Source organism: Microbacterium sp. K36, assembly GCF_004794355.1.
In the GTDB taxonomy this organism is placed as follows: Bacteria; Actinomycetota; Actinomycetes; order Actinomycetales; family Microbacteriaceae; genus Microbacterium; species Microbacterium paraoxydans_D.
The window spans coordinates 1-109390 of record NZ_SSDN01000068.1; the positions used below are offsets into that span (position 1 = coordinate 1).

Annotated in this window: 95 protein-coding genes, 1 tRNA gene and 2 pseudogenes; 53 read left to right on the forward strand and 45 right to left on the reverse strand. The window is 70.9% G+C overall.

Annotated elements, in window-relative coordinates:
• From DW296_RS07030 to DW296_RS07045, 4 genes and pseudogenes are all read left to right on the forward strand, one after another.
• A pseudogene (locus DW296_RS07030) lies at positions 1 to 627 on the forward strand (thioredoxin domain-containing protein); the annotation flags it as partial.
• Positions 628 to 792: 165 nt separating this feature from the next.
• On the forward strand, positions 793 to 1860 hold the full coding sequence (gene hisC / locus DW296_RS07035; RefSeq protein WP_136051653.1) for a histidinol-phosphate transaminase: 1068 nt from the start codon (positions 793 to 795) through the stop codon (positions 1858 to 1860).
• 11 nt (positions 1861 to 1871) lie between these two features.
• Complete coding sequence (locus tag DW296_RS07040) at positions 1872 to 3275, forward strand: amino acid permease (RefSeq protein WP_136051654.1); 1404 nt, start codon at positions 1872 to 1874, stop codon at positions 3273 to 3275.
• 1 nt (position 3276) lies between these two features.
• The gene (locus tag DW296_RS07045; protein WP_025105602.1) at positions 3277 to 3756 is read left to right on the forward strand and encodes an Lrp/AsnC family transcriptional regulator; all 480 of its coding nucleotides are present in this window, start codon (positions 3277 to 3279) and stop codon (positions 3754 to 3756) included.
• Between the two features lie 22 nt (positions 3757 to 3778).
• Here DW296_RS07045 and DW296_RS07050 read toward each other — a convergent pair whose 3' ends face one another.
• Positions 3779 to 5332 (reverse strand): dolichyl-phosphate-mannose--protein mannosyltransferase, encoded by a 1554-nt coding sequence (locus tag DW296_RS07050; RefSeq protein WP_136051655.1) that lies wholly within the window; start codon positions 5330 to 5332, stop codon positions 3779 to 3781.
• Between the two features lie 96 nt (positions 5333 to 5428).
• Between DW296_RS07050 and rsmI the strand changes: the two genes are divergently transcribed.
• The 10 genes from rsmI to DW296_RS07100 all read left to right on the forward strand — a co-directional run bounded on the left by rsmI (position 5429) and on the right by DW296_RS07100 (position 17559).
• Entirely contained in the window at positions 5429 to 6250 is an 822-nt protein-coding gene (gene rsmI / locus DW296_RS07055; RefSeq protein WP_136051656.1) for a 16S rRNA (cytidine(1402)-2'-O)-methyltransferase, read from the forward strand.
• 140 nt (positions 6251 to 6390) lie between these two features.
• The gene (locus DW296_RS07060; RefSeq protein ID WP_136051657.1) at positions 6391 to 7047 is read left to right on the forward strand and encodes a class I SAM-dependent DNA methyltransferase; all 657 of its coding nucleotides are present in this window, start codon (positions 6391 to 6393) and stop codon (positions 7045 to 7047) included.
• A gap of 250 nt (positions 7048 to 7297) precedes the next feature.
• The gene (locus DW296_RS07065) at positions 7298 to 8392 is read left to right on the forward strand and encodes a LacI family DNA-binding transcriptional regulator (RefSeq protein ID WP_205807874.1); all 1095 of its coding nucleotides are present in this window, start codon (positions 7298 to 7300) and stop codon (positions 8390 to 8392) included.
• 156 nt (positions 8393 to 8548) lie between these two features.
• Positions 8549 to 10213 carry an ABC transporter substrate-binding protein gene (locus tag DW296_RS07070; protein ID WP_136051658.1) on the forward strand — a complete coding sequence of 555 codons (1665 nt, stop codon included), beginning with the start codon at positions 8549 to 8551 and terminating at the stop codon, positions 10211 to 10213.
• Entirely contained in the window at positions 10210 to 11190 is a 981-nt protein-coding gene (locus DW296_RS07075; RefSeq protein ID WP_136051659.1) for an ABC transporter permease, read from the forward strand. The genes DW296_RS07070 and DW296_RS07075 overlap by 4 nt, the downstream gene beginning before the upstream one ends.
• On the forward strand, positions 11187 to 12119 hold the full coding sequence (locus DW296_RS07080) for an ABC transporter permease (RefSeq protein ID WP_136051660.1): 933 nt from the start codon (positions 11187 to 11189) through the stop codon (positions 12117 to 12119). The genes DW296_RS07075 and DW296_RS07080 overlap by 4 nt, the downstream gene beginning before the upstream one ends.
• Positions 12120 to 12124: 5 nt before the next feature.
• The gene (locus DW296_RS07085) at positions 12125 to 13825 is read left to right on the forward strand and encodes an ABC transporter ATP-binding protein (protein ID WP_136051722.1); all 1701 of its coding nucleotides are present in this window, start codon (positions 12125 to 12127) and stop codon (positions 13823 to 13825) included.
• Between the two features lie 41 nt (positions 13826 to 13866).
• A complete protein-coding gene (locus DW296_RS07090) occupies positions 13867 to 15036 on the forward strand; it encodes a glycoside hydrolase family 1 protein (protein ID WP_136051661.1) in 1170 nt (389 codons plus the stop codon).
• Between the two features lie 49 nt (positions 15037 to 15085).
• Positions 15086 to 16663, forward strand: coding sequence for a methionine--tRNA ligase (gene metG / locus DW296_RS07095; RefSeq protein WP_136051662.1), 1578 nt, complete (start codon positions 15086 to 15088; stop codon positions 16661 to 16663).
• A gap of 17 nt (positions 16664 to 16680) precedes the next feature.
• A complete protein-coding gene (locus DW296_RS07100; RefSeq protein ID WP_136051663.1) occupies positions 16681 to 17559 on the forward strand; it encodes a TatD family hydrolase in 879 nt (292 codons plus the stop codon).
• Here DW296_RS07100 and DW296_RS07105 read toward each other — a convergent pair.
• Entirely contained in the window at positions 17538 to 18824 is a 1287-nt protein-coding gene (locus DW296_RS07105; protein WP_136051664.1) for an MFS transporter, read from the reverse strand. The two genes, DW296_RS07100 and DW296_RS07105, sit on opposite strands and share 22 nt — an antisense overlap.
• A gap of 85 nt (positions 18825 to 18909) precedes the next feature.
• Between DW296_RS07105 and rsmA the strand changes: the two genes are divergently transcribed.
• Genes rsmA through DW296_RS07120 form a run of 3 tightly spaced genes read left to right on the forward strand, consistent with a single transcriptional unit; the run spans position 18910 to position 21796 of the window.
• The gene (rsmA, locus tag DW296_RS07110) at positions 18910 to 19779 is read left to right on the forward strand and encodes a 16S rRNA (adenine(1518)-N(6)/adenine(1519)-N(6))-dimethyltransferase RsmA (protein WP_136051665.1); all 870 of its coding nucleotides are present in this window, start codon (positions 18910 to 18912) and stop codon (positions 19777 to 19779) included.
• A gap of 9 nt (positions 19780 to 19788) precedes the next feature.
• Positions 19789 to 20856 (forward strand): L-glyceraldehyde 3-phosphate reductase, encoded by a 1068-nt coding sequence (gene mgrA / locus DW296_RS07115; RefSeq protein ID WP_060922917.1) that lies wholly within the window; start codon positions 19789 to 19791, stop codon positions 20854 to 20856.
• A 7-nt stretch (positions 20857 to 20863) separates the two neighbouring features.
• Positions 20864 to 21796, forward strand: a complete 933-nt coding sequence (locus DW296_RS07120) for a 4-(cytidine 5'-diphospho)-2-C-methyl-D-erythritol kinase (RefSeq protein ID WP_136051666.1) — start codon at positions 20864 to 20866, stop codon at positions 21794 to 21796.
• Between the two features lie 21 nt (positions 21797 to 21817).
• On the opposite strand, the gene DW296_RS07125 is transcribed toward DW296_RS07120, so the two are convergent.
• The 13 genes from DW296_RS07125 to DW296_RS07185 form a co-directional block, all read right to left on the reverse strand.
• Positions 21818 to 22282, reverse strand: coding sequence for an Lrp/AsnC family transcriptional regulator (locus DW296_RS07125; protein ID WP_136051667.1), 465 nt, complete (start codon positions 22280 to 22282; stop codon positions 21818 to 21820).
• Positions 22283 to 22538: 256 nt separating this feature from the next.
• The gene (locus tag DW296_RS07130; protein ID WP_205807878.1) at positions 22539 to 24200 is read right to left on the reverse strand and encodes a PucR family transcriptional regulator; all 1662 of its coding nucleotides are present in this window, start codon (positions 24198 to 24200) and stop codon (positions 22539 to 22541) included.
• A 112-nt stretch (positions 24201 to 24312) separates the two neighbouring features.
• Positions 24313 to 25419 (reverse strand): o-succinylbenzoate synthase, encoded by a 1107-nt coding sequence (menC, locus tag DW296_RS07135; protein ID WP_136051668.1) that lies wholly within the window; start codon positions 25417 to 25419, stop codon positions 24313 to 24315.
• Entirely contained in the window at positions 25416 to 26285 is an 870-nt protein-coding gene (locus DW296_RS07140; protein ID WP_136051669.1) for a GNAT family N-acetyltransferase, read from the reverse strand. Before DW296_RS07140 ends, menC begins: the two co-directional genes overlap by 4 nt.
• A gap of 2 nt (positions 26286 to 26287) precedes the next feature.
• A complete protein-coding gene (locus DW296_RS07145) occupies positions 26288 to 27424 on the reverse strand; it encodes a M20/M25/M40 family metallo-hydrolase (protein ID WP_136051670.1) in 1137 nt (378 codons plus the stop codon).
• Entirely contained in the window at positions 27424 to 30759 is a 3336-nt protein-coding gene (locus DW296_RS07150) for a serine hydrolase (protein ID WP_136051671.1), read from the reverse strand. The genes DW296_RS07145 and DW296_RS07150 overlap by 1 nt, the downstream gene beginning before the upstream one ends.
• A 19-nt stretch (positions 30760 to 30778) precedes the next feature.
• Positions 30779 to 31798: an ABC transporter ATP-binding protein gene (locus DW296_RS07155; RefSeq protein WP_136051672.1), complete on the reverse strand. Its 1020-nt coding sequence runs from the start codon at positions 31796 to 31798 to the stop codon at positions 30779 to 30781.
• Positions 31795 to 33717: a dipeptide/oligopeptide/nickel ABC transporter permease/ATP-binding protein gene (locus DW296_RS07160; RefSeq protein ID WP_205807881.1), complete on the reverse strand. Its 1923-nt coding sequence runs from the start codon at positions 33715 to 33717 to the stop codon at positions 31795 to 31797. Before DW296_RS07160 ends, DW296_RS07155 begins: the two co-directional genes overlap by 4 nt.
• Positions 33714 to 34712 carry an ABC transporter permease gene (locus DW296_RS07165; RefSeq protein WP_136051673.1) on the reverse strand — a complete coding sequence of 333 codons (999 nt, stop codon included), beginning with the start codon at positions 34710 to 34712 and terminating at the stop codon, positions 33714 to 33716. The genes DW296_RS07160 and DW296_RS07165 overlap by 4 nt, the downstream gene beginning before the upstream one ends.
• A gap of 12 nt (positions 34713 to 34724) precedes the next feature.
• Positions 34725 to 36314 carry an ABC transporter substrate-binding protein gene (locus DW296_RS07170; protein ID WP_205807886.1) on the reverse strand — a complete coding sequence of 530 codons (1590 nt, stop codon included), beginning with the start codon at positions 36312 to 36314 and terminating at the stop codon, positions 34725 to 34727.
• A gap of 84 nt (positions 36315 to 36398) precedes the next feature.
• The gene (locus tag DW296_RS07175) at positions 36399 to 37322 is read right to left on the reverse strand and encodes a serine hydrolase (protein WP_136051675.1); all 924 of its coding nucleotides are present in this window, start codon (positions 37320 to 37322) and stop codon (positions 36399 to 36401) included.
• Positions 37319 to 38707: a serine hydrolase domain-containing protein gene (locus DW296_RS07180; protein ID WP_136051676.1), complete on the reverse strand. Its 1389-nt coding sequence runs from the start codon at positions 38705 to 38707 to the stop codon at positions 37319 to 37321. The genes DW296_RS07175 and DW296_RS07180 overlap by 4 nt, the downstream gene beginning before the upstream one ends.
• 151 nt (positions 38708 to 38858) lie before the next feature.
• On the reverse strand, positions 38859 to 40343 hold the full coding sequence (locus DW296_RS07185) for an amidohydrolase family protein (protein ID WP_136051677.1): 1485 nt from the start codon (positions 40341 to 40343) through the stop codon (positions 38859 to 38861).
• A gap of 167 nt (positions 40344 to 40510) precedes the next feature.
• Here DW296_RS07185 and DW296_RS07190 point away from each other — a divergent pair, with 167 nt between their 5' ends.
• The 4 genes from DW296_RS07190 (at position 40511) to DW296_RS07205 (ending at position 45743) form a co-directional block, all read left to right on the forward strand.
• Positions 40511 to 41524: a LacI family DNA-binding transcriptional regulator gene (locus DW296_RS07190; RefSeq protein WP_082750126.1), complete on the forward strand. Its 1014-nt coding sequence runs from the start codon at positions 40511 to 40513 to the stop codon at positions 41522 to 41524.
• Between the two features lie 132 nt (positions 41525 to 41656).
• Positions 41657 to 43198, forward strand: a complete 1542-nt coding sequence (gene mmsA, locus DW296_RS07195; protein ID WP_136051725.1) for a multiple monosaccharide ABC transporter ATP-binding protein — start codon at positions 41657 to 41659, stop codon at positions 43196 to 43198.
• The gene (mmsB, locus tag DW296_RS07200; RefSeq protein ID WP_025105620.1) at positions 43195 to 44565 is read left to right on the forward strand and encodes a multiple monosaccharide ABC transporter permease; all 1371 of its coding nucleotides are present in this window, start codon (positions 43195 to 43197) and stop codon (positions 44563 to 44565) included. The genes mmsA and mmsB overlap by 4 nt, the downstream gene beginning before the upstream one ends.
• A 59-nt stretch (positions 44566 to 44624) precedes the next feature.
• Positions 44625 to 45743 carry a substrate-binding domain-containing protein gene (locus tag DW296_RS07205; protein ID WP_136051678.1) on the forward strand — a complete coding sequence of 373 codons (1119 nt, stop codon included), beginning with the start codon at positions 44625 to 44627 and terminating at the stop codon, positions 45741 to 45743.
• A gap of 114 nt (positions 45744 to 45857) precedes the next feature.
• Here the strand turns inward: DW296_RS07205 and DW296_RS07210 are convergent.
• Together DW296_RS07210 and DW296_RS07215 are read right to left on the reverse strand one after the other, a co-directional pair.
• Positions 45858 to 46764 (reverse strand): annotated as a pseudogene (locus tag DW296_RS07210) (MFS transporter).
• A 259-nt stretch (positions 46765 to 47023) separates the two neighbouring features.
• Positions 47024 to 48382 (reverse strand): HNH endonuclease signature motif containing protein, encoded by a 1359-nt coding sequence (locus DW296_RS07215; protein ID WP_136051679.1) that lies wholly within the window; start codon positions 48380 to 48382, stop codon positions 47024 to 47026.
• Positions 48383 to 48484: 102 nt separating this feature from the next.
• Here DW296_RS07215 and DW296_RS07220 point away from each other — a divergent pair, with 102 nt between their 5' ends.
• From DW296_RS07220 to DW296_RS07245, 6 genes are all read left to right on the forward strand, one after another.
• Entirely contained in the window at positions 48485 to 49249 is a 765-nt protein-coding gene (locus DW296_RS07220) for an alpha/beta fold hydrolase (protein ID WP_136051680.1), read from the forward strand.
• A 42-nt stretch (positions 49250 to 49291) separates the two neighbouring features.
• Positions 49292 to 51136 carry an ABC-F family ATP-binding cassette domain-containing protein gene (locus DW296_RS07225; RefSeq protein ID WP_136051681.1) on the forward strand — a complete coding sequence of 615 codons (1845 nt, stop codon included), beginning with the start codon at positions 49292 to 49294 and terminating at the stop codon, positions 51134 to 51136.
• Between the two features lie 39 nt (positions 51137 to 51175).
• Complete coding sequence (locus DW296_RS07230; RefSeq protein ID WP_136051682.1) at positions 51176 to 52954, forward strand: Na+/H+ antiporter; 1779 nt, start codon at positions 51176 to 51178, stop codon at positions 52952 to 52954.
• 99 nt (positions 52955 to 53053) lie between these two features.
• Positions 53054 to 53956, forward strand: a complete 903-nt coding sequence (locus DW296_RS07235; protein WP_060921471.1) for a MetQ/NlpA family ABC transporter substrate-binding protein — start codon at positions 53054 to 53056, stop codon at positions 53954 to 53956.
• Positions 53957 to 54062: 106 nt separating this feature from the next.
• Positions 54063 to 55106: a methionine ABC transporter ATP-binding protein gene (locus tag DW296_RS07240; RefSeq protein ID WP_025105628.1), complete on the forward strand. Its 1044-nt coding sequence runs from the start codon at positions 54063 to 54065 to the stop codon at positions 55104 to 55106.
• A complete protein-coding gene (locus DW296_RS07245; protein ID WP_025105629.1) occupies positions 55106 to 55765 on the forward strand; it encodes a methionine ABC transporter permease in 660 nt (219 codons plus the stop codon). The genes DW296_RS07240 and DW296_RS07245 overlap by 1 nt, the downstream gene beginning before the upstream one ends.
• A 6-nt stretch (positions 55766 to 55771) precedes the next feature.
• On the opposite strand, the gene DW296_RS07250 is transcribed toward DW296_RS07245, so the two are convergent.
• Together DW296_RS07250 and DW296_RS07255 are read right to left on the reverse strand one after the other, a co-directional pair.
• Positions 55772 to 56695 carry a pseudouridine synthase gene (locus tag DW296_RS07250; protein WP_136051683.1) on the reverse strand — a complete coding sequence of 308 codons (924 nt, stop codon included), beginning with the start codon at positions 56693 to 56695 and terminating at the stop codon, positions 55772 to 55774.
• A 339-nt stretch (positions 56696 to 57034) separates the two neighbouring features.
• On the reverse strand, positions 57035 to 57784 hold the full coding sequence (locus tag DW296_RS07255) for an SDR family oxidoreductase (RefSeq protein WP_136051684.1): 750 nt from the start codon (positions 57782 to 57784) through the stop codon (positions 57035 to 57037).
• A gap of 63 nt (positions 57785 to 57847) precedes the next feature.
• On the opposite strand from DW296_RS07255, the gene DW296_RS07260 reads away from it, so the two are divergent.
• Positions 57848 to 58318 (forward strand): RrF2 family transcriptional regulator, encoded by a 471-nt coding sequence (locus DW296_RS07260; RefSeq protein ID WP_136051685.1) that lies wholly within the window; start codon positions 57848 to 57850, stop codon positions 58316 to 58318.
• A gap of 278 nt (positions 58319 to 58596) precedes the next feature.
• Here DW296_RS07260 and DW296_RS07265 read toward each other — a convergent pair whose 3' ends face one another.
• Both DW296_RS07265 and DW296_RS07270 read right to left on the reverse strand, forming a co-directional pair.
• Positions 58597 to 59091 carry a MarR family winged helix-turn-helix transcriptional regulator gene (locus DW296_RS07265; RefSeq protein ID WP_025105633.1) on the reverse strand — a complete coding sequence of 165 codons (495 nt, stop codon included), beginning with the start codon at positions 59089 to 59091 and terminating at the stop codon, positions 58597 to 58599.
• The gene (locus DW296_RS07270) at positions 59088 to 59663 is read right to left on the reverse strand and encodes a GNAT family N-acetyltransferase (protein WP_446724132.1); all 576 of its coding nucleotides are present in this window, start codon (positions 59661 to 59663) and stop codon (positions 59088 to 59090) included. Before DW296_RS07270 ends, DW296_RS07265 begins: the two co-directional genes overlap by 4 nt.
• 57 nt (positions 59664 to 59720) lie before the next feature.
• Here DW296_RS07270 and DW296_RS07275 point away from each other — a divergent pair.
• The 6 genes from DW296_RS07275 (at position 59721) to DW296_RS07300 (ending at position 65315) form a co-directional block, all read left to right on the forward strand.
• Positions 59721 to 59792, forward strand: a tRNA-Gln gene (locus tag DW296_RS07275).
• 1 nt (position 59793) lies between these two features.
• Positions 59794 to 61224 carry a bifunctional UDP-N-acetylglucosamine diphosphorylase/glucosamine-1-phosphate N-acetyltransferase GlmU gene (gene glmU, locus DW296_RS07280; RefSeq protein ID WP_136051687.1) on the forward strand — a complete coding sequence of 477 codons (1431 nt, stop codon included), beginning with the start codon at positions 59794 to 59796 and terminating at the stop codon, positions 61222 to 61224.
• A 7-nt stretch (positions 61225 to 61231) separates the two neighbouring features.
• Positions 61232 to 62266: a ribose-phosphate diphosphokinase gene (locus tag DW296_RS07285; RefSeq protein ID WP_025105636.1), complete on the forward strand. Its 1035-nt coding sequence runs from the start codon at positions 61232 to 61234 to the stop codon at positions 62264 to 62266.
• 92 nt (positions 62267 to 62358) lie between these two features.
• A complete protein-coding gene (locus DW296_RS07290) occupies positions 62359 to 62835 on the forward strand; it encodes an FMN-binding protein (RefSeq protein ID WP_060921478.1) in 477 nt (158 codons plus the stop codon).
• Between the two features lie 15 nt (positions 62836 to 62850).
• Positions 62851 to 63744 carry an FAD:protein FMN transferase gene (locus DW296_RS07295; protein ID WP_136051688.1) on the forward strand — a complete coding sequence of 298 codons (894 nt, stop codon included), beginning with the start codon at positions 62851 to 62853 and terminating at the stop codon, positions 63742 to 63744.
• Complete coding sequence (locus DW296_RS07300; protein ID WP_136051689.1) at positions 63741 to 65315, forward strand: FAD-dependent oxidoreductase; 1575 nt, start codon at positions 63741 to 63743, stop codon at positions 65313 to 65315. The genes DW296_RS07295 and DW296_RS07300 overlap by 4 nt, the downstream gene beginning before the upstream one ends.
• A gap of 280 nt (positions 65316 to 65595) precedes the next feature.
• On the opposite strand, the gene DW296_RS07305 is transcribed toward DW296_RS07300, so the two are convergent.
• Together DW296_RS07305 and DW296_RS07310 are read right to left on the reverse strand one after the other, a co-directional pair.
• Entirely contained in the window at positions 65596 to 67083 is a 1488-nt protein-coding gene (locus DW296_RS07305; RefSeq protein ID WP_136051690.1) for a sensor histidine kinase, read from the reverse strand.
• 26 nt (positions 67084 to 67109) lie between these two features.
• Entirely contained in the window at positions 67110 to 67838 is a 729-nt protein-coding gene (locus tag DW296_RS07310) for a response regulator transcription factor (protein WP_136051691.1), read from the reverse strand.
• 163 nt (positions 67839 to 68001) lie between these two features.
• Between DW296_RS07310 and DW296_RS07315 the strand changes: the two genes are divergently transcribed.
• From DW296_RS07315 to DW296_RS07325, 3 genes are all read left to right on the forward strand, one after another.
• Positions 68002 to 69456, forward strand: coding sequence for an ABC transporter permease (locus tag DW296_RS07315; protein ID WP_136051692.1), 1455 nt, complete (start codon positions 68002 to 68004; stop codon positions 69454 to 69456).
• Between the two features lie 47 nt (positions 69457 to 69503).
• Positions 69504 to 70223: an ABC transporter ATP-binding protein gene (locus tag DW296_RS07320; RefSeq protein WP_136051726.1), complete on the forward strand. Its 720-nt coding sequence runs from the start codon at positions 69504 to 69506 to the stop codon at positions 70221 to 70223.
• Between the two features lie 76 nt (positions 70224 to 70299).
• The gene (locus DW296_RS07325; RefSeq protein ID WP_136051693.1) at positions 70300 to 71550 is read left to right on the forward strand and encodes an FAD-binding oxidoreductase; all 1251 of its coding nucleotides are present in this window, start codon (positions 70300 to 70302) and stop codon (positions 71548 to 71550) included.
• A gap of 52 nt (positions 71551 to 71602) precedes the next feature.
• Here DW296_RS07325 and gndA read toward each other — a convergent pair whose 3' ends face one another.
• Positions 71603 to 73057: an NADP-dependent phosphogluconate dehydrogenase gene (gene gndA / locus DW296_RS07330; RefSeq protein WP_136051694.1), complete on the reverse strand. Its 1455-nt coding sequence runs from the start codon at positions 73055 to 73057 to the stop codon at positions 71603 to 71605.
• Positions 73058 to 73220: 163 nt separating this feature from the next.
• Between gndA and DW296_RS07335 the strand changes: the two genes are divergently transcribed.
• Both DW296_RS07335 and DW296_RS07340 read left to right on the forward strand, forming a co-directional pair.
• Complete coding sequence (locus tag DW296_RS07335) at positions 73221 to 74279, forward strand: D-2-hydroxyacid dehydrogenase (RefSeq protein WP_136051695.1); 1059 nt, start codon at positions 73221 to 73223, stop codon at positions 74277 to 74279.
• A gap of 19 nt (positions 74280 to 74298) precedes the next feature.
• A complete protein-coding gene (locus DW296_RS07340; protein ID WP_136051696.1) occupies positions 74299 to 74823 on the forward strand; it encodes a gluconokinase in 525 nt (174 codons plus the stop codon).
• Here the strand turns inward: DW296_RS07340 and DW296_RS16700 are convergent.
• Entirely contained in the window at positions 74808 to 74933 is a 126-nt protein-coding gene (locus DW296_RS16700) for a hypothetical protein (protein ID WP_255218687.1), read from the reverse strand. The two genes, DW296_RS07340 and DW296_RS16700, sit on opposite strands and share 16 nt — an antisense overlap.
• A 225-nt stretch (positions 74934 to 75158) precedes the next feature.
• On the opposite strand from DW296_RS16700, the gene DW296_RS07345 reads away from it, so the two are divergent.
• Entirely contained in the window at positions 75159 to 75776 is a 618-nt protein-coding gene (locus DW296_RS07345; RefSeq protein WP_136051697.1) for a 50S ribosomal protein L25/general stress protein Ctc, read from the forward strand.
• Between the two features lie 96 nt (positions 75777 to 75872).
• The gene (gene pth / locus DW296_RS07350; protein ID WP_136051698.1) at positions 75873 to 76454 is read left to right on the forward strand and encodes an aminoacyl-tRNA hydrolase; all 582 of its coding nucleotides are present in this window, start codon (positions 75873 to 75875) and stop codon (positions 76452 to 76454) included.
• Between the two features lie 19 nt (positions 76455 to 76473).
• Here the strand turns inward: pth and DW296_RS07355 are convergent, their stop codons facing one another.
• Together DW296_RS07355 and trpS are read right to left on the reverse strand one after the other, a co-directional pair.
• Positions 76474 to 77115: a hypothetical protein gene (locus tag DW296_RS07355; protein ID WP_240743027.1), complete on the reverse strand. Its 642-nt coding sequence runs from the start codon at positions 77113 to 77115 to the stop codon at positions 76474 to 76476.
• 26 nt (positions 77116 to 77141) lie between these two features.
• Entirely contained in the window at positions 77142 to 78146 is a 1005-nt protein-coding gene (gene trpS, locus DW296_RS07360; protein WP_136051699.1) for a tryptophan--tRNA ligase, read from the reverse strand.
• A 62-nt stretch (positions 78147 to 78208) separates the two neighbouring features.
• Between trpS and DW296_RS07365 the strand changes: the two genes are divergently transcribed.
• Positions 78209 to 78874, forward strand: coding sequence for a DUF4166 domain-containing protein (locus DW296_RS07365; RefSeq protein WP_240743028.1), 666 nt, complete (start codon positions 78209 to 78211; stop codon positions 78872 to 78874).
• On the opposite strand, the gene DW296_RS07370 is transcribed toward DW296_RS07365, so the two are convergent.
• The 7 genes from DW296_RS07370 to DW296_RS07400 form a co-directional block, all read right to left on the reverse strand.
• Entirely contained in the window at positions 78868 to 79707 is an 840-nt protein-coding gene (locus DW296_RS07370) for an exodeoxyribonuclease III (RefSeq protein WP_136051701.1), read from the reverse strand. The two genes, DW296_RS07365 and DW296_RS07370, sit on opposite strands and share 7 nt — an antisense overlap.
• Before the next feature lie 9 nt (positions 79708 to 79716).
• Positions 79717 to 80922: a YihY/virulence factor BrkB family protein gene (locus DW296_RS07375; RefSeq protein ID WP_136051702.1), complete on the reverse strand. Its 1206-nt coding sequence runs from the start codon at positions 80920 to 80922 to the stop codon at positions 79717 to 79719.
• Between the two features lie 132 nt (positions 80923 to 81054).
• A complete protein-coding gene (locus DW296_RS07380; protein ID WP_025105655.1) occupies positions 81055 to 81822 on the reverse strand; it encodes a succinate dehydrogenase iron-sulfur subunit in 768 nt (255 codons plus the stop codon).
• A 2-nt stretch (positions 81823 to 81824) separates the two neighbouring features.
• A complete protein-coding gene (gene sdhA / locus DW296_RS07385) occupies positions 81825 to 83651 on the reverse strand; it encodes a succinate dehydrogenase flavoprotein subunit (RefSeq protein ID WP_136051703.1) in 1827 nt (608 codons plus the stop codon).
• Positions 83652 to 83670: 19 nt separating this feature from the next.
• Entirely contained in the window at positions 83671 to 84111 is a 441-nt protein-coding gene (locus DW296_RS07390; protein WP_060921490.1) for a succinate dehydrogenase hydrophobic membrane anchor subunit, read from the reverse strand.
• Positions 84111 to 84545, reverse strand: a complete 435-nt coding sequence (sdhC, locus tag DW296_RS07395) for a succinate dehydrogenase, cytochrome b556 subunit (protein WP_082758508.1) — start codon at positions 84543 to 84545, stop codon at positions 84111 to 84113. Before sdhC ends, DW296_RS07390 begins: the two co-directional genes overlap by 1 nt.
• Positions 84546 to 84696: 151 nt before the next feature.
• Complete coding sequence (locus DW296_RS07400) at positions 84697 to 85953, reverse strand: FG-GAP-like repeat-containing protein (RefSeq protein ID WP_136051704.1); 1257 nt, start codon at positions 85951 to 85953, stop codon at positions 84697 to 84699.
• A gap of 35 nt (positions 85954 to 85988) precedes the next feature.
• Between DW296_RS07400 and DW296_RS07405 the strand changes: the two genes are divergently transcribed.
• From DW296_RS07405 to DW296_RS07445, 9 genes are all read left to right on the forward strand, one after another.
• Positions 85989 to 87104, forward strand: a complete 1116-nt coding sequence (locus DW296_RS07405; RefSeq protein WP_060921492.1) for a mannose-1-phosphate guanylyltransferase — start codon at positions 85989 to 85991, stop codon at positions 87102 to 87104.
• Between the two features lie 147 nt (positions 87105 to 87251).
• On the forward strand, positions 87252 to 88370 hold the full coding sequence (locus tag DW296_RS07410; RefSeq protein ID WP_136051705.1) for a BMP family lipoprotein: 1119 nt from the start codon (positions 87252 to 87254) through the stop codon (positions 88368 to 88370).
• Between the two features lie 105 nt (positions 88371 to 88475).
• Positions 88476 to 89990: an ABC transporter ATP-binding protein gene (locus DW296_RS07415; RefSeq protein ID WP_136051706.1), complete on the forward strand. Its 1515-nt coding sequence runs from the start codon at positions 88476 to 88478 to the stop codon at positions 89988 to 89990.
• On the forward strand, positions 89987 to 91294 hold the full coding sequence (locus DW296_RS07420) for an ABC transporter permease (RefSeq protein ID WP_205807892.1): 1308 nt from the start codon (positions 89987 to 89989) through the stop codon (positions 91292 to 91294). The genes DW296_RS07415 and DW296_RS07420 overlap by 4 nt, the downstream gene beginning before the upstream one ends.
• On the forward strand, positions 91294 to 92577 hold the full coding sequence (locus DW296_RS07425) for an ABC transporter permease (protein WP_082749974.1): 1284 nt from the start codon (positions 91294 to 91296) through the stop codon (positions 92575 to 92577). The genes DW296_RS07420 and DW296_RS07425 overlap by 1 nt, the downstream gene beginning before the upstream one ends.
• Positions 92578 to 92605: 28 nt before the next feature.
• Positions 92606 to 93004 carry a cytidine deaminase gene (locus DW296_RS07430; protein ID WP_136051707.1) on the forward strand — a complete coding sequence of 133 codons (399 nt, stop codon included), beginning with the start codon at positions 92606 to 92608 and terminating at the stop codon, positions 93002 to 93004.
• The gene (locus DW296_RS07435; RefSeq protein ID WP_136051708.1) at positions 93001 to 94314 is read left to right on the forward strand and encodes a thymidine phosphorylase; all 1314 of its coding nucleotides are present in this window, start codon (positions 93001 to 93003) and stop codon (positions 94312 to 94314) included. Before DW296_RS07430 ends, DW296_RS07435 begins: the two co-directional genes overlap by 4 nt.
• Positions 94315 to 94362: 48 nt before the next feature.
• Positions 94363 to 95478, forward strand: a complete 1116-nt coding sequence (locus DW296_RS07440; protein WP_136051709.1) for an adenosine deaminase — start codon at positions 94363 to 94365, stop codon at positions 95476 to 95478.
• Between the two features lie 61 nt (positions 95479 to 95539).
• Complete coding sequence (locus DW296_RS07445) at positions 95540 to 96409, forward strand: carbohydrate kinase family protein (RefSeq protein ID WP_136051710.1); 870 nt, start codon at positions 95540 to 95542, stop codon at positions 96407 to 96409.
• On the opposite strand, the gene DW296_RS07450 is transcribed toward DW296_RS07445, so the two are convergent.
• The 7 genes from DW296_RS07450 to DW296_RS07480 are packed head-to-tail and all read right to left on the reverse strand — an operon-like array spanning position 96406 to position 102680.
• A complete protein-coding gene (locus DW296_RS07450; RefSeq protein WP_240743029.1) occupies positions 96406 to 97152 on the reverse strand; it encodes an alpha/beta hydrolase in 747 nt (248 codons plus the stop codon). The two genes, DW296_RS07445 and DW296_RS07450, sit on opposite strands and share 4 nt — an antisense overlap.
• Before the next feature lie 37 nt (positions 97153 to 97189).
• Entirely contained in the window at positions 97190 to 98344 is a 1155-nt protein-coding gene (locus DW296_RS07455) for a mannitol-1-phosphate 5-dehydrogenase (RefSeq protein WP_136051712.1), read from the reverse strand.
• On the reverse strand, positions 98341 to 98775 hold the full coding sequence (locus DW296_RS07460) for a PTS sugar transporter subunit IIA (RefSeq protein ID WP_025105671.1): 435 nt from the start codon (positions 98773 to 98775) through the stop codon (positions 98341 to 98343). Before DW296_RS07460 ends, DW296_RS07455 begins: the two co-directional genes overlap by 4 nt.
• The gene (locus DW296_RS07465; protein WP_136051713.1) at positions 98772 to 100406 is read right to left on the reverse strand and encodes a PTS mannitol transporter subunit IICB; all 1635 of its coding nucleotides are present in this window, start codon (positions 100404 to 100406) and stop codon (positions 98772 to 98774) included. The genes DW296_RS07460 and DW296_RS07465 overlap by 4 nt, the downstream gene beginning before the upstream one ends.
• Entirely contained in the window at positions 100403 to 102088 is a 1686-nt protein-coding gene (ptsP, locus tag DW296_RS07470; protein ID WP_136051714.1) for a phosphoenolpyruvate--protein phosphotransferase, read from the reverse strand. Before ptsP ends, DW296_RS07465 begins: the two co-directional genes overlap by 4 nt.
• Positions 102085 to 102366 (reverse strand): HPr family phosphocarrier protein, encoded by a 282-nt coding sequence (locus DW296_RS07475; RefSeq protein ID WP_071329668.1) that lies wholly within the window; start codon positions 102364 to 102366, stop codon positions 102085 to 102087. The genes ptsP and DW296_RS07475 overlap by 4 nt, the downstream gene beginning before the upstream one ends.
• Positions 102363 to 102680: a PTS sugar transporter subunit IIB gene (locus DW296_RS07480; RefSeq protein ID WP_136051715.1), complete on the reverse strand. Its 318-nt coding sequence runs from the start codon at positions 102678 to 102680 to the stop codon at positions 102363 to 102365. Before DW296_RS07480 ends, DW296_RS07475 begins: the two co-directional genes overlap by 4 nt.
• Before the next feature lie 163 nt (positions 102681 to 102843).
• Here DW296_RS07480 and DW296_RS07485 point away from each other — a divergent pair, with 163 nt between their 5' ends.
• Complete coding sequence (locus DW296_RS07485) at positions 102844 to 104766, forward strand: BglG family transcription antiterminator (RefSeq protein WP_136051716.1); 1923 nt, start codon at positions 102844 to 102846, stop codon at positions 104764 to 104766.
• Between the two features lie 3 nt (positions 104767 to 104769).
• Here DW296_RS07485 and DW296_RS07490 read toward each other — a convergent pair whose 3' ends face one another.
• Genes DW296_RS07490 through DW296_RS07500 form a run of 3 tightly spaced genes read right to left on the reverse strand, consistent with a single transcriptional unit; the run spans position 104770 to position 107536 of the window.
• Positions 104770 to 105033: an HPr family phosphocarrier protein gene (locus tag DW296_RS07490; protein ID WP_136051717.1), complete on the reverse strand. Its 264-nt coding sequence runs from the start codon at positions 105031 to 105033 to the stop codon at positions 104770 to 104772.
• 2 nt (positions 105034 to 105035) lie between these two features.
• Complete coding sequence (locus DW296_RS07495; RefSeq protein ID WP_136051718.1) at positions 105036 to 106706, reverse strand: phospho-sugar mutase; 1671 nt, start codon at positions 106704 to 106706, stop codon at positions 105036 to 105038.
• Positions 106703 to 107536, reverse strand: coding sequence for a purine-nucleoside phosphorylase (locus DW296_RS07500; RefSeq protein WP_136051719.1), 834 nt, complete (start codon positions 107534 to 107536; stop codon positions 106703 to 106705). The genes DW296_RS07495 and DW296_RS07500 overlap by 4 nt, the downstream gene beginning before the upstream one ends.
• A 48-nt stretch (positions 107537 to 107584) precedes the next feature.
• Between DW296_RS07500 and DW296_RS07505 the strand changes: the two genes are divergently transcribed.
• On the forward strand, positions 107585 to 109033 hold the full coding sequence (locus DW296_RS07505) for an NAD(P)H-quinone dehydrogenase (protein WP_060923621.1): 1449 nt from the start codon (positions 107585 to 107587) through the stop codon (positions 109031 to 109033).
• 82 nt (positions 109034 to 109115) lie between these two features.
• On the opposite strand, the gene DW296_RS07510 is transcribed toward DW296_RS07505, so the two are convergent.
• The coding region (locus DW296_RS07510; RefSeq protein WP_136051720.1) for a biotin/lipoyl-containing protein at positions 109116 to 109390 on the reverse strand (275 nt) is incomplete at its 5' end.

Consider the following 109390-nt stretch of genomic DNA (forward strand, 5'->3'; position numbering starts at 1 on the left):
CTGGACGGCCGGGCCTCCGCGGCGGTCGCCACCGCCGCGGACCTCGCCCTCCTCGCCGACGGCCTGTTCGCCCTCGCGGCGGCGACGGGTGACGTGGCTCCGGCGGTCACGGGGCGCGACCTCCTCGACGAGGTGCTGGACGGCGCTGCGGGGGACGACCCGCTGCTCCGTGCGCAGGGCATCGCCGTCTCGCCCGACCACACCGACGGCGACCTCCCCTCGGACACGGCGGCGGTGGCGCAGGCCGCGCTCACTGCCTGGCGTCTCGGGGCAGGGGACCGCTATCGCGCGGCGGCAGCCGAGCGGGTGGAGGCGCTCGCCTCCCGGGCTCTCGCCCAGCCCTTCGCCCACGGCAGCCTGCTCCGGGTCGCCGCCGGACTCGCCACCGCGCCGCGGCAGCTCGTCGTGGTGACGGAGGACCCCGGTGGCGCGCTCGCCGCCGCGGCCCGCGGAGCCGATGCCGATGTCGTCGCGGTCGTCACGCCGGTGCAGGCCGCGGCGTTCGCCGCCGCGGGGTTCGAGCTGTTCGAGGGCAAGGAGGCGACCGCCGAGCGCGCCTACGACTGCCGGGCCTTCGTGTGCCGCCTGCCGGTGAGCGATCCGGCCGCGGTCTCGCGCGCACGGTGAGCCGCCTTGTTCGGAGCTGGGCTGTGCATTCTGCCTACCGCGCGGCGTCCGTCTGCCCGTCGAGTGCGCGCGATGCGCAGCTTCGAGTGCACGGTTTGCCCAGCGCCCGCCATCCGTTCTAGGGTGACGCGACCCCTCTCGGATCACAGCAAGGATGCTCTGACGATGACTCTCTCCGCTCGCGCCGGTCTCGACGCCGTGCCCGCGTACCGACAGGGGCGCTCCGCCCCGGCCGGTGCCTCCAAGCTCTCCTCGAACGAGTCGCCGCACCCGCCGCTGCCGTCCGTCGTGCGCGCCGTGCAGGACCGGGTGGCCGGCATCCACCGCTACCCCGATATGAGCGCCTCCGCGGTCCGGGAGGCGCTCGCCGCCCGGTATGCGGTGGACCCGGCGCAGGTGACCGTCGGCGCGGGGTCGGTGGAGATCGCCGCCCAGCTCATCCACGCGGTCGCCGGCGAGGGGGACGAGGTCGTCTTCGCATGGCGGTCCTTCGAGGCCTACCCCTCGCTCGTCCGGATCGCGGGCGCGACGCCCGTCGCCGTGCCGCTGGATGCCGATCACGGACACGATCTCGACGCGATGCGCGCCGCGATCACCCCGCGCACACGTCTCGTGTTCGTGTGCAACCCCAACAACCCGACCGGCACCGTCGTCGACGCCGAGGCCCTGGAGCGCTTCGTCGCCGCGGTACCGCACGACGTCCTCGTCGTCATCGACGAGGCCTACGTGCACTTCGACCGCACGGACAGTCGCGGCGCCGGCATCGAGCTGTTCCGTCGCCACCCGCACGTCGCGGTGCTGCACACGTTCTCCAAGGCCTACGGCCTCGCCGGTCTCCGTATCGGCTATGCGATCGCCCCCACCGCGATCGCCGAGGCGCAGCGCAAGGTGGCTGTGCCGTTCGGGGTCACCGACCTCGCCCAGGCCGCGGCCCTCGCCTCGCTCGCGGCGGAGGACGAGCTCGCCGTCCGCATCGACGAGGTCGTGGCGCAGCGCGATCGGCTGTACACCGTGCTCACCGCGGCAGGCTGGCCCGCCGTCCGTTCGCAGGCCAACTTCGTCTGGGTCCCGGCGGGGGAGCGCACCGGCGAGCTCGACGCCCTCCTGCACGCCGGGGGCGTGGTCGCCCGCGCCTTCCCCGGCGAGGGCGTCCGCATCTCCTCGGGGTCCGTGGAGGACATCGACCGGGTGGAAGCCGCCCTCGAGACCGAGCTCGCCGAGGTGAACGCATGACCGACGGACGCATGACTAACGATCCCGTGACCGAGGTCCCCGTCACCACGACGACCACGAAAGGCCTGCACCCGGGCCTCACCCGCCGCCAGATCTCCATGATGGGGCTCGGCGGCGCGATCGGCGCGGGGCTGTTCGTCGGCTCCGGGCAGGCGATCAGCATCGCCGGACCCGCCGTGCTCATCTCCTACCTCGTCGCGGGCGGCATCGTCGTGCTCGTGATGGCGATGCTCGCCGAGATGGTGGCGGCCCGCCCCAGCTCCGGCGCCTTCAGCTCCTACGCCCAGGGGGCCATGGGGCGCAGCGCCGGCAGCGCGGTGGGCTGGTTGTACTGGATCCAGCTCGTCGTCGTGATCGCCGCTGAGGCGACCGGCGCGGCCGGGATCGTGGCGAACTGGGTCCCGGGGATCCCGGCGTGGGTCTGGGTGCTGGTCTTCGTCGTGGCCCTCACCGCGGTCAACCTCTTCGGCGTGCGCAACTACGGCCGCTTCGAGTTCTGGTTCGCGGCGATCAAGGTCGCCGCGATCATCGCCTTCCTCGTCGTCGGCGTCTGCGCGATCGTCGGACTCATCCCGGGTGTGCCGGCGACCGGCATCTCGAACCTGGTGGACGAGGGCGGCTTCGCGCCGCACGGGATCACCGGCATCGCGGCGGCGCTCCTCATCGTCGTCTTCGCGTTCGGAGGCACCGAGGTGGTCGCGATCGCGGCCGCCGAGTCGGACGACCCCTCCCGCAACATCCGCCGGATCGTGCGCGAGGTGCTCGTGCGCATCCTCGTCTTCTACGTGGGCTCGATCTTCGTCATCGTCGCGGTGCTCCCGTGGGACGACCCCGCGGTGCAGGCCGGTCCGTTCTCGGCCGTGCTGGACACGCTGAACATCCCGGGCGTCGGCCTCGTGATGGACCTCATCGTGGTGATCGCGCTGCTCTCGGCCATGAACGCCAACATCTACGGCGCGTCGCGGATGGCGTACTCACTGGGGGAGCGCGGGCTGGCGCCGCTGTCCGTCACCCGGACGAGCCTCAAGGGCGTGCCGTTCGTCGCCGTCCTCGCCTCGGTGGCGTTCGGCTTCGTCACCGTCGGGCTGAACTGGGCGTTCCCCGATGTCGTGCTCCCGGCGCTGCTGAACGTCGTGGGGTCGACCCTGCTGGTGATCTGGACGGCGACGGCGATCTCGCAGATCGTGCTGCGCCGGCGGGCCGACCGCGCCGGCGAGGCGATGCCGATGCGGCTCTGGGGCTTCCCCTGGGTCTCGTGGCTCTGCCTGGTGCTGCTCGCGGCCGTGATCGCGCTGGCGATGATCGACCCGGCCGCGCGCATCCAGCTGCTGCTCACACTCGGGCTCACCGCCGTGCTGCTCGTCGTCGCCCGCCTGACGCGGGGTGTGTCCCGCCCCGGGATCGTCAAGGAGTGACGTGCGGATCGATCGCCTCGACGCCGCCTTGATCCGGCTGCTGACGGAGTCGCCGCAGCTGCCCCTGCTGGAGTGCGCACGCCGGCTGGGCATCGCGCGGGGGACGGCCACCAGCCGCCTCGCGCGCCTGCACGAGGGCGGGGTGATCGAGGCGATCGTGCCGCGCATCGACCCCGCCGGCTTCGGGTACGGCGTCGTGGCGTTCTGCCTCGTCGAGATCGATCAGAAGGTCGGACACGACGACGTCGCGACCGCCCTCGCGGACGCGGTGCCGGAGATCGTCGACATGCACACCGTGACCGGCGCGAGCGACATGCAGCTTCGGCTCGTCGCCCGCGATGCGACGCGGCTCCAGGAGGTGCTGGACCGGGTGGCCCTTGTGCCGGGCGTCGCGCGGACGGCGTCCTCCATCGCGATGCGCACGCATCTCTCGGGTCGTGTGCTCCCGCTCGTGGAGCACGTGGCCGACGAGGTCTCCTGACCCGGGTGCCGGGCCCGGTCGGTCAGACCCAGCCCGGCAGCCAGTTGTGCAGGCGCCAGAAGTCGTACGGGACGCTCATCCCCGTCCACAGCGGCAGGAAGAACGCCGAGACGAGGAGGACGACGCCGAGGTAGATCAGGACGGTGCGCTCTCCCGACTGGCGGCGCGCGAGCGGATCCTCCCGGCGCCCGGCGATGATCCGCAGCGTCACGGTGAGCGCGAGCACGAGGAACGGCATCATCACGACCGTGTAGAACTGGAAGATCGTCCGGTCGGGGAACATCAGCCAGGGCAGGTAGGTCACCGCGAGCCCCACGAGCGGCAGGCTGAGCGCCGGGCCGACCGGCTGCCGCGTGATCCAGCCGCGGATGAGGCGGTAGAGCAGGTACACGCTGGCCGCGACACCGCCGTACCAGATGAGCGGGTTGGGGATCGCCGAGATCACGCCGATGCAGTGGTCGACGCCGCAGCCGGTCGGGTCGCTGTCCACCCACACCGCGGTCGGGCGGAGCAGGAAGGGCCACTCCCAGGCCGGGCTCGCGTAGGGGTGCCCGCGGGTGAGGCCCACGTGGAAGCCGAGCATCGCCTCGTGGTAGTTCCACAGGGCGACGAGCGGGTTCGGGTCGCTGCCGCGGTCGTAGCCGTTCGCCGTCACCAGCCACCCGGTCCAGCTCGCGAGGTAGACCGCGAGGGCGGGCAGGACGAGGAGGACGAACGACACCGGCCCCTGCCGGAAGACCGCGGACGCCGGCCACACGACGACCCCGCCGCGGCGCCGGGCGAGGGCATCGGTGATGACGACGTAGAGTCCGAAGCCCGCGAGCACATACAGCCCCGACCACTTCACCGCCGAGGCGGCGCCGAGAGCGAGCCCCGCGGCGACGAGCCAGGGACGGCGCCACAGGATCGGTCCCCACAGCGGGTGCTCGTCGTCGGGTTTCCGGCGTTCGAGCAGGGGGATCGTGCGCTGGCGGTCGATGAGCACGAACAGCACGCCCAGCAGCACGAAGAAGGTGAGGATGCCGTCGAGCAGCGCGATGCGGCTCATCACGATGCTGAGGCCGTCGATCGCGAGGAGCGTCCCGGCCACCGTCGCCGCCACGACCGAGCCGGTCAGCCGGCGCGCGATGAGGAAGACGAGTAGCACCGATCCCGCACCGAGAAGCGCGGTCGCCAGACGCCATCCGGCGCTGTTGTCGGGCCCGCCGATGGCCATGCCGAGCGCGATGAGCCACTTCCCGAGCGGCGGGTGCACGATGAACGCGCCCTTGTTCGTCAGCGGGAGCTCCTGCAGGGTGACGAAGGCGTCGTTCGCGTTCTCGCCCCACACCCCCTCGTAGCCGAGGCTCCACAGCGACCAGGCGTCCTTGACGTAGTAGGTCTCGTCGAAGGCGAGCTGGTGCGGGTGGCCGACGTTCGCCAGGCGCAGCACCGCCGCGAGAGCGGTGACCAGCAGCGGGGCCAGCCAGCCGATCGCCCGGCCCCAGTCCGGCGCGTGCAGCACGCGGTCGCGGAGCCGCTCGTAACGCGTGAGGCGCTCCTCGGGGAGAGGCAGGAGGGGCTCGGGCGCGGTCACCGGTCCAGCCTAGACACACTCCGCCCTGTGCTCCCGGTATGCCGGCCCCGGAGCCGCCTCGACGGTCCGCCAAGGGGCCGCGCCTAAGCTGGGCGGGTGATCATCCTCGCCGCGACCCCGATCGGAAACCTGGGCGATGCGTCGCGGCGCCTCGTGGAGGTGCTGGAGAACGCCGAGATCGTCGTCGCGGAGGACACCCGCACGACGCAGCGCCTCCTGCAGGCCCTCAAGATCGACAACCGGCCCCGCCTGATCGCGCTGCACGACCACAACGAGAAGCAGAAGGCCGCGGAACTGGCCGCGCTCGCCGTGGAGACCGACCTCGTGGTGCTGAGCGATGCGGGCATGCCGACCGTGAGCGATCCTGGGTACGGCCTCGTCGCCGAGGCGGTGGCGCAGGGGGTCACGGTGACCGCGATCCCGGGGCCCAGCGCGGTGCTCATGGCGCTGGCGATCTCGGGGCTGCCGACGGACCGCTTCACCTTCGAGGGGTTCCTGCCGCGGAAGCCGGGGGAGCGCCGGGCGACCCTCTCCGCCCTCGCCGCCGAGCCGCGCACGATGGTGTTCTTCGAGTCACCTTCGCGCCTGGCGACGACTCTGACCGACATGGGTGCCGCCTTCGGCGCGGACCGCCGGATCGCCGTGTGCCGGGAGCTGACGAAGCTGTACGAGGAGGTCCGTCGTGGCACCGCGTCCGAGCTCGCCGCCTGGGCCGCCGACGGGGTGAGGGGCGAGATCGTGGTGGTCGTCGAGGGGGCGCCGCGGCGGGAGGCCTCCCCGGAGGACGCCCTCGCCCAGGTGCAGACCCTGGTCGCGGACGGCACCCGCCTGAAGGATGCGGCCTCCGAGGTCGCGACCCTGACGGGCTTGTCCTCCCGGGAGCTGTATCAGGCGGCCCTCGCGGCGCGGTCACGGTGACCCCCGTCGCAGATTCGCACCCCGGTCGCAGTGACCCGCGGGACGGCTGCGACATGAGCCCGGATCTGCGACCTCCCGCGGGAGAGGATTCCCCCGCAGATTCGCACCCCGGTCGCAGGGATACGGCAGACGGGGGCGACATGAGCCCAGATCTGCGACCTCCCGCGGGACAGGACCCGGTCGCGCGCGCCTACGACGCGAGGGCCGTGGAGTACCGGGAGGTCGCGGGAGACCTGGGGCTGATGGATCCCCGTGACCGTGAGCTCATCCGGCGGTGGCGCGATGAGACCCCGGGACGGCTGCTGGATGCGGGCTGCGGCCCCGGTCACTGGGCGGCCTTCCTGTACGGGGGTACGGGTGAGGGCTTCGGAACCGGGCGGGACGTCGAGGGGATCGACCTCTCTGCGGCCTTCATCCACGGGGCGCGGGCGCAGTATCCGCACCTCTCGTTCCATCACGGGTCGTTCCTGGCGCTGCCGCAGACATCGGGCACGGTCGGCGGCGTCCTCGCGTGGTATTCCGTGATCCACACGCCTCCGGCCGAGCTGCCGGACGTGTTCGCCGGGTTCGCCCGGGTGCTCGCCCCCGGTGGGAGCCTGCTCCTCGGCTTCTTCGTCGGCGAACCCCGGGCGGTCTTCCGTCATGCCGTCGCACCCGCGTTCTTCTGGACCGCGGAGGCCCTGTCCCCCCTGCTCGCCACGGCCGGTCTCGAGGTGCAGTGGTCGGAGACCCGCGAGCGCGAACCCGGCGAGATCAGCTCCCGCCCCCACGGCGCGCTCCGCGCCTTCCGCCCCTGACCTGCCCCGTCCAGGCACACTCCCGCAGATCTGCACCGTGTCGCAGATCCGCACCGTGTCGGACATATGCACCGTGTCGCAGAGACCGACTCCATCCCTGCGACACCGACGCGAATCTGCGCCCGCGCGCGGGAGGGGGCAAGGGGAGGGGGCAAGGGGAGGGGGAGACTGTCCTACGCTGACAGGACCGGGACCAGGACCCGGACCAGGACCGGGACAGGACCAGAACCCGCGACGAGAGGAGATCCGCGTGAGCAAGGCCGCGACGGTGTACGACGTCGCCGATCGCGCCGGAGTGTCGATCGCGACCGTGTCGCGCGTGCTGCGCTCGCCGGAGGCCGTCCGTCCGGTGACCCGCGAGCGGGTGCTCGACGCGGTCTCCGCGCTAGGGTACGTCCCCAGCGGGAGCGCGCGGGGTCTCGCGGAACGCCGGACCGGGGTGCTGGGGCTGTACTTCCCCGGGTTCGACGCCGCCGAGGACGCCCCGCCCCTCGACGTGCTGTCCGCCGCCGCCCGCCCGCCGTTCACGGTCGTGTCGGACGAACAGGACGCGCCGCACTCCTCGATGCTGTTCCTCGACGAAGTCCTCCGCGGCGCCGAGCTGGAGGCGTGGAAGCAGGGGTTCGTGCTCATGGTGGGTGTCGGCCGCGACGATCCCGACCGCTCCACCGTCCGCGACATGGCCGGCCGCGTGGACGGGCTCATGGTGCTCGCGCGCAGCGTGCCGGACGACGTGCTCGCCCGGCTGGCCCGCCGTATCCCGGTGGTCGTGCTGTCCGGACCGCCGCGGGGCGATGCCTACGACCACGTCACGGTGAGCAACGTCGAGGCGATGGGGGAGCTGACCCGTCACGTGCTGTCCCAGGTCGGGGAGGGGGAGATCGCCTTCCTCGCCGGCCCGGCCGACTCGCCCGACGCCGAGCAGCGGTGGGAGGGCGTGTCGACCGCGCTCGCCGCGGCGGGGCGCGATCCGGCGGCGGTACGCGTGCTCCGGGGCGACTTCACCCGCGCCTCCGGGCGTCGGGCGGGGGAGGAGCTCGCGCACGACGGCGTGCCCGCTGCTCTCATCGCCGCCAACGACCAGATGGCCCTCGGCGCCATGGACGTGTTCCGGGGCGCGGGCGTGCGGGTGCCGGACGACGTCCTCGTCACGGGGTTCGACGGCATCGAGGCGGCGACCCTGGTGTCGCCCCCGCTGACCACGATCCGGCAGCCGATGATCGAGCTCGGGCGCGCGGCGGTGCAGGTGCTCGCGCGGCGGCTGGAGCAGCCGGACGCCCCGCCGCTCACCACGCGTCTGCCGCTCCAGATCCTCCTCCGCGAGAGCTCCACGCGCCCCTCCTGAGCCGACGCGTCAGCACCGCCCCGGAGGACCCCCGGGCTCACCACGGGGTTGCCGATTGGAAATGTATGCGCTTACAATCTGGTGTACGGCTTCGGCCGGCAGGACTCCCCACCCCCCGGGGCGCCCTTCATGACAGAGACGACATGAGGTCATCCAGTGGCAGAGACGCACACCTTCCGACGCTGGCGCCGCGCCGCCGTCGTGGGGCTCGCGGCCGCAGCGGTCGCGCTCAGCGGCTGCAGCATCCAGATCAGCTCGCAGCCCGACCCCTCGATCGGCGACGACACGATGCTCATCAACGCCGACAAGGGCAACCCGTTCTTCACCCAGAACTTCAACCCCTACCTCACGAACACCCGGACGGCCTCGCGGTGGATCTACGAGCCGCTCATCCTGGTGAACCCGCTCGACGGCGAGCTCACCCCGTGGCTCGCGTCCGAGTGGACCCAGCCCGACGCCCGCACGATCGTGATGACGGTCCGCGACGGCGTGGAGTGGAGCGACGGCGAGGCGCTCACCCCGGAGGACGTGGCGTTCACGTTCCAGCTCATCAAGGACGAGCCTTCGCTCGACATCAAGGGCGCGTGGCAGCACATCGACAGCGTCGAGGTCGACGGCGACGACGTGGTGTTCCATCTGCAGAGCGACGACGCGCCCTCACTGTCGATCCTCGGACAGACCATGATCGTGCCCGAGCACCTGTGGGCGGACGTGGAGGACCCAGCCACCTGGCGCAACGAGGAGCCGGTCGGCACCGGGCCGTTCGTGCTCGGGAACTACAACGACCAGCAGTACTCGATGGACCGCAACCCGGACTACTGGCAGGCGGACAAGATCGAGATCGAGCACATCATCCTGCCGGCGACGAACACCCAGCTCGACACCGTGACCCGCGGCTACGACTGGGCCTACTCCTTCATCTCCGACGTCGAGGGCACCTGGGGGGCGGCGAGTCCCGACAACACCTGGTGGTTCCCGCCGGGCGGCGTCATCTCGCTCGTGCCCAACCTCGAGGTCGCCCCGTTCGACGACGTGAACGTCCGTCGCGGCATCGCGCTCGCGCTCGACCGGGAGGAGATCGCCGAGACCGCCTCCGAGGGCTACATGCAGCCCGCAGGGCAGACCGGCCTCATCCTGCCCAACCAGGAGAAGTACCTCGACCCGGAGATCCCGGACCAGGGCATGCTCGCCCAGGACCGCGACGCCGCGCTGGCGGCGTTCGCCGAGTCCGGGTACACCCTCCAGGGCGATCAGCTCGTCGGTCCGGACGGCGAGCAGCTCGCCTTCTCGCTGACCACCGCCAACGGATACTCCGACTGGACGCGCGCGGCCCAGACCGTGCAGGGCCAGCTCGCGGACGTCGGCGTCAAGGTGTCGCTCAAGCTCCCGCAGCCCGCCGGGTATCAGAGCGCGATCGGCACCGGCGACTTCGAGATGGCGATCGGCGGCATGGGCAACGGCGACGTGTACCAGGCCTACAACAGCCTGCTCTCCAGCGACTTCTACGTGCCGGCCGGCGAGGTCACGACCAACAACTTCGAGCGCTACCGCTCCCCGGAGGCCGACGCCCTGCTGGAGGAGTACCGCGCCACGATCGACCCCGACCGCCAGACCGAGATCGTGCACGAGCTGCAGAGCATCGTGTACGAGCAGGTCCCCGTGATCGGCCTCTACTACGGCGGCATCTGGGGTCTGTTCAACGACGCGAAGTTCACCGGCTGGCCCTCCGCGGAAGACCCGTACATGATCCCGCAGAACTACGACTCTGCGCCGCTGGGCATCTTCACCCACCTGAAGCGCACGGACGGAGGGGACCAGTGAAGTACGTCCTCCAGAAGATCGGCCTGTTCGTGCTCACCCTGTGGGCCGCGATCACCCTGAACTTCTTCCTCCCGCGACTCATGCCCGGCTCTCCCGCCGACGCGGCGATCGCGAAGCTCTCCCAGAACGGTCCGGTCTCGGACGCCACGCGCGCCGCGATCGAGGCGCAGCTCGGGGTGCCGACCGGCTCGATGTGGGACCAGTACGTGGCCTACCTGGGCCAGGTCGCCCGACTCGACTTCGGCGTCTCGTACACGTTCTACCCGCAGACCGTGTCGAGCATGGTCTCCACCGCGTTGCCCTACACGCTCGGCCTCGTCGGCATCGTCACGATCCTCGCCTTCGTGATCGGCACCCTCATCGGCGTGATGGCCGCCTGGCGGCGCGGCACCTGGCTGGATTCGCTGCCGACGCTGACCGGGTCGTTCCTCAGCACGTTCCCGTACTTCTGGACGGCGCTGCTGCTGCTGTTCTTCCTCGGCTACGTGCTGCACTGGTTCCCGACCACCGGCGCCTACTCGGCGACGACCACCCCGGGATTCACCTGGGACTTCATCGTCGACCTCGTCCGGCACGCGTTCCTGCCCGCGCTGACGATCCTGCTCACCTCCCTCGGCGGCTGGATCATCGGCATGCGCAACGCGATGATCAACACGCTCGGCGAGGACTACATCACCTTCGGAGAGGCGAACGGCCTCCGCGGTCGCACGATCGCCCTCCGCTACGCGGCCCGCAACGCGATCCTGCCGAACCTCACCGGCTTCGGGCTCACGCTCGGCGGCGTGGTGGGCGGCTCGATCCTCGTCGAGCAGGTGTTCGGATACCCGGGCATCGGCTACCTGCTCTTCAACGCCGTGATCGGGCAGGACTACCCGCTCATGCAGGCGCTCTTCCTGATGATCACCGTGAGCGTGCTCATCGCCAACTTCCTCGTGGACATCCTCTACGGGGTTCTCGACCCGAGGACTCGCCGATGACGACCCCGAACCCCACCCCCAGCACCGTGACCGTCAAGGTCCCCACCGCCCGCATCGCGGCCCCTAGCCCCTGGCGCGCCTTCGGCCGCATGGTCGGCACCCTGTGGTCCAACGGCAAGGCCCGCGTCGGCCTCTGCCTCCTCGCGTTCTTCGTGCTCGTCGCCGTGTTCGCTCCGCTCCTGGCTCCGTACGGGCCGAAGGAGAACGGGTTCCCGCGCAACGCCGACGCCTCGTGGGAGCACTGGCTCGGCACGACCGCCGCGGGGGAGGACGTGCTCAGCCAGCTCATCTACGGAGCCCAGGTCAGTCTCCTCGTGGGCTTCGCAGCCGGGCTGCTCTCCACGATCGTGGCCGTGCTGATCGGTCTGAGCTGGGGCTACATGCGCGGGTTCGCGGGCGAGGTCGTCGGGTTCATCGTGAACCTGTTCCTCGTGATCCCCGGCCTGCCGCTGATGATCGTGATCGCGGCCTACCTGCAGAACGGCGGCATCCTCATGATCATCGCCGTGATCGTCGTGACGGGCTGGGCGTGGGGTGCGCGCGTGCTGCGCAGCCAGACCCAGTCCCTCCGCGGCAATGACTTCGTCACCTCGGCGCAGTTCTCCGGAGACAGCAGGGCGCGGATCGTCTTCCGCGAGATCCTGCCGAACATGACGTCGATCATCGCCGGCACCCTCTTCGGGGCGGCGACGGCGGCGATCCTCGCCGAGGCGGGGCTGGAGTTCCTCGGTCTGGGCGACTCCAGCATCGTCAGCTGGGGCACGATGCTCTACTGGGCGCAGAACTCCAACTCCCTGCTCACCGGACAGTGGCTGCTGCTGTTCGCGCCCGGTCTGTGCATCGCACTGCTCGCCCTCAGCCTCACACTCATCAACTTCGGCGTGGACGGCATCTCCAATCCGCGCCTGCGCGAAGGGAAGGGCCGATGAGCGCCATGGAGCACGACGACATCCTCCTCGACGTCCAATCGCTGTCCGTGGAGTACGCCTCCCCGGGGCAGGAACCGGTGCCGGCCGTACGCGACGTGTCGTTCGCGCTCCGGCGCGGCGAGTTCGTCGGGCTCGTCGGCGAGTCCGGGTCGGGCAAGTCCACGCTGGGCTTCGCGCTGACACGGTTGCAGAAGCCGCCGGCGCGCATCAGCGGCGGACGCATCCTCTTCGACGGCCGCGACATCCGCGAGCTCGATGCCGAGGAGCTGCGGCGTCAGCGCCAGGGCGGCTTCGCGATGGTGCTGCAGTCCGGCATGAACGCACTGAACCCCGTGCGGACCGTGGGCAACCACTTCCGCGACATCTTCGCCGCGCACGGTCATGTGCCCGCCGAGCAGCGCCAGGCCAGGGCGCGGGAGCTCGTCGGCAAGGTCGGGCTGAAGCCGGAGGTGCTCGACCGGTACCCCGGGGAGCTCTCCGGCGGCATGCGGCAGCGCGCCTCGATCGCCCTCGCCCTCTCGCTCGAACCCCAGCTGATGGTGTTCGACGAGCCCACCACCGCGCTCGACGTGCTCGTCCAGCACGCGGTCATGGACACGATCCAGGAGCTGCAGCGGTCCGAGCGCTTCACGGCGATCCTCATCAGCCACGACCTCGGGATCGTCCTCGAGGCGACCGACCGGGTGATGGTCATGCACGAGGGCCGCATCGTGGAGGACGCCCGCAGCCAGGACATCCTGCACCGCCCGCAGGACGAGTACACCCGGATGCTGCTGAGCCACTACGCCGACCCGCGCGCCGAGAAGATCGAGATCCCCGGGTTCGTCGATCTCGGCACCCGCCGCCGGGAGGGACGCAGCCGCACGGACGTCACCGAGACCCTGCCCACCGTCTCGCCGCGGGACGCCCGGCGGGCCGACGCCGCGATCGTGGTGGAGGGCGTGACCAAGCGCTATCCGGCACCGCGCCGCGGTCAGGATCCGGTCGTCGCGGTCGACGACGTGTCCTTCCGGCTGGAGCCGGGGGAGGGGCTGGCCTTGGTCGGTGCCTCCGGCTCGGGCAAGTCGACGATCGCGAAGATGCTCACCGGCGTCGAGAAGCCGACCTCCGGCCGCATCCGCTTCGGCGACACCGATGTCGCGTCCTTGAAACGCCGAGGACTCCGCGACCTCCGCAAGGACGTGCAGATGGTGTTCCAGGATCCGTACGCGGCCCTGAACCCGCTGCACACCGTCGAGTACGCCCTGACCCGTCCCGTCGTGAACTACACGAGGCTGCGCGGGGCGGAGGCCAGGGCCCGTGTGCTCGAACTGCTGGAGACGGTGGGCCTGACGCCCGTCGAGCAGTTCGCCGCCAAGCTGCCGCACCAGCTCTCCGGCGGGCAGCGGCAGCGGGTGGTGATCGCCAGGGCGCTCGCGAGCGACCCGCAGGTGCTCATCGCGGACGAGCCGGTGTCGATGCTCGACGTGTCGCTCCGCGCCGGCGTGCTCGCGCTGCTGGAGGACCTCCGCGAACGGTGGGGCATCAGCATGCTCTACATCACCCACGATCTGCTGAGCGCGCGGCTCGTCACCGAGAACATCCTCGTGCTCAACAGCGGCCGCGTCGTCGAGCGGGGCGAGACCTCCCAGGTGCTGCAGCATCCGGAGGACCCGTACACGGTCGAACTGCTCGACGCCGTGCCGAACCCCGCCCGCGCCCGCTGACGCGCACCGGACGACTGCAAGAAAGAGAGAGGAGCGCATCCGTGCTCGCATTCCCCGACGGCTTCCTCTGGGGCGCCGCGACCGCCGCCCATCAGGTGGAGGGCAACAACACCACGAGCAACTGGTGGGCGATGGAACACGCCCCCGACTCGACCATGGTCGAGCCCTCCGGTGACGCCGCCGACCACTTCCACCGCTACCCGGAGGACATGCGGCTGCTCGCCGAGGCCGGGCTGAACTCCTACCGGTTCTCGGTCGAGTGGGCGCGGATCGAGCCGGAGCGCGGGTTCGTCTCGCGGGCGATGCTCGACCACTATCGCCGGATGATCGACACCGCCAGGGAGAACGGGCTGGACCCGACGGTCACCCTCATGCACTTCACGGTGCCGCAGTGGTTCCAGAAGGACGGCTTCTGGCGTGCCGACGACGCGGTGGACCTGTTCTCCCGCTACGTGGAGACCGTGCTGCCGATCCTCGACGGCGTGCGCTACGTGTGCACGATCAACGAGCCGAACATCGCGGCGATGCTCGCCGGGGGCGAGGACGCGGCGAACCTCGTCGCCTACGGCCTGCCGAACCCCGACCTCGGTGTCGCTGACACCCTGCTGACCGCCCACCGGCGGGCGTCCGAGATCCTGCACACGGTGCCCGGAGTGCAGGCGGGATGGACGATCGCCACCCAGGCCTTCCACTCCACGGGCGAGCCCGGGGCAGATGAGATGCTCGCGACATACGGCGACCCGCGCGACCACTGGTACCTGGAGCAGTCCGCCGGAGACGACTTCGTGGGCGTGCAGGCCTACACCCGCACGTTCATCGGCCCGGAGGGACCGCTGCCGGTGTCGCCCGACGTGGAGACGACGCTCACGGGCTGGGAGTTCTTCCCCGAGGCCCTCGAGCTGGGCGTGCGCAGCGCGTGGGAGCGCAGCGGCGGTGTCCCCGTGCTCGTCACGGAGAACGGCATCGCGACGGCCGACGACACCCGCCGCATCGCCTACACGCAGGGCGCGCTGGAGGGGCTGCACCGCGCCATCAGCGACGGCATCGAGGTCCGCGCCTACCAGCACTGGAGCGCGCTGGACAACTACGAATGGGCGAGTGGATTCCGGCCGACGTTCGGTCTCATCGGCTTCGACCACGAGACCTTCGAGCGGTTCCCGAAGCCCTCGCTGGCCTGGCTCGGCGAGGTCGCCCGCCGCAATGGGCTCTGACCAGCCGCACGGCGTAACCACGGGCATGGGGGCACCTAGAATTGTCCCCATGCCCGCTGGCGACTCCTTCTACATCACCACGCCCATCTACTACCCCTCCGATGTGCCGCACATCGGTCACGGGTACACGACGGTGGCCGTCGACACCCTCGCTCGGTGGCACCGCCAGGCGGGGGACGACACCTGGATGCTGACGGGCACCGACGAGCACGGTCAGAAGATGCTGCGGGCCGCGGCCGCCAACGGCGTCACCCCGCAGGAGTGGGTCGACAAGCTCGTCAGCGAGAGCTGGTTCCCGCTGCTGAAGACCCTCGACGTCGCGAACGATGATTTCATCCGCACCACGCAGGAGCGGCATGAGACCAACGTGCAGACGTTCTTCCAGCGGCTCTACGACCGCGGGTACATCTACGCGGGCGAGTACGAGGCGCTCTACTGTGTGGGCTGCGAGGAGTTCAAGCCGGAGTCGGAGATCGTCGACGGCACCGGTCCCTTCGAGGGGCTGAAGGTCTGCGCCATCCACTCGAAGCCGCTGGAGCTGCTGCAGGAGAAGAACTACTTCTTCAAGCTCAGCGAGTTCCAGGACCGCCTGCTCGAGCTCTACAAGACCGAGCCCGACTTCGTGCGGCCCGACTCGGCGCGCAACGAGGTCGTCTCGTTCGTGAGCCAGGGCCTCAAGGACCTCTCGATCTCCCGCTCGACCTTCGACTGGGGCATCCCGCTGCCGTGGGACGAGTCGCACGTCATCTACGTGTGGGTCGACGCGCTGCTCAACTACGCCACGGCCGTCGGCTACGGCTCCGACGAGGAGACCTTCGCGCGCCGCTGGCCCGCCTACCACGTGGTCGGCAAGGACATCCTGCGCTTCCACGCCGTGATCTGGCCGGCGCTGCTGATGGCGGCGGGGCTCGACGTCCCGAAGGGCGTCTTCGCGCACGGCTGGCTGCTCGTGGGCGGCGAGAAGATGTCGAAGTCGAAGCTCACCGGCATCGCGCCGACCGAGATCACCGACGTCTTCGGCTCCGACGCGTACCGCTTCTACTTCCTGTCCGCGATCGCGTTCGGTCAGGACGGCTCGTTCTCCTGGGAGGACCTCTCCGCGCGGTACCAGGCCGAGCTCGCGAACGGCTTCGGCAACCTCGCCTCGCGCACGACCGCGATGATCGAGAAGTACTTCGAGGGTGTCGTGCCGCCGGCGGCCGAGTACACCGAGGCCGACCTCGCGATCCAGCGGATCGTCGCGGACGCCGCGACGAAGGCGGACGCCGCGATCGGCCAGTTCCGCATCGACGAGGCGATCTCCGCGATCTGGACCATCGTCGACGCGCTCAACGGGTACATCACCGAGAACGAGCCGTGGGCGCTCGCCCGCGACGAGGACCAGCGCGAGCGTCTGGGCACCGTGCTCTACACGTGCGCCGAGGGGCTGCGGGCGCTCGCCGTGCTGCTGTCGCCGGTGATGCCGCAGTCGACCGAGAAGCTGTGGATCGCGCTCGGCGCCGCAGAGACCCTGGGTCGGCTGCAGGACCAGCCGATCCGCGAGGCGGGCTCCTGGGGCGTGCTGAAGCCCGGGACGAGCGTCAACGGCCTCGCGCCGCTCTTCCCGCGCGTGGAGTCCACGGCCTGACATCCGGGCAGGACACCATGGCGGAGACCTACGTGCGCGAGCGCTCGGGCGACGGGCGCAAGGACCGGACCTACCCGGCGGCCCCGGAGCCCCTCGCCGTGCCCGTGTACGACAACCACGCGCACCTCGAGATCGCCGATGGTGACCAGCCCTTGTCTCTCAAGACCCAGCTCGACCGGGCGGAGGCCGTCGGCGTCATCGGCGTCGTGCAGGCATCCGGAGACATCGAGTCGTCCCGCTGGGCGGTCGAGGCCGCTGCGTCCGACCCCCGGGTCCTCGCCGCGGTCGCCATCCACCCGAACGACGCCCCGACCTACGCGGAGGAGGGTCGCCTCGACGAGGCGCTCGCCGTGATCGACGAGCTCGCCGCGCATCCGCGCACGCGCGCGATCGGCGAGACCGGGCTCGACTTCTTCCGCACCGAACCCGAGCGCCGTGCGCCGCAGTTCGCCTCCTTCGAGGCGCACATCGCGCTCGCGAAGAAGCACGGCATCGCGATGCAGATCCACGACCGGGACGCGCACGAGGCCGTGCTGGAGACCCTGGCGCGGGTCGGTGCCCCCGAGCGCACCGTGTTCCACTGCTTCTCCGGCGACGAGGCGATGGCCCGGGTGTGCGCCGACGAGGGCTACTACCTGTCGTTCGCCGGGAACGTGACGTTCAAGAACGCGCAGAACCTGCGCGACGCGCTGAAGGTCACCCCGCTCGACCGCCTCCTCGTCGAGACGGACGCGCCGTTCCTCACGCCGGTCCCGCTGCGGGGCCGCCCGAACGCGCCGTACCTCGTGCCGCTCACGGTGCGCTTCCTGGCCGCCGAGCTCGACCGGGATGTGGACGAGCTCGCCGCGCAGCTCGCCGAGAACACCCTCCGGGTCTACGGCTCGTTCGCCGACTGACCCTCCGGCTCGACGTCCTCCGGCCCCGTCTCGGCGACCGGCTTCGCACTGACGATGTGCGAGATGGGCTTCCATACCAGCACCAGAGTGATCGCCGCCCCGCCGAAGGCGAACCACCAGGGCGCGGTCAGGCCCCAGGTCTGCGCGATGACGCCGCCGAGGGCCTGGCCGACGATCATGCCGCCGAAGACGCCGACCATGTTGACCGAGGCGACGCGCCCCTGCAGGGAAGCGGGGACGAGCCGCTGCCGGACGGTCGTGGAGATCGTGCCCCACACGAAGGCGTACGCCCCGAAGAAGAACATGATGACGAGGGCCACCGCGCCCGTGGTGGTGAGGGCGAACGCGAGGTGCATGAGCACCTCGAGCGACAGGACGATGCGCATCAGGCTCGCGAACGACACGTGCCGCTCCAGCCAGCCGAAGCTCAGCGTCGCGAGGATGCCGCCCGCCGCGGAGGCCGTGGTGAGGGCGCCGTAGCCCACGGGACCCATCTGCAGGTGCTCGGTGGCATAGAGCACCAGCACGCCCCATGGCGCGGCCCAGGTCACGTTGAAGACGAGGATGATGAGCACGAGCATCCGCACCGGCGGGTTGTGCCACAGCCAGCGCAGCCCGTCCGCGATGTCGGTGTGCACCGGCGGGTGGGTCTCGGTCTCCCGCGGTGGGACGGGCGTGCGCGCCATGCGGGAGATCAGGACGATCGCGAGCGTCACGCACAGCACCTCGACGAGGAACGGCCACGCGCTCCCGGCGGCGAACAGGAAAGCGCCCAGCGGCGGTCCGGCGAACTGGTTGGCGACGAGGTAGCCGGCCTGCAGGCGGGCGTTCCCGATGCCGAGGTCGGCCGGCTTCACGAGCATCGGCAGCAGCGTGCTCCCCGCAGTGTCGACGAAGACCTCCGCGGTGCCGTAGAGGAACGCGACGGCCAGGACGATCCCGATGTTCGCGGTTCCCGTCACGAGGAACACGCAGAGGGCCGCGAGCACGACGGCGCGCACGGCGTTGGCGGTCATCACCAGACGCCGCCGATCGAAGCGGTCGGCGATGGCCCCCGCGTGCAGGCCGAAGAGCAGCCACGGCAGGAACTGCAGGATGGCGCCGGAGGCCACGAGGATCGGCGACGACGTCATCGACGCGATGAGCAGGGGAGCGGCGGCCAGCGCCACACCGTCTCCGATGTTGCTCGTCCACGACGACGCGAGCAGCCAGCGGAAATCCCTGCCCAGGCGCCGCGGAGCGATCAGTTCACCGAGGGAGGGCACCCCCGAAGGATAGCGATGATCACGGACATCACCCAGGAACCCACCCAGGATCCGGGCACGGCCCGTCATCCGCGAGAATGGGACCATGACCGTCACGTTGCTCGGGGCCACCGAGATCCGCCGTCTGGCCGCCGAGCTCGATGTCACCCCCACCAAGAAGCTCGGACAGAACTTCGTCGTCGACGCGAACACCGTCCGGAAGATCGTCCAGGCCGCCCGCGTGCAGCCGGGGGAGCGGGTGGTCGAGGTCGGACCGGGACTCGGGTCCTTGACCCTCGCGATCCTCGAGGCCGGGGCCGCGGTCACCGCGGTGGAGATCGACCACCGGCTCGCCGCCCGCCTGCCGCAGACCGCCGACGAGCACGGCGTGCCGGAGGGGATGCTGACGGTGGTCGACGCCGATGCGCTCCGCGTCACGGAGCTGCCGGGCGAGCCGACCGTCCTCGTCGCGAACCTGCCGTACAACGTGTCGGTGCCCGTCCTGCTGCACTTCCTGGAGACCTTCCCGTACTTGCAGCGGGGCGTCGTGATGGTGCAGGCCGAGGTGGCCGAGCGCCTCGCCGCGAAGCCCGGCTCGAAGATCTACGGCTCGCCCAGCGTCAAGGCCGCCTGGTACGGCGAGTGGAAGCTCACCGGCAACGTCTCCCGCCAGGTCTTCTGGCCGGTGCCGAACGTGGACAGCCTCCTCGTCGGCTTCGACCGCTCCGAGGGCGAGCGCGGCCCGGTGGAGGAGCGCCGGCGCACCTTCGCCATCGTCGACGCGGCTTTCAACCAGCGACGCAAGATGCTGCGGCAGGCCCTCTCCGGCATCTTCGGCAGCTCCGCCGCGGCGACCGAGGTGCTGACCGCGGCCGGCGTCGCGCCGACCGCCCGCGGGGAGGACCTCACGGTCGACGACTACCAGCGGATCGCCCAGCACGCAACGGCGATCGAGGGTTCGGGCGTCAGCGGCTAATCTGGCACGGTGACCGACTCCCCCCGCTTCCGCCCCGACGTCCCCGAACTGCACCGCCCGTACGCTGCCGACGAGGGCCGCTACGGACGGTTCGCCTACCGTCAGGTCGGCGCCTCCGGCCTGTACCTCCCCCCGATCTCGCTCGGGCTCTGGTGGAACTTCGGCGACAACATCCCGCTCGACAACCAGCGGGCGCTCCTGCGTCACGCGTTCGACAACGGGATCACGCACTTCGACCTGGCGAACAACTACGGCCCGCCGTACGGTTCGGCCGAGAAGAACTTCGGCCGCATCTTCGCGGAGGACCTGCGTCCGTACCGCGACGAGCTGATCATCTCGTCGAAGGCCGGCTGGGACATGTGGCCCGGACCGTACGGCGACTACGCGAGCCGGAAGTACATCCTCGCGAGCGCCGAGCAGTCGCTCACCCGCATGGGGCTGGACTACGTCGACATCTTCTACTCGCACCGCGTCGACCCGGTCACCCCGATCGCCGAGACCGTCGGGGCGCTGGACACCCTGGTCCGCCAGGGCAAGGCGCTGTACGTCGGCATCTCCTCGTACAGCGCGGAGCGCACGGCCGAGGCCGTCGCCGTGGCGAAGGAGCTGGGGACGCCGCTCGTCATCCACCAGCCGGCCTACTCGATCCTGAACCGCTGGATCGAGGACGGCCTCACGCAGACCCTCGAGGAGTCGGGCCTCGGCGCCATCGCCTTCACCCCGCTCGCCCAGGGCCTCCTCACCGACAAGTACCTCGGCGACGGCACGGCCGAGCGCGCGCAGCAGCGGGGTTCGCTGCCGAAGGGCAAGCTGACCGACGAGGCCGTCGAGACGCTCCGTGCGCTGAACGAGGTCGCGCAGGGCCGGGGGCAGTCGCTCGCGCAGCTCGCGCTGCAGTGGACGCTGCGCACCCCGGTCGTCGCCTCGGCGCTCATCGGCGCGTCGCGCACGGAGCAGCTCGACGAGAACCTCGCCGCGCTCGACGGTCCCGCGTTCACCGACGAGGAGCTCCGCCGCATCGACGAGCTCGCGGGCGCCATCGACGTCAACCTGTGGGCGACCTCGTCGGACCTGTGACCCGCTCATGAGCCTCGCCGCGTCCTCCGGGTCCGTGCACGTGCGCGCGCCGGGGAAGATCAACGTCTACCTCGGTGTCGGCGGGCGCCATGACGACGGCTATCACGCCCTCGCGACGGTCTTCCAGGCGGTGTCGCTGTATGAGGACGTGATCGCCAGGGACGCCGACGACTTCTCGATCACGGTGACCGGGGTGGAGGACGACGGCTCGGTGCCGCTCGACGACCGGAACCTCGCGATGCGGGCCGCCAAGCTGCTGGCGACGGCGACGGATCATCCCGGCGGGGTCGCGCTGCAGATCCGCAAGAGCGTCCCCGTCGCCGGTGGCATGGGCGGGGGCTCCGCGGACGCCGCGGCCGCCCTGGTCGCCTGCGACGCCCTGTGGGGAACGGGACTCTCCGCGGCCCGCTTGCACGATCTCGCAGCGCGGCTCGGTGCAGATGTCCCCTTCGCGCTGCACGGCGGCACCGCCGTGGGCACCGGCCGCGGCGATCAGCTCAACCCGGCTCTTGCCCGTGGCCGCTTCGACTGGCTGCTGGTGACCAGCGACGAGGGGCTGTCTACGCCCGCCGTGTACACCCGGCTCGACGAGCTGCGCGAGGAGGAGGGGGCGCTCGCCGACGATCCGCCGCTCTCGCTGGACGTGCCGATCCCGGTGCTGCAGGCGCTGCGGACCGGAGACGCCTGGCAGCTCGCCGACGCGCTCCACAACGATCTCCAGGCGGCCGCGCTCGACCTGCGGCCGGATCTCGCGCAGACCATCGAACGCGGGGTCGCGGCCGGTGCGCTGCACGGTCTCGTGTCCGGCTCGGGGCCGACCGTGGCCCTCCTCTGCGCGGATCCCGAGTCCGCGCAGGCGGTGCAGACGGCCCTCCGCGAGGGCGGTCTCGATCCGCTGCACGTGCACGGCGCCGTCCCCGGAGCCCGCATCATCGGCTGAACCCGGGCGCGCGCGGCCCGCTCACTCCGCCTGCAGGAGCGCACTCACGCGATACGGGATGACCTCACGGAGGAACAGGCTCGTGGACGTGCGCAGGATGCCGGGGCACAGACGCACGACTTCGGCCACGCGGTAGAGGTCGTCGGGGCTGGTCGCGACGACGCGCAGGAGCAGGTCGGTGTCCCCGGCGGGGGCGAAGCACTCCAGCACCTCGGGGATGCGGCTGAGCGCCTCGATGGCGGCGGTGATCTGATGCTGGTCCAGCTCCACGAGGATCGATGCCGCCACGCCGCGGCCGAGCGCCGCAGGGAGGACACGGGCGCTGTGCGGGCGCAAGCGGCCGCTCGACTCCAGGCGTTCGAGGCGCGCATGCACGGTCCCGCGGGCGAGACCCAGGTCCTGGGCGATGAGGGCGACCGGACGTCGCGGGTCGGTGTCGAGCACGGCGAGGATACGGCGATCGGTCGCGTCGAGCAGAGTGGCCATATCGTTCACCGTCATCGTCCCCGCCCGTGGTGGATTGGTCAGATCGATCAACCAGGATTCCGGCTCTGGTCTGATCGATCGTCGTCTGTTCAACTGATTGTCACATACGCAGGGTGTCGGTCACGAGCGGACGCCTGCGGCGTTCCCCCATCGGTCATGAGTCGTCGGGTGGGACGAACAGCGGCGGAGCCACGAGCTCCCCGGCCGCCCGTCCTGGTCCGTGCCGGGGCGGGCGGAGAGGCCCCGCCGGTCGGGCTCAAGACTCCGGGGCGAGCAGGCGCAGCTGCACCATCGCCGAGAAACGCGCGTCCGGGTCGGACAGATCGATCCCGCCGATCTCCGCGAGCCGGCGCAGCCGATAGCGGAACGTGTTCGGATGCGTGTAGACGCGGGCCGAGGCCACGGCGACGTCGCCGAAGGCGTCGAGCCAGGCGCGCAGGGTCTCGACCAGGTGCGTCCCTCGTTCGCGGTCCTGCGCGAGCAGCTTCGCGACCGGACCGGTGGGCTGGTCACCGCGCGCGCGGACGAGGTCGCCGAGCTCGACGAGGAGGGCCTCCATCTGCACGGCCGTGAACAGCGCCACCGGCTCCGCCGAGGAGGACTGCCGCCCCACCCGCAGCGCCCGGTCGGCGTTGGCTCGGGAGGCGGGGATCCCTGAGGCGTCGGGGGCCACGGTCCCCACGCCGATGCGGATGTCCTCGGCGGCGCCGAGGCGGCCGAGGAAGTCGGTGGCCACGCGGGCGGCTCTGGCGTCCGCATCGCCCGCGCCCTCCGCGGTCCCCGTCTCCGGCCGCAGGGCGACGACCGCGTACACGACGTCGCCGATGAGCGCCACCGCGGAGCGGAGGTACACGGCGCCGAGATGCACGGCGAACGCGTCGGCGACCCGGTGGCGCTCGGCGATGCGGCGGGCTCCGGCGGACGGATCGTCGTCCGGCTGCTCGACCGCGGACAACGCGAGCACGACGCAGCGGTGGTCGTCGAGTCGCAGCCGCGACACGGCGTCGGCCGCCCCGGGGCCGCCCTCCAGGATCGTGGCGAGGAGGTCGGCACGCAGCCGCCGCTCGACGTCGGCGCCCGCCCGGAGCCGCAGCATGTGCAAGGCGACGAGGCCGGCGGAGTCCTTCAGCGCGCGAACGCGGTCGGGCGCCAGAGGCTCCTGCACCGCCGCCCAGATGGAGCCGAGGATCTCGTCACCGGCGCGGACGGCCAGCGCGACCCGCGGGTAGGACGGGAGCCCCTCGGTGTTGTGGACGGGCCCGACGTGGATGGGATCCTCGCTGCGGTACAGCGCCTGGAAGACGCCCCGCTCCTCGAGCTGGCGGGCGAAGCGCTCGGGGACCTGACGCCCGAGGACCGTCTCGATCCGGGCCGGGTCCGCCTCGTCCTGTCGCCCCGAGAACGCGACGACGCGAGAGCTCCGGTCCTCGATCGTGACGGGGGCGTTGAGCAGCGTCGCGATGGCGTTGGCGAGAGCGAACAGATCGCCGGACGGCATGCCGCCGAGCGTCGTGGCCGCCTGGTCGCCGACATCCCCCTCCGCGATGAGCGACCGCAGCATCGCGGCGAGCTGCGCCCACGAAGCTCCGCGGGTGAGGGCGAGCACGGGGACGCCGGTCGCGGTCGCGGCCTCGCGGAGCACGGGCTCGGTCCGGACCGGGGCGCGGAGGACGAGGGCGGCCGCCCCCTGCTGCCCCAGCGTGTCCAGCAGCGTCGCCACCTCCTCGGGCTCGCTGAGGCCGACCCCGAGCACGAGGGCTCCGCGCAGCGGCATCGCGTCATCGAGGACGTCGTGGATGACGACGGTCTCGATCACGACGTCGTCGTCGACGGCACCGCCGACGACCTCGAGCAGGGTGGTGCCGAGGTCTTCGATCACGCGGCCGAGGCTGGCGCGCGGACGTGTCGTCACGGACATGAGCACGAGGCCCAGGCTAGGGGCCGGGCAACGGCCTCGGATCTGTGGGGCACGACGAAAGAGTAGCGATTCTTCGTCGCCCCGAACAGACCCGGCGGCGCCGCCTCGTCCGCTAGAACGTGATCCACTCCGTGCGCACGGTGACGTCATCGAGGGCGTCCTGGTGCGGGGTCACGCCGATCCCGGGCCCCGTGGGCACCGTGAGCGTGCCGTCATCGACCACGAACGGGTCGGTGATGTCCCGAGAGTAGTAGCGGCCGGAGCCCGACGTGTCCCCGGGGAGGGTGAAGCCCGGCAGCGCCGCGAGGGCCACGTTCGCCGCTCGTCCGATGCCCGTCTCGAGCATGCCGCCGCACCACACCGGGATGTCGTTGGCCGCGCAGACGTCATGGATGCGGCGGGCCTCCAGATAGCCCCCGACCCGTCCCGGCTTGATGTTGACGATCGAGCAGGCTCCGAGCGCGATGGCGTCGGCCGCGGCCCGCGCGGACACGATGGACTCGTCGAGACAGATCGGCGTGGTCGTGCTCTTCGCCAACTGGGCGTGGCCGAGCAGGTCCTCCTCGTCCAGGGGCTGTTCGATGAGGAGCAGGTCGAAGGGGTCGAGCCGCGCGAGATGGCGGGCGTCGCCGCGGTGGTACGCGGTGTTCGCGTCGACCTGCAGCAGCACGTCGTCGCCGAAGCGCTCGCGTACCGCACGCACGGGCTCGATATCCCAGCCCGGCTCGATCTTCAGCTTGATGCGCACGTACCCCTCGTCGAGGTACCCGGCGACCGCGTCGAGCAGTTCCGGGATCGAGTCCATGATGCCGACCGAGACCCCGCAGTCGACACGGTCGCGGACGGCGCCGAGCTCGCGCGACAACGGCACTCCGGTCGCGCGCAGCTCGGCGTCGAGCACCGCCAGCTCCACCGCGGCCTTCGACATGCGGTGTCCCTTGAACGGTGCGAGTGCCGGGGCGACGCCGGCCGCATCGAGGTCGCGGACTCCGGCCAGGGCGGGGAGGAGGAAGCGGGTGATGACGTCGACGCTCGCCTCGACGTACTCCGAGGAGTAGAGCGGGTCGTTCATCGCCACGCCCTCGCCCCAGCCCTCCGCCTCGTCGGACACGGCGCGCACGAGCAGCGCCTCCCGCACGGTCTGGACGCCGAACGACGTGCGGAACGGCGACACCAGCGGCATCTCGATCACGCGCAGCTCGAATCCGGTGAGCTTCATCCCTGTTCTCCTCTGTCGATGGTGTAGGCCCCCGATCGGTCGAACGAGAGCACGCGCCCCCGGGCGTCGAGCAGATCGCCGAGCGTGGCACGCAGGGCGAGCCGCCACCGCGTCGCACGATCGGGGTCGCGGAGCCGGAGCGCCTCGATGTCGCGGGGGAGGGCGACGCGGACCAGACGGGCGTCGGTGGGGGTGAGCAGCGGTGCGAGGTCGTCGCCGACGGACAGCAGCGGCACCGCGTCCGCCGCAGACAGATCCGGCGCCCCGGGGGCGCCCCCGGCCGCGGCCACCACCCGCGGATCGTGCAGGTACCAGGTGACGAGCATGCGATCGGTGTCGTCCGCACCGTTGAGCGCGTCCGCCATGTGCCCGTAGAAGTTGCGATGGTACGAGGTGGGCTCGGCCGCGAGCTTCACGAGGTTGAAGTGCGCGTTGCGGCTGATGAGCGGGTCGAACGTCCAGGAGATCTCCTCGAGCCCCTCGGACAGCGCCCAGGCGCGCTGGTGCACCTTGAGCGCGAAGCCCACGCTGCGTCCCCGCATCCGTCCGGACACCCCGGCGATGTGGCTGTGCAGGGCGCGCCGACCGGGCGAGGCGAAGAATCCGAAGCAGGCGCCGACGAGTTCGTGCCCGTCGAACGCGCCGCCGACGTAGCTTCCGGCCTTCGACAGCGCGCGCAGCGTCTCGACGTTGACGGGGGAGGCCTCGCCCTGCTTCGTCCAGATGCTCTGGAAGAGCTCAGAGACGCGGGTGAAGTCCTCGACGTCGTCGAGGAGCCGGATCGAGACTCCCGCCGCGCTCGCGGCGGCAGAGGCACTCGCGGCGGCAGCGGCGATCGCGCCCGTGCCGATGTCGGTCTCCGCCATGGTCACCGCCCTTCCCCCGGTGTCGATGCCTCGGACCGCTGCTCCTGCAGCAGCCGTTCCAGGAGCAGGAGGCGCTCCGGGATCAGCGCGACGATCACGTGCTCGTCGTCGGCGTGCGCCCCGCCGCCCACGGCGCCGAGTCCGTCGAGCGTCGGGACGCCGATGCCGGCGGTGAAGTTGCCGTCCGAGGCTCCGCCGACCGCCACACCGTCGAACGGCGTCAGCCCGGCGCTCGCCGCGATGGCGGATGCGCGCGCGAGCAGCTCGGCGGAGAGCGCCGGCTCCAGCGGCGGGCGGTTCGGGCCGCCCTCGATCCGCACGGTCGCGTCGGCCAGCCGCGGCGTCAGCGCACGCAGCGCGGCGTCCACGCGCTCCTGCTCGGCGATGGTCCAGGCGCGGACGTCCACCGCGAACTCCGCCGTGGCGGGAACGGTGTTCGTCGTGGTCCCCGCCGTCAGCAGCGTCGGCGTCACGCTCGTGCCCCGCGCGGCGTCGCCGAGCGCCGCGGCCGCGAGGAGCAGATGCGCCGCCTCGATCCCGGCGTTGACGCCGCGTTCCGGCTCCAGCCCCGCATGCGCCGCTCGTCCCGTGACGTGCACCCGGTACAGGGAGACGCCCTTGCGCGCGGTCTTCAGATGGCCGCCCTCCGCGGCGGCCTCCAGCACGAAGGCCGCGCGGCATCCGCGCGCCTCGTCCTCGATGAGCTGCCGGGAACTCGGCGACCCGAGCTCTTCGTCGCCCGTGAGCAGGATGGTCACCCCGGAGCGGTCGTCCAGCGCCGCCACCGCGTGCAGCGCCATCACGACGCCGGTCTTCATGTCGAAGCACCCCGGTCCGCGCAGCACGCCGTCGGCGATCCCGGACGGCAACCGATCGCGGGAGCCGAGCGGCCAGACCGTGTCGTGGTGTCCGAGCACCAGGACCGCGGCCGGTCCCCGGCCGAAGCGCCACCGCAGGTGCGTGCGCCCGTCGATCACGATCCGCTCGGGTGCGACCCCCAGCAGCCGTTCGCCGAGCGCGGCCACGACGTCGGCGCTCCGGGCGACCGCGGCGCGGTCGTCCGACGGCGACTCGCATGCGAGCAGGGTGTCGATGTCGGCCAGGACCACTGCGAGGTCGGCGGCCGCCTGCACCGGCATCACGAGACCTTCGGTGCGGCGCGGACGCCGTGGTGCAGGTACTGTTCGCCAGTGGGCAGCGAGTAGAAGACGACGGGATGCCACGCCTGCTCGCCCTCCGCGCGCATCACGAACTCGTTCCGGCGCACGGGCACGAGGGCGTGCTCCTCCACCGGATCCGGCAGCAGCGCGGCCAGCGGGCCGTTCAGCGTGGTGCGCATGCGCAGCCCCTCCTCGTCGCGGAAGATCTCGGTGCGGACGCCGGAGCGGTCGTAGACGCCCTCGAAGGCGGAGAAGTCGTCGACGTACGGCTCCGCGGGCGGGGTGAGACCGGTGGGCAGGTGGAGGTCGGCGAGCTCGGCGAAGATCTCGTCGAAGAGCTCGTCGTACAGGTCGCGGGTGTTACCGCCGTTGGTCAGCAGCGTGACCGCGATCTGCTCGTCCAGGAGGATCCGCAGGAACGACGACTGCCCGATGGTGTTGCCGTCGTGGCCGATGAGCTTGCGCCCGTCCCAGTCGAAGAGGATCCAGCCGAGGCCCCAGCTGTCGCCGAGGGAGTAGGGGTCGGGGACATCGACCTCGTGCTGCTGCATCCGGCGCACGCTCTCCTCCGACAGCACCCGCGTGCCGTCGGCGGCGAGACCGTCCTCCAGGTGCATGCGGGCGAAGGCGAGCACGTCGGCGGTGGTGGAGTTGATCAACCCGGCCGGACCCATCGACCGCGGCAGCATCCACGCCGGAGCGAGCACGGGGCCGTCGTCGCCGATCTCGGTGTGCCCGGTGGCGGTGCGGAACATGACCGCCTCCTCCGGCAGCGTGCAGGAGTGGGTGAGGCCGAGGGGCTCGTAGAGCAGGTCGCGCATGGCCTGGTCCCACGTCGTGCCGGTGATCTTCTCGATCACGCGTCCGGCGAGGACGAAGCCCGCGTTGCAGTACGACATCGTGGCGCCGAGGGGGTGGTTCTGCGCGACGCCGTCCAGATGCGCGACGTACTTCTCGAGGGTGTCGTCGCCGCGGCCGGTGTCGGTGAACACGTCGCCGTCGATGCCGCTGGTGTGGCTGAGGAGGTGCCGCATGGTGACGGTGCGGGTGACCTCCGGGTCGGAGGAGGCGAACTCCGGCACGTACTCCACGACCGGGGTGTCCAGATCGAGACGGCCCTCGTCGACGAGCCGCATGAGGGCGGACGCCGTCCACACCTTCCCCATCGAGCCGATCTGGAAGAGCGAGTCGTCGGTGGTCTCGATGCCCGTGCGCACGTTCAGGATGCCGTGGTGGGCGTAGACGGGCTCCTCGCCCAGCCGGAGGATGCCGAGGGTGGCGCCGGGGACCTTGTGCGCGGCGGCCAGCGTGCTCAGCCGCTGCTGCCAGTGCCGGGCGTCCAGCCGCGGACGGATGGGCTTCCCCGCCGCAGGGGCGTACTGCTCGACCCAGTCGACGACCCGCTGCGAGTAGTCGGCCCGGTGAGAGGGCGGCCCGGACAGGAGGAACAGGTGGGATCCCCCGGGGTACAGCACCAGCCGCGTCGGGACGCCGCGTTCGCGGAGCGCCGTGAACCACTGCTCGGCCTGACCCACCGGGCAGCGGTCGTCGGCGGCACCCTGCAGGATCAGTGTGGGTGTCTGCACCCGGTCGACGTGGGTGTAGGGCGACTGCGCGGCGATCTTCTCGCGGTCGCGCCAGGGCAGGCCGCCGTTCTCCTTGGCGGACAGATGGTGTCCGAAGTCCGACGTGCCGCCCATCGACAGCAGATCGGTGACGACGCCGCCGGCGACGGCCGCCGCGAAGCGGTCGTCGCGCGAGGTGAGGAAGCAGGTCATGAACCCGCCGTAGCTGTAGCCGGTCACGGCAAGGCGCGCCGGGTCGGCCAGGCCTTCCGCGACGAGCTGGTCGATCGGCTCCAGGAAGTCCTTCGTGTCGTTGACTCCCCAGCCGCCGGAGACCGCCGAGAAGAACGCGTCGCCGTAACCGTCGCTGCCGCGGGGGTTGATCGTGAGGATCGCCCAGCCGCGCTGCGCGAGGATCTGGTGGTACGGGTGGATGAGGTCGGCGGCCCCGTTCCAGGCGTTGTGCGGGCCGCCGTGGACGTCGAGGAGCAGCGGCAGCGGACCCTCGGTCGCAGGGTCGCGGCGCAGCCAGCCGGTGACCACGGTACCGTCCGAGATCGTGAACCGGCGCTCCTCCGCCGGGAGGAGGTCGAGGTCGGGGGCGCCGTACTCCGTGCGCACGGTGGTCGTGCCGTCGGAGAGGTCGAGCAGAGCGACGTCGCCGAAGGAGTCGGGGGTGGCGAGCACCACCGCGGCCGTCGTGCCGGCGACGGACAGCCCGGAGACGTTCGCGGTCCCGGCGAGCAGCGACTCCGGGTCGCCGCCCTCGAGGGAGACGGCGTACACGTGCGAGGAGCCGTTGTCGCGGAGGCAGAAGACGAGGCGCCCGTCCGCGGCGAACTGCGGCATGCCCCCGGGGTAGCCGGGGCCGCCGGGCATGACGTTGCGGTCCGCCGACGCGGTGAGGTTCCGCGGCGCACCGTCGCCGTCCGCAGGGAAGAGGAGGAGGTCGGCATTGCCGATCTCGGTGTCCAGCCGGCCCGCCGCGACCACGTGTCGTCCGTCGGGCGTCCAGCCGACTGCGGTGGCCTGCACGGCGGCGGCGCTGATGCGCACGGGGGCCCGGTTCGGATCGGTCGCGGACGTGACGAAGACCGGGATGCGCATCGTGAGGTCGGCGTCCTCCTCGTCCGCAGTCGAGAAGGCGAGGAGCGTGCCGTCCGGCGACCAGACGGGGTCGGAGGCGTGCGAGCGGCCCCGGGTGACGACCGTGACGGCGCCCGATTCGACGTCGACGACGTGGAGCTGCTGCACGAGCGTCCCCAGCACGCCGGCCCCGTCGGCCTTGTAGCCGAGCCGGTCGGTCGCCGAGGGGGCGGAGCGGCGGGCGAGGAGGGCGTCGCGGTCGTCGCCGGGCAGCGCTGCGGTGTCGACGGGGGCGGTGAAGGCGACGCGGGTGCCGTCAGGACTCCATGCCGGGGCCCCGGCGCCCAGCGGCAGGGTCGTGAGGGCCCGGGCCTCGCCGCCCGCGGCGGGTAGCAGCCAGACCTGTGCCGGGCCGTCCTCGGCGCGGAGGAAGGCGAGCTGCGTGCCGTCCGGGCTCCAGACCGGGGTCGAATCGGCCGTGCCGCGGGTGAGCGGGACCGGGGTGCCGCCGGTGGCGGCGACCTGCCAGAGCGCGCGGGTCTCGCGGTCGGCATCGCGGTCGATGCCGCGCAGCGCATACACGATGCGGCTGCCGTCGGGGGAGAGCGCCGGCTGCTCCGGGGTGGGGAGGGCGAGCAGGTCGTCGACGGTGACGCGGGTCATGAGGACTCCAATCCGATGGTCAGTTCAGCGTGTCGGCTGCGGTCGCCGGCGGTGTTGTGGCGGTGACCGAAAGCAGGACCGCGCTTTGGGGCGGCGGCACAGATCCGGCGAAATGGCAGGCGGCTCCGACCGGTCCGGTGGGGCGCGCCGGCTCGGAGAGCACGCAGATCTGCCGGTCGGGGCGGGCGACGGGACCGATGGGGCACCGCGGGTGGAAGCGGCAGCCGGAGGGCGGCGCGTGCGGGTCGGCGGGTTCCACGGCGACCGGAGCGACCGGGTCGACCGCCAGCAGGTCGCCGTGGCGGGTGGGTGCCGCCTGCAGGAGCTCCCGCGTGTAGGGATGCTGCGGATCCGCGAGCACCTGCGCGGTGGGGCCGACCTCGACGATCCGCCCGAGGTACATGACCGCGATGTGGTCGCTGAGGTAGCGGACGACGGAGAGGTTGTGCGAGATGAAGAGCATCGTCAGATCGAGCTCGGCCCGCAGCTCCCGGACGAGGTTGAGCACGGAGCCCTGCACGGACACGTCGAGAGCGGAGGTGATCTCGTCGGCGATGACGACCTCGGGGCGGGCCGCCAGAGCCCTGGCGAGCGCGATCCGCTGCCGCTGCCCGCCGGAGAGGGCCGCGGGGAGGGCCTCGGCCCGGTCGGCGTCGAGGCTCACGAGGTCGAGCAGGCGGGCGACCTCGGCGCGGCGGGCTCGGCCCCCGCGCAGGTCGCGAGGGAGCGCCTCGGCGATCGACTCGCCGATGGTCATCCGCGGGTCGAGCGAGGAGAACGGATCCTGGAACACCATCTGGATGGGGCGACGGCGACGGAAGGAGCGCACGTCCGCGCCGTCGAGCGTGATGGCGCCCTCGCTGATCGGGGCGAGGCCGATGGCGGCGCGCGCGAGGGTCGACTTGCCCGAGCCCGATTCGCCGACCAGGCCCACGACGGAACCGGAGGGCACGGTCAGCGTCGCATCGTCCACGGCCGTCAGCCCGGACCGGTGCGATCCGTACCGCACGCTCACGTGCTCGAAGCGCAGTGCGCTCATCGGACGGCCTCCTCTTCACGGACCGGCGCGGGCGTCGCCGTCACGGGGTGCCAGCAGGCCACGCGGCGCCCGGCGTCGTCGGCGACGAGCGCGGGGTCCTTCTCGCGGCAGACGGCGGTCGCGAGCGGGCAGCGGTCGGCGTAGGCGCAGCCGACGGGGAAGGCGCCCGGCGCCGGTGGGCGTCCGGGGATCGTCCGCAGCGGCAGGGACCGGTCGGTGTCGAGCTCGGGGACGACCTCCAGCAGCGCACGCGTGTACGGGTGCCGTGCGGCGCTGTGCAGGTCGGCGGCGGGGAGGTCCTCGACGATGCGGCCGGCGTACATCACGAGCACGCGGTCGCAGGTCTGGGAGACGACGGCGATGTCGTGGCTGATGAGGAGGATGGCCGCGTCGGTGTCGCGGCGCACGCGGTCGAGCAGCTGCAGCACCTGCCGCTGCACGGTGACGTCGAGGGCTGTCGTCGGCTCGTCGGCGATGATGAGCTTCGGGTGGTTCATCAGCCCCATCGCGATCATGGCGCGCTGCCGCATCCCGCCGGAGAACTCATGCGGGTACTGGTGGGCGCGGCGGGCCGCAGCGGGCACCCGCACGGACTGCAGGCGCTCGACCGCGCGCTCCCTGGCGGCCCGGCGGGTGATGTCCTGGTGCTCGGACGCGGCTTCGGCGAGCTGCGCGCCGATCCGGCGGGTGGGATTGAACGACGTCATCGGATCCTGGAACACCATCGCCAGCGAGGTCCCCAGCAACGGTTGCAGCGCCCGTTCCGACGTGGTGAGCACCGGGACGCCGCAGAAGTCGAGGCGGGCGGCGGACACATGTCCCGGCTGTTCGATGAGCCGAGCCGCAGCGAGCGCCGTGAGGCTCTTCCCGGATCCGGACTCTCCGACCACGCCGATCGCCTCGCCACGGCCGACGGCGAAGGACACCCCGCGGACGGGCGTGACCCAGCCGGCAGGCGTGGGGAAGGAGACGCGCAGGTCGTCGACGAGGAGCACCACGTCGTCGCCGTCGACCTGCGCGGGCACGGTGCCGGCGTCGCGCGGGGCGGGCTGCGCGACGGCGGGAAGCCGGTGGCGGCGGCGTCCGGAGCGTCCGCCCAGCGCCGCGGCGGCGGTCTCGCCCAGGAGGTTGAAGGCGAGTCCGGCGATGATCACGGCCACGGCGGGGCCGAGCGCCGCCGCGGGGTTGAGGTAGATGCGGTTCAGGCCCTCGCCGAGCAGGCGGCCCCAGTCGTACTCCGGTACCTGCACGCCGAGCCCGAGGAACGACAGCCCGGCGAACGCGAGCAGCGCGGACCCCGCGGCCACGGTGGCGTTGACGATGAGCGGTTCGCCGATGTTCGGCAGGATGTGCCGGAACAGGATGCGGAACCGGGAGACGCCGGCGACCTGGGCCGCCGCGATGAAGTCACGTCCGGCGATCGCGGCGGAGAGGGTCTGGGTCAGACGCGCGAACTGCGGTGCCATGGCCAGTCCGATCGCGAGCACGGATCCGGTGGTGCCGACGCCGAAGATCACGGCGAAGAAGAGCGCGAGCAGGAGTCCGGGGAAGGCGACGGCGATGTTCACGAAACCGGCGATCGGGCGTCCGGCCCACCGCGGGAGGACCGAGGGGGCCATGCCGAGCAGCGATCCGGCGATCACGCCGATGAGGACGGCGATCACGGCGAGGACCACGGAGAGGCGGGTGGCCACCAGCACCCGCGCCAGCACGTCTCGACCGAGGGTGTCGGTGCCCAGCAGGTGGGCGGCGCTGGGGCCCTGGGTGACGGCGGTCGGGTCGACCTGCTCGGCCTGCGGGCCCCAGATGACGGGCCCGAGGATCGCGGTGAGCGCGACGAGGACCATGAGGACGAGCGCGGTGGCCCCGAGCGGGGACCGGACGATCGCCGACCAGGCGTTGCGGGTGGGCGCCATCATGCCTCCCTGATGGTGGAGCGCGGATCGAGGAGGGCGAGGACCACGTCGATGACGAGGTTCACCAGGAGCACGCCGATGCCGTAGACGAGCACGATGCCCTGCACGACCGAGTAGTCCTTGGTGAGGATGGACTGCACGATCATGGTGCCGAGCCCCGGCCAGGCGAAGACGTTCTCCACGAGGACGGTGCCGGCGACCATGCCCGTCAGCAGCAGGCCGGTGAGGGTGAGGGTGGCGGTCATGGCGTTGGGGACCGCGTGCCGGGAGTAGATGCGGCGCGGGGCGAGCCGCTTGGCGCGGGCGGTGCGGATGAAGTCCTGCCCGAGCACCGAGAGCACCTCGACCCGGATGATGCGGGAGAACACGGCGATCGGCCCGATCGCGAGGGCCAGCACCGGGAGCACGAGGGCGAACGGCGCGGTGTTGCCGGCGACCGGGAACCATCCGAGGGAGACGGCGAAGACATAGACGAGGCCGACCGCGAGCAGGAACTCGGGGATCGCGGCGAGGATCACCGTGATCGTGGCGAAACCCAGCTCCAGGCCGCGGCGCCGGCCGCCGCGGGTGGCCACGGCCATCGTGACCCCGAGCGGCACCGAGATCAGCAGCACCAGGAGCACCGCGAGGAGCGCGAGCTGGAGCGTGGCGGGGAGCCGGGTCGCGATGAGCTCGGAGACCGGCTGGCTCGTGATCATCGAGGTGCCCATATCGCCCGTGAACAGTCCGCCGATGTAACGCACGTACTGCACGAGCAGCGGCTGGTCGAGACCGAGGGCCGCCCGGCGGGACTCGACGAGCTCGGCCGGGGCGTTCATCCCCAAGGCCGCCCGCACCGGGTCGCCGGGGACGAGATGGATCATCAGGAAGGCCGCCGTGACCAGCACCCACACCGCGAGGACGAACTGCCCTCCGCGCCGGACCAGGAAGGACACCCAGGGGCTGTCCGACCGGGCGGATCTGATCAGGATCGCCTGCGTGGCGGTGGTGCTGGCCATCGGCTGCCTCCGTTACTCGAACATCCGGATCGACGTCGGGTCGATGCCGTCGCCCTCGGTGAACTCCGCCTTGTGGGCGAAGGTCGAGCGCAGGATGTTCGCATAGGGCACCACGCTGGTCGTCTCGAAGAGGGCGACCTCGGCCGCGCTCCAGTCGTCGCAGCCGTCGGTGCCGGCCTTCTCCGACGCGGCGGTGACCGCGGCGGTGTAGTCGGGGTTGTCGATGCCGGCGAAGTTCGTGCCGTTCGGCGGGGTGGGCCCGGAGTAGAACGGCACGAGCATGCTCGGCAGGGACACCGTCAGCGGGGCGGCGGAGATGTCCCAGTCGCCCGTCGAGAACAGCACCTCGCTCAGCGTGGGCGAGTCGACCGCGGTGACGGAGATGTCGACTCCGAGGTCCTTCCAGGCCGACTGGGCGAGCTCCGCCGCCGCGTTGCCGGCGTCGCCCAGCTGCGAGGAGTAGATCATCTTCAGCGTGAGCGGCTCCCCGTCCTTGGCGCGGACGCCATCGGGGCCGGCGGTCCACCCTGCCTCGTCCAGAGCCGCGGCCGCGGCGTCGACGTCCGTCGCCGGCAGGTGCCCGGAGACGGTGTCGGCGCGGCACGGGTTGGGCGAGACCGTGACGAGCCCGGTCGGCACGGTGGCCTTGCCGCTGCCGATGACCTGTCGCAGCTGCTCCAGATCGACGGCCTGCATGAGCGCCTCGCGGACGGCCGGGTCGGCGGTCGGTCGACCGTCGGCCTGGTTGAACGTGAAGGAGCCGCCGGGCGTCTGGACATCGGTGTGGAAGAGTCCGGCCTCCTCCATGCGCGTGCTGTCCGGGCCGATCACCAGAGCCGCGTTGACCTCGCCGGAGAGGAGGAGGTTGGCGGCGGTCGTCTCGTTCGGGATCACCCGGAAGACCACGGTGTCCGGCAGGCCCTTCTGCTCCGGATCCCAGTCGCCGGGGCCCCAGGTGAAGTCGTCGCGACGCGTGAGCGTGTACTGGCTGTTGGGGACGATCTCGGTCATCGTGAACATGCCGGTCGAGCCTTCGCCCTTGGCCAGCGCATCCGGGTCGTCGATCACGGTGCCGCACACGATCGAGATGCTGCCCACGTTCTCCAGAAGGAACGAGTCGGGGCGGCCGCTGGTGACGGTGACCGTGCCGGCGGCGTCGTCTCCGACGGCCGAGGTGCCGGGCTGCACCTGGAGGCCGATGAGGGGAGAGCCGTTCGCGGGGTCGCCGATGTGGGTGATGTTCGCGGCCACGTCGGTCGCGGTGAGCGGCGTGCCGTCCTCGCAGGTGACGCCGTCGCGCAAGGTGAAGGTCGCCGTGGTGGTGTCGGACTCCCAGTCCTCGGCGAGACCCGCCACGATGCTGCCGTCCTCGAGGACCTCCACGAGACGGGCGTACAGGAATCGGTCGACGGAGCGGGCGACGGACATCACGGTCACGAACGGATCCAGGCTTCCGGGATCGGTCGAGATCACCGAGGTGAACGTCTTGCCGTCGGCAAGGACGCCCTCCCCGGCGTCGCCGGGAGCGGCGCCGCCGGCGCACGATGTCAGGGCGAGCGCCGTGGCGCCGAGCAGGGCGAGCAGCGGGGTACGGGAACGCATCAGGAGCCTCCAGCGGTGTTCGGGCGGTGCGGGTCGGGTCGTGCGGATCGGTGGTGCGAGGGGGTGGTACGGGGGTGGTGCGGTTCAGGAGCCGTGGATCGGGCTCGGGGTCGCCGCGCGCAGGTGCTCGACGGCGGCGTACGCGGCGGCGCCGATGGACGCGTCGACGCGCGGCTGCCGGTCGGCGAGCGAGGCCGCGCGGGTGAACACGGCGACGGCGTACTGCCGACCGTCCGGGTAGGTCACCACCCCGGCCTCGTTGCGCCAGGTGGGCAGCGTCCCGGTCTTCGCTGCGATCTGCACGCCGGAGGGGAAGGCGGACGAGAGCCGGTGCGGCCAGATCTGTCTGGCCATGATGTCGCGCGCCTGCCGGCAGGCCGTCGCGGGGGCGGCGCGGTCGCTCCACAGGGAGTCGAGCAGCGTCGTGACCTCGCGGGGGGTCGAGCGCGTGGTCCGCTCCGGATCGAGCGCGTCGAGGGCGAGCACCTGGTCCGCCGACGCACCGCCCAGCAGAGCGTCCAGGGCGCTGTCCGCGGTGCCGCCGAGACCGGAGACGACGGAGGCGAACAGGTCCTCGCAGCAGCCGATGAGGTGCGTGCGGTGCAGGCCGAGATCGGTGATCACCCTGTCCACGGCCGCGGCGCCGAGGCGGTGGTAGAGGACGTCGGTGGCGGCGTTGTCGCTCATCGACATCATGTTCAGAGCGAGGTCGCGCCAGCTCACCTCGGTGTCGTCGGCGAATCCGGCCGTGCCGACACCGCCGATGCGGTAGCGGGCGGTGACGGTGGTGCGCTCTCGCCCGTCGAGCTCGCCCGCCTCGACCGCACGGACGAACGCCGTCAGCACGAGGATCTTGAACACCGATGCGAGCACGACCGGCTCGTCGGCGCCGATCGCGACCTCCGGTCCGTCGTCGACGCCGATCTCCCGCGCGTGCAGGAAGCCGACGGCGCCGGCATCGCCGAAAATCTCCGAGATCCCGGGAGCTGTCGTCGCCGCGATCGTCATGCGTCCACCCGACGGTCGGCCCGGCCCGTGTGCAGGTACAGTGCGCGACCCGTGCCGTCGTCGCCCACGAAGGCGTGCGGCATGCGGATGCCGTTCTGTGCCTCGCGGGGAAGGAGGGTGTCGCCCGCCCAGCCGACGAGCTCCACCGGTTCGGGGGCCGGACCCAGCTCCGCGAAGATGCCCTTCATGGTGCGCTCGAGCCACACGCGACCGTCGTCGTCGACGCGCACGGTCGAGTCGGAGACCGAGGACGAATAGGTCCCGAGGATCCGGTCCAGGTCGACCTCCACGGGGGAGTCCGGGAGGGAGGGCAGCGCCGGCATGCGCACGCCGGCGAGAGCGGCGAGGACCCGCGAGGTGATCGCGTGGTAGACGTCGACGGCGTGTCCGCCGTTGGTGAGCACGGCGACGGCGACACCCGCGCCCGGCACCATGCGGAGGAACGCGTTCTGGCCGATCGTGCCGCCGTCGTGGCCGATGACGGGCCCGCCTGCCCAGTCGAAGAGCTCCCAGCCGAGGCCCCAGGCGTCGCCCATCAGCCCGAGGTCCGGCAGCTCGACCTGACGTTCCTGCATGGCCTGCACGCTCTCCGTCGAGAGCACACGGGTGCCGTCCGCGGCGACGCCGCCGTCCAGATGCATCCGGGCGTACGTCACGAGGTCGCGCGCCGTCATCGCGAGCATCGATCCGGCAGGGGCGTTGGAGCGCACGAGGCTCCACACGGGTGCCGGGACCGGCTCGTTGCCGTCCTCGGACGGGAGATGACCGAGTGCGGCGCGGAACATGATCGCCTCCGCCGCGGAGGTGGCGAGATGGGTGAGCCCGAGCGGTGTCGCCAGATGCGTGCGCAACGCCTGGTCGAAGGACGTCCCGCGCAGCACCTCGACGATCCGGCCGAGCACCACGAAGGCGGCGTTGTTGTACGAGAAGCGCTCGCCGGGTGCGAACAGCTGCGGGGCATCCGCGATCGTGGCGAGGTACTTCTCCACGGCGTCGTCGCCCACCCCGGTGTCGTTGAACAGGTCGCCCTCGAATCCGCTCACATGGCTGAGGAGCTGGCGCGGCGTGATGGCGCTCGCCGCGGCCTCGTCGGCGATCGCGAACGCCGGGACGACATCGCGCACCGGCGCATCGAGGTCCAGCAGACCCTCGTCGACGAGCTGCATGATGAGCGTCGCCGTCCAGGTCTTGGTGATGGACCCGATCTGGAAGACCGAGTCCTCGTCGGCTTCGACCCCGGTGTTGCGGTTCAGGATGCCGGCGGCGGCGGTGACGATCTCGCCGTCGGACAGGACCGCGACGGATGCCGCGGGGACGTGCGCGTCGGCGAGCAGCGCGGGCAGGTTCTCCCGCACCCAGCTGCCGATTTCGTTCAGTTCGGACACGTGCGCTCCTCTTCGTCGAGTCGGCCGTCGCCACAGAGGGGGACGGCGATGCGCCGAGACTATTGGCGGGCTCCGGTTCGTCGTTGGTGCCCGGCGACGAGATGTGCGCCGCCCTTGGTGCCGCCGGACGAAGAGCTCGGCGCTCGAGGCGTCAGGCGTCGCCGCGCACGGCACGTCCCGGCAGGGCGTCGGGCACGATGTCGCCGTCCCGCACCACCGCCGTGCCGTGCACGAGCAGGTGCCGGACGCCCCGTGACGGGCGGGTCGGGTCGGCGTAGCTGGCGCGATCGGTCACGGCGTCCGGGTCGAGGATCACCAGGTCGGCGTCGGCGCCCACGCCCAGGTGGCCCTTCCGTCGCATCCCGGAGGCGACCTCGTCCAGCACGCGGGCGGGGAGGGTGGAGCAGCGGCGGAAGGCCTCCAGCCAGCTCCACTCCCCGCTCTCCCGCACCATCAGGCGCAGCGACTTGAGGAACGTGCCGGCGGTGCGCGGATGCGTGTGCCCACCGGGCGGGAGCGGCCACTCCCGCTGCTCGTACACGGAGGAGCCGTCGGGCTGCGTCCACGACACCGGCATGGCGTCGCTCGCGACGATCGCGTCCGGGTAGGCCAGCGCGCGGTGGAGGTGGGCGCGGTCGAAGGGGTCCGCCTCGTCGAGGAAGGTGACGATGCAGGTGGCGCCGGGATCGGAGGCGCGGAGCTCGCGCAGCCGGGTCTCGTCGGCGATCCGCTCGCCCGTCTCCACGAGGAGGAGCGACTGCGGCGTGATGCCGAGGCCGGGGAGCTTCTCCGGCGCGAGGAAGAACGCCCCGATGGCGGTGCTCCCCGCGCCGTACGGATAGGCCTCGACGGTCACCCGGGAGCCGGCGGCCCGACTGCGGTCGAGGAGCGCGAGCACCCGGTCGACGTGGCGGAGCGAGGTGCTGTTCACGTGGCAGTGGTGCATGGCGGCCCCGGTCTCGCCCGCAGCCCGGACGAGCTCCTCCGACCCGTCGATCGGGGTCCGCGGATCGGCCTCGATCAGTTCGCGGACATGGGTGAAGGTCGGGGCGTGTGCGGCGGCGGCGATCCGGGCGAGGGCCAGGTACTCGTCTGGGTCGGATCGCGGGGCGTAGCCCATCAGCACGCCGATGCCGAGAGCTCCGGCGGACAGCTCGTCCTCCAGGAGGTGCAGCCAGCGGCGACGCTCGACGGGAGAGGAGGACCGCTGCCACTCGCTCAGGCCGAGCAGGTCCATCGACGCGGTGAAGTCGGCGACCGGCACGCGGCCGAGGTGAGCGAGGGCTCGAGCCTGCGCCCAGGAGGCGGAGAACCCGTAGTTCAGGGGACGTCCGTCCGCGGCGGCGCGCGCGAAGGCCTCCGCGATCGGCATGAGTCCGGCTTCGAGGTCGAGTGCGGTGGTCACTCCGTCCATCGCCTGGAGCCGCTGACCGGCGATCGAGTGCACGTGGCTGTGCAGGTCGACGAAGCCGGGACCGACGATCGCCCCGTCCGCCTCGATCACGTCGGCGCCGCCGGGCGCGGCGAGATCCCGCCCGATGGCCCGCACACGCCCGTCGGCGATCAGCAGGTCGGCGACCCGGTCCGTCTCGGTCATCGGGTCGATCACGCGCCCGCCGCGCACCAGGGTGTCCACCCCGACACCCTCGCACGCTCCGTGCCGCGCGTCCCGTGCGGTCGGACGAAACCGGGGCGTGCATCCGGTGCGCTCCCACGAACTCCGGTGCGCCGTCGAGGTGCACGGGGCATCACCGGCAGACATAATGAAGTAGTCATGTGACCGTGCACACGCGAGGAGGCTGGATGTCCACCTCCTCCGAGCGTGCCCGTATGCCGAGCATCCGAGACGTCGCCCGTCTCGCCGGCGTCTCACATCAGACCGTCTCCCGGGTGCTCAACGATCACCCCAGCATCCGCCCGGAGACCAAGGCGAAGGTGCTCGACGCGATCGCCGTGCTCGACTACCGTCCCAATCTCGCGGCGCGCGCGCTCGTGACGAGCAAGTCGAACATGCTCGGCATCCTCTCGGCGACGATCGGGGAGTTCGGGCCGACGTCGTCGATCGCCGGCATCGAGGACGCGGCGCGCGAGGAGGGGTACTCGGTCTCCACGCTCAACCTCCCCGCGACCACGCCGGAGGCGATCGGCAACGCCGTGCGCCAGCTCGAGCGCGAGCAGGTGGACGGCATCGTCGTGCTCGCCCCGCAGGTGCGCGTCTTCCATGTCCTGCGCGGCATGAACGTCACCATGCCCTTCGTGACCCTGCAGACCGCCTCGGGGTCGGACGGCGTCAGCCTCTCCGCCGACCAGGTGGCGGGGGCGAAGGCGGCGACCGAACACCTGATCGCGCTGGGGCACAGCGACATCCTCCATCTCGCCGGGCCGCAGGATTGGATCGAGGCGGAGTCCCGGATGCGCGGGTATCTGGATGCGCTCCGCGACGCCGACCTGCCCACGTTCCCGCCGATCCGCGGGGACTGGACGGCCGACTTCGGCTACTTCGCCGGCAAGGAGCTCTCGCTGCGGCGCGACTTCACGGCGGTGTTCGCGGCCAACGACCTCATGGCCATCGGGCTGCTGCACGGGTTCCGCGACGCCGGGGTGCGCGTGCCGCACGACGTGAGCGTGATCGGGTTCGACGACATCCCGGTCGCGGCGCATGTGGCGCCGACGCTGAGCACGGTGCACCAGGACTTCCCCGAGCTCGGCCGACGTGCCGTGCGCATCCTCCTCGCCGAGATCCGGGGCGAGAAGGCCCCCGCGTTCGGCCCGCTGCAGACCCTCCTGCGGGCGCGCGAATCCGCTGCATCACGGTAGCGACACGAAAACACGCCGCGGACTTGACACCGCTCCCGCGGAAGACGACGATATACCGATGTGAACGGTCACATCGAAGGTGACCGCACGTCGCGAGGAAGATCCGTGAGCACCACAGCAACGTTGCCGACCGTGTCAGGCCCGATCCTGGAGATGCGCCGCATCACCAAGGAGTTCCCGGGAGTCAAGGCGCTCGCCGACGTCTCGATCACCGTCCGCGCCGGCGAGATCCACGCGATCTGCGGCGAGAACGGCGCCGGGAAGTCGACGCTGATGAAGGTCCTCTCGGGGGTGTACCCCTACGGCACGTACGACGGCGAGATCCTCCTGTACGGCCAGGAGCAGCGCTTCAAGGACATCGCGGCCAGCGAGCAGGCGGGCATCGTCATCATCCACCAGGAGCTCGCGCTCATCCCCGAGCTGTCCGTCACCGAGAACATCTTCCTCGGCAACGAGATCCGCCGCTTCGGGCGCATCGACTGGCAGGCGCAGAAGGAGCGCACGATCGAGCTGCTCGCCCGCGTCGGCCTGGACGAGGACCCGGACGTGCCGATCAAGACCCTCGGCGTCGGCAAGCAGCAGCTCATCGAGATCGCCAAGGCGCTGAACAAGGACGTCAAGCTGCTCATCCTCGACGAGCCCACCGCCGCGCTCAACGAGAACGACTCGCAGCACCTCCTCGACCTGATCCTCGGGCTCAAGGCCAAGGGCATCGCGTCGATCATGATCAGCCACAAGCTCAACGAGATCGAGCAGATCGCCGACGAGATCACGATCATCCGCGACGGCCGCACGGTGGAGACGCTGGACATCTCCCGCGGCGAGATCAATGAGGACCGCATCATCCGCGGCATGGTCGGCCGGTCGCTGGAGAGCCGCTACCCGGACCGCACGCCGGAGATCGGCGAGGTGTTCTTCGAGGTCAAGGACTGGTGGGTGCAGCACCCGACCGTCCCGGAGCGCATGGTCGTGAAGGGGTCGAGCATCGACGTCCGCCGCGGCGAGGTGGTGGGTATCGCCGGCCTCATGGGCGCCGGCCGCACCGAGCTGGCGATGAGCATCTTCGGCCGCTCCTACGGCACGTTCCTCTCCGGCACGCTCGTCAAGGACGGCCAGGAGATCGAGCTCCCCGACGTCGCCGCCGCGATCAAGCACGGCCTCGCGTACGTGAGCGAGGACCGCAAGGTGCTCGGGCTCAACCTGCTCGACACCATCAAGCGGTCCATCGTCGCGGCGAAGCTCTCCAAGATCGCGCACAACGGCGTCGTCGACTCCCGCGAGGAGTTCTCGGTGGCGGAGCGCTACCGCAAGGCGCTGCGCATCAAGACCCCGTCGGTCGAGGAGGGCGTCGGCAAGCTCTCCGGAGGCAACCAGCAGAAGGTCGTGCTGGCGAAGTGGATGTTCACGGACCCCGACCTGCTGATCCTCGACGAGCCCACCCGCGGCATCGACGTCGGCGCCAAGTACGAGATCTACGCGATCATCAACGAGCTCGCCGCGCAGGGCAAGGGCGTGATCGTGATCTCCAGCGAGCTGCCCGAGCTGCTCGGCATCTCCGACCGCATCTACACCGTGTTCGAAGGCCGGGTCACCGACTGCATCCCGGCCGACCAGGCGACCCCCGAAGACCTCATGCGCAGCATGACCTCCGCGACCCAGAAAGCATCCGCATGACCACCGACTCGACCACCGCGAAGCGCGGCTTCCACTTCAAGGACATCACGAAGATGTTCGGGGGAGGGCAGTCGACCCTCCGTCAGTTCGGCATCCTCGGCAGCCTCGTCGTCATCCTCGTCGTCTTCCAGGTGCTGACGTGGATCTTCAAGGGCACCGGCCTCACGCTGTCCTCCGGCAACCTGATCAACGTCGTCAACCAGTACTCGTACATCCTGATCCTGGCGATCGGCATGGTGATGGTCATCATCATGGGGCACATCGACCTCTCGGTCGGATCCGTCGCCGCGTTCACGGGCATCGTCGTGGCGAAGGCCATGCAGGACTGGAACCTCCCCTGGCCGCTGGGCATCCTCCTCGGTCTCGGTGTCGGCGTGCTCGTCGGCGCCTGGCAGGGGTTCTGGGTCGCCTACGTCGGGGTGCCGGCGTTCATCGTGACGCTGGCCGGCATGCTGTTCTTCCGCGGTGCGAACCAGGCGGTGGGCGACTCGCAGTCGGTGCCCGTGCCGGAGGGCTTCAAGATCATCGGCGCCGGCTACCTGCCGGAGATCGCCCTGCCGCTTCCGTTCAACATCCCGACCATGCTGCTGGCGCTCGCCGGCGTCGCATGGATCGTGTTCTGGGAGATCCGCACCCGGCGCATCCAGCGCAAGATGGGCTCCGACATGGCGCCGCTGTGGGTGAGCGTGACGAAGGTCGTCCTCATCTCGGCCGTCATCCTCGTCGCCGGCTGGCTGTTCGCCACCGGGCGCGAGGGCACGAGCTTCCCGATCTCGGGCGTCATCCTCCTCGCTCTCGTCATCCTCTACTCGTTCATCACGAACAACACCGTCTTCGGCCGTCACATCTACGCGGTCGGCGGCAACCGCCAGGCGGCGCGCCTCTCGGGCGTGAAGGACCGCTGGGTCGACTTCTTCGTGATGATGAACATGTCGGTCCTGGCCTCGCTCGCCGGCATGATCTACGTCGCCAGGGCGACCGCCTCGGGTCCGCAGGACGGCAACGGGTGGGAGCTCGACGCGATCGCCTCCGTCTTCATCGGCGGCGCGGCCGTCTCCGGCGGCATCGGCACGGTGATCGGGTCGATCATCGGTGGTCTCGTGATGGCGTTCCTGAACAACGGACTCGCGCTGCTCGGCGCCGGTGCCGACGTCGTCTCGATGATCAAGGGCCTCGTGCTCCTCTTCGCCGTCGGCGTCGACGTGTGGAACAAGCAGCAGGGCCGTCCGTCGATCATCGGGTTCCTCACGCGCCGTCTCGGCCGCAAGCAGGATCCGGCCACCGACACGTTCGATCCCACGAAGACGAACTACCCCACCAGTCAGAAGTACGAAGCCCCCGCCGTCGAGGAGACGCGCGGAAAGTAAGGGCCGCGTCGCGCAACGCAGGCGCGACGGGACCTGCACACACCAGAGAAAGAGATCACATGAAGAAGATCCTTCTGTCGGCGACAGCGCTCGTCGTCGCGGGCGCATTCGCCCTCACCGGCTGCTCCTCGGAGCGCGGCGGTGACTCGGGTTCGGGGTCGGGCGATGAGGCCGCCTCGGGCTTCGACGCCGGCTCCACGATCGGTGTCGCGCTGCCGGACAAGACCTCGGAGAACTGGGTCCTGGCCGGTCAGCTGTTCACCGACGGTCTCGAAGAGGCCGGCTTCAAGGCGGACGTGCAGTACGCGCCCGCCAGCAACACGGTCGCCGAGCAGCAGAACCAGATCCAGGCGATGGTCACCGGTGGCGCCAAGGTCATCATCATCGGCGCCAAGGACGGCAAGCAGCTCACCACCCAGGTGGAGGCCGCGCGCGACGCCGGTGTCGCGGTCATCGCCTACGACCGTCTCATCGAGAACACCGACGCCGTGGACTACTACGTCGCCTTCGACAACTTCGAGGTCGGCAAGCTCCAGGGCCAGGCGCTGCTCGACGGCCTCGCCGAGCGCGCGGGTCACGAGGCGCCGTACAACATCGAGCTGTTCTCGGGCTCGCCGGACGACGCCAACTCGGCGGTGTTCTTCAACGGGGCGATGGAGGTGCTGCAGCCGAAGATCGACGACGGCACGCTGAACGTCGTCTCCGGGCAGACCGAGATCTCCCAGACGGCGACCGAGGGCTGGAAGCCGGAGAACGCGCAGCGTCGCATGGACTCGATCCTCACGTCGAGCTACGGCTCGGAGACGCTCGACGGCGTCCTGTCCCCGAACGACACCCTCGCCCGCGCCATCATCACCTCGGCGCAGCAGGCCGGCAAGCCCGTCCCGGTGGTCACCGGACAGGACTCCGAGGTCGAGTCGGTGAAGTCGATCATGGAGGGCGTCCAGTACTCCACGATCAACAAGGACACCGCGCTGCTCGTGGAGCAGGCCATCAAGATGGTCGGTCAGCTCCAGAAGGGCGACGAGGTCGACGTCAACGACACCGACCAGTACGACAACGGCAAGAAGGTCGTCCCGGCCTACCTCCTGCCGCCGGTCATCGTGACCAAGGAGAACGCGGCCGAGGCGTACGCCAACGTCCCGAGCCTCCTCGAGATCGTGAAGTCGTACGAGTAAGGACGAGTGAGACCGTCCCCGTTCCCCGCGAACGACGGACAACGCAACGACGAGCCGTCCGGACCTTCGGGTCCGGGCGGCTCGTCGCCGTTGCGGCGCGTCCCCGTCCTGTCTTCAGTCGACCGGCCCCCATCGCCGCGTCGCCAGGGCGAGGAGGAGCGCCGCCATCGTCAGGGCGGCCGCGAGCGCGACGGGGGAGAGCGGACCCGCTCCGCTCGCGAGGATCCACGCTCCCGACGGCGGCCCGATCACGGCGCCGATGTTCAAGGCCGCGGTGGCGTAGGACCCTCCCATCGTCGGGGCGCCGGACGCGGCGTTCAGCACGCGGGCGATCAGCGTGCTGCCGACCGCGAAAGGTCCCCGCGTTCACCAGCGCTGCCAGGCTCATCGCGACGGCGAGACGCGGTGTCACCAGAAGCGCGAGCTCCGTGCGCAGAGACGGCGCGGGCCCGGGGAACGGTGTCGGAGCCGGCGCCGTCCCTGGCGCCGACCGGGGTCGGACGTGCGCCGTGCCCCGGATCGTCGTCGGCACGCCGCGGAGGATTCCGAGCAGTGCGGGGAGACAGAGGAGTGCGACGGCGGCGAAGGGGGCGCGCCAGCTCAGCGCGGCGCCGAGCACCGCCCCCGCCGGGACGCCGACCACGGTGGCGATCGTCGTGCCGGAGAGCAGCACCGCGAGAGTGCGGCCGGTGCGTTCGGCGGGGACGAGGAGAGCGACCGTGCGGAGTGCGACGGCGAGGAAGCCGGCGTTCGCGAGGGCGCTGAGCACGCGCGTCACGAGCAGGAGCTCGAATGCGGAAGCAGCCGCGCCGACGACGTGGCATACGGCGAAGAGCGTGAGGCAGGCGATGAGCGTGCGACGTGGGGGCCAGCCGCGCGCGAAGGCGGCCAGGGCGGGGGCGCCCACGACCATGCCGACGGCGAAGCCCGAGGTGAGAAGCCCGGCCGTGCCGACCGGGACGTCGAGGTCGTCCGCGATCGCGGGGAGGAGTCCCGCGAGCATGAACTCTGAGGTGCCCATGACGAAGACTGACAGGGCAAGGGCATAGAGGGGAGAGGCATCGAGTGCTCCGAGGTGAGAGGGAAGAGGAATGCTTCTCGTCACCACGGTCAGCGCCCGGGTCACCGGCGCGCGCCCGTCGAAAGGGCGGACGAAGGGATCAGCGGTTCACGGGGCTGACGGTGTGACCGGCAGCCCCCGACCTGTCTGATTCGGGACTCGACATGCCCTCCACCCTACGGCTGACCGGTGTGCCTGCGTGAACGTCGTGCCTGCGGGATCAGTCGGAGCCGGCCCGCGCGCCGACGACAGACCACGGAGGTTCCTCGGCGAAGGTCACGGTGTGCGGAGGCGGCGGTCGGTCGATGTAGGTCCGGCCGGTGGGACTCGTCCACTCCAGAACGCCGCCCCGCCCCTGCTCGACGTGCCACGGGGAGTGGTGTTTGAGCATGTGATGTCGTCGGCAGAAGGTCGCGAGGTTGTCGTGCACGGTCTCGCCGCCGAGCGCCGCATCGTGATTGTGATCGAGGTCGCACTTCCGCGGCGCGAGGCCGCAGCCGGGGAAGCGGCAGCGTTGATCGCGGGCCCGCAGGTGTCGGCGGAGGTCTTCGCTCGGGCGATACCGGTCGACGGCCAGCAGCGCCCCGCTGATCGGGTGGGTGAGCACCCGATCCCATCCGCTGGCGGCACCGGCCAGTCGGCGGGCCGTGGCCGGATCGATCGGGATCATCCCGTCCAGCTCGGCGGCGAGGATCGGAGTGCCGTCCATCGTCCCTCCCTGCTCGCCGTGCATCAGCTCGCCGTGCATCAACGTCAGCACCGGCACGGTGACCTCGACGCGCGCACGAAGCTCGGAGAGCAGTCCTTCCTCCGAGTCATGCCCCGCCGGAGCGCCTGTCAGGACGAGATCGGCGAGCAGGTCTGTGCGCAGCTGATCGACCGTCCTGTCGTCGAGGATGCTCTCCTCCGCCTCCGGGCACCGCGCCCGCACGTTCTCCTCCCGCACGGCATGCGCCATCTGGGAGAGCCGGTCGTACATCCCGTGCACGAGGGCCGCAGGGCCGCGGGCGCCGAGCTCGGCCATGCCGTCCTCGAGATCGGTCACCCAGACGCGGCGCAGCTCCCTGGCGTCACGATGTCGCTCGACGAGGGGCCGCTCCTGGAACCGGTCGGCCAGTCGGCGCACGAGTCGGCGTATCCGGTTCGGAGATTCCGCAGCGGCCACCTCGATCGCCTCCGCCGCGAAACGCGAACGATCGTCGGTGTCGTCGAGGTGCGCCCCCGCCTCCACGATCACGCGTGCGTGTGCGGCGCTGACGCGCCCGGCGCCCTGGGCCTCCCAGACGGCGGGGAACCGTTCGACCAGCCAGGACGCATCGGACATCCGCCGCTCGATGGTGCGGTCGCTGACGCGCTGTGCGGCCCCGATCTCCGCGGCGACGGTGCGGATCGCCATGTCTGCGCCATCCGGATGACGCGCCTGTCGGGCGATGTCGACCGCCAGCCGCCCCGCCATCGCGAGCAGTCCGTCGCGGGCCGCCTGCATGCTGCTCAGCGTCTTCTCCGCCGCTTCCAGCCCCTCCACCAGATCGGCGAGAATCGCCATCTGGGAGTCGGTCGCGTCGAGCAGTGCGGGCATGACGTCAGTCCATCACCGACCACCGACATTCGAACGAAGATTCGAAGGAATCTGGCCGAAAGTCGTATCACGAAAGGATAACGACCGTGGTTGACTGGCTCCGTGCTCCTGAACGTCATCGAAGCCGGGGAGGGCGACCGCGTCGCCGTGCTGCTGCACGGCATGATGGGGTCCGCCGAGAGCTGGCACCGCGTGGTCCCGCTGCTCGTGGAACGCGGCTTCCGCGTGCTCGCGCTCGATCTGCCCGGCCACGGCCTCTCGCCGCGTGATCCGGAGCTCACGATCGAGACGGCGGCCGACGCCGTCGTCGCCACGCTCGCGCAGACAGCTGTCCTTCCGGGGGCAGGGTCCGCCGCGGGGGACGGGGCCGCCGCCCCGCCCGCCGTCGCCGTCGGGCACTCCTTCGGCGCCACCGTGCTCGCCGCCGCCGCGCCTCGCCTCGACCCGGGCCTCGCGGTCTACGTCGACGCACCGCTCGCCCTCCAGGGCGGCCACGATCGTGCCGCCCTCGTGTCGCAGTACGAGCACGACCGCCGCACCCGCATGTCGCCCGCCGAGCTCCGCAAGCTCCGGCCCTTCTACTCCGTCGACGACGCCACGGTCGAGGCGCGGGCGGCCGAGCGCTTCGATCCGCCGACCGCGGCCTCCGTCTCCTGCGGGGAGGACGGTCATTGGACCGCCGCCCCCGGCTCCATCGTCGTCCGCGCGGAACCCAGTGCCTGGGTCACCGACGAGGACGCGCGACGGTTCGAGCACGGCGGCGTGACCGTGCGCAGCATCCCCGGAGCCGCCCACACCGTCTGGTACAGCCACTTCGAGGTCTTCACCGCCGCGTTGCCCGAGCTCTTCGCCCCGTCGCTGGTCTGATCGGGCGACCGCCCGACGCGGCGCGACTACCCTGGAGAGGACATGGCACATCTTCTCGGGGCCGAAGCCCTGCACCTCGAATACCCGACCCGCGTCGTCTTCGACGCCGTGACCCTCGGCATCGAGGAGGGCGACCGCATCGGCATCGTCGGCCGCAACGGCGACGGCAAGTCGAGTCTCCTGGCCATGCTCGCCGGCCGGAAGGAACCGGACTCCGGCCGGGTGACCGTTCGCGGCGGCACCCGCATCGGCGTGCTGGACCAGGCCGACACCCTCCCCGACGACATCACGATCGGGGCCGCCGTCGTCGGCGACATGGCCGAGCACGAATGGGCCGGAGACGCCCGCGTCCGCGACGTGATCGAGGGGCTGCTGACCGATCTTCCCTGGGACGCGCGGATCGGCTCCCTCTCCGGCGGTCAGCGCCGCCGCGTGTCGCTCGCGAAGCTGCTCACCGGGGACTGGGACGTCATCGCTCTCGACGAGCCGACCAACCACCTCGACGTCGAGGCGATCACCTGGCTCGCCGGGCACCTCAAGAAGCGCTGGCCCGCGAACGCCGGTGCCCTCCTCGTCGTGACCCACGACCGGTGGTTCCTCGACGAGATCTGCACCGAGACGTGGGAGGTGCACGACCGCATCGTGGAGCCCTTCGAGGGCGGCTATGCGGCGTACATCCTGCAGCGGGTCGAGCGCGACCGCATGGCGGCGGCGACCGAGGCGAAGCGGCAGAACCTCGCCCGCAAGGAGCTCGCCTGGCTGCGCCGCGGTGCCCCGGCCCGCACCAGCAAACCCAAGTTCCGCATCGATGCGGCCAACGAGCTCATCGCCGACGTGCCCGAGATCCGCGACAAGGTCTCGCTGCAGTCGCTCGCCGTCTCGCGGCTGGGCAAGGACGTCGTCGATCTGCTCGATGTGGGGGTGACGTACCCTTCGACAAGCTCAGGGACCCAGACAAGCTCGGGGGCCGGCGGGAAGACCGTGCTCAAGGACGTGGAGTGGCGGATCGCCCCGGGGGAGCGCACGGGCATCCTCGGCGTGAACGGCGCCGGGAAGTCCACGCTCCTGGGGCTCATCTCCGGTACGGTCGAGCCCACCGAGGGGCGGATCAAGCGCGGGAAGACCGTGCAGGTGCGTACGCTCACGCAGCGCCTCGACGAACTCCTGCCCCACTGGAACGACCCCGTGCGCGTGGTCATCTCCGGTCTGCGCACCTCGTACACGCTCGGTGCCGGGTCGAAGGCGCAGGACCTCACGCCAGGACAGCTCCTGGAGCGGCTCGGGTTCTCCTCCGCCCAGCTCTCGACTCCGGTGAAGGATCTCTCCGGCGGCCAGCAGCGCCGGTTGCAGCTGCTGCTCGTGCTGCTCGACCAGCCGAACGTGCTCATCCTCGACGAGCCCACGAACGACATGGACACCGACATGCTCGCCGCGATCGAGGACCTCCTCGACTCCTGGTCGGGCACCCTCCTCGTCGTGAGCCACGACCGGTACTTCCTGGAGCGGGTGACCGATCAGCAGTACGCGATCCTTCCCGGTCCGGACGGCGCGGGGCGCCTGCGCCATCTCCCGGGCGGCGTCGACGAGTACCTTCGTCTGCGGCAGCGCGTCGAGAGCGCCTCGACGACCTCGACGGCGGCATCGGCCCCCGCAGCGAGCGGTCTCGACGGCGCGGCTCTCCGGGCGGCGCAGAAGGAAGCCACCGCCCTCGAGCGTCGCATCCAGAAGCTCACGCAGCAGGTCGACGCGGCCAAGCACGCCCTCGCCGACCACGACCAGTCCGACTATGCGGGCCTCGGCGAGCGGATGAAGGCGATCACGGCGCAGGAGGCCGAGATCGAGGAGCTGGAGCTGCGCTGGTTCGAACTCACGGAGCAGATCGGCTGACGGAGGAATATCCTTCTCCCACGACTGTTGGGAGTAGCGATGGAAGGCCTCGAAGTAACCGTCCTGCTCGGACTCACGATTCTCGTCGGAACCCTGATCGCCCCGCGCGTGCGTCTCGCGCTGCCCCTCGTCCTCGTCATCCTCGGACTGGCGCTGGGATTCATCCCGCCGCTGCGCGAGGTCCAGCTGCCGCCGGAGACCGTGCTGCTGCTGTTCCTGCCGGTGATGCTGTTCTGGGAGAGCCTCACGACATCGCTGCGGTCGATCCGCCGCGACTTCCGCTACATCGTGCCGATGAGCACGCTCCTCGTCGTCGCCTCCGCGTTCGCGGTGGCCGGCATCGGCGTGCTGTTCGGCATGCCCTGGGAGATCGCGCTCATCCTCGGGGCCGCGGTCGCACCGCCCGACGCCACGGCCGTCGCCGCCCTCGGCCGGCTGCTGCCGCGCCGGATGTTCATGAAGCTCAAGGCCGAGAGCCTGACCAACGACGGCACCGCGCTCGTGCTCTACGCCATCGCGGTGTCCCTCGCGCTGGGCGGCCAGGTCACGCCGCTCTCGGTCACCTGGGACGTGCTGGTGTCGTACGTGGGCGGGATCGCCGCGGGGATCGTCGTCGCGGCCCTGGCCACGCTGCTGCTGCGCCGCATCTCCTCCACCATCGTCATCAACGTCACGCTGCTGCTCGTGCCGTTCTCCGCGTTCCTGCTCGCCGAGCTCGTGCACGCGTCGGGGGTGCTCGCCGTGGTCGTGGCCGGACTCATCGTCGCCTGGGTGTCGCCGCGCGTGACGACGGCGGCCTCGCGCCGACAGGCCGACGCGGCCTGGCCGTTCGGCGTCTTCCTGTTGAACGGGGCGCTGTTCGTGCTCATCGGCCTCGAGGTGCAGTTCGTCGCGCACGAGATCTCCGCCGCCGCCATCGGCCGCCTGGTGCTCGTGACGCTCGCCGTGTGGGCCACGCTCTTCGCCGTGCGGTACGTGTTCCAGCTCCTCAACGTGCTGTTCCAGCGCCGCCCGGCCGAACGCCCGCCGCGCGGCGCCCGCTCCCGCGCCCGGCTCGTGTCCACGGTCGCCGGCATGCGCGGCGCGGTGTCGCTGGCGATCGCGCTGTCGGTGCCGACCGGTGTCTCCGCAGGGAGCATGGTGGGCGGGCGTGACGAGATCGTCTTCGTGACCGCCGGGGTGATCTTGCTCAGCCTCCTCGTGCAGGCGCCTCTCCTTCCCGCGCTCGTGCGCTGGGCACGATTCCCGGTCGACCATGCCGAAGACGAGGAGTACGAGCTCGCCGAGCGGGCGATCTCGGGTGCGGCCCTGGCCGCGCTCGACGACCTCGCCGCGGAGCACGGCATCGGCCAGGAGGTGCGCGACCGGGTGCGTGCCGAGGGGTACCAGGCGCTGGAGTTCGCGAACGCCCGGACGCTCGCGCGGGAGCAGGCGCTCATCGACGCCGAGGCCGACGCGCTGGACGAGATGCTCGGCGAGCCCGATCCCTACGGCACCGGGGGAGAGGTGCGCCGTGACGAGGGCGAGGATGCGGGCGACGTGGCAGTGTCGGCAGGGACCGCCCCCGACCCCGAGGCGACGGACGGCACGACGCTGCAGATGATCGCGACCTCCGCCGACGTCGACCTCGCCCAGCGCTCGCCGCTCGTGCGGCACGAGGAGCACACCCGGCTCAAGCTCGCGCTGCTCGACCGCAAGCGCGAGGTGCTGCTCGGGCTCCGCGGCGCCGGCACCGTGGACGACATGGTGGTCCGCCGGATCTCCGCCCGTCTCGACCTGGAGCAGGTGCGTCTGCAGGGAATCGAAGAGTTCGACTGACCGGCCCGCGCGGCTGTGACGCCGTGTGACATCCCGATTCCGCGACAGCGCGCCCTCCTGCCTAACGTTGTCGAGTCCCGCCAGGAAGGAACCCTCATCATGTCCCGCCGCACCACCTCCGCCCTCGCCGCGCTCGCCGTGGTCCCGCTGTTCGTCGCCCTCGCCGGGTGCGCCACCTCGTCCGACGCGGGTTCCGGCGACGGCGGCTCCGAGAACGAGACCGTCAAGATCGGTGTCGTGGGGAAGGGCGACGCGCAGTGGGCGCCCTTCGTCGAGGCCGCCGCCGACGAGGGCATCACGGTCGAGCTCGTCGACTTCGGGTCCTACGAGCAGCCGAACCCGGCGCTGACCGAGGGGGAGATCGACCTCAACCAGTTCCAGCACATCGTGTACCTCGCGGAGTACAACAACGCCTCGGGTTCCGATCTCACGCCCATCGGCTCGACCGCCATCTACCCGCTCGGCCTGTACTCGACGAAGTACGACGACGTCGACGACATCAAGAAGGGCGACACGGTCGCGGTTCCCGACGACGCCTCGAACCAGGCACGCGCGCTCAACGTGCTGCAGCAGGCGGGCCTGCTCGAGCTCAAGAGCGGCGGCACGCCGTACTCCGACCTCGCCGACATCGATGCCGACAAGTCCAAGGTGAAGGTGACGGCCCTCGAGGGTGCGCTCATCCCGACCTCGCTCCCGGACGTCGCGGCCGCGATCATCAACAACGACTTCGTCGAGGACGCCGGACTGACGTTCGACGACGCGATCGCGCAGGACGACCCGGAGGACCCGAACGCCCTCCCGTACGTCAACATCTTCGCCGCGCGTGCGGAGGACGCGGACAACGAGACGTATCAGAAGCTCGTCGAGATCTTCCAGACGAACGAGGATGTGCAGGCGGGGCTGCTCGAGTCCTCCGGCGACACCGCGGTGGCGCTGCGTACCCCGGTCGAGGACCTCGTGGCCTCGCTGGAGAAGGTCCAGAAGGACGCCGAAGAGAAGTAACCGGACGCCGGGGTGTGATCCGCCCCCCGTTCGATGAGGGAGAATCGGGTGGCGCTTCGTGCGCCGCCCGATTCTCCGTTTCCCGAGAACCAGACCGGAGCACCACATGCCGATCGTCACCCTGACGAACGTCTCCAAGACCTACCCCTCCCGCAGCCAGGGCGATCGCGAGATCGTCGCCGTCGACGACGTCACCCTCTCCATCGACAAGGGCGACGTCTTCGGCATCATCGGATACTCCGGTGCGGGGAAGTCGACGCTCGTGCGTCTCATCAACGCGCTCGAGCCGGCCACCCGCGGCACCATCACGGTGGACGGCGTCGACATCACGGCGCTCAAGGAGAGCGAGCTGCGAGCCGTGCGCGGCGGCATCGGGATGATCTTCCAGCAGTTCAACCTGTTCTCGTCGCGCAGCGTCAAGGCCAACATCGCGTATCCGCTCAAGCTCGCCGGCTGGTCGAAGCCGGACATCGAGGCGCGCGTCGCCGAGCTGCTGTCGTTCGTGGGGCTCGCCGACAAGGCGAAGGCGTACCCGGAGCAGCTCTCCGGTGGACAGAAGCAGCGCGTCGGGATCGCCCGCGCGCTCGCCACCAAGCCCGCCATCCTCCTCGCGGATGAAGCGACGAGCGCGCTCGATCCGCAGACCACGCACGAGGTCCTCGATCTGCTCAAGCGCGTCAACGAGGAGCAGGGCGTCACGATCGTCGTCATCACCCACGAGATGGATGTGATCCAGACCATCGCCACCCGCGTCGCCGTCATGGAGAACGGGCGGGTCATCGAGCAGGGCGACGTCTTCGATGTCTTCTCGGCCCCGCGGAATCCGGCGTCTCAGCGGTTCGTCGGCACGGTGGTGAAGGGGGTGCCCTCGCCATCGGAACTCGCGGTGCTGCGGGACCGGCATACCGGACGCCTGGTGACCCTGTCGTTCCGCGACGGCGACTCGTCGCAGGCCCAGGTGTTCCTCGACCTCGCCTCGGCGGGTCTCGACTTCGAGCTCGTCTACGGCGGGATCAACGACATCCGGGGTCGTGCGTTCGGCCACCTCACGCTCGCAATCCGGGGTGACCGCGCGGCGATCGACAGGGCCCTGGCGCGTATCGCGGAGCGTGTCGAAGTCACCGTCATCGCCGGAGAGGAGGGTCGCTGATGGATCGTCTGAACGAACTGTGGCCGGAGTTCTGGCAGGCCGCGCTCGAGACCCTGTACATGACGTCGTTCGCGCTCGTGCTCGGCGGGATCCTCGGGCTGGCGGTGGGCGTCCTGCTGTACGTGACGCGCCCCGGCGGACTGATGCCGAACCGCGTCGTCTCCGGGCTCATCAACTTCGTGGTGAACTTCTTCCGACCGATCCCGTTCGTCATCTTCATGGCGGTGGCGCAGCCGTTCGCGCGCCTGGTCGTCGGCAGCGGCATCGGCACCACCGCCGGAGCCTTCATCATCGGTCTCGCGGCGGCGTTCGCGATCGGCCGCATCGTCGAGCAGCATCTCGTCTCCGTATCGCCGGGCGTGATCGAGGCGGCGCGGGCGATGGGCGCCGGGCCGTGGCGGATCCTCTTCACCGTCGCGATCCCCGAGTCGCTCGGCCCCCTCATCCTCGGTTACACCTTCATCGTCGTCGCGCTCATCGACATGACCGCGATGGCGGGACTCATCGGCGGCGGCGGGCTCGGGGCCTTCGCGCAGATCTACGGTTTCCGGCAGTTCGAGCCGCTCGTGATGTGGGCGGCGATCATCCTCATCGTGGTGTTCGTCCACCTCGTGCAGCTTCTCGGCACCCGGCTCGCGCGGAAGGTCATGCGCCGCTGAGGTTGATCAGCCTGCCGGGGCCTCCTGCAGGCTCCGGCGCGTGGTGAACGTCCGCTCCCGCCCGCTCAGCGGATCGGTGAACCGGAGCTCGCGTGCGAGGAGCTGGAGCGGGCGGGTGAAGTCGTCCGGACGCTCCGGCTGCAGCACGGGGTAGAAGCCGTCGTGCAGGATGCCGAGGCCGAGCGCGGCGAGGTGCACGCGGAGCTGGTGCATCTTCCCGCTGTGCGGACGGAGAAGCGTGTGCACGACGCGGTCGTCGGCGGCGATGACCTCGATGAGCGTCTCGGAGTTCGGCTCGCCGTCCTCGTCCACCTGCACGCACACCTGACCGCGGAGCTTCTCGATGCGGTTGCGGTAGACGAGCGGGAATCGCGACGGATCCCAGTCCGCCGGGCGCGCGGAGACGGCCTCGTAGACCTTCTCCACGCGGCGGTCCTCGAACAGCAGTTGGTAGGCGCCGCGCGTGGCAGGGCGGGCGGAGAACATCAGCAGCCCCGCCGTGGCCCGGTCGAGGCGGTGGATGGGCGTGAGATCAGGGTTGCCGAGGCGGTTGCGCAGCCGGACGAGGGTGGAGTTCTGCAGATACTTGCCGCCCGGCGTGGTGGGGAGGAAGTGCGGCTTGTCCACGACCACCAGGTGCTCGTCCTGGTGCAGGATCTCCTCGGCGAACGGGATCTCCTTCTCGACTGGAGGCTCGCGGTAGTACCAGACGAACTCCTCCGCGCCGAGAGGCGTGTCCCGGGAGAGCGGCCGGCCATCGCGCGCGACGATCTCCCCGCGGTCGAAGCGCACGAGCAGCCGCTCCGGATCGAGGTGGAAGAACCGCTCGACCATGTAGGCGGCGATGGTCGGCCACGCACCCGTCATCGGCACGTGCAGCCGGGTCGCGCCGACCCCGTCGCGCACGGGAAGCGGGGAGGGCATGCCCATGTCTCGGCCTTCGGAGCAGGGGTCGCGGGGCTGCGACCGGGTGCTCCCAGCCTAGGCGACCAGCCGGCAGGGTCCGTGGGCCGGCCGCCACTCCTGCCTCGGTCGCACGATCCCGTTGCGCCTGCACGGCGGTTCTGGGGTTCTCGTCCCTCATCCGGACCCTGGTCGTGCATCCGGAGTGGCGGATACCGGACCACGGGCGGGGGTTCCTGTCTGCGGTTGCACGATCCGGTCGCGCCTGCACGATGGTTTCGGGGTTTTCGTCCCACGTCCGGACCCTGGTCGTGCATCCGGACCGAGGGGACCGAGGGGACGGGAGGCTCGGAAACGGTCCGGGTGTCAGCGGGTTTCGGCGGCGAGCCAGTCGTCGAACGTCGTCGACGCCGTGCGCGCGTCATCGCCGGGGAGCAACACCTCACCCGCGAACTCGATGCCGAGCGCGGCGCCCTTCCACGCGGCGCGCAGCGGAAGGTCGCGGCCCCAGGCGTCGAGAGTGCGGCGCGCCATGTCGACGGCGTCCTCCGTGCGAGGTCCGGCGATGTCGAATGAGCCACCGAGCGCCGGCGACTCCGCTGCGTCGACGAGGGCGACGGCCACGTCCGCCGGCGCGATGGGCTGCAGCAGCAGCGGGGGCACGATACCCTCGTCGTCCTCGATGCTCCACTCGGCGATCATCGCGGGGAAGTCGTGGAACTGCGTCGCCCGCACGATGGTGAACGGCACCACGCCGCGCGTGACCTCTCGCTCCTGGGCGCGCTTGCCCGCATAGTGCGGATTGCCGCGCACGCGATCGAGCGCCGCGATCGAGAGGGCCACGTGGTGGCCGACCCCGGCTTCGTCCTCGGCGGCGAGCAGCGTGCGGCTGAGCGTGGTGAACACCCGCTCGGCCTCGGCGACGTCGGATACCGGCGGATTCGTCGCGTCGACGACCGCATCCACCCCGCGCAGTAAGGCGGCGAGGCCTTCGCCCGTGGTCAGATCGACGCCCTCGCTGCGGCTGAGCGACAGTGCATCATGCCTCCGACGCCGGGCCTCCTCGACGACCAGCCGCCCGATCCGTCCCGTTCCTCCTGCGACCGCGATGCGCATGCCCGCTCCTTCAATCATGGATATTGTGTGTCCACAATAGGGCGGTCCCGATATGATGGGCAAGTGAAACTCCCCGAGACCTCCGAATGGGTGCTGCACACCGTCGCGGTGATCGCTCAGCTCCCCGCGGGGTCGACAGTGTCCGGCGCGCAGCTCGCCGAGCACTTCGGCGTACCGGGGCCGTACCTCTCGAAGCAGCTCGCGAAGCTGGTCCGCGCCGGAATCCTCACTGGAAGCACGGGGCCTCGCGGTGGTTTCCGCCTGGCGAGAGACCCCGAGAACATCAGGGTCCTCGATCTCGTCACCGCCGTCGACGGCGCCGCCGACCCCTACGTCTGCCGTGAGCTCCGTCAGCAGGGGAGAGGAGCCGCCCGTCCGGAGGACTGCACCGCGCCGTGCGGACTCGCCGTCGTGATGCGCCGTGCCCACGAGGCCTGGCGAGCGACTCTGGAGGCGGTGTCGATCGCCGAGGTCGTCGCCACGCTCCCGGACACCGTCCCGGCCAAGAACCGGCGCCTCCTCCTCGGACCCTGACCCACCCGATCGCGCGATCCGTGCCCCGTCGTGTCCTGCGCCGCCTGCACGATCCGGGTCCGGATGCACGACCCGTGTCGGATCCGTCCTGCGCCGCCTGCACGATCCGGGTCCGGATGCACGACCAAATGACCGCTTGCCCCAGGCGGCCGTGCACGGATCGTGCAGGCGGAACAGACCGGACTGGCCGGACGGAACAGACCGGACGGGTCGGACGGAACAGACCTGACGTCCCTGCCTGAACAGGACGGGCCGAACCGAAGAGGACCGGGTCCGGGTCAGGTGTCGAAGCTGAGGCTCAGCTTCCGCAGGAGGGCGGCGAGCCGGTCGCGGTCGGCGCGGGAGAGCGCGCGCAGGAGGTCGGCCTCGGCGTCGACGAGCCGGGTGATCGCGGCGTCCACCCGGACCCGACCGTCGTCGGTCAGAGTCACGAGCACGCTGCGGCCGTCCGCGGGGTCGGCCTCACGGCGCACGAAGCGACGGCCGACGAGACGGTCGATGCGGTTGGTCATGGTGCCGCTCGACACGAGCGTCTGCTGCAGGAGCTGCTTGGGCGAGAGCTGGAACGGGGACCCCGCCCGGCGCAGCGCCGACAACACGTCCCACTCCCACGGCTCGAGGTCGCTCCGGCGGAACACCTCGCGGCGTGCGCGGTCGAGGTGTCGGGAGAGGCGGTCCATGCGGGACAGCACCTCGAGCGGGGAGAAGTCGAGGTCGGGCCGCTGCGTGTTCCACGCGCCGACGATCCGATCGACCTCATCCGCCTCGCTCATCCGTTCATTATCGCGCGCGAGGGCGTCGTGGCCGCGGAGGACGCGGGGAGCAGCATCGTGAGGAACGCGCTGTGCGGGTCGGGGAGGTAGGAGCCGAACGGCGGACCCTCCCGGAAGCCGGCGGCGGTGTACATCCCCCTGGCCGGATCGAAGAAGGGGTCCCGGCCGGTTTCGAGCGAGACGCGACCGATGCCGCGCGCGCCGGCGTCGTCGAGGAGATGACCGAGCATCATCCGCCCATACCCGCGACCGCGGAAGGCGGGATCGGAGCGCATCGACTTCAGTTCCTCGTGCCCGTCCTCGACGACCGCGAGGGCGCCCGTCGCGGCGATCCGTCCGTCAACTCGTCCCGTGAAAAACCGGACGCGAGGAGTCAGCAGCCGGTCGAGCGGAAGCGCATGCTGGCTCTCGGGCGGAGCGGTGCCGTCCATCTCCGCGTGGTGTGCGGCGATGAAGGCCGCGATCTCGGGGGTGGCGACGGTGACACGGTCGATCACGAGGCTCATCGTCCCAGCATCGCAGAGCCGTGTTTCGCGCGGATGACGAGCCCGCTCGGCGTGCGCCTCACGCACAGGAAGACGGGCGAGGACGTGGCAGACTTATCGGGCGGTGCCCCGGGGGCAGCGCGGTCCGCCGTGGTGTAATGGCAGCACGACAGCCTTTGGAGCTGTGAGGTCTAGGTTCGAGTCCTGGCGGCGGAGCATGACTGAGAACAACCTCGCCGTCGTCGTCCTCGCCGCAGGTCAAGGCACGCGCATGAAGTCTCGCCTGCCCAAGGTGCTGCACCGGATCAGCGGGCGGCCTCTCGTCGGACACGTGCTGACGACGGCCACCCGTCTGCACCCGTCGCACATCGAGGTCGTCGTGCGGCACGAGCGCGATCAGGTCGTCTCCGCGCTGCGTGAGGACTACCCGGACGCCGTCTTCATCGACCAGGACGAGGTTCCTGGCACGGGCCGCGCCGTCCAGGTCGCGGTCGACGCGCTGCCCGCAGACTTCGACGGCGACGTGCTCGTACTCTCCGGCGACTGCCCGCTGGCCGATGCCGAGACGCTCTCGACGTTCCTCGCCGAGCACCGTGCCTCCGGAGCGCCGGCGACCCTCATGACCGCTCTCGTCGACGACCCCACCGGCTACGGCCGGGTCATCCGCGATGCCGACGGCACCGTGGACCGCATCGTCGAGCAGAAGGACGCGACGGCGGAGGAGGCGGCGGTCAGCGAGATCAACGCCGGCATGTACGTGTTCCGCGCCGCCACGCTGCGCACCTACCTGCCCAAGATCGGTGTCGACAACGCGCAGGGCGAGATGTACCTCACGGACGTGCCCGGCCTCGTGCGCCGGGACGGCGACCGGGTCGCGGCGTCGATCGTGTCCGACGTCGAGGTCACGTTCGGGGTCAACGACCGCGCCCAGCTCGCCGAGGTCGGCCGTCGCCTGAACGCCCGCATCGTGCGCCGCTGGCAGCTCGAGGGCGTCACCGTCGTCGACCCGGCCACGACGTGGATCGACGACGACGCCACGCTCGCCCCCGACGTCACGATCCTGCCGAACACGCAGATCCTGCGCGCGACGACGATCGCCGCCGGCGCGACGATCGGACCGGACACGACGCTCGTCGACTGCGAGGTGGGGGAGGATGCGGTCGTCCGTCGCACCGACGCGACTCTGGCCGTGATCGGCGCCGAGGCGAACGTCGGCCCGTTCTCCTACCTCCGCGCCGGAACCGTGCTCGGACCGAAGGGCAAGATCGGCGCCTATGTCGAGACGAAGAACGCCGAGATCGGCGAGGGCAGCAAGGTGCCGCACCTGTCGTACGTGGGCGACGCGACGATCGGCCGCGGCGTCAACCTCGGCGCGAGCACCATCACGGCGAACTACGACGACGTCAACAAGCACCGCACGGAGATCGGCGACGAGGTGCACACCGGCTCGCACACGGTGCTGGTCGCGCCCGTTAGGCTTGGTCCTGGTGCGAAGACCGGCGCCGGCGCCGTCGTCCGCAAGGACGTCCCGGCCGGTGCCCTGGCCATGAGCGTGGCCCCCCAGCGGAACATCGAGGGGTGGGTCGAGAAGAACAGAGCAGGGACGGGCGCGGCGGATGCCGCAGCCCGGGAGAATTCGGCGGAATAGGCGGAGCATGGCCCGGAAGAAGAAGACGGTCGACCTGGATCGCGACAACGGCGTGGCCCCCGGCCTCGTCGCCAAGACGAAGAAGCGTCTGGTCATCGCGGGTGGTCGATCGCATCCCGAGCTGACGGCGGCCGTCGCCGCCTCGCTCGGCACCGAGATCGCTCCGGTCGAGCACCGCACCTTCGCCTCCGGTGAGATCTACGCCCGCTTCGAGGTCTCGATCCGCGGCTGCGACCTCTTCCTGGTGCAGACCTTCGGGGAGCCGGTCAACGAGTGGCTCATGGAGACGCTCATCATGATCGACGCCGCCAAGCGCGCCTCGGCCAAGCGCATCACCGTCGTCGCGCCGTACTATCCGTATTCGCGCCAGGACAAGAAGGGCCGCGGCCGCGAGCCCATCAGCGCCCGCCTCGTCGCGGATCTGCTGAAGACGGCCGGCGCCGACCGTGTGATGAGCGTCGACCTGCACGCCGCCCAGATCCAGGGCTTCTTCGACGGCCCCGTCGACCACCTGTTCGCCAAGCCGGTGCTCCTGGACCACTTCGAGCGCACCCTCACCCCGGAAGACCGAGAGATCCTCACGGTCGTCTCCCCGGACATGGGCCGCGTGCGTGTGGCCGACACGTGGTCGGACAGCCTCGGAGCCCCGCTCGCGATCATCCACAAGCGCCGCGACCCGAAGGTGGCCAACCAGGTCTCGGTGCACGAGATCGTCGGCACCGTGGAGGGACGTACCTGTCTCCTCGTCGACGACATGATCGACACCGGTGGCACGATCGTCAAGGCGGCGCAGGCGCTCAAGGCGAACGGCGCGCACCGCGTGATCGTCGCGGCGACCCACGCGATCTTCAGCGACCCGGCCTCGGAGCGTCTGCAGGACGCGGCGATCGACGAGGTCGTCGTCACGGACACGATCCCGCTGTCCGCATCGCGTCGCTGGGAGAACCTCACGGTGCTGCCCATCGCGCCGCTGCTCGCGCGGGCGATCCATGAGGTCTTCGAGGACGGCTCCGTCACGAGCATGTTCGGCGGAGACGCGTAACTCATCGGGACGGCACAGCCCGTGCATAGCCGGGCTGCTTACGGTCGAGTCATCGACGGAAGAGTCGACCGACGACGACCACGGAGGACCCCATGATCCGCACGACCGTTCCGACCTCTGTCCGCACCGGCACCGCCCTCCTCGGGGTCGCAGGGCTGTTCGTCCTCGCCGGATGCTCGTCGACCGGCGACGCCGCAGACACCTCGACCGGCACCGACGAGACCGCGGGGTCGAGCTCGTCCTCCTCGTCGAGCGGGGGTGACGCCTCCGGCACCTACACCGACGGCACGTACACCGCCGACGGCTCGTACCAGACCCCGGAGACGGTGGAGGAGATCACCGTCACCCTGACCCTCGCCGACGGCGTCGTGACGGAGGTCGAGGTCACGGGCGACCCGAAGGCCCCGGAGACCGAGCGGTACCAGGGAGAGTTCATCGACGGGATCGCCGATGAGGTCGTGGGGAAGCCGATCGACGAGCTGAACGTCAGCCGCGTCGCCGGATCCTCGCTCACCAGCGGCGGCTTCAACGACGCGGTGGCCTCCATCAAGGAGCAGGCCGCCGCCTAGGCGCGAGGCGTCCTCATGGGGCAGTGGCGATTCGAGGCGATCGGCACCGGGTGGGAGATCGAGACCGGCGCCCCGCTCACCGCTGACGTCCGCGCGGCCGTGACCGCCGAGATCGAGCGGTTCGATCGCACCTGGTCGCGGTTCCGAGACGACTCCGAAGTGACTCGTCTGGGACGCTCCGGCGGTCGCCTGTCCTCACCGGACGCGGTGCCGATGCTCGACGCGTATCGCGAGCTCGACGCCGCTACGGCCGGTGCGGTGAACCCGCTGGTCGCCGACAGCCTTGTCGCCCTCGGCTACGACGCCACCTACTCGCTGCAGGCCGGCGATCCCCGCCCGGCTCCGGCGTCCTGGACCACGCGGCTCACGTGGTCCGCCGGGGCGGTCGAGGTCCCTGCGCCTGCCCTGCTCGATGTCGGCGCCCTCGGCAAGGGACGCCTCGTCGACCGTGTGATGGCGGTGCTGGCTGACACCCCCGGGGGCGTGGTCGTGGACGCCGGTGGAGACATCCGCGTTCGAGGGGCCGGCGTGCGCATCGCGCTCGAGCACCCGTTCGATGCGCGGAAGGCGATCGGCGTCGTCGAGGTCACCGAGGGAGCGCTGTGCGCCTCGGCCATCAACCGACGGGCGTGGGGAGACGGTCTCCATCACGTGCTCGACGCGCGGACGGGACGCCCGGTCCGCACCTGGGCCGCGACGTGGGCTCTCGCCCCGGAGGCGATGACCGCCGACGCCGTGGCCACCGCCCTGTTCTTCGACGGCGGCCCGGAGCTGGCCACCCGCTGGGGCGTCGAATGGGTGCGCATGACCACCGACGGCCGTGTGCAGCGCTCGCCCGGTTGCCACGCCGAGCTCTTCACCGCGGCACCCGCCGCTACTGCCCGAACCGGGGGAGACAGGAAGCCGTGACCACCGCCTTCGCCGCCGCCCGCCAGCGCGTCCTCGCCGTCCTCGGCGCGCTGTCGATGTACCGCCTCGTGCTGTTCGCGCTGACGGCACTGGCCCTCATCGCCCTCGTGCTGTCCCTGCTCGGGGTGATTGTCTCTCCGACGCCCGGGGAGCTCGTGGCGTCCTTCCTGGTGCTCGCGGTCGTGATCTCCGCGGTGGACGCGGTCGCCCAGCGCCTCCTCCGCCTGCCCTGGCGTGTGGAGTCCTCGCTCGTCACGGCCCTCATCCTTCTGTTCGTGCTGCGTCCCGGCATCGAGCCGTCGGCGCTGCTCGGCCTCGCCATCGCGGGCGCGGTGGCCAGCGTGTCCAAGTACCTCATCGCCTGGCGGGGTCGGCACATCTTCAACCCGGCGGCGTTCGGTGCGGCGGTCGTATCGATCCTGGGGGCGGTCGACGCGTTCAGCTGGCTCGGCACCTCGTCCTCGTGGTGGGTCGGCACCCCGGTTCTCGTGATCCCCGTCGTCCTCCTCGGGCTCGCCGTGCTGTGGCGCACAGAGAAGGTCGGCGTCGTCCTGCTCTTCCTCGTGGTCGCCGTGGGCACCTCGATCGTGCGGCAGGCGGTGCAGGCCGCGCAGTTCGACGTCTCCTTCGACGTCATGACGGCCGTGTCGTTCGCCGTGCTCCAGTCGCCGTTCCTCTTCCTCGGCGCGTTCATGCTGTCCGAGCCGTTGACCCTTCCGCCGCGTCGTCGGCAGCAGCTCGTCGTCGCCGTCGTGGTGGGCGTGCTCGCGGGGTGGCCGATCGCCGTCGCGGGCCTCTTCACGCTCGGTCAGGAGCGCGCCCTCCTCATCGGCAATCTCGTGGCCTTCGCGTTCGCGCTCCGCGGGTCCGTCCGTCTCGTCCTGGAGCGCCGTGCCTTCGTGACGCCGACCGCGCAGGAGCTCACGTTCCGGGCGAAGGGCCGCGTGCGGTTCCTCCCCGGGCAGTACCTCGAGCTCGATGTCCCGCATCGGCGCCCTGACGCGCGGGGGACGCGCCGCGAGTTCAGCATCGTGTCCGCTCCGGCCGACCTGCCGACCCTTCGCATCGCGTACAAGAACGGCGACCAGCAGCACCCGTCGAGCTACAAGCGGGCTCTCGCGGCCGCCCAGCCCGGTGCGACCTTCGCGGTGACCGGAACGTGGGGCGACTTCATCCTTCCTCGCGGTGAGCAACCGGTGCTCATGGTGGCAGCGGGCATCGGTGTGACCCCGTTCGTGTCGCAGCTCCGGCAGCTTCAGGCGACAGGGGAGCGGCGCGACATCGTCCTCGTCTACGTGGCGTCCTCGGCGGAGGAGCTCGCCTTCCGCGACGAGCTCGCCGCGACGGGTGTGCGCACGGTCGTGTTCACCCGTGACGAGCCGGACGACCTCCCCGCGCACTGGACATGGGCCCAGGGGGCCCGCCTGGACGCGGAGACCCTGGAGCGCGTGGTGGGGGACCTCTCGGCGCGGCACGCCTTCATCTCCGGCCCGCCGCGGCTCATCGCCGACCTCGCGCCCGCGCTGCAGAAGGCCCGTTCCCTCACCACGGACGCCTTCGCCGGCTACTGACCCGGATCGTCCTCCGTCCCCTCGATCCGGGGCGTGCGACACCTGCACGACCCCGTGACATCCGCACGACGGAATCCCCGGTCTCATCGTGCATCCGCCCCCGGATCGTGCAGACGAGATGGTCTTACGGAAGTCCAGACGGCACGGTCCGACGGAAGTCCCATGACGACCGGGGGACACCTGCACGGCCGGGGGACGAGTGCACGAGGGGAATGACGGATGGGTCGTGCGGGCGGGCTCCGGTCGTGCAGGTGTGCGCGGACAGGAGGGGAACGACGAGTCAGTCGGCCGGGGTCTCGCCGGGAGGAGTCAGCGGGATCCGGACAGTGAAGGTCGTGTCGCCGGGTTCGCTCTCGACCGAGATCCGGCCGCGATGACCCTCCACGATGGCCTTGACGATCGCGAGACCGAGCCCGGTGCCTCCGGTCTGCCGGGCGCGGGAGCTGTCCCCGCGGGCGAATCGGGCGAAGAGCTCGTCGCGGAGGGCGGGATCGATCCCCGGGCCGTCGTCGTGCACGCGCAGCACGGCCTCGTCGCCCTCCCGAGCCACGCTCAACGTCACCGTGGTTCCCGCGGGCGTGTGCGTCCTGGCGTTGGCCAGCAGGTTCGCGACGACCTGATGCAGCCGCCCTGCATCACCGACGACGGTGACAGGCTCATCCGGCACCTCGATGTTCCAGTGGTGATCGGCCGCGGTCGGCCGCGCATCCGAGAGGCCTTCGAGGGCGAGCTGGGTGAGGTCGACCGTGCCGTACACGAGCTCGCGGCCCTCGTCGAGGCGGGCCAGGAGCAGGAGGTCCTCCACGAGCCGCGTCATCCGCAGCGACTGCGCCTGGATGCGCTCCAGGGAGGAGGTCGTGCCCTCGATGACCGCGTCTTCCTTCGTCGCCTCCGGTGCCTGACGCAGTGCCCGCAACGAGAGCTCCGAGTAGCCGCGGATCGAGGCCAGGGGCGTACGCAGCTCATGGCTCGCGTCGGCGACGAACCGGCGCATCTGCTCCTCGTTCTTCTGCCGCGCCGAGAGGGACGTGTCCACGTGGTCGAGGAGCTTGTTGAGCGCGGCGCCGACGAGCCCGGTCTCCGTCCGCGGATCGGCCTCGCTCGCCGGCACGCGCTCGGTGATGCTGACCTCGCCGCGGTCGAGCTGCTGATTGGCGACCCTCGTCGCCGTCGCCGCGACTGCCCGCAGCGGCCGCAGCCCGACCCGGATCGTGACCGCCGTGGTGAGGGCGAGGAGGATCAGGCCGCCCGCCGTCGCAAGCAGGATCACGGTGAGGAGCTGCGTGAGCTGATGCTGGATGTCGTCGCGGGGGAGCCCCGTGACGACGACGACGCCGTTGCTCGCTGTCGTCGCGACGACCCGATAAGAGCCGAGACCGTCGAAGGAGACCGTCGCGGGGGTCCCGAGTGCGACCGTTCCGTAGAGCTGCTGCAGCTGACCGGGGGTGAGCGGCTGCGGCGTGCTGTTCAGCGCCCCGCGGCTGTCCTCGAAGGCGACGCCGCTCGGTCCTGCGATGGGGCTGCCGAGCGACAGCAGAAGTCCGGGCATGGGGTCCAGGCGATACAGGATGTTGTCGACGGTGGCCTCGGACGGCGCGATGCCCTCCACGATCCGATCCCGGATCGTCGCGGCGTAGCTCTTCACCTTGTTGTCGAGCTGGTCCTCCAGCGTGCTGCCGAGGGTGGCGCTGGTGATGACGGCGACGATGACGAGGATCAGCGACACGAACCCGATCACCGCGGTCATCAGCCGCGTCTGCAGGCTCATGGGCCGTCGCGTCACCGTCGCTCCGCTCACTGCGGGGCCTTGATCATGTAGCCGACGCCGCGCACGGTGTGCAGGAGGGGCGTGCGGCCGGCGTCGATCTTCTTCCGGAGGTAGGAGATGTAGAGCTCCACGACCGAGGACTTGCCGCCGAAGTCGTAGCTCCAGACGCGGTCCAGGATCTGCGCCTTGGACAGCACCCGGCGCTCGTTGCGCATGAGGTAGCGCAGCAACTCGAACTCGGTCGCGGTCAGCTCGATCTCCACGCCGTCCCGGACGACCTCGTGGCTGTCCTCGTTGAGCGTGAGATCGGCGACGCGGAGGATCGACTGCCCGTCGTCGGCGCTGGCGTGTCCGGTGCGCCGGATGATCGCGCGGAGCCGGGCGATCACCTCCTCCAGGCTGAACGGCTTGGTCACGTAGTCGTCGCCCCCGGCGGTCAGTCCGGCGACGCGGTCGCCCACGGCGTCCTTCGCCGTCAGGAACAGGACGGGGACGAGGTTGCCCGCTTCGCGGAGCCGCTTGAGCACGGCCATCCCGTCGAGGTCGGGCATCATGATGTCGAGCACGAGGGCGTCCGGCTCGAACTCCTTCGCGACCTGGAGCGCCTCGAGGCCGGAGGATGCGGTGCGCACCTCCCAGCCCTCCATGCGCAGGGCCATGGCGAGCAGATCGGTGAGCATCTGCTCGTCGTCCACGGCGAGGATGCGCAGAGGGGAGCCGTCCGGGCGGCGCAGTTCGGGCAGGTCGCTGGTCATGCCTCTATTCTGCGGAACTTCCTATGTGATTTCTATGGAGCGGGCTATGGGTTCTCTGGGAGATGTCCGCTCATAGAACCCTCATCATCCGTCCCTCGATTCCGCATAACGGTCGTCCCTAGCGTCGGTTCCGCGCCGCGATCGTCGCGGCGGGAGGAGAGACATGTACGGACGATATCTGCGGCGCGAACTCGCGGGCCGCAAGAAGCAGACGGCGATCGTGGCCATCGGGCTCGCGATCGCGATCGGACTGGTGATCGTGGTGAATGCCCTGACGACCGGTGTGCGCGACGCCCAGACCCAGTCGCTGGCAGCGGTCTACGGAGTGGGGACGGATCTCACCGTCACCGGTGCCGCCGCGGAACCGGGTGACGGGACGGGACCGCGGTTCGAGTTCGACGAGGACGCGGGCGAGAGCGACGGCGAGACCACGACCCTGGAGCAGTCGACCCTGCGCACGGACTTCGGCCGGACGACGCTCGACGCCTCGGTGCTGGACACGGTGGCCGGCACCGACGGCGTCGCGGCCGCGACCGGTGCGCTGAGTCTGACGAACTCGACCTTCTCGGGCGAGCTGCCGAGCGGCGGCTTCGGCGGGCAGGACGGCGCAGAGGGCGGCGAGGCGCCTGCGGAGGGCCAGGCGCCTCCGCAGGGCGGCGGGGGCGGTGCGTTCGGCATCGACTCGTTCACCGTCCTCGGCATCGACCCGTCTGCGACGGAGGTCGGCCCGCTGGCCTCCGCCGAGATCGGCGAGGGGCGTGGGCTGGACGCCGACGACAGCGGAGACCTCGTCGCTCTGGTGGACAGCACGTACGCGGCGACCGAGGACATCGCCGTCGGCGACACCCTGGACGTCGCGGGCTCCGACGTCGAGGTCGTCGGCCTCCTCACGTCGGCGTCTGATGCCGCAGACACCGCGGCGGACGTCTATCTCCCGCTCGACACCGCACAGGAGCTGGCCGGGGTCGAGGACGTGATCTCCACGGTGTACGTGCAGGCGGATTCGGCGTCGTCCATCGACGAGGTGCAGACGGCCCTGGCGGAGGAGCTTCCCGACGCCACCGTCTCCTCGCAGTCCGAGCTCGCCGCGACCGTGTCCGGCTCGCTCTCGAACGCGACGGCGCTCGTCACGAACCTCGGCACCTGGCTGTCGATCATCGTCCTCGCCGTCGCCGTGTTGCTCTCGGTGCTCCTCACCCTCTCCGGCGTCGGCCGCCGCACCCGCGAGTTCGGCACGCTCAAGGCGATGGGGTGGTCGAACGGCCGCGTCGTGCGCCAGGTCGCCGGGGAGTCGATGGTGCAGGGACTCCTCGGAGGAGCAGCAGGTCTCGTGCTCGGCCTCGCCGGGATCCTCATCATCACCGTCGCGCAGCCGACCGTGGCCGCCGGATCCACGGCCGTCGGCGGAGGCCCGGACGGAGGAGGAGGCTTCGGCGGCCCCGGCGGCATGGCCCCGGGCGCGGAGACCGCCGACATCGTGCTGCAGGCACCGCTGACCCCCTGGGTGCTCGTCGCAGCCGTGGGTCTCGCGGTGCTGGGCGGACTCGTCGCCGGCGCCTTCGGAGGCTGGCGGGCGGCGCGACTGAGCCCGGCCGAGGCCCTGCGGTCCGTCGCATGAGCGACGTCGCGAACCACACAGCAGAGAAGGAGACCGAGATGACCACGATGACGGATTCCGAGGCTCGCGTTCCGGCCCCGCCGGCGGCGACCCCGCTGTACCGGGCGGCGGGCGTCACCCGCACCTATACGCGGAGGGGACGGACGGTGACGGCGCTCACCGGCGTCGACCTGGAGATCATGCCCGGCGCCTTCGTCACGATCCAGGGGCCGACCGGAGGGGGCAAGTCGACGCTGCTGCAGCTGCTGGGGGCGCTCGACACCCCGACCTCCGGGACGCTGCAGCTGGACGGCCGTGAACTGTCGTCGGCGTCGCCGTCGGAGCTGGGACGGATCCGCGCGCAGGAGATCGGCTTCGTCTTCCAGGGGTTCAACCTGATCCCGACGCTGACGGCGGCGGAGAACGTCGACATGGCGCTGGAGCCGCTGGGCATCGACCGGGCGGAACGACGGACCCGCGTCGCCGCCGCTCTCGCGCACGTCGGCCTGGAGGACCGCGGAGACCATCGCCCCGCGGAGCTGTCCGGCGGACAGCAGCAGCGTGTCGCGATCGCGCGGGCGATCGTCAAGCGCCCCCGGGTGCTGCTCGCGGACGAGCCGACGGGCAACCTCGATGAGAGGATGCGCGACGAGATCCTCGACCTCCTCGAGCGGCTGTGCGCGGAGGGCATCACCATGGTCGTGGTCACGCACGACTCCGCGGTGGCGCGACGCGCGACGAAGCGGCTGCGTCTGACGCAGGGGACGGTGAAAGACATCACCCGATAGCCGGCGGCGCGGGGGAGGGGCGGACGGCGAGCCGCCCCTCTTCCGCGATGTCCGACCCCGGGTCTACCGTGTGCTCATGGTCGACCACGTCGAATCCGCACAGCCCACCGTGCACCGTCCCTCCACCGTCTCCGAGGTCGCCGCACTCGTCCGCGCCGCCGCGCAGGAGGCGGTCCCCCTGACCGTCGTCTCCGGCGGCCACGGGCCCTGGTCCCACGCCCCCGCACCCGGTCTGCGTCTCGAACTCGGGGAGCTCTCCTCGATCGAGGTCGACGGCACGGTCGTGCGCATCGGCGGCGGTGCCGTCTGGGGCGACGTCGCGACAGCCCTCGCCGGCCACGGCCTCGCGCTGAGCTCCGGCGACACGGCCAGCGTCGGCGTCGGCGGTCTCACCCTCGGCGGCGGCGTCGGCTGGATGGTGCGGGCCTGGGGCCTCGCCGTCGATCAGCTGATCGGCGCCCAGGTCGTCACCGCGAGCGGAGACGTAGTGGAGGTGTCGGCCACGCAGCATCCCGACCTGTTCTGGGCGCTGCGCGGCGGTGGCGGCAACTTCGGCGTCGTCACCCGTTTCGATTTCGAGGCGCATCGCCTGCCGGGGATCGCGCTGGCCGAGTCCGTCATCGAAGGCGACGCGACGGCCGTGCTCCGGGCCGCGCGTGAACTCCTCCGCGACGCCCCGCGCGAACTGACCGTCACGTACATGGACGTGCCGCCCATGGACCCGAGCGCTCCGGCCGGAGCCCGGCTGACCGCCGTGTGGGCCGGGCCCGACCCGGAGGCGCTGCGTGTGGAGCTCGCGCCGATCACCGCCCTCGACGGCGTCACGACGGAGATCACCGAGCCCGCCTACCGGGACATCCTGATGGAGATGCCGCAGCCCGAGGGCGGCGAGGCTCCCGCTCCTCCCGGGTTCCTCGGCGGGAACGGTCTCGTCGCCGACCTCGACGATGAGACGATCGATCGGCTGGTGGCCTATCGGCGGGAGTACCCCGCCTCGGTCGTCTTCCTCCGGTCCCTCGGCGGGGCGTTCGGCGATGTGCCGCAGGGGGAGACGGCCTTCCCGGCGCGCAGCGCCACCTGGTTCGTCATGGCCGGTGCCTTCGACGTCCCCGGGATGCTCGACGAGCAGCAGCGTGAGAAGGCCGCCGCCGATGCGCAGCGGATCGTCGGGGGCCGCCTCGCCGAGTACAGCAACTTCGTCGACCGCGAGCGACCGGACGCGGTGTCCGGGATGTACGACGGCGACGGCTACGCGCGTCTGCGGGCGGTGAAGGCGCAGTGGGACCCGCAGAACGTGTTCCGTCGCAACCACAACATCCTCGCCTGACGCACGAAGGGCCGGGCGCCCTGCGGTGCCCGGCCCCTTCGCAGACCCGAGGTCAGTGCGTGTCTTCGGCTTCGATCTCGGAGCGGTCGCCCGACCACAGCGTGTGGAAGGTGCCCTCCTTGTCGATGCGCTTGTAGGTGTGCGCGCCGAAGAAGTCGCGCTGGCCCTGCACGAGAGCAGCCGGGAGGCGGTCGGCGCGGATGCCGTCGTAGTACGACAGCGACGACGAGAACGCCGGAGCTGGGATGCCGGACTGCGCCGCCGTGACCACCACGCGGCGCCATGCCGCCTGGCCGCGGGTCAGCGCCTCGGCGAAGTACGGAGCCGTCATCAGCACCGGGAGGTCGGGCGTCTCGGCGTAGGCGTCCGCGATCCGGTTCAGGAACTGCGCACGGATGATGCAGCCGCCGCGCCAGATCTTGGAGATCGCACCGAGGTCGATGTTCCAGCCGTACTCAGCGGCACCGGCGCGGATCTCGTCGAAGCCCTGCGAGTAGGCGACGATCTTGGAGGCGTAGAGCGCCAGGCGGACGTCCTCGACGAAGGCCTCGACCTCGTCGGCCGGGACCGTGAACTCCTCGTCCGGGCCAGGAAGCGCCGCGGCGACTGCGCGCTGCTCGGGGTGGGAGGAGAGGGACCGGGCGAACGTAGCCTCGGCGATACCCGAGACCGGAACGCCGAGGGAGAGCGCGGTCTGCACGGTCCAGGCACCGGTGCCCTTCGCGCCGGCCTGGTCCAGGATGACGTCGACGAGCGGCTTGCCGGTGGACGCATCGACCTGCCGCAGCACCTCGGCGGTGATCTCGATGAGGTACGACTCCAGCTCGCCGCGGTTCCACTCGGCGAAGATCTCGGCGATCTCCGCGGGCGTCTTGCCGGTGCCGCGCCGGATGAGGTCGTACGCCTCGGCGATGAGCTGCATGTCGGCGTACTCGATGCCGTTGTGCACCATCTTGACGAAGTGGCCGGCGCCGTCGTGGCCGACGTGCGTCACGCAGGGCTCGCCCTCGGCGACCGCGGCGATGGACTTCAGGATGGGACCGAGCGTGACCCAGGACTCGTCCGAACCGCCCGGCATGATCGAGGGGCCGGTGAGGGCGCCCTCCTCGCCACCGGAGATGCCGGCGCCGACGAAGTTGATCCCGGTCTCGCGGACGGCCTTCTCGCGGCGGATGGTGTCCGGGAAGTAGGCGTTGCCGCCGTCGACGATGATGTCGCCCGGCTCGAAGACCTCGACGAGGGAGTCGATCACGGCGTCGGTCGGAGCTCCGGCCTTGACCATGATGATGGCGGTACGCGGCTTCTGCAGCGAATCGGCGAACTCCTGGTATGTCTTCGCCGGGATGAAGCCCGCCTCGGGATGCTCGTCGAGGAGGGTCTGCGTCTTCTCGTAGCTGCGGTTGAAGATCGCCACGGTGTTGCCCTCGCGACTCGCGAGGTTGCGGGCGAGGTTCGACCCCATGACGGCGAGTCCGACGACTCCGATGTTCGCTGATGCTTCGGGCACGGAAGGCTCCTCGATCGTGAAGAAGGGTTGAGTTCAGCGTATCGCTGTGCAGTGGATCAGGGCTCATCCATGACGCATGGTCGTCATCCTCTACAGCACCCGACAGCAACGAGCCTGCGGACCTCTACGCTGAAGGGAGCACAGGAGCTGGAGGGAGTCGGTCGTGACGGAGTCCGAGAAGAAGGTCCGCGCCGTCGTCGCGGTGCCGTTGGCGGAGGAGCTGTGCGGGCTCATCGAGGAGCTCGAGCCGCGGCTCGAGGTCGTCCACGATGCGGCGCTCGTGCCTCCCATGCGCGGCCCTGCCGACTGGTCCGGGGACCCGGACTTCAACCGGACCCCGGAGCAGCAGCGGGCGTTCGACGACCTCATCGACTCCGCCGACGTCCTCTTCGGCATCCCCGACGTCGACCCTGATGCGCTGGCGCGAACGGTGTCCGCGAACCCGCGGCTGCGGTGGGTCATGACCACGGCGGCCGGCGGTGGCAGCACCGTGAAGGCCGCAGGGCTCGACAGGGCCGATCTCGACCGCATCGTCTTCACCACCAGTGCCGGCGTCCACGGCGGCACCCTCGCCGAGTTCGCCCTCTTCGCGGTGCTTGCCGGGGCGAAGGACCTTCCGCGCCTGCGGACGGACCAGGATCGGCGCGTCTGGCCCGATCGCTGGGAGATGCGCCAAGTCGACGAGATGACCGTGCTGGTGGTGGGGCTCGGCGGCATCGGCGCGGAGTGCGCCCGGCGGTTCCACGCCCTCGGCGCCCGGGTGTGGGGGACCAGTCGCTCCGGTCGCCCGGTCGAGGGCGTCGATCGCCTCATCGCGCTGGACGAACTCGTGGACGCGGTGGGGGAGGTCGACGCGATCGTCGTCACGCTGCCCGGCACGGAGCAGACCAGGCACCTCATCGGCGAGGAGATCCTGCGGGCGGTGAAGCCCGGGGTCATCCTCACCAACGTCGGGCGCGGCAGCGTGGTCGACGAGACGGCGCTGCTCTCCGCGCTCGACGACGGCCGCGTCGGCTTCGCCGGGCTGGATGTCTTCGAGCAGGAGCCGCTGCCCGCCGAGTCCCCGCTATGGGCGCACCCCCGCGTCCTCGTCAGCCCGCACACCGCGGCGCTCAGCTCGAAGGAAGAGGAGCGCATCGCGCGGCGATTCGCCGAGAACGCCACCCGGCTGCTCGACGGACGCGAGTTGCGTGCAGTGGTCGACACGGTCGAGTTCTACTGAGGACCGACGGCAGGCCGGCATGAGCGTGCGCATCGTCGTGATGGGGCCGAGCGGCTCCGGAAAGTCGACGGTGGGTGCGGCGCTGGCCGGGGACCTCGGGGCGCGCTTCGTGGACGGGGACGATCTGCATCCACTCACCAACGTCGAGAAGATGGCAGCGGGGATCGCCCTCGACGACGACGACCGGATGCCGTGGCTGCGGGTGGTCGGACGGACGCTCGCCGCCGAGACGCACATCGTCGTCGCGTGCTCCGCGCTGCGGCGGCGCTACCGGGATGAGATCCGGGGGGAAGCGCCGGACGCCGTCTTCGTCGAGCTCGGCGTGGCACGGGAGACGCTCGCACGGCGGCTGGGCGGTCGATCCGACCACTTCATGCCGGTCTCGCTGCTCGATTCCCAGCTCGACGCGTGGGAACCGCTGAGGGACGACGAGTCCGGGGTCCGGGTCGATGCCGCGCTCCCGCTGGCGCAGGAAGTGACGGCGATCCGGAAGGCGCTCACCGCGGTGACGAGAGCGCCGGGGGACGATCAGTCCTTGCGGTAGCCCGAGCGGCCGAGGGAGAACAGGGCGGCGCCGGTCGCGACGGCGGCGCACAGCGACATGGCGCCGATCACCCAGAGGAGGACGTGAGAGAGGAACGCGGCGTCGAGCATGGGGGTACTCCGAATTTCTGCAGAGGGGACCGGTGTCCTCAGCCTATCGGGTCATCCGGTACCATGGAGGCGTACCTCGGCGAGGGACGCTTCTGCGCGTGCGCGGACGTCCGTGATCGACGCGGCGAAGCAAGCCCGGTGGCTTTCCTCACGCGTCCGCGTTCGAGTCCACAATTCCAAGACCACCGCGCGGCGCCTTCGCTGCGTGCCCCGAAGGAGAACGTCATGTCTGAAGACAACACGGTCCACGCCGAGCTGCGCAGCAGCTTCGGCAAGGGCTTCGCCCGTCGTCTGCGCGCCGCCGGCAAGATCCCCGCGGTCATCTACGGCCACGGCACCGAACCCGTCCACGTCGCCCTGCCGGGCCACCAGGTCTCCCTGATCATCCGTCGCGCCAACGCGCTGCTCGACCTCGACATCGAGGGCACCTCGCAGCTCGCCCTCGTCAAGGACGTGCAGAAGGACCCGGTGCACCAGATCATCGAGCACATCGACCTCCTGGTCGTGAAGAAGGGCGAGAAGGTCGCCATCGACGTCCCCGTCGTCGTGACCGGCGAGCCGGCTCCCGGCACCATCGTCAACCTCGACGCCACGACCATCCAGGTCGAGGCCGAGGCCACGCACATCCCCGAGAACATCGAGGTCTCGGTCGAGGGTCTCGAGGAGGGCGCGCACATCACCGCCGCCGACGTCACCCTCCCGAAGGGCTCGACGCTCCTCACCGACGCCGAGGTCCTCGTGGTCGCCATCTCCGTCCCGGCCGCTCCGGCCGAGGACGAGGAGACCGAGGGCGAGTCCGCCGAGGGTGCCGCCGAGGCGTCCGAGGAGGCCGCCGCGGAGTGATCTCCGCCTGCTTCATCACGGAGGGGACGCGATCGGATCGCGTCCCCTCCGTCGTATCCTGACCGGGGCGACGGCTCCGGCGAGAGAGGACGAGGAATGGCAGCGACCTGGCTCGTGGTCGGTCTCGGCAACCCCGGACCCCGCTATGAGGCGACCCGCCACAACATCGGCCAGATGGTCGTCGACGAACTCGCGGCCCGGCGCGGCGAGAGCTTCCGGGAGCACAAGGGCGGTGCGCGCGTCGTCGAGACCTGGTTCCGCCCCGGCGCCGACAAGCTCGTGCTCGCGAAGCCGAACACGTTCATGAACGTCTCGGGCACACCCGTCGCCGCCCTCGCGCGGTTCTACTCCGTCCCTCTCGACCACGTCGTCGTCGTGCACGATGAGCTCGACATCCCGTTCGACACGGTCAAGCTCAAGACCGGAGGAGGGCATGGCGGGCACAACGGCGTCCGCGACATCGCGCGAGCGCTCACGAGCCCGGACTTCCCCCGGGTGCGCGTGGGCATCGGTCGCCCGGTGGGGCGTCAGGACCCGGCCGACTGGGTGCTCTCCCCGTTCGGCAAGGACGAGCGCGCCAACTTGCCGCTGCTCGTGGGGGACGCGGCGGATGCGGTCGAGCTCCTCGTCGACGAAGGGCTGCTCGCCGCACAGCAGAAGCACCACGCCCCTCGCTGAGGACGCTGCGCGCCGCGTGTCAGGTCGTGAAGGTGGCGTACCCCGCCGCGCCGCCGACGGCGAAAGCGGTGAAGACGGCGACGAAGAAGATGATCGCGCCGAGCACGGCGACGATGAGCGCGGCGATGCCCGCTCCGCGCCCCTGCTTCCTGCGGATCGCGATGATCCCCAGCACGATCGCGGCGATGCCGAGCACCGTCCCGGCCCAGAAGGACAGCTCCGTCCACAGCACCTGGTCGCGCGCGGGGGACAGGAACCCGAGATCGCCCGTGGAGCCGCTGAAGCCCTGCGGGATGCGGTGGCCGACCTCGAACGCGCTGATGCCGCCGATGATCGGCATGACGACGGCCGCGAGGATCGAGAGGCCGAGAGCGAGCAGGCCGAGGAACCCCGAGGGCTTCGGTGCGGCGTCCGGAGCGGTGTACGTGCCGGACGGGGCCGCGTAGCCGCCCACGGGCACCTGATACGCCCCGGGAGGCGCGGCGGGGGGTGCCGGCTGGCCGTATCCGCCGGCGGGCGCGTACGGTGCCGGAGGAGCCGGCGGTGCCGACGGGTACGCGGGCGGCGGGACCGCACCGGATGCCGGCTCCTGAGGGACCGAGGTCGCCGGGGGGAGGGGCGGCATCGCGCCGGGGGGAGGGGGCAGCTGCGGATCGGTCACGATGTCATCCTAGGGTCGGCCGTGGCTCATACGCGGCGCAGCAGCCCGACCCGGTCGTAGACGTCGGACAGGGTCCGGTCGGCGACGGCGTCGGCGCGGGAGGCGTTCTCGGCGAGGATCCGGTCGAGCTCCGCCGGGTCGTCGAGGAGTTCGAGAGCACGGTCGCGCACCGGTGCGAACTCCTCCACGACGACCTCGGCGAGGCCCTTCTTGAAATCGCCGTAGCCGCGGCCCGCGTACTCGTCCTCGATCGCGGGGATCTGGCGTCCGGTCAGCGCGGCGTAGATGGTCAGGAGGTTCGAGACGCCGGGCTTGGCCTCGCGATCGAACCGCACGGTGCCCTCGTTGTCGGTCACCGCGCGCATGATCTTCTTCGCCGACTTCGCCGGGTCGTCGAGCATCCACAGCACACCGGCGTCGCTCTCGGCCGACTTCGACATCTTGGCCGTCGGGTTCTGCAGGTCGTAGATCCGTGCGGTCTCCTTCTGGATGACCGGGACCGGCACCGTGAAGGTCTCGCCGAACCGCGAGTTGAAGCGCTCCGCGAGGTCGCGGGTGAGCTCGACGTGCTGCTTCTGGTCGTCGCCGACCGGCACGACGTCGGTCTGGTAGAGCAGGATGTCGGCGGCCATGAGCACCGGATAGGTGAAGAGGCCGACGCTGGTCGCATCGGCGCCGTAGCGGGCCGACTTGTCCTTGAACTGGGTCATCCGTCCGGCCTCGCCGAAGCCGGTGATCGTGCTGAGGATCCAGGCGAGCTCGGCGTGCGCACGGACGTGCGACTGCACGTACAGCGTCGACTGTGACGGCTCGATGCCCGCGGCGATGTACTGCGCGGCGGTCCTGCGGGTCTTCTCGCGCAGCTCGGCCGGGTTCTGGGCGACCGTGAGGGCGTGCAGGTCGACGACGGAGAAGAACGCGTCGTACGAGGTCTGGAGCTCTCGCCACTGCAGGAGCGCGCCGATGTAATTGCCGATCTGGAGGGAGTCGGCGGAGGGCTGCATTCCGGAGTAGAGACGAGGCTTGTTCACCCGTCAATCCTATGCGTCTGCGCGGCGAAGCCCGGCGTCGCCGCATCCCCTACGCTGACGTCATGACGGACGGCATGCCCCTGAGGCGCGGACAGGTGTTCCTCGATGCCCTGGGCGCGGAAGCGGAGCGTCTCCATCCGGAGATCCTCGCGCAGTACCGCGCTCCGGCTCCGGCGGGGCACGCGGAGGGGGTGTTCGCGGTCGCGGGGAGCCGGTTCGGCCGCTGGGCGGCTCTCGCGCGTCCGATCGTGGGACCGGGGCTGCTGGTGCCGACGTCGGGGCGGGACGTGCCGTTCGTCCTCCGCACGATCACGGGGCGTGCGGAGACCGGCCGCGCGACGCTGAACTCCACCCGCGAGTTCCTCTTCCCCGGGCGGACCGCACGGATCGTCGACCGGCTGACGGTGAGCGTGCGGCCGGGACTGGTCCGGAATCTCCTCGGCGCCCGCGGCCGTGTGGAGCTCATCGAGGAGTGCAGTGTGACGGCGGAGGGCTTCCTGCGGATGCGCACCGTCCGGGTCGCCCTGCGGCTGTGCGGTCGGCGGTTCGCCCTGCCCGGTCCGCTCGGGGTGCGCGTGGACCTCGTCGACGGCTGGGACGCCGAGCACCGCCGACGCACGATCGACATGCGCGCCGTGAACCCCGTGCTCGGCACCGTTCTGGAGTACCGCGGATGGTACCGGGAGTCGGAGTCGTCGCCCTCCGAGCGGCCGGAACCGGGTCAGTAGGTGTAGTCGACGACGACCGGCGCGTGGTCGCTCCAGCGCTGGTCGTACGCGGCCGCACGGGCCACGTGGTACGCCTGGACGCGCTCGGCGAGGGCGGGCGTGGCCAGGTGGTAGTCGATGCGCCAGCCCGAGTCGTTGTCGAAGGCCTTCCCGCGCATGGACCACCAGGTGTACGGCCCTTCCACCTCGCCGTGGAAGCGGCGGCCGACGTCGACCCAGCCCAGGCCCGTGCCGACCGAGCCGTCGACGCCGGTGACCGACGTCCCCGCCTCACCGAGGAAGCGATCGAAGTAGGCGCGCTCGCGCGGCAGGAAGCCGGCCTTGGTGCGGTTGCCGCGCCAGTTCTTGATGTCGAGTTCGCGGTGCCCCACGTTGAGGTCGCCGGTGACGAGGGCGAGGGCGCCGTCGGTGTTCAGGCTCGCCAGTCGAGCCTCGAACGCGTCGAGGAACTTCCACTTCTCGTCCTGCTTCGGGGTGTCGGCCTCGCCGGAGTGCACGTAGGCGCTGACGACAGTGAGCGGACGGTCGCCGATCAGGAAGTCGGCTTCGATCCAGCGGCCCTTGGAGTCGAAGTCCTCCGGGCCGAAGTCCGCCCGGGAGGCGAGCGCGGGGAGGCGGCTGGCGATCGCGACGCCCGCGCGCCCCTTGGCCGTGGCCTCGTCGTGCACGAAGGTCCAGCCGGGGAGGGCGGCCTCGATGTGCTCATCCTGCCCTCGCACCTCCTGAAGGGTGAGGATGTCGATGTCTGCGGCGTCCAGCCAGGTGCTCATCCCGTTGCGGGCGGCCGCCCGGATCCCGTTGACGTTGACCGAGGCGATACGCAGGTGAGGCATTCCTCCAGCCTAACGAGCACCGCCGACATCGCGGTTCTGACGGTGGTCGAGCTCCGAGAGCAGGCGCTGCGCGAGAGGGGACGTCGGGGGTGCGGGCGGGGGAGCGGAGGCCTCCAGCCGTGCGACCTCGTCCTCCGCCTCGCGGACGGCGTGCCCGGCCGCCCAGGTCCGGTACCACGGGGCCTCGTCGCGCGCGGCGCGGGCGTCGCGCAGTCGGATCCGTGCCGCGGAGAGCAGCGTGGCGTGCTCGGCCACCCGCCGCTCGGCCTCCGTCGGCAGCAGGAGCGGGAGGTCGCGGTCCTGGGCGGCGACGGCGATCCACGAGGCGGCAACGAGCATGACCACCCCGTTCACCCGGAACCACAGCAGCAGTCCGACGAAGATCGCGAAGGTCGCCAGCAGCGGGTTCGACGGCGTGTAGCTCAACAGGAATCCGACCCCGAACTGCAGCACCGTCATGGCCGCGCCGCCGAGGAGGGCGCCGGGCCAGATGGTGCCCCAGTGCAGCGAGGTGCCGGTGAGGAAGCGCACCATCGCCGCCAGCGCTCCCGTCAGCAGGACGAACGACACCAGGACGGTGCCGATCCGGATGCTGATGTTGAGGCCCTCGGAGCCGGCATCCCAGCCCAGCAGTGACAGCACCCAGCTGAGGACCGCGGCGCTGGCCGAGCTGAGGGCGGAGCCGACGATGAGCGCGACGCCGAAGATCAGGGCGGCGAGCAGGTCGCGCGCCTTGAGGAGGAGGTAGCTGCGCCGGTCGGGCTCGAGACCGAAGATGTCGCGCACGGCCCGCCGCGAGAAGGTCACCCACCCGATCGCGGTCCAGATCACCGTGCCGAGGGCGATGAGACCGGTGATGCCGAGGAACCCGCTGGTGTTCGACGCGATCTCCTGCACCTGCGCGGGGGTGAAGACGCCGCCCTCGTCGAGGATGAGGTTCGGGATGTAGTTGTTGATGATGTCGATGAGGCCGTTCACGGCCTCCTCGCTGCCGCCGAGCCAGAGGCCCGCGATGGCGAACGCGAGGTAGATCGCGGCGAAGATGGCGAAGAGCGCCTGGTAGCTCACCCCGGCGGCGAGCAGGAAGCCGTTGTGCTGCAGGAAGTGCCGCCACACCCGCACCGGGAAGAGGCCGAGGGTGCGCCGGGTCAGCGCGGTCGCGCGCTCGACCGCGACATCGAGGCGACGGTCGGTCGCCGAACCGGGCTCGGACACGCCCCCACCCTACCCAAGCGCGGGCCCCGCCTTCGCGCGCCCTGCCTGCCTCCGCGAGAACAGGCACAGACGCGAGAACAGGCGGCCCCGTCCGGGACCGCCTGTTCTCGTGTGAATGCCTGTGTCGGCGCGTCAGGGACGGCCGCGGAGGACCGCCTGCTTCACCTCGGCGATGGCCTTGGTGACCTCGATGCCCCGGGGGCAGGCCTCGGAGCAGTTGAAGGTCGTGCGGCAGCGCCAGACGCCCTCCTTGTCGTTGAGGATGTCGAGCCGCACGGCGGCGTTGTCGTCGCGCGAGTCGAAGATGAAGCGGTGCGCGTTGACGATCGCGGCCGGGCCGAAGTACTGCCCATCGGTCCAGAACACGGGGCACGACGAGGTGCACGCGGCGCAGAGGATGCACTTCGTGGTGTCGTCGAAGATCTCGCGGTCGGCGATGGACTGCGTGCGCTCCTTGCCCTTCTCCGGCACGGAGTTCGCGACGAGGAACGGCTGCACCTCGCGGTACGACGCGAAGAACGGCTCCATGTCGACGACGAGGTCCTTCTCCAGCGGCAGGCCCTTGATGGCCTCGACGTAGATCGGCTTCGAGATGTCGAGGTCCTTGATCAGCGTCTTGCAGGCCAGGCGGTTGCGGCCGTTGATGCGCATGGCGTCGGAGCCGCAGATGCCGTGCGCGCAGGAGCGGCGGAAGGTCAGCGAGCCGTCGACCTCCCACTTGATCTTGTGCAGGGCGTCGAGCACGCGGTCGGTGGAGTAGAGCTCCACGTCGTAGTCGACCCAGTGCGGCTCGGCGTCGACCTCGGGGTCGAACCGGCGGATGTTGAAGGTGACGATGAAGGACTGGATCCCGGTGTCTTCGGTCGTCTCGGCCGGCGCTTCGGCGATGGCGTTCGACATGCTCAGTACTTCCTCTCCATCGGCGGGTAGTTCAACTCGCCCTTGTCGTTCTTGGTGAAGACGACCGGCTTCCAGTCGAGCTTGATGTGATCGCTCGGGTCGGAGGAGTGCGGGTCGCCCGTGAGGTACGCCATGGTGTGCTTCATGTAGTTGTCGTCGTCGCGCTTCGGGAAGTCGTCGCGCATGTGGCCGCCGCGGCTCTCCTCGCGGTTCTGCGCGGCGTAGACGACGACCTCGGCGATGTCGAGCAGGAAGCCCAGCTCGACGGCCTCGAGCAGGTCGGTGTTGAACCGGTGGCCCTTGTCGTCGACGTGCACGTTCTTGTAGCGCTCGCGGAGCTCCGCGATCACACCGAGGACGTGCTGCAGCGACTCGTGCGTGCGGAACACCTGCGCGCCCTTGTCCATCTCGTCCTGCAGCGTCTTGCGCAGGACCGCGATCCGCTCGGTGCCCTGGTTGTTGCGCAGGCCCTCGAGCATGTCGGAGACGAAGGCGGCGGGGTTCTCCGGCAGCGGGACGAACTCGGCCGTCTTGACGTACTCGACGGCGTTGCGGCCGCTCCGCTTGCCGAACACGTTGATGTCGAGCAGCGAGTTCGTGCCGAGTCGGTTGGCGCCGTGCACCGAGACGCAGGCGCACTCGCCGGCGGCGTAGAGGCCCGGGACGACGGTGTCGTTGTCCGCGAGCACCTCGCCGTTGTTGTTCGTGGGGATGCCGCCCATGGCGTAGTGCGCGGTCGGCATCACGGGGACCGGCTCCACGACCGGGTCGACGCCCAGGTAGGTGCGGGCGAACTCGGTGATGTCGGGGAGCTTGGTCTCCAGCACCTCGGCGCCCAGGTGCGTGCAGTCCAGCAGCACATAGTCCTTGTGAGGGCCGGCGCCGCGTCCCTCCGCGACCTCCTGGACCATGCAGCGCGCGACGATGTCTCGGGGCGCGAGGTCCTTGATCGTCGGGGCGTACCGCTCCATGAAGCGCTCACCCGAGGCGTTGCGCAGGATCGCGCCCTCACCGCGGGCGCCCTCGGTGAGGAGGATGCCGAGGCCGGCGAGGCCGGTCGGGTGGAACTGGAAGAACTCGAGGTCCTCGAGGGGGAGGCCCTTGCGCCACACGATGCCGACGCCGTCGCCCGTGAGGGTGTGCGCGTTGGAGGTGGTCTTGAAGATCTTGCCGAAACCGCCGGTCGCGAAGATCACGGCCTTGGACTGGAAGACGTGCAGCTCGCCCGTGGCGAGGTCGTACGCGACGACGCCCGCGACCTGCGTGGCACCCGCCGCGTCCTTCACAGTGATGAGGTCGAGCACGTAGAACTCGTTGAAGAAGTTGATGCCGAGCTTGACGCAGTTCTGGAACAGCGTCTGCAGGATCATGTGACCGGTGCGGTCGGCGGCGTAGCAGGCGCGGCGGACCGGGGTCTTGCCGTGCTCGGCTGTGTGTCCGCCGAAGCGACGCTGATCGATCTTGCCCTCGGGGGTGCGGTTGAAGGGGAGACCCATGTTCTCGAGGTCGATGACCGCGTCGATGGCCTCCTTCGCGAGGATCTCCGCCGCGTCCTGGTCGACGAGGTAGTCGCCGCCCTTGACGGTGTCGAAGGTGTGCCACTCCCAGGAGTCCTCCTCGACGTTCGCGAGGGCCGCCGCCATGCCGCCCTGCGCGGCACCGGTGTGCGAGCGCGTCGGGTACAGCTTGGAGATCACGGCCGTCTTCGCGCCGGGGCCGGCCTCGATGGCCGCCCGCATCCCGGCGCCGCCGGCGCCCACGATGACGATGTCGAACTGGTGGTAGTGCACGCCGTCACGGACGACGGAATCCTGCGTCTGGGTAGTCACTTCTCGTTTGCCTCTTCTTCTAGCCCTGCGCCTGGCAGGTCTCCCACAGCGTGCTCGACTCGGTCACACCCAGGCACGGGTCGAACGTGAAGACGACCAGGGTGCCGAGGAGGATGAGCAGGCCCGCGGCCAGGCCGAGGGCCCAGACGAGCGCCTTGCGCGCGGTGGGGTTGGTCACGTAGTCGTTCACGATCGTCCGCATGCCGTTGGCACCGTGGATGAGCGCGAGCCAGAGCATCAGCACGTCCCACCACTGCCAGAACGGCGTGGCGAACTTGCCGGCGATGAAGGCGAAGTCGAGGGCGTGGATGCCTTCGCCGACCATGAGGTTGACGAAGAGGTGGCCGAAGATCAGCACGACGAGCACGACGCCCGAGACGCGCATGAAGACCCAGCCCCACTTCTCGAGGTTGATCCCGCGCTGGCGACGGGCGGGAGCGGCGACGGTCTGGGCGGTCATCAGTGTCCTCCTCCGAAGCCGGCGAACGCGAGCATCAGGTGGCGCGGCACGAAGCCGGCCATGATGATGCCCCACACGAGCAGCACGCCCCAGAAGAGCTGGCGCTGGTACTTGGCGCCCTTCGACCAGAAGTCGACGGCGATGATGCGCAGGCCGTTCATGGCGTGGAACACGATGCCCGCCACGAGCACGACCTCGCCGATCGCCATGACCGGGTTCTTGTATGTGCCGATGACAGCGTCGTACGCCTCCGGCGACACCCTGATCAGCGCCGTGTCGAGCACGTGCACCAACAGGAAGAAGAAGATGGCGACTCCGGTGATGCGGTGAAGCACCCACGACCACATGCCTTCGCGACCCCGGTAGAGGGTGCCGCGGGGGGTCTTGGACGTGGTTTCCGAAATCGACGGTGTCAAGCGAGCGCTTGTGGACACGGTCGTCCTCCCTGGATCGATGTGTTTCGGTCGCGTGCGCTGCTTCGTCCACATCTGGCCTGGAGGAGGGTCAGGCACGCCCGATCGGTGTCCATCCTATTCCCGCGCGGAGGCCCCGGGCGACGAAGGCAACCCTAAGTCCGGCGCGTGGTCAGCCGAGCTGCGCGATGCCGTTCCACCCGCTCCCCACCGACCGCGCCGGGAGGAATCCGCCCCGCCCGGTGCCTCCGTACAGCAGGAGCGCGCCTGCCGCGTTCCTGGCGAGGATGTCCTGCGTGCCGTTGCCGTCGAAGTCGCCGGCTCCGGCCAGGGCCGTGAACGATCCCCACCCCTTCCCGATCTGTCGCCCGGGGGCCCAGGAGCCCTTCCCTGTGGTGGCGTAGAGCCAGAGCGTCCCGTCGGCCCGGCGGCCGATGAGGTCGCTGCGGGAGTCGCCGGTGAAATCGCCGGGGCTGAAGACCGCCGTGAAGTTCTGCCATCCGGAGCCGATGCGCGCGCCGCCGGAGAGCCACCCGCCACGGCCGTTCCCCCGGTAGAGGAGGAGCTCTCCCGACGGCGCGCGGGCGATGACGTCCGCGAGGCGGTCGCCGTCGAAGTCCATGCCGCCGATGAGCTGGGTGAACCGCGACCACCCGGTGCCGATCGCGACCGGAGCGGCGAAGCCACCGCGCCCAGTGCCGGAGTAGAGCGACAGCCGGCCGTCCGCCTCCACGCGGGCGATGTCGGGGATGCGATCCCCCGTGAAGTCGCCGAGGGGAGTGAAGGCGCGATCGCCCCAGCCGGGGATGACGGTGGTCGCCGTCCCGAATCGTCCGTTCCCGGTGCCGGGATACAGGCGGAGGTCTCCGGAGGCGGTCCGAGCCAGCACATCGGCCGACCGATCGCCGTTGAGATCGCCGGCACCTCCGGGAAGGGTCTTCACCGGCGAGCCGACGCCGAAGATCTGCACCCAGTAGGTGCGGTAGCAGGAGCCGGTGGCGTAGCCGACTCCCAGCCCGGTGTAGCGGCGGTCGAGGATGTTGGCCTTGTGACCGGGCGACGCCATCCAGCTCGAGACGACCGCGGCGGCGTCCGGCTGTCCGGCCGCGATGTTCTCCCCGCTCGCCGTCCAGCCGAAGGCGGCGACGCGGGCGCTGCGCCAGGCGGAGGAGCTGTGCTCGAAGGTGCACGACGACGCCAGCTGACGTGCCCACTCCGCGGCGGCAGCATCGAGGCCGGGATCGGACACCAGCGCGGGCAGCCCGGCAGCGGTCCGCTGGGCGTTCGTCCGCGCGAACACGTCACCCGCGGGTCCGCCGGCCGCGGAGGCGACGGCGGGAGTGAGGACGAGGACGGCCAGGACGCCGGCGACGACGGCGGCGGCGAGGCGGCGGACGTGGGCGATCGGGGGTCTGCGGGACCGGCTCATGGGTCGACGATAGCGCCGCCGGTACGCTGGCCTGCATGAGCGAGCCGATCGAAGACTTCTACGCGGTCATCCCTGCCGGCGGCATCGGCAGTCGGCTGTGGCCGCTGTCCAGGGCGGACGCCCCGAAGTTCCTGCACGACCTCACCGGCTCCGGCCATTCGCTGCTGCGCGACACATGGGACCGTCTGGAGCCGCTCGCCGGTCCGGACCGGATCGCGGTGGTCACCGGGCGCGCCCATCGTGCGGCGGTGGAGGCCGAGCTGCCCGGTATCGCCGACCTCAACGTCTTCCTGGAGTCGGAGCCCCGCGAATCCGCGGCGGCGATCGGGCTGGCTGCGGCCGTGCTGCACCGGCGCAACCCGGACGTGATCATCGGCTCGTTCAGCGCGGACCACGTCATCCGGGGCACCCGCGTCTTCGAGTTCGCCGTCCGCGACGCGGTCGAGGTCGCGAGGGAGGGTTACATCTGCACGATCGGCATCGCGCCCACGGAGCCGGCGGTCGGCTTCGGCTACATCAAGAAGGGGCCGGAGCTGGTCGTGGAGCGGGCGCGGGAGGCGGCCCTCGTCGAGAGCTTCGTGGAGAAGCCGGATCTGGAGACGGCCAAGGCCTACCTCGCCGAGCGCACGTACCTGTGGAACGCGGGCATGTTCATCGCGAAGGCGAGCGTCCTGCTGGACGAGCTCGCCGCCAACGAGCCCGCGCTGCACGCCGGCCTGCTCGAGCTCGCCGAGGCCTGGGACGACCGGGAGCTCCGCGGGCCCGCCGTCGACCGCATCTGGCCGCGGCTGAAGAAGATCGCGATCGACTATGCCGTCGCGGAGCCGGCGGCACGGCGCGGACGCCTCGCGGTCGTCCCCGGGCACTTCGACTGGGACGACGTGGGGGACTTCGCGTCGCTGACGAAGCTCATCACGAACGGCCGCAAGAACGACCTCGCCGTCCTCGGACCCCGCGCCCGGGTGCTCACCGATGCGGCCAGCGGCATCCTCGTGAGCCAGACCACCCGTGTCATCAGCCTGGTGGGGGTGCAGGACATCGTCGTGGTCGACACCCCCGATGCGCTCCTGGTCACGACGGTCGAGAACGCGCAGCGCGTGAAGGGCGTGGTCGAGTCGCTGAAACTCAACGGACAGGGTGACGTGCTCTGATGAGCACCGCCCCGTGCTCATCGGCAGGGTTGATTTCAGCTTTGTAACCATTGGCCCGGCCGCCCGGGGCCGACGTGCACGAACGTCGAAACACTAGGTAACTTTGATCGATCCGCGATGGCCGCGGGTTCGTTGAGGGAGGCATCCGTGACCATCTCCACCACCAAGAAGCTGCTCGGCGCGACGGTCGCCGCCGGTGTCGTCTTCGCTCTTGCCGGCTGCGGTCAGGCGCCGACCGACGAGTCCGAGGGCGGATCCGCCCCCGTCGACTCCGACTTCAAGCCCTGCCTCATCTCCGACGCCGGCGGCTGGAACGACAAGTCGTTCAACCAGTCGGCCAAGGAGGGCATGGACAGCGCCGCCGACGAGCTCGGCATCAAGCCGCTGGAGTTCGAGTCCGCCAACGACAACGACTACGCGCCGAACCTCGAGACCGCCGTCTCCGAGGGCTGCTCGCTGATCGTCTCGGTCGGCTTCAAGCTGTCCGCCGCCACGGTCGAGTCCGCGCTCGCGAACCCCGAGATCGACTACGCGATCATCGACGACTGGGCCGACAACGACTTCGACGGCACCACCGACGCGCCGAACATCAAGCCCCTCGTCTTCGACACCGCCCAGGCTGCCTACCTCGGCGGCTACGCCGCGGCCGCCTGGTCCGCAGAGGCCGGCGTGAACAAGGTCGGCACCTTCGGCGGCATGCAGATCCCGTCGGTCGCCGTCTTCATGGACGGCTACCAGCTCGGTGTCGAGAAGTACAACGAGGACAAGTCGGCCGACGTCCAGGTCTTCGGTTGGGACGCCGCCACCCAGAAGGGCTCCTTCACGGGCGGCTTCGACGCCAACGACACGGCCAAGCAGACCGCTCAGGGCGTGCTCGACCAGGGTGTCGACGTCATCCTCCCCGTCGGCGGCCCGGTCTACCAGAGCGCCGCAGCGGCGATCAACGACAGCGGCAAGGACACGCTGATGCTCGGCGTCGACAGCGACCTCGCCGTCGCCGACCCCAGCGTCGCCGACATCACGCTCGTCTCGATCATGAAGGCCATCGACGTGGCCGTCCGCGACGCGACGCTCGCGGCCGCCGCCGGCGAGTTCGACCCGGAGCCCTACATCGGCACGCTCGAGAACGAGGGCGTGAAGCTCTCCGGCTTCGGCGACTTCGAGGCGGACCTGCCCGAGGGCCTCACGGACGAGCTGGCCGCTCTCCAGGAGCAGATCATCTCCGGTGACATCACGGTGGAGTCCGAGAACTCTCCCACCCGCTGAGTCGGAGCCGTACCCAGCACGGGGCGAGTGGCGCAGGCTGCCACTCGCCCCGCACTGTGGGCGGCGACGATTCTCCTCGGTGACTCTTCTGGATAAGGTGCAGATATGAAGCTCGAACTTCGCGGCATCACCAAGCGATTCGGCAGCCTCGTGGCGAACGACCACATCGATCTCGTGGTCGAACCCGGTCAGATCCACGCTCTCCTCGGGGAGAACGGCGCAGGCAAGTCGACGCTGATGAACGTTCTCTACGGTCTGTATCAGGCCGACGAGGGCGAGATCCTCCTCGACGACGTCGTGCAGCACTTCCGCGGCCCCGGCGACGCTATGGCCGCCGGCATCGGCATGGTGCACCAGCACTTCATGCTCGTGCCGGTGTTCACGGTGGCCGAGAACGTCATGCTCGGTCACGAGCAGACCAAGGGCCTCGGCATGCTGGACATCGCGAAGGCACGCGAGCACGTGCGCACGGTCGCCGCGCGGTTCGGGTTCGACATCGATCCGGACGCCGTCGTCGGCGACCTGCCGGTGGGCGTGCAGCAGCGCGTCGAGATCATCAAGGCGCTGTCCCGCGACGCCAGGGTCCTCGTCTTCGACGAGCCCACCGCGGTGCTGACGCCGCAGGAGACCGACGAGCTCATGGCCATCATGCGCCAGCTCCGGGACGAGGGCACCGCGATCGTCTTCATCACGCACAAGCTGCGTGAGGTGCGCGAGGTCGCCGACCGCATCACGATCGTCCGGCTCGGACGAGTGGTGGGGGAGGCCTCGCCGACCGCCACCAACGCCGAACTGGCCTCGCTCATGGTCGGCCGCGCGGTCGAGCTGACCGTGCACAAGGAGGCGCCGCGCCTCGGCGAAGGTGGTCTGGAGGTCCGCAACCTCCGGGTGCTCACCTCCACCGGGGCCATCGTCGTCGACGACGTCGACTTCACCGTGCGACCGGGCGAGGTCCTCGCCGTCGCCGGTGTGCAGGGCAACGGCCAGACCGAGCTCGTCGAGGCCATCGTCGGCCTCGCCGCGCGCGTCGAGGGGAACATCATCCTCGACGGCACCGAGCTCGTGGGCAAGAGCGTCCGCGGCATCCTCGACGCGGGTGTCGGGTTCGTGCCGGAGGACCGCACGGAGGACGGCCTCGTCGCCGGATTCTCGGTCGCCGAGAACCTCATCCTCGACCGCTCCGACGACGTCGCCTTCAGCCGGGCCGGGACGCTGCGCCGCGGCGCCCTGGAGGACTTCGCCAAGGAGCGCATCGCGGAGTACGACATCCGCACGCAGGGCCCGTACACCCCCGCCGGCACCCTCTCCGGAGGCAACCAGCAGAAGGTCGTGATCGCGCGCGAGATGAGCCGGGAGCTGCGACTCTTCGTGGCGGCTCAGCCGACCCGCGGGGTCGACGTGGGCTCGATCGAGTTCATCCACAAGCGGATCATCGAGACGCGCGACGCGGGCGTCCCCGTGATCGTCGTCTCGACCGAGCTCGACGAGGTCGCCGCCCTCGCCGACCGGATCGCGGTCATGTACCGCGGCACCATCGTCGGCATCGTCCCCGGTGACACGCCCCGGGAGACACTCGGACTCATGATGGCCGGAGCGGCCGATGCGGAGGTGACCGCGTGAGCGGCGCGACACCCGGTGCAGGAGACGTCACGAAGGGCCTGCCGCCCGAGCAGCTCTCGCCCAGCACGGGCCTCGCGGACGAGGTGCCCCCGGCCCCGCGCGGGAACGTCGTGCTCAAGGAGATACTCCGCGGCAGCGCGGTCACGACGATCCTGGCGATCGTCCTCGCGCTCATCGTCGGCGGCATCCTCATCGCCTTCACCAACGAAGACGTGCAGAAAGCCTCCGGCTACTTCTTCGCCAAGCCGAGCGACACGTTCGTCGCGGCCTGGAACGCGGTCTACAACGGCTACGAGGCGCTGTTCCGCGGAGCGATCTTCAACGCCCGTGGCGCCGACTTCGCCGCGCAGATCCGCCCGCTGACGAACACGCTGGGCTTCGCGGCTCCGCTGATCGCCGCCGGCCTGGGCGTCGCCCTCGCCTTCCGCGTCGGCCTGTTCAACATCGGTGCCCGCGGTCAGATGCTCGTCGGCGTCGCGGTCGCGGCCCTGCTGACGTTCAACCTCGACCTGCCGATCTGGTTCCACCTCCCCGTCACGCTGCTGGCCGGTATCGCCGGCGGTGCGCTCTGGGGCGGCATCGCCGGTCTCATCAAGGCACGCACGGGCGCGCACGAGGTGATCCTCACGATCATGCTCAACTACATCGCGTACTACCTGCTGCTGTGGATGATCCGCACGCCCGGGCTCCTGCAGAAACCGGGGACCAACCAGGCGCTCGGCTCGGCCACGCCGGAGAGCGCGCAGTTCCCGACCCTGCTCGGCCCGCAGTTCCCGCTCCTGGACCTCGGCTTCGTCATCGTGGTCATCGCGACGGTGTTCGTGTGGTGGCTCATCGAGCGCTCCTCGCTGGGTATGCGCATGCGCGCGGTGGGGGAGAACCCGCACGCCGCCCGCGCCGCGGGCATCAGCGTCAAGCGCGTCTACGTCTACGCGATGCTCTTCGCGGGTGCCCTCGCCGGCCTCGCCGGGATGAACCAGCTCCAGGGCGCCGTCACCACCGGGGTCACCGAGACCATCGACGCCGGCATCGGCTTCGACGCCATCACGGTCGCCCTCCTCGGACGCAGCCGCGCGTGGGGGACCTTCGCGGCCGGAATCCTGTTCGGTGCCCTCAAGGCGGGCTCGTTCTCCATGCAGGCGCAGGACATCCCCGTCGACATCGTGCTCGTCGTGCAGTCGCTCGTCGTGCTGTTCATCGCCGCGCCACCGCTGCTGCGCACGGTGTTCTTCCTCCCCAAGTCCGACGCAGAGAAGGCGGCCAAGGCGAGAGCCAAGGCCGCGAAGAAGGCGGTGACGGCATGATGTCGCTCGTGCAGACCGAGGCCGCCGACGGCACGGTGCAGCTCGCCACCGTCCGGGAGCGCCACCTCAAGGCGCCGATCAGCCTCGCGGTCGTCACCGCGCTGCTGGCGGTGCTCTTCCTCGCCGTGCCGCGCAGCGGTATCAGCACCTTCCGGCTCGGCGACCGCACGTCGGCGTTCGAGCTCCCCGACGTGGAGCTTCCCACCGCGCCGACCTTCTGGGTGGTCTTCGCCGTGCTCGTCGTCCTCACGGTCGGGGCCTTCCTCCGGGCATGGACGTACCGTGCGCCGTCGATCTGGCTCATCGTCGCCTATGGCGTGCTCGCCGTCTTCGCGTTCCTCGTCTGGGCCGCCGCCGGGGGCCTCGTCCCCGTCACGAGCCTGCTCTTCGGCGCCGTGTCGCTGTCGGTGCCGCTCGTGTTCGGCGCGCTCGGCGGCGTCATCGGCGAACGGGCCGGTGTCGTCAACGTGGCCATCGAGGGGCAGCTGCTCCTCGGCGCCTTCTCGGCGGCGCTGCTGTCCAGCATCACCGGCAACGCCTTCGTCGGCCTCATCGGCGCCATGATCGGCGGCGTGCTCGTGGCGAGCGTGCTGGCGGCATTCGCCATCAAGTACCTCGTCGAGCAGGTCATCGTCGGTGTCGTGCTCAACGTCCTCGTCACCGGCCTCACCGGCTTCCTCTACGGCGCGCTCCTCGCCCCGAACGAGGCCGAGTTGAACACCCCGGTGCGCTTCTCCCGCATCGAGATCCCGGTGCTGAGCGACATCCCGATCATCGGTCCGGTGCTCTTCAACCAGACCTTCATCGTGTACCTCATGTTCATCACCGTGGCCGTCGTCGCGTGGGGCCTGTACCGCACCAAGTGGGGCCTGCGCCTCCGCGCCGTGGGCGAGCACCCGCAGGCGGCCGACACGGTCGGCATCCGGGTCAACCCGACCCGCTTCTGGAACGTGCTGCTCGCGGGCGCGATCGCCGGCATCGGCGGCGCGTACTTCACGCTCGTCTCGGTCCCGCAGTTCGGCAAGGAGATGACGGCCGGACTCGGCTTCATCGCCCTCGCCGCGGTGATCTTCGGGCGCTGGGACCCGATCCGCGCGACGCTCGCCGCCCTGCTCTTCGGATTCGCGACGAACCTGCAGAACCTGCTCTCGATCCTGAAGACGCCGATCCCCGGTGAGTTCATGCTCATGCTCCCGTACGTGGTCACGCTGCTCGCGGTCGCCGGGTTCGCCGGACAGATCCGCGGCCCTGCCGCCAGCGGCAAGCCGTACATCAAGTCGTAGAACCCGCAGGGAAGAAGGAACCACCACCATGACGGACATCGACTGGGACGAGCTGCGCCAGGTCGCCGCGGATGCCATGACCAAGGCGTACGCGCCGTACTCGCGCTATCGCGTGGGGGCGGCGGCTCTCGTCAGCGACGGGCGGATCGTCGCCGGCTGCAACGTCGAGAACGCCTCCTACGGCGTCACGCTGTGCGCGGAGTGCGCGCTCGTGGGAGACCTGTTCATGTCCGGCGGCGGCCAGCTCGTCGCCTTCGTGTGCGTGAACAACGACGGCGAGACGATCATGCCCTGCGGCCGGTGCCGGCAGCTGCTGTTCGAGCACGCCGTACCCGGCATGCTGCTGGAGACCGTCTCCGGCATCCGCACGATCGACGAGGTGCTGCCCGATGCGTTCGGGCCGCGCGACCTGGAGGAAGCACGATGACCGCTGGACAGGCTCAGGGAGCCATCGAGCCGTTCGACGCGGTCGATGTGATCCGTGCCAAGCGCGACGGGGGCGTCGTGCCCGAGCCGGCCCTGCGCTGGATGGTCGACGCCTACACGCGCGGCTACGTGTCCGACGCGCAGATGGCGTCCTTCGCGATGGCGATCTTCCAGCGCGGCATGGAGCGCGACGAGATCCGCGTGCTCACCGACGCGATGATCGCGTCCGGTGAGCGCATGAGCTTCGCGACCCTCGGCAAGAAGACCGTGGACAAGCACTCCACCGGCGGCGTCGGTGACAAGATCACCCTGCCGCTGGCCCCGCTGGTGGCCTCGTTCGGCGTGGCGGTCCCGCAGCTCAGCGGCCGCGGCCTCGGCCACACCGGCGGCACGCTCGACAAGCTGGAGTCGATCCCCGGCTGGCGCGCCGCGCTCAGCAACGAGGAGATGTTCGCGCAGATGCAGGGCGACGTCGGGGCCGTGATCTGCGCCGCCGGCTCTGGTCTCGCTCCTGCCGACAAGAAGCTCTACGCGCTCCGCGACGTGACCGGCACCGTGGAGGCCATCCCGCTGATCGCCTCCAGCATCATGTCGAAGAAGATCGCCGAGGGGACCGACGCCCTCGTCCTGGATGTGAAGTTCGGCTCCGGCGCCTTCATGCAGGACATCGACCGTGCCCGCGAGCTCGCCCGCACGATGGTCGCGCTCGGCACCGACTCCGGCGTCGCGACGACGGCACTTCTGACCGACATGAACGTCCCTCTGGGCCGCGCGATCGGCAATGCGAACGAGGTCCGCGAGTCGGTCGAGATCCTCGCCGGTGGAGGACCCGCCGACGTGCGGGAGCTGACCGTCGCGCTTGCCAGGGAGATGCTCGCGCTGGCCGGCCAGCCCGATGCGGACGTGGAGGCGGCGCTGGACGACGGCCGCGCCATGGACTCCTGGAAGGCGATGATCCGCGCCCAGGACGGCGACCCCGATGCGGCCCTCCCTGTCGCGCGGGAGACGCACGTCGTCACGGCGCCCGCGGACGGCATCGTCACCCGGATGGACGCGCTCCCCTTCGGAATCGCCGCCTGGCGTCTCGGCGCCGGCCGTGCGCGGGCCGAAGACCCGGTGATCTTCGAGGCAGGCATCGACCTGCACGCGAAGCCCGGTGACCGGGTGGTCGCGGGGCAGCCGCTGTTCACCCTGTCGGCGGCGGACGAAGCGCGCTTCCCCCGAGCCATCGAGGCCCTCGAAGGGGCCTGGGAGCTCGGCGACGACGCGCCGACCGTGGGGCCGATCGTCCGCGAGCGCATCACGGCGTGAGGCCCGGGCGCTAGCCTGGACGAACACCCCGCGACCGAGAGGATCCCCATGTCGATCGATGCGAGCGGCGACGTCGCCATCCAGGGCGTCTCCTTGCGGAGCCTGCCGAAGGTGTCGCTGCACGACCACCTGGACGGCGCCGTGCGTCCGGCCACGATCATCGAGCTCGCCGACGCGATCGGTCTCGACCTCCCCGCCTCCGACCCGGCGGCGCTCGGCTCCTGGTTCGCGAAGAAGAGCGACTCCGGATCGCTGGGGGAGTACCTGAAGACCTTCGAGCTCACCACCGCCGTCATGCAGACCCGCGAGGGGCTGACCCGTGTCGCGCGCGAGTTCGTCCAGGACCTTGCGGCCGACGGGGTCATCTACGGCGAGGTGCGCTGGGCGCCGGAGCAGCACCAGGGCGGTGGTCTCTCCCTGGAGGACGCCGTCGAGGCCGTGCAGCAGGGGATCGAGGAGGGCGAGGACGCAGCGGACCGGGACGGCCGCAGCATCCGCGTCGGACAGCTCCTCACCGCCATGCGACACACGGACCGCGCTCGGGAGATCGCCGAACTCGCAGTGGACTTCCGCGGACGCGGCGCCGTGGGCTTCGACATCGCCGGTCCCGAGGACGGCTTCCCGCCGTCAGACCACCGCGAGGCTTTCGACTACCTTGCCGAGAACTTCTTCCCGGTGACCGTGCATGCGGGGGAGGCGGCGGGTCTCGCCTCGATCCGCTCGGCCCTGCTGGACGGGCGCGCGCTCCGCCTCGGACACGGCGTCCGGATCGCCGAGGACCTCGAGGTCGTCACGCAGGAGGGCGACGAGGTGCAGGTGCGCTTCGGCGACCTCGCGCGCTGGGTGCGCGACCGGGAGATCCCGCTGGAGCTCTCCCCGTCGTCGAACCTGCAGACCGGCGCCGTCGCCGCCTGGGGCAAGACGCTCGCCGATCACCCGTTCGACCTGCTCTACCAGCTCGGCTTCGCGGTGACGGTGAACGTGGACAACCGCACCATGAGCGCGACCTCGCTCACGCGCGAGCTGGCCCTGCTCGTGCAGACCTTCGAGTACGACCTCGACGACCTCGAGGCCTTCCAGTTCAACGCCGCCGCAGCAGCCTTCCTCCCCGTCGAGGAGAGGGAAGAGCTCGTCGAGATGATCGCCGAGGGCTTCGACGCCTGAGCCCGGGTCGACACGACCGGTCCGCGCGGCGGATCGGGAGGCGGCACGCGAGGATGGACGCATGCCCGCTTCCGTCTTCCTCGCCGGTCCCGCCTCCTGGAACCGTATGGTCCTCCTCGACCGTCTCCCCGAGCCCGTGCCGCACATGCAGTTCGCGCAGGCGAGCTGGGAGACCGTCGGCGGCACGAGTGCGGGCAAGGCGCTGAGCCTGACGGCGCTCGGCCGATCCGTGGTGCTGCATGCCGTCGCCGGGGCGGACGAGGAGGGGCTCCGGGTCCGTGCGGCACTGGAGGCCGCCGGGGTGGTCGCCCAGTGGACGGACGGAACCACGGAGCGGCACCTCAACCTGATGACTCCGCAGGGTGACCGGGTGTCGCTGTACCTCTCCACTCCGGCGGAGACGACAGGCACGGACGACGCCGCGCACGCCGCCGAGATGGCCGCGGCCGATGCCGTCGTGCTCGATCTGGCCGCAGAGCCGCGGCGGCTGCTCCCGCTCGCGGCGGCCAGCGGCACGCCGCTCTGGGTCGACGTGCACGACTACGACGGCGTCGACGGGTATCACCGGCCCTTCCTGGCGGCGGCCGCGGCCGTCTTCTGCAACGCGGATCGGCTGGCCGACCCGGTGGAGTTCCTGCGCGCCGTCGTCGCGGAGGGAGCGGAGTTCGCCGTGTGCACGCTCGGAGCGGAGGGCGCGGTCGCGGTGGGGGCGGACGGGGCCGAGCTGCGGGTGCCCGCGCTGCCGACCACCGTCGTCGACACCAACGGCGCGGGTGACGCGTTCCTGGCCGGAGTCCTCGACGCGCGGCTGGCCGGTGCGGACCTGGCATCGGCGCTCTCGGCGGGTACGCGCTCGGCCGCCGGCGTGCTGACCACGCGGCACCTGCATCCGCTGCTCGACCCGATCCTCGGGGATCCGCGGGCGGCCTAGGGCGCGACCTGCTCCAGGAAGCCGCCGACGACCTCGGTGATCTCGGCGTGCATCTCGTCGTCGTCGATGGTTGGGGTGCCGTCACCGGACTGGGGCCCGTAGTCGCCGAAGGAGGCATGGGAGGCGCCGTCGATCTCGACGAACTCGGCGTCCGCGGGGAGCTCGGACCGGGCATCCGCGATCTTCTCGGGTGTGGAGAGGCCGTCCTCACTGCCGGAGACGCTGAGCACGGGGAGGTCGGTGCCTGCGAGGTCGGTCGCGCAGTAGGAGGCGAAGAGGACGAGCGCATCGGCGTCCGTCGCGAGCTGGCAGGCGCGCACCCCGCCGAGCGAGTGGCCGCCCACGGCCCAGGTCTCCACGTCGGGCGCGGCGCTCGTGAACGAGCCGAGGCCGCGTGGGTCGAAGAAGGCGAGGTTGAGCCAGGGCCGCGTGATCACGACCGTGGTGCCCTCCTCCGCGAGTCCCTGCAGGATCGACGCGTAGGCCCAGGGGTCGACCTTCGCCCCCGGGATGAAGACGAGTCCGCGGTCGGACGCGCCGTCCGCGGGCTCCAGGACGATCCCCTCCTCGGCATCGGTCACCGTGATCGCCGGATTCTCCCGGACGGCGGCGAGCGGTTCGGGCTCCGCGGCCATGACACCGACCTGGCTCCACACGAGGATCCCGCCGACGGCGAGGAGGAGGGCGATCGCCACACTCCACAGGACTCGTCTCAGGACGCGGCGTCGGGGCTTCTGCTGCACAGCAGCAACGCTACTCCCGCCCGGACGCCGCGTCCTCTCAGCCGGCGAGCGCCGCCTGACGGAGCGCCACGGCGTCGCGGACGGCGGGGAAGAGCGGGTGTTCCGGATCGAGGCCCGTGGTGCGGACGGTGAATCCGCCGGCATCCTCGGTGCGCAGCAGCGACTGCAGCTCGACCGCCTGCTCGTCGGCGGGGTCGTCGAACTCCAGCGCGGCGGCGACGGCCGCCACGAGCGCGTCCGTCGACAGCCCGTGCTCGGCGGCCATCGCCGCGGGACCGATGAAGCGCTCGTGCCGGGAGATCTTCCGCAGCGGCTGACGTCCGACGCGCTGCACGGTGTCCACGAGCGCGGGATTGCGGAACCGCTCGAGGATGGTCGCGCGGTACTGCGCCAGGTCCGCGGGGTCGAGACCGTGTTCGACGACCAGCACCGCGGAGGTCTCCTCCAGCGCGGCGGAGACCTGCGTGGCGATCGCCTCGTCCGCGAGGGCGTCCGAGATCCGCTCGATGCCCGCCCGTGCACCGAAGTACGCGGTGGCGGCATGACCGGTGTTCACCGTGAAGAGCTTGCGCTCGATGTACGGTGCGAGGTCGTCGACGAAATGGGCGCCGGGAATGCGGGGCGGGGTGTCACCGAACGGCCGGGCCTCGATCGCCCACTCGAAGTACGGCTCCACCGTAACGTCGATGCCGCCGCCCTCCGGCTGCGCGGGCACGATCCGGTCGACGGCGGTGTTCGCGAACACCGCACGCGCGAGGAGGGCGTCGGCGTCCGGCCCCGCCGCGGCGACGATCTCCTGCCGCAGCTGATCGGTGGCGCCGATGGCGTTCTCGCAGGCCATCACCTGCAGCGGCGCGGCCTCGGGGGAGCGCAGCGCGAGCCCGGCGACGATCGACGGGGCGACGAACCGCAGCACGGTGGGGCCGACGGCGGTCGTGACGACGTCGGCCGTCGCCACCTCCTCCGCCACCACGGCGGGGTCCGTGCGGCTGTTCACCGCACGGAACCCGGAGACGACGTGGTCGGTCCCTCCGGGGCCGGCTTCGTGCACGGTGTACGAGTCCGCCCTGTCGATCGCCTCCACGAGCGCGTCGGCGACGTCGCTGAACACGACCTCGTAGCCGCCCTCGTGCAGGAGCAGGCCGACGAAACCACGCCCGATGTTGCCCGCCCCGAAGTGGACCGCCTTCATCCCTCGTTCACCTCCGAGAGGAGAGCGAACAGCTCGTCCGGCGTCGCCGCCGCTTCCAGCCGGGCGACGTCGTCCTCCTCCGAGAAGAGGATCGCGATGCGGGACAGGATGTCGAGGTGCTCGTCGCCGACCCCGGCGATGCCGATCACGAACCGCGCCTGCTCGCCGTCCCAGTCGACGCCGCCGTCGTAGCGGACGACGGAGAGGGCCGAGGCGAGGATGGCGTCCTTCGCCTCGTTCGTGCCGTGCGGGATGGCCAGCCCGTTGCCCATGTATGTCGACACGGTCTCCTCGCGCTGGCGCATCGCGTCGACGTACGCCGGGGTCACCGCACCGGCGGCGACGAGGATGTCCGTTGCCTCCTGGAGTGCGTCGTCCCGCGACGCGCCTCCCGGGTGGATGCGGACCTGCTCGGCAGTGAGAACGCTCATTCTTCGTCCTTTCGCTGTTCCTTGACCATCTCGACGACCTCGTCGTACTTCGGCGAGTTCATGAAGTTGTCCACCGACACGTGCAGGGAGTCCGGCGACTTCGCCGTGGCCCGGTCGGTGAGCTGCTGCTGCGTGATGACCACGTCGGCGGCGCCGTCGAGGTTGGCGATGGCGGCGTTCGTGACGGTGACGCCCTCGATGCCGGCCTTCTTCAGCTTGTTGCGGAGCACGCTGGCACCCATGGCGGACGAGCCCATGCCGGCATCGCACGCGAACACGATGGTCTCGATGGGGGCCGCCGCGACCGCGGTGGTGGCGGGAGCCGGCGTGGTCTCCGGAGCCGTCGTCGCGGTCGAGGTACGCAGGGCGTCCATCGCCGCGGACGACTTGCCCTTGTTCGCCTCGGTCTGCGCGATGGCCGCGCCGAACGTGTCGCCCTCGGCAGCGAGGTCGCGCTTGCGCGAGGCCCGCAGGATGACGCCGGTGATGAGGAACGTCACGGTCGCTGCGATGATGACCGACAGGTAGACGACGAGGAGGTTGGCGACGCCCGGGCCGATGGCCGCGGCGGTCACGGCGATGATGCTCCCCGGGGCCGCCGGGAAGGCGAGTCCGCCGCCGAGGACCATGTTCGTGGTCACACCGGCCGCTCCACCCGCGATGAGCGCGAGGATCGTGGTCGGCTTGCTGAGCGCGTACGGGAAGTAGATCTCGTGGATGCCGCCGAAGAACTGGATGATGGCGGCACCGGGAGCGGAGGCCTTCGCCGCGCCAACCCCGAAGAAGGTGAAGGCGAGCAGCAGACCGAGGCCGGGGCCGGGGTTCGCCTCGATGAGGAAGAGGATCGACTTGCCCGTCTCGGCGGCCTGCTCGATCCCCAGCGGGGTGAACACGCCGTGGTTGATGGCGTTGTTGAGGAACAGCACCTTGGCCGGCTCGACGATGATCGACACGAGCGGCAGCAGGTTGAGCGACACGAGCCAGTCCACGGCGGCGCCCAGCGCGGCGCTGATGCCGAGCATGACCGGGCCGAAGGCGAAGAACCCGACGATGGCGAGGATCATGCCGAGGATGCCGGCGGAGAAGTTGTTGACGAGCATCTCGAAGCCGGGGCGGATCTTGCCGTCCCACAGCTTGTCGACCTGCTTCATGATCCAGGCGGCGATCGGGCCCATGATCATGGCGCCGAGGAACATCGGGATGTTCGTCCCGACGATCACGCCGACGGTCGCGATCGTGGCGACCACGCCACCGCGCTCGCCGTAGACCATGCGACCCGCCGTGTTCGCGATCAGGAGGGGCAGCAGGTAGGTGACCATCGGGCCGACCAGGCCCACGTAGGCCAGGATGTTGCCGTCCGCGCCCTCGGCGACCGCGGTCATCGCGCCCTGCCAGCCGAGGACGGCGGAGTCGCCGCCGCCGCCGATGATCTCGGCGACGCCGGCCCAGTGCCAGCCGAACGGGCTCTCGGCCCCGAAGAAGCCCTTCGGGATGAAGAGCATCGTGATGAAGCCCCAGGCGATGAAGGCCGCGATGTTCGGCATGATCATGCCGGAGAGGAACGTGCCGAAACGCTGCACGCCCACGCGGAGGCCACCGGGGGCGGTGGCGGCGGGTGACGTCGTCGTCATGATGTGGTCTCTTTCTGATGAGGGGGGAGTGCCGCGGCGAGGGTCGCCGCAGCGGTGCGGGCGGAGGGGGCGTCGTCCGCGCCGAGCGCGGCTTCCGCGAGGCGGAGGGCATCGTCGCGAGTCCGGGCGGCGAGCGCCTGGCGGACGTCCGCGAGGGCCGACGGCGCCATGGAGAGGCTCGTTGCACCGAGCCCCACGAGGACGACGGCGAGCAGCGGGTCGGCCGCGGCCTCGCCGCAGATGCCGACCGGCTTGCCGAGACGGGCGCCGGCCGCGCCGACCTCGCGCACCAGGCGCAGCACCGCGGGGTGCCAGGGGTCCTGGAACGACGCGACGGAGCCGAGCAACCGGTCCGCGGCCATCGTGTACTGGGTGAGGTCGTTGGTGCCGATCGACGCGAAGTCGGCGTGCGCGAGCACTCGGTCGGCGAGCAGGGCGCTGGAGGGCACCTCGACCATGACGCCGGCCGTCTTCAGCCCGTACTCGCGGGCGAGGCCGGTGAAGTACACGGTCTCCTCGACGGTGGCCACCATGGGCGCCATGACCCACAGGTCGGCGTCGGTCGCGGCGTCGGCCTCGGCCAGCGCGGTCAGCTGCTCGCGGAGGATGTCCTCGCTCGCGCGGAGTGCCCGCAGGCCGCGCAATCCCAGGGCCGGGTTCTCCTCGTGTGCGTCGTTGAGGAAGGCCAGCGGCTTGTCGGCACCCGCGTCGAGCATCCGCACGACGACCTTCTTGCCGGGGAAGGCCTCCAGCAGCTCGCGGTAGGCGTCCCGCTGCTGGGCGACCGTCGGCGCCTGCGACGCGGAGAGGAACAGGAACTCCGTCCGGAACAGGCCGACGCCCTCGGCCCCCCGAGCGACCGCGTCGGCGGCGTCGGCCGGCTTCCCCAGGTTCGCGAGCAGCGCGACCGGTGTGCCGTCGGCGAGCGCGCCGGGGGTGAGCGGGGCGTCGTCGGCGACCAGCCGGGCGGCGGCGCGCTCGGCGGCGCGGGTGCGCTCGTCGTCGGTCGGCTCGCGGGTGATCACGCCCGCGGCCGCGTCGACGATGACGGTCTCCCCGGTCGTCAGGGCGTGCCCGTCGCCGACGCCGACCACGGCCACGATGCCCTTCTCCCTGGCGAGGATCGCCGTGTGGGAGGTCGGGCCGCCGTCGATGGTGACGAGGGCGAGCACCTGGTCGAGGTTCAGCAGCGCGGTGTCGGCGGGCGCGAGGTCGCGCGCCACGAGGACGAACGGGTGCCCCGGGTCGGGCACGCCGGGGGCCTCCACGCCGCGCAGCCGGGCGAGCACCCGCTGCGCGATGTCGTCGAGATCGGCGGCGCGCTCGCCGAGGTAGCCGCCGACGGCTTCGAGCGTGGCCCGGAAGCCGGCGAAGGCGTCGTGGACGGCCCACTCCGCGGTGGCGCCGGCGTCGATCCTGCTGTCGACCTCGTCCTGCAGGGTGGGGTCCTCGGCGATCATCGCCTGCGCCTCGAGCACCTCCTGCGCCGCGCCACCGGCGGCCTCGCCGCGCTGGGTCAGCTCCTGCGCCACGACGGCGACGGCCTCGCGGACCCGCACGCGCTCGGCATCCGCCCCCGCGGTACTCGGCGTATTCTCGGGCGCGGGCAGCGCCTCGGTCATGCGGACGACCGGTCCCTGCGCGACGCCGAGACCGATCCCCACCCCTCGCAGCGCGCTCATCCGGCGGCGTCCTGGTCGTGGTCGGTGGTCAGCAGCTCGGTGAGCGTGTCCAGGACCCCCTCCGCGCCGTCGCCCTCGGCCGTGAGCGTCACGTAGTCGCCGTGCTCGATGGCCAGGGCGATCACCCCGAGGATGCTCGCGGCGTTGACCGGCTTGCCGGAATCCTTGGCGATCGTGACCGCGAGGCCGGAGTCCTTCGCGGCCTGCGCGAAGATCTTGGCGGGCCGGGCGTGCAGTCCGTGCGAAGAGCCGATGCGGACGGTGCGGGTGGCGGTCATGGTGTTCCTTTCGGGGCCCCGCCGGCGGCGGCGAGGGTCGACTGGGCGAGGAGAAGCGTGCGGCCGCCGTCGCGATCGGCGAACACGTCGTCGGGCAGGACCGCGACGGGCGCGCTGGTCAGGTCGCGGATGGCGCCGAGGCGCTCACGGAGGTGCGGACCCACGAGGACGAGGTCGTGTCCGCCGACGGGGACGGTGCTCTCGACACCGGCGTCTGCGTCCCAGTCCAGTCCCGCCGCCGCGGCGGCGGTGCGCAGGCGCTGGGCGACGAACGTGCTCGACGCGCCGGCGCCGCAGACCACGAGAATCCTCATCGATGTCACCTTCCTGAGAACAGTCTGGGAAACCCGGCCGCGGTGGCACCAACACGTTCTCTTCCGCCCCTGCGGAACCCTCCTCGCCGCGCCCCCGTCGCCGGAGGCTGTCATCATGGAGAGCAGTCGGACAGTGCCGTCAGCACGGGAACTCGGAGGGATCATGTCGCGCCAGCGTCAGGACCAGCTCCTCGCCGCCCTGCTGCGCGAGGAGGGCTGGGCGACCGCGGGCACGCTGGCCGACCTCCTCGGCGTGACGCCCCGCAGCATCCGTTCCTACGTCGCGGCCCTGAACGCCCGCACGCCCGGCGCCGCGGTCGTCGAGTCCGGCCCGGCAGGCTATCGGGCGGGCCCCGGTGCCCGCGGTGCGCTCCGGGTGCGGCAGGGCGGCGACTCCGCGCCCCGCGAACGGCTGCATGCCCTGGTCCGGCTGCTGCTGGACGAGGAGGAGGGGATCGACGTCTTCGACACCGCGGACGCCCTGCATGTGAGCGAGGCGACCCTGGAGGCGGACCTCGTGCGCGTCCGCGGTCTCCTCGACGGCACAGACCTCACGCTCGAACGGGCCCGCGAGCGGGTGCGGCTCCGCGGAGACGAGGCCGCCCAGCGCCGGCTGCTCAGCCGCCTCGCCCACGACGAGATGGACGACGCCTCGTTCCACCCCGAGATCTTCCGGCGGGCCCTCTCCGGCACGGCGGTGGATGCGCGGGCGGTGGGCCCCTTCAAGTCCGCCCTGGTGGGAGAGCTCGGCGAGCTCGGCTACTACGTCAACGAGCTCGCGATCGCCGACGTCCTGCTGCACATCGCGATCGCCGCCGAGCGGGTGGCCGCCGGGCGCGCCCTCGACGCGCCACCGGTCGGAGCCCGACCGGAGATCCCGCGGGTGGGCGCGGTGATCGCCCGCCTCGCGGCCGAGCACTTCGCCGTGGTCCTGGGCGAGGGAGACAGCGGTCATCTCGCCTCCCTGGTCCTCACCCGGATCGTCGCCCCGGGCGGCGAGGCGGCGCAGGAACTCGCCCGCAGCGGCGTCGCGCCGGACGTGGAGGCGGCGGTCCGGGCGGAGATCGCGCGGGCGGCGGAGGACTACCGCGTCGACCTCGTCGACGAGACCTTCGTGCTCCGCCTCGCGCTGCACGTGCAGAACCTCCTGCGCCGCGCCGAGGAGAGCGCCCTCACCCGGAATCCGCTGACCCGCTCGCTGAAGACGACGTACCCGATGATCTTCGAGGTCGCGGTGTCGATCGCGAGCGGTCTGCACGACCGGCTCGGCACGCCCATCCACGACGACGAGATCGCCTACATCGCCATGCACGTCGGGGGCCGGCTGGAACGGAGCCGCAAGGCGGAGTCCATCCTCACCGCGACCATCGTCTGCCCCGGCTACTACGAGCTCCACGAACTCCTGCGCTCGAGCGTGGACCGTTCGCTGGGGTCCGCGATCGAGGTCACCAGCGTCGTCACGAACGTCGACCCGGACTGGGCGTCGTTCGACACCGACCTCGTGCTGAGCACGATCGAGCCCGGCGCCTCCGGCGACCGCTTCGTGCGCATCCAGCCGTTCCTCACGGACGCGGACGTCGACCGCATCCAGCAGGCCGCAGGGCGCCTGCGCCGGGGGCGGCGGCTGGCCCGGCTCCGAGAGGAGCTCGCGCGCTACTTCCACCCCGACGCCTTCGTGCATCCTCTGCCGGACGAAGGGGAGGAGGCCATCATCCGGCGGCTCGGCGCGCCGCTCGTGCGGGCCGGCCTGATCGGCGACGACTACGTGGAGAACACGATCGTCCGGGAGCGCATGTCCTCCACGGCGTTCACCGACGCGCTGGCCGTGCCGCACGCGCTGCAGATGACCGCGGCTCGCACGGCGATCGCGCTCGGCGTCGCGGAGGGGTCGGCGGCCTGGGGCGAGGGACGCGTGCAGGTCGTCGCGCTGGCCGCCTTCAGCGAGAGCGACCGCGCCGCCTTCCAGACCGTCTTCGAACAGCTCGTGGAGGTGTTCAGCGAGCGCGAGAGCGTGCAGCGGATCGTCCGGCGCAGCGCGACGTTCGAGGGCTTCCTCGACGAGCTGGTCGCCGTGATCGACGGCTGAGGCTCAGGCGTCGGGGGCCAGCACCAGGGCGAGCTGGGTGAGCACGCGCTCGGAGGCCGGGCCTGCCGGCGTCTCCAGGGTCACGGCGTCGCCGGGCGCGAGGGCGAGGTCCATCACCGCGAGGACGCTGCGCAGATCCACGGTCGTGCCGTCCGCGGTGCGCAGCGTGACGGGGAGCTCGTGCGCCTGCGCGAGGCGCACGAGCTCCGCGACCGGTCGCGCGTGCACGCCATTGTGGGCGCTGACGACGACGTGGCGGACGGGCATGGTCAGGAGCGCTCGTCCAGGAGGACCCGGACGCCCGCCTCGAGCTCGGCGACGGCCGCTGCGGCCGCCTCGGCGGAATCACCCGTGGCGTCGATGTAGACCTTGAGCTTCGGCTCCGTGCCGCTCGGTCGGACGATCACCCGCGAGCCGTCCGAGAGCCGGTACCGCAGCACGTCGCCGGAGGGCTGCCCCGGAGCACTCTGCAGCAGATCCTCGGCGGACGCGATCGAACGCCCCGCGATCTGCGTGGGCGGAAGCGAGCGCAGCGACAGCATCACCGTGCCGATGAGCGACAGATCCGCCACCCGCACCGACACCTGGGCGCTCGAGAAGTGGCCGTACGTCTCGCCGACCTCGCGGATGAGGTCGGCGAGGGTGAGCCCGCGTTCCTGCGCCTCGGCGGCCAGGCCGAGCACGGCGACCGCGGCGGAGATGCCGTCCTTGTCGCGCACGGTCTCGGGATTGACGAGGTAGCCCAGGGCCTCCTCGAATCCGAAGACGATGCCGGGAGCCCGGGAGATCCACTTGAAGCCGGTGAGCGTCTCGTGGAAGTCCAGCCCGTGGTGGGCGGCGATGGCGCCGAGTCCGGGGGAGGAGACGAGCGAGCAGGCGAGCGAGGCGCCGGGGGTTCCCGCCGCCTGCCGCGCGGCACGCGCGCCGAGCAGCAGACCGACCTCGTTGCCCGTGAGACGCCGCCAGCCGTCCGCGGCGGTCTCGTCCGGGATGGCCACGGCGAGGCGGTCGGCGTCCGGGTCGTTCGCGAGGATGAAGTCGGCCTTCGACCTCCTGGCCGTGGCGAACGCGAGATCCATGGCCCCCGGCTCCTCCGGGTTCGGGAAGGAGACCGTGCGGAACGTCGCGTCCGGATGCAGCTGCTCGTCGACCACGATCGGTCGCGGGTAGCCGGCGGCATCGAGGATGCGGGCGACCGTCTCCCAGCCGACGCCGTGCATCGCGGTATAGACCCAGCGCAGGCGGCGGGCCCCCGCGGGCGCCGGGGCGACCGCGGCGGTGGCGGCGACGTAGGCCTGGACGAGGTCCTCGCCCGCGGTCTCGTAGGCGGTGGAGCGTGGCAGGGCCCGGACGTCCCCGCTGTCCGCGATCCGCTGGATGTGGGCGGCGATCTCGGCGTCGGCGGGAGCGACGATCTGCGAGCCGGCATCCACGCCGCCGAGGTACACCTTGTAGCCGTTGTCGTCCGGCGGGTTGTGGCTCGCGGTCACCATCACGCCGGCATCGGCGCCGAGGTGCCGCACGGCGAAGGCCAGCACGGGCGTCGGCAGCAGGCGGGGGAGCAGGATCGCGCGCAGGCCGGCCCCGGCGAACAGCTCCGCGGAGTCCTGGGCGAACACCCGGGAGTTCCGGCGTCCGTCGTAGCCGATCACGACCGTCGGCGTCGCCCCCGCGGCCCGCTCGCGCAGGTACGCCGCGAAGCCCGCGGCGGCCTGGGAGACGAGCACCCGGTTCATCCGGTTGCTTCCCGCCCCGAGCGCGCCGCGGAGCCCGGCCGTGCCGAACGCGAGACGACTGCCGAAGCGGTCGTCGAGCTCCGCCGCGGCGGCCTCGTCCCCGGAGGCGGCGCGGGTGACGATGCCGGCGAGCTCGTCGCGGGTCTGCGGGTCGGGGTCCTGGCGCAGCCAGGCGCGGGCCTGGGCGAGCCGCTCCTCGCTCACAGGGCCTCGACCACCCGGGCCAGCAGGGCGGAGATCACCGGCTCCGCCTCGCGACCGGCTTCGATGACCTCGGCGTGGCTGAGCGGCGTCTGCTGGATGCCGGCGGCGAGGTTCGTGATGAGCGAGAACCCGAGGATCTCCATGCCGGCCTCGCGCGCGGCGATCGCCTCGAGCGCGGTGGACATGCCGACGATGTGGCCGCCGATGTGCTTCGCCATCTGCACCTCGGCCGGGGTCTCGTAGTGCGGGCCGCGGAACTGCGTGTAGACGCCCTCGTCGAGCGTGGGGTCGACCGTCCGGGCGATGTCGCGCAGGCGCTTCGCGTACAGGTCGGTGAGGTCGATGAACGTCGCGCCCTCCAGGGGGGAGTCGGCGGTGAGGTTGATGTGGTCGCTGATCAGCACGGGCTGCCCGGGCTTCCACGTCTCGCGGATGCCACCCGCGCCGTTGGTGAGGACCATGATCTTCGCGCCGGCAGCTGCGGCGGTGCGGACGCTGTGCACGACCCGGCGCACGCCGTGGTTCTCGTAGTAGTGCGTGCGGGCGCCGATGACGAGGACGTTCTTCCCGCCCGGGGTCCGGATGCTGCGCAGGGTGCCGACGTGGCCCTCCAGGGCGGGCTTCGAGAATCCGGTGACCTCGGTCGCGGGGATGGTCGCGACGGTCTCGCCGATGAGGTCGGCCGCCTTGCCCCAGCCGCTGCCGAGCGTGAGGGCGATGTCGTGCTTCTCGACGCCGGTCAGCCGCGCGATGTCGGCGGCGGCTTCGGCTGCGACCTCGAACGGGTTCGCAGTGGGGTCGTCGAGGGGGTTGCTGTGGGTTTCAGGCATGGATCCACTCTAGGAAGTGGCAGGCTCCGGTGCCAGGATTGCGGAAGAATGGAGAGCATGTCTTCCACCACTTTCGAGCGCACTCAGCGCGTCGCCGTCCTCGGCGGCGGACCCGGCGGTTACGAGGCGGCCCTGGCGGCCGCCCAGCTCGGAGCGGAGGTCACCCTCGTCGAGCGCGTCGGTGTCGGCGGCTCGGCCGTGCTCACCGATGTGGTGCCGTCGAAGAGCCTCATCGCGACGGCGGACGCCGCTGTCGCCATCTCCGAGGCCAGCGACCTGGGCGTGAACTTCTACGCCAAGGGCGAGAACGGCAAGCCGCTCAAGCCGGAGATCGCCATCAACCTCGCCGCCGTGAACAAGCGCCTCGTCGCGCTGGCCGGTCAGCAGTCCGAGGACATGCGCACCACCCTCCTCGACGCCGGCGTGCGGATCCTCTCCGGTCACGGCCGTCTGGAGGGTCCGAACGCCATCGTCGTCTCCACGGGTGAGCGGGGCACGGACTTCGACCGCGTCGAGGCCGACACCATCGTCGTCGCGGTCGGCGCCTCGCCGCGCGAGCTCGACTCCGCCAAGCCCGACGGCAAGCGCATCCTCACGTGGACGCAGCTCTACGACATGAAGGCGCTGCCCGAGCACCTCATCGTCGTCGGATCCGGCGTGACCGGCGCGGAGTTCGCCTCCGCCTACATGAACCTCGGCGCGAAGGTCACGCTCGTCTCCAGCCGGGAGCAGGTCCTCCCCGGCGAGGACCAGGATGCGGCCCGCGTGCTGGAGAAGGTGTTCAAGCGGGGCGGCATGCAGGTGCTGTCGAAGTCGCGGGCCGAGAAGGTCGAGGTCGTCGGGGACGGCGTCACCGTGACCCTGTCGGACGGCCGCACCGTCGAGGGCAGCCACTGCCTCATGGCGGTCGGCTCCATCCCGAACACCGCGGGCATCGGCCTGGAGGAGGCCGGCGTCGAGCTCGACGACTCCGGTCACGTCCGGGTGAATCGCGTCGCGCGCACCTCGGTGCCGAACGTGTACGCGGTGGGCGACTGCACGAACTTCTTCCCGCTGGCCTCGGTGGCCTCGATGCAGGGACGGACCGCGGTGTTCCACGCGCTGGGCGACATCGTCATCCCGCTCGAGCTCATCAAGATCACCTCCAACATCTTCACGGCGCCGGAGATCGCGACCGTCGGCTACGGCGTCAAGGACGTGGAGGACGGCCTCGCCGACGGCATGGTCTACAAGCTCCCGCTGGCCGCCAACCCGCGCGCGAAGATGATGGGCATCAAGGACGGCTTCGTCAAGCTCATCGCCCGCAAGGGCTCCGGCACCGTCATCGGCGGCGTGATCGTGGCGCCGAAGGCCTCCGAGCTCATCTACCCGATCGCGATCGCGGTCGAGCGGCGCCTCACCGTCGACCAGGTCTCCCGCGTGTTCGCCGCGTACCCCTCGCTCTCCAGCAGTATCACCGACGCGAGCCGCGCGATGCACCTCGTGAACATCTCCTGAGCCGAGACCCCCCGCAATCGCCGAGACCCCGGGCTGCAGACATCTGCAGCCCGGGGTCTCGGCGTGAAAGCGGGGTCTCGGGTCAGGAGATCGTGAGGAGCTGGTGGCCGGCGGAGACCGTGGTGCCCGCGGCGGCGTCGATGTTACCCACCACGCCGTCCTTGTGCGCCTGCAGCGGCTGCTCCATCTTCATCGCCTCGAGGACGACGATGAGGTCGCCCTTGACGACCTGCTGCCCCTCCTCGACGGCGACCTTGACGACCGTGGCCTGCATCGGCGACTTCACGGCGTCGCCGGAGGCCCCGGCGTTGGCGACCGTGGCGTGGCTGCGGCGCGACGGCGGGACGGCGGCCGGGC

Coding starts and splice junctions, on each gene's coding strand:
- hisC (WP_136051653.1), top strand. CDS start 793: ATGACTCTCTCCGCTCGCGCCGGTCTCGACGCCGTGCCCGCGTACCGA.
- DW296_RS07040 (WP_136051654.1), top strand. CDS start 1,872: ATGACTAACGATCCCGTGACCGAGGTCCCCGTCACCACGACGACCACG.
- DW296_RS07060 (WP_136051657.1), top strand. CDS start 6,391: ATGAGCCCAGATCTGCGACCTCCCGCGGGACAGGACCCGGTCGCGCGC.
- DW296_RS07080 (WP_136051660.1), top strand. CDS start 11,187: ATGACGACCCCGAACCCCACCCCCAGCACCGTGACCGTCAAGGTCCCC.
- DW296_RS07085 (WP_136051722.1), top strand. CDS start 12,125: ATGGAGCACGACGACATCCTCCTCGACGTCCAATCGCTGTCCGTGGAG.
- metG (WP_136051662.1), top strand. CDS start 15,086: ATGCCCGCTGGCGACTCCTTCTACATCACCACGCCCATCTACTACCCC.
- DW296_RS07100 (WP_136051663.1), top strand. CDS start 16,681: ATGGCGGAGACCTACGTGCGCGAGCGCTCGGGCGACGGGCGCAAGGAC.
- rsmA (WP_136051665.1), top strand. CDS start 18,910: ATGACCGTCACGTTGCTCGGGGCCACCGAGATCCGCCGTCTGGCCGCC.
- DW296_RS07120 (WP_136051666.1), top strand. CDS start 20,864: ATGAGCCTCGCCGCGTCCTCCGGGTCCGTGCACGTGCGCGCGCCGGGG.
- DW296_RS07125 (WP_136051667.1), bottom strand. CDS start 22,282: ATGGCCACTCTGCTCGACGCGACCGATCGCCGTATCCTCGCCGTGCTC.
- DW296_RS07130 (WP_205807878.1), bottom strand. CDS start 24,200: ATGTCCGTGACGACACGTCCGCGCGCCAGCCTCGGCCGCGTGATCGAA.
- menC (WP_136051668.1), bottom strand. CDS start 25,419: ATGAAGCTCACCGGATTCGAGCTGCGCGTGATCGAGATGCCGCTGGTG.
- DW296_RS07140 (WP_136051669.1), bottom strand. CDS start 26,285: ATGGCGGAGACCGACATCGGCACGGGCGCGATCGCCGCTGCCGCCGCG.
- DW296_RS07145 (WP_136051670.1), bottom strand. CDS start 27,424: ATGCCGGTGCAGGCGGCCGCCGACCTCGCAGTGGTCCTGGCCGACATC.
- DW296_RS07150 (WP_136051671.1), bottom strand. CDS start 30,759: ATGACCCGCGTCACCGTCGACGACCTGCTCGCCCTCCCCACCCCGGAG.
- DW296_RS07155 (WP_136051672.1), bottom strand. CDS start 31,798: ATGAGCGCACTGCGCTTCGAGCACGTGAGCGTGCGGTACGGATCGCAC.
- DW296_RS07160 (WP_205807881.1), bottom strand. CDS start 33,717: ATGATGGCGCCCACCCGCAACGCCTGGTCGGCGATCGTCCGGTCCCCG.
- DW296_RS07165 (WP_136051673.1), bottom strand. CDS start 34,712: ATGGCCAGCACCACCGCCACGCAGGCGATCCTGATCAGATCCGCCCGG.
- DW296_RS07170 (WP_205807886.1), bottom strand. CDS start 36,314: ATGCGTTCCCGTACCCCGCTGCTCGCCCTGCTCGGCGCCACGGCGCTC.
- DW296_RS07175 (WP_136051675.1), bottom strand. CDS start 37,322: ATGACGATCGCGGCGACGACAGCTCCCGGGATCTCGGAGATTTTCGGC.
- DW296_RS07190 (WP_082750126.1), top strand. CDS start 40,511: ATGTCCACCTCCTCCGAGCGTGCCCGTATGCCGAGCATCCGAGACGTC.
- mmsB (WP_025105620.1), top strand. CDS start 43,195: ATGACCACCGACTCGACCACCGCGAAGCGCGGCTTCCACTTCAAGGAC.
- DW296_RS07205 (WP_136051678.1), top strand. CDS start 44,625: ATGAAGAAGATCCTTCTGTCGGCGACAGCGCTCGTCGTCGCGGGCGCA.
- DW296_RS07215 (WP_136051679.1), bottom strand. CDS start 48,382: ATGCCCGCACTGCTCGACGCGACCGACTCCCAGATGGCGATTCTCGCC.
- DW296_RS07225 (WP_136051681.1), top strand. CDS start 49,292: ATGGCACATCTTCTCGGGGCCGAAGCCCTGCACCTCGAATACCCGACC.
- DW296_RS07230 (WP_136051682.1), top strand. CDS start 51,176: ATGGAAGGCCTCGAAGTAACCGTCCTGCTCGGACTCACGATTCTCGTC.
- DW296_RS07235 (WP_060921471.1), top strand. CDS start 53,054: ATGTCCCGCCGCACCACCTCCGCCCTCGCCGCGCTCGCCGTGGTCCCG.
- DW296_RS07240 (WP_025105628.1), top strand. CDS start 54,063: ATGCCGATCGTCACCCTGACGAACGTCTCCAAGACCTACCCCTCCCGC.
- DW296_RS07245 (WP_025105629.1), top strand. CDS start 55,106: ATGGATCGTCTGAACGAACTGTGGCCGGAGTTCTGGCAGGCCGCGCTC.
- DW296_RS07250 (WP_136051683.1), bottom strand. CDS start 56,695: ATGGGCATGCCCTCCCCGCTTCCCGTGCGCGACGGGGTCGGCGCGACC.
- DW296_RS07255 (WP_136051684.1), bottom strand. CDS start 57,784: ATGCGCATCGCGGTCGCAGGAGGAACGGGACGGATCGGGCGGCTGGTC.
- DW296_RS07265 (WP_025105633.1), bottom strand. CDS start 59,091: ATGAGCGAGGCGGATGAGGTCGATCGGATCGTCGGCGCGTGGAACACG.
- glmU (WP_136051687.1), top strand. CDS start 59,794: ATGACTGAGAACAACCTCGCCGTCGTCGTCCTCGCCGCAGGTCAAGGC.
- DW296_RS07285 (WP_025105636.1), top strand. CDS start 61,232: ATGGCCCGGAAGAAGAAGACGGTCGACCTGGATCGCGACAACGGCGTG.
- DW296_RS07290 (WP_060921478.1), top strand. CDS start 62,359: ATGATCCGCACGACCGTTCCGACCTCTGTCCGCACCGGCACCGCCCTC.
- DW296_RS07295 (WP_136051688.1), top strand. CDS start 62,851: ATGGGGCAGTGGCGATTCGAGGCGATCGGCACCGGGTGGGAGATCGAG.
- DW296_RS07305 (WP_136051690.1), bottom strand. CDS start 67,083: ATGAGCCTGCAGACGCGGCTGATGACCGCGGTGATCGGGTTCGTGTCG.
- DW296_RS07310 (WP_136051691.1), bottom strand. CDS start 67,838: ATGACCAGCGACCTGCCCGAACTGCGCCGCCCGGACGGCTCCCCTCTG.
- DW296_RS07315 (WP_136051692.1), top strand. CDS start 68,002: ATGTACGGACGATATCTGCGGCGCGAACTCGCGGGCCGCAAGAAGCAG.
- DW296_RS07320 (WP_136051726.1), top strand. CDS start 69,504: ATGACGGATTCCGAGGCTCGCGTTCCGGCCCCGCCGGCGGCGACCCCG.
- DW296_RS07325 (WP_136051693.1), top strand. CDS start 70,300: ATGGTCGACCACGTCGAATCCGCACAGCCCACCGTGCACCGTCCCTCC.
- DW296_RS07340 (WP_136051696.1), top strand. CDS start 74,299: ATGAGCGTGCGCATCGTCGTGATGGGGCCGAGCGGCTCCGGAAAGTCG.
- DW296_RS16700 (WP_255218687.1), bottom strand. CDS start 74,933: ATGCTCGACGCCGCGTTCCTCTCTCACGTCCTCCTCTGGGTGATCGGC.
- DW296_RS07345 (WP_136051697.1), top strand. CDS start 75,159: ATGTCTGAAGACAACACGGTCCACGCCGAGCTGCGCAGCAGCTTCGGC.
- pth (WP_136051698.1), top strand. CDS start 75,873: ATGGCAGCGACCTGGCTCGTGGTCGGTCTCGGCAACCCCGGACCCCGC.
- DW296_RS07365 (WP_240743028.1), top strand. CDS start 78,209: ATGACGGACGGCATGCCCCTGAGGCGCGGACAGGTGTTCCTCGATGCC.
- DW296_RS07370 (WP_136051701.1), bottom strand. CDS start 79,707: ATGCCTCACCTGCGTATCGCCTCGGTCAACGTCAACGGGATCCGGGCG.
- DW296_RS07380 (WP_025105655.1), bottom strand. CDS start 81,822: ATGTCGAACGCCATCGCCGAAGCGCCGGCCGAGACGACCGAAGACACC.
- DW296_RS07390 (WP_060921490.1), bottom strand. CDS start 84,111: ATGACCGCCCAGACCGTCGCCGCTCCCGCCCGTCGCCAGCGCGGGATC.
- DW296_RS07400 (WP_136051704.1), bottom strand. CDS start 85,953: ATGAGCCGGTCCCGCAGACCCCCGATCGCCCACGTCCGCCGCCTCGCC.
- DW296_RS07405 (WP_060921492.1), top strand. CDS start 85,989: ATGAGCGAGCCGATCGAAGACTTCTACGCGGTCATCCCTGCCGGCGGC.
- DW296_RS07415 (WP_136051706.1), top strand. CDS start 88,476: ATGAAGCTCGAACTTCGCGGCATCACCAAGCGATTCGGCAGCCTCGTG.
- DW296_RS07425 (WP_082749974.1), top strand. CDS start 91,294: ATGTCGCTCGTGCAGACCGAGGCCGCCGACGGCACGGTGCAGCTCGCC.
- DW296_RS07430 (WP_136051707.1), top strand. CDS start 92,606: ATGACGGACATCGACTGGGACGAGCTGCGCCAGGTCGCCGCGGATGCC.
- DW296_RS07435 (WP_136051708.1), top strand. CDS start 93,001: ATGACCGCTGGACAGGCTCAGGGAGCCATCGAGCCGTTCGACGCGGTC.
- DW296_RS07440 (WP_136051709.1), top strand. CDS start 94,363: ATGTCGATCGATGCGAGCGGCGACGTCGCCATCCAGGGCGTCTCCTTG.
- DW296_RS07445 (WP_136051710.1), top strand. CDS start 95,540: ATGCCCGCTTCCGTCTTCCTCGCCGGTCCCGCCTCCTGGAACCGTATG.
- DW296_RS07455 (WP_136051712.1), bottom strand. CDS start 98,344: ATGAAGGCGGTCCACTTCGGGGCGGGCAACATCGGGCGTGGTTTCGTC.
- DW296_RS07460 (WP_025105671.1), bottom strand. CDS start 98,775: ATGAGCGTTCTCACTGCCGAGCAGGTCCGCATCCACCCGGGAGGCGCG.
- DW296_RS07465 (WP_136051713.1), bottom strand. CDS start 100,406: ATGACGACGACGTCACCCGCCGCCACCGCCCCCGGTGGCCTCCGCGTG.
- ptsP (WP_136051714.1), bottom strand. CDS start 102,088: ATGAGCGCGCTGCGAGGGGTGGGGATCGGTCTCGGCGTCGCGCAGGGA.
- DW296_RS07475 (WP_071329668.1), bottom strand. CDS start 102,366: ATGACCGCCACCCGCACCGTCCGCATCGGCTCTTCGCACGGACTGCAC.
- DW296_RS07480 (WP_136051715.1), bottom strand. CDS start 102,680: ATGAGGATTCTCGTGGTCTGCGGCGCCGGCGCGTCGAGCACGTTCGTC.
- DW296_RS07485 (WP_136051716.1), top strand. CDS start 102,844: ATGTCGCGCCAGCGTCAGGACCAGCTCCTCGCCGCCCTGCTGCGCGAG.
- DW296_RS07490 (WP_136051717.1), bottom strand. CDS start 105,033: ATGCCCGTCCGCCACGTCGTCGTCAGCGCCCACAATGGCGTGCACGCG.
- DW296_RS07500 (WP_136051719.1), bottom strand. CDS start 107,536: ATGCCTGAAACCCACAGCAACCCCCTCGACGACCCCACTGCGAACCCG.
- DW296_RS07505 (WP_060923621.1), top strand. CDS start 107,585: ATGGAGAGCATGTCTTCCACCACTTTCGAGCGCACTCAGCGCGTCGCC.